Source organism: Gardnerella pickettii, assembly GCF_029226345.1.
GTDB classification, from domain to species: domain Bacteria; phylum Actinomycetota; class Actinomycetes; order Actinomycetales; family Bifidobacteriaceae; genus Bifidobacterium; species Bifidobacterium piotii.
Map to the genome: position 1 here is coordinate 346,030 of NZ_JAKNCU010000001.1, position 115,343 is coordinate 461,372.

At 42.3% G+C, this 115,343-nt stretch carries 86 protein-coding genes, 3 tRNA genes and 1 pseudogene (2 of these 90 only partly in view); 75 read left to right on the top strand and 15 right to left on the bottom strand.

Going from position 1 to position 115,343, the window contains the following annotated elements; genetic code table 11:
• A protein-coding gene (locus MAF46_RS01300; protein WP_060785584.1) for a sialidase family protein crosses the window boundary here: on the bottom strand, nt 1-404 show its beginning. Its footprint begins 1,804 nt before the window's first position; only the first 404 of its 2,208 coding nucleotides appear in the window; the start codon lies at nt 402-404; its stop codon lies off the left edge, out of view.
• 529 nt (nt 405-933) lie between these two features.
• On the opposite strand from MAF46_RS01300, the gene MAF46_RS01305 reads away from it, so the two are divergent.
• The 7 genes and pseudogenes from MAF46_RS01305 (at nt 934) to MAF46_RS01335 (ending at nt 8,130) form a co-directional block, all read left to right on the top strand.
• Nucleotides 934-1,458, top strand: a complete 525-nt coding sequence (locus MAF46_RS01305) for a GNAT family N-acetyltransferase (protein ID WP_004130529.1) — start codon at nt 934-936, stop codon at nt 1,456-1,458.
• Nucleotides 1,459-1,512: 54 nt separating this feature from the next.
• Nucleotides 1,513-1,629: pseudogene (locus tag MAF46_RS01310) on the top strand (dephospho-CoA kinase); the annotation flags it as partial.
• Nucleotides 1,630-1,862: 233 nt separating this feature from the next.
• Nucleotides 1,863-2,411, top strand: coding sequence for a TM2 domain-containing protein (locus tag MAF46_RS01315; RefSeq protein ID WP_004130533.1), 549 nt, complete (start codon nt 1,863-1,865; stop codon nt 2,409-2,411).
• A 68-nt stretch (nt 2,412-2,479) separates the two neighbouring features.
• A complete protein-coding gene (gene coaE, locus MAF46_RS01320) occupies nt 2,480-3,163 on the top strand; it encodes a dephospho-CoA kinase (protein ID WP_060785521.1) in 684 nt (227 codons plus the stop codon).
• Nucleotides 3,164-3,242: 79 nt separating this feature from the next.
• Nucleotides 3,243-5,357, top strand: coding sequence for an excinuclease ABC subunit UvrB (uvrB, locus tag MAF46_RS01325; protein WP_018638940.1), 2,115 nt, complete (start codon nt 3,243-3,245; stop codon nt 5,355-5,357).
• An 866-nt stretch (nt 5,358-6,223) separates the two neighbouring features.
• Nucleotides 6,224-6,403 (top strand): helix-turn-helix domain-containing protein, encoded by a 180-nt coding sequence (locus MAF46_RS01330; protein WP_430886666.1) that lies wholly within the window; start codon nt 6,224-6,226, stop codon nt 6,401-6,403.
• 8 nt (nt 6,404-6,411) lie between these two features.
• The gene (locus tag MAF46_RS01335) at nt 6,412-8,130 is read left to right on the top strand and encodes a DUF262 domain-containing protein (RefSeq protein WP_060785520.1); all 1,719 of its coding nucleotides are present in this window, start codon (nt 6,412-6,414) and stop codon (nt 8,128-8,130) included.
• 255 nt (nt 8,131-8,385) lie between these two features.
• Here MAF46_RS01335 and MAF46_RS01340 read toward each other — a convergent pair whose 3' ends face one another.
• Together MAF46_RS01340 and MAF46_RS01345 are read right to left on the bottom strand one after the other, a co-directional pair.
• Entirely contained in the window at nt 8,386-8,718 is a 333-nt protein-coding gene (locus MAF46_RS01340; protein WP_060785519.1) for a type II toxin-antitoxin system RelE/ParE family toxin, read from the bottom strand.
• Nucleotides 8,715-9,029, bottom strand: coding sequence for a type II toxin-antitoxin system RelB/DinJ family antitoxin (locus MAF46_RS01345; RefSeq protein WP_004130548.1), 315 nt, complete (start codon nt 9,027-9,029; stop codon nt 8,715-8,717). The genes MAF46_RS01340 and MAF46_RS01345 overlap by 4 nt, the downstream gene beginning before the upstream one ends.
• Nucleotides 9,030-9,654: 625 nt before the next feature.
• On the opposite strand from MAF46_RS01345, the gene MAF46_RS01350 reads away from it, so the two are divergent.
• Together MAF46_RS01350 and pyk are read left to right on the top strand one after the other, a co-directional pair.
• Nucleotides 9,655-11,001, top strand: a complete 1,347-nt coding sequence (locus MAF46_RS01350; RefSeq protein WP_004130549.1) for an ATP-binding protein — start codon at nt 9,655-9,657, stop codon at nt 10,999-11,001.
• A gap of 186 nt (nt 11,002-11,187) precedes the next feature.
• A complete protein-coding gene (pyk, locus tag MAF46_RS01355; RefSeq protein WP_060785518.1) occupies nt 11,188-12,627 on the top strand; it encodes a pyruvate kinase in 1,440 nt (479 codons plus the stop codon).
• 163 nt (nt 12,628-12,790) lie between these two features.
• Here pyk and MAF46_RS01360 read toward each other — a convergent pair.
• A tRNA-Leu gene (locus MAF46_RS01360) sits at nt 12,791-12,864 on the bottom strand.
• Between the two features lie 300 nt (nt 12,865-13,164).
• Here MAF46_RS01360 and MAF46_RS01365 point away from each other — a divergent pair.
• From MAF46_RS01365 to MAF46_RS01390, 6 genes are all read left to right on the top strand, one after another.
• Nucleotides 13,165-13,237 (top strand) — tRNA-Arg (locus tag MAF46_RS01365).
• A gap of 83 nt (nt 13,238-13,320) precedes the next feature.
• Nucleotides 13,321-14,730 (top strand): bifunctional UDP-N-acetylglucosamine diphosphorylase/glucosamine-1-phosphate N-acetyltransferase GlmU, encoded by a 1,410-nt coding sequence (gene glmU, locus MAF46_RS01370; RefSeq protein WP_060785583.1) that lies wholly within the window; start codon nt 13,321-13,323, stop codon nt 14,728-14,730.
• A 45-nt stretch (nt 14,731-14,775) separates the two neighbouring features.
• On the top strand, nt 14,776-15,198 hold the full coding sequence (rsfS, locus tag MAF46_RS01375) for a ribosome silencing factor (RefSeq protein WP_060785517.1): 423 nt from the start codon (nt 14,776-14,778) through the stop codon (nt 15,196-15,198).
• Between the two features lie 24 nt (nt 15,199-15,222).
• Nucleotides 15,223-16,044 (top strand): histidine phosphatase family protein, encoded by an 822-nt coding sequence (locus MAF46_RS01380; protein WP_060785516.1) that lies wholly within the window; start codon nt 15,223-15,225, stop codon nt 16,042-16,044.
• Nucleotides 16,045-16,222: 178 nt separating this feature from the next.
• The gene (locus tag MAF46_RS01385; protein WP_060785515.1) at nt 16,223-16,744 is read left to right on the top strand and encodes a LytTR family DNA-binding domain-containing protein; all 522 of its coding nucleotides are present in this window, start codon (nt 16,223-16,225) and stop codon (nt 16,742-16,744) included.
• Nucleotides 16,745-16,813: 69 nt separating this feature from the next.
• On the top strand, nt 16,814-17,263 hold the full coding sequence (locus MAF46_RS01390; RefSeq protein ID WP_060785514.1) for a DUF3021 family protein: 450 nt from the start codon (nt 16,814-16,816) through the stop codon (nt 17,261-17,263).
• A gap of 181 nt (nt 17,264-17,444) precedes the next feature.
• Here MAF46_RS01390 and MAF46_RS01395 read toward each other — a convergent pair whose 3' ends face one another.
• The gene (locus MAF46_RS01395; RefSeq protein WP_004130565.1) at nt 17,445-17,849 is read right to left on the bottom strand and encodes a pyridoxamine 5'-phosphate oxidase family protein; all 405 of its coding nucleotides are present in this window, start codon (nt 17,847-17,849) and stop codon (nt 17,445-17,447) included.
• Nucleotides 17,850-18,415: 566 nt separating this feature from the next.
• On the opposite strand from MAF46_RS01395, the gene MAF46_RS01400 reads away from it, so the two are divergent.
• The 5 genes from MAF46_RS01400 (at nt 18,416) to MAF46_RS01420 (ending at nt 23,280) form a co-directional block, all read left to right on the top strand.
• Complete coding sequence (locus MAF46_RS01400; protein ID WP_004130567.1) at nt 18,416-19,411, top strand: DMT family transporter; 996 nt, start codon at nt 18,416-18,418, stop codon at nt 19,409-19,411.
• Nucleotides 19,412-19,515: 104 nt separating this feature from the next.
• Nucleotides 19,516-20,712, top strand: a complete 1,197-nt coding sequence (locus MAF46_RS01405) for a hypothetical protein (protein WP_032839779.1) — start codon at nt 19,516-19,518, stop codon at nt 20,710-20,712.
• 133 nt (nt 20,713-20,845) lie between these two features.
• A tRNA-Ala gene (locus tag MAF46_RS01410) sits at nt 20,846-20,918 on the top strand.
• A gap of 150 nt (nt 20,919-21,068) precedes the next feature.
• Nucleotides 21,069-22,328 (top strand): Na+/H+ antiporter NhaA, encoded by a 1,260-nt coding sequence (locus MAF46_RS01415; RefSeq protein WP_020759417.1) that lies wholly within the window; start codon nt 21,069-21,071, stop codon nt 22,326-22,328.
• A 100-nt stretch (nt 22,329-22,428) separates the two neighbouring features.
• The gene (locus MAF46_RS01420; RefSeq protein ID WP_060785513.1) at nt 22,429-23,280 is read left to right on the top strand and encodes an LOG family protein; all 852 of its coding nucleotides are present in this window, start codon (nt 22,429-22,431) and stop codon (nt 23,278-23,280) included.
• Between the two features lie 26 nt (nt 23,281-23,306).
• Here the strand turns inward: MAF46_RS01420 and MAF46_RS01425 are convergent, their stop codons facing one another.
• On the bottom strand, nt 23,307-24,473 hold the full coding sequence (locus tag MAF46_RS01425; protein ID WP_004132897.1) for a succinate dehydrogenase/fumarate reductase iron-sulfur subunit: 1,167 nt from the start codon (nt 24,471-24,473) through the stop codon (nt 23,307-23,309).
• Nucleotides 24,474-24,618: 145 nt separating this feature from the next.
• Between MAF46_RS01425 and MAF46_RS01430 the strand changes: the two genes are divergently transcribed.
• The 6 genes from MAF46_RS01430 to era all read left to right on the top strand — a co-directional run bounded on the left by MAF46_RS01430 (nt 24,619) and on the right by era (nt 30,316).
• Nucleotides 24,619-25,416: a 16S rRNA (uracil(1498)-N(3))-methyltransferase gene (locus MAF46_RS01430; RefSeq protein ID WP_004130579.1), complete on the top strand. Its 798-nt coding sequence runs from the start codon at nt 24,619-24,621 to the stop codon at nt 25,414-25,416.
• Between the two features lie 124 nt (nt 25,417-25,540).
• Nucleotides 25,541-25,909: a histidine triad nucleotide-binding protein gene (locus MAF46_RS01435; protein WP_004130581.1), complete on the top strand. Its 369-nt coding sequence runs from the start codon at nt 25,541-25,543 to the stop codon at nt 25,907-25,909.
• A gap of 3 nt (nt 25,910-25,912) precedes the next feature.
• Nucleotides 25,913-27,181, top strand: coding sequence for a PhoH family protein (locus MAF46_RS01440; protein WP_060785512.1), 1,269 nt, complete (start codon nt 25,913-25,915; stop codon nt 27,179-27,181).
• Between the two features lie 2 nt (nt 27,182-27,183).
• Nucleotides 27,184-27,711, top strand: a complete 528-nt coding sequence (gene ybeY, locus MAF46_RS01445) for an rRNA maturation RNase YbeY (protein ID WP_004132890.1) — start codon at nt 27,184-27,186, stop codon at nt 27,709-27,711.
• Nucleotides 27,701-29,236, top strand: a complete 1,536-nt coding sequence (locus MAF46_RS01450; protein WP_060785511.1) for a hemolysin family protein — start codon at nt 27,701-27,703, stop codon at nt 29,234-29,236. The genes ybeY and MAF46_RS01450 overlap by 11 nt, the downstream gene beginning before the upstream one ends.
• Before the next feature lie 9 nt (nt 29,237-29,245).
• Nucleotides 29,246-30,316, top strand: coding sequence for a GTPase Era (gene era, locus MAF46_RS01455; RefSeq protein ID WP_060785510.1), 1,071 nt, complete (start codon nt 29,246-29,248; stop codon nt 30,314-30,316).
• A gap of 357 nt (nt 30,317-30,673) precedes the next feature.
• Here era and MAF46_RS01460 read toward each other — a convergent pair whose 3' ends face one another.
• Nucleotides 30,674-35,005 (bottom strand): hypothetical protein, encoded by a 4,332-nt coding sequence (locus tag MAF46_RS01460; protein WP_060785509.1) that lies wholly within the window; start codon nt 35,003-35,005, stop codon nt 30,674-30,676.
• A 999-nt stretch (nt 35,006-36,004) separates the two neighbouring features.
• Nucleotides 36,005-38,059, bottom strand: coding sequence for an AMP-dependent synthetase/ligase (locus MAF46_RS01465; protein WP_060785508.1), 2,055 nt, complete (start codon nt 38,057-38,059; stop codon nt 36,005-36,007).
• A 380-nt stretch (nt 38,060-38,439) separates the two neighbouring features.
• On the opposite strand from MAF46_RS01465, the gene MAF46_RS01470 reads away from it, so the two are divergent.
• The 13 genes from MAF46_RS01470 to MAF46_RS01530 all read left to right on the top strand — a co-directional run bounded on the left by MAF46_RS01470 (nt 38,440) and on the right by MAF46_RS01530 (nt 59,826).
• Entirely contained in the window at nt 38,440-39,057 is a 618-nt protein-coding gene (locus MAF46_RS01470; RefSeq protein ID WP_016840381.1) for a 50S ribosomal protein L25/general stress protein Ctc, read from the top strand.
• Between the two features lie 545 nt (nt 39,058-39,602).
• Nucleotides 39,603-48,788 (top strand): InlB B-repeat-containing protein, encoded by a 9,186-nt coding sequence (locus tag MAF46_RS01475; RefSeq protein ID WP_275883735.1) that lies wholly within the window; start codon nt 39,603-39,605, stop codon nt 48,786-48,788.
• 98 nt (nt 48,789-48,886) lie between these two features.
• Nucleotides 48,887-49,099 (top strand): 50S ribosomal protein L31, encoded by a 213-nt coding sequence (gene rpmE / locus MAF46_RS01480; RefSeq protein ID WP_004113085.1) that lies wholly within the window; start codon nt 48,887-48,889, stop codon nt 49,097-49,099.
• Nucleotides 49,100-49,266: 167 nt separating this feature from the next.
• Entirely contained in the window at nt 49,267-50,364 is a 1,098-nt protein-coding gene (prfA, locus tag MAF46_RS01485; RefSeq protein ID WP_060785507.1) for a peptide chain release factor 1, read from the top strand.
• A 66-nt stretch (nt 50,365-50,430) separates the two neighbouring features.
• Nucleotides 50,431-51,339: a peptide chain release factor N(5)-glutamine methyltransferase gene (gene prmC / locus MAF46_RS01490; RefSeq protein ID WP_004130604.1), complete on the top strand. Its 909-nt coding sequence runs from the start codon at nt 50,431-50,433 to the stop codon at nt 51,337-51,339.
• Nucleotides 51,332-51,994 carry an L-threonylcarbamoyladenylate synthase gene (locus MAF46_RS01495; protein ID WP_004130606.1) on the top strand — a complete coding sequence of 221 codons (663 nt, stop codon included), beginning with the start codon at nt 51,332-51,334 and terminating at the stop codon, nt 51,992-51,994. Before prmC ends, MAF46_RS01495 begins: the two co-directional genes overlap by 8 nt.
• Nucleotides 51,991-53,094, top strand: coding sequence for an MraY family glycosyltransferase (locus MAF46_RS01500; RefSeq protein WP_004130608.1), 1,104 nt, complete (start codon nt 51,991-51,993; stop codon nt 53,092-53,094). Before MAF46_RS01495 ends, MAF46_RS01500 begins: the two co-directional genes overlap by 4 nt.
• 156 nt (nt 53,095-53,250) lie before the next feature.
• Nucleotides 53,251-54,795 (top strand): IMP dehydrogenase, encoded by a 1,545-nt coding sequence (guaB, locus tag MAF46_RS01505; protein WP_004130610.1) that lies wholly within the window; start codon nt 53,251-53,253, stop codon nt 54,793-54,795.
• A gap of 195 nt (nt 54,796-54,990) precedes the next feature.
• The gene (locus MAF46_RS01510) at nt 54,991-55,230 is read left to right on the top strand and encodes a hypothetical protein (RefSeq protein WP_004120033.1); all 240 of its coding nucleotides are present in this window, start codon (nt 54,991-54,993) and stop codon (nt 55,228-55,230) included.
• Between the two features lie 10 nt (nt 55,231-55,240).
• Nucleotides 55,241-55,618: a hypothetical protein gene (locus MAF46_RS01515; RefSeq protein ID WP_004114894.1), complete on the top strand. Its 378-nt coding sequence runs from the start codon at nt 55,241-55,243 to the stop codon at nt 55,616-55,618.
• 71 nt (nt 55,619-55,689) lie between these two features.
• Nucleotides 55,690-56,397 carry an oligoribonuclease gene (gene orn, locus MAF46_RS01520; protein ID WP_018623796.1) on the top strand — a complete coding sequence of 236 codons (708 nt, stop codon included), beginning with the start codon at nt 55,690-55,692 and terminating at the stop codon, nt 56,395-56,397.
• 66 nt (nt 56,398-56,463) lie between these two features.
• Entirely contained in the window at nt 56,464-57,918 is a 1,455-nt protein-coding gene (locus MAF46_RS01525) for a PIF1 family DEAD/DEAH box helicase (protein WP_060785506.1), read from the top strand.
• A 78-nt stretch (nt 57,919-57,996) separates the two neighbouring features.
• Nucleotides 57,997-59,826, top strand: a complete 1,830-nt coding sequence (locus MAF46_RS01530) for a proline--tRNA ligase (protein ID WP_060785505.1) — start codon at nt 57,997-57,999, stop codon at nt 59,824-59,826.
• A 236-nt stretch (nt 59,827-60,062) separates the two neighbouring features.
• On the opposite strand, the gene MAF46_RS01535 is transcribed toward MAF46_RS01530, so the two are convergent.
• Complete coding sequence (locus tag MAF46_RS01535; RefSeq protein ID WP_004130628.1) at nt 60,063-60,653, bottom strand: single-stranded DNA-binding protein; 591 nt, start codon at nt 60,651-60,653, stop codon at nt 60,063-60,065.
• A 369-nt stretch (nt 60,654-61,022) separates the two neighbouring features.
• On the bottom strand, nt 61,023-63,155 hold the full coding sequence (locus tag MAF46_RS01540; protein WP_060785504.1) for a M13 family metallopeptidase: 2,133 nt from the start codon (nt 63,153-63,155) through the stop codon (nt 61,023-61,025).
• 91 nt (nt 63,156-63,246) lie between these two features.
• Between MAF46_RS01540 and map the strand changes: the two genes are divergently transcribed.
• From map to MAF46_RS01605, 13 genes are all read left to right on the top strand, one after another.
• Nucleotides 63,247-64,020: a type I methionyl aminopeptidase gene (map, locus tag MAF46_RS01545; protein WP_060785503.1), complete on the top strand. Its 774-nt coding sequence runs from the start codon at nt 63,247-63,249 to the stop codon at nt 64,018-64,020.
• A gap of 93 nt (nt 64,021-64,113) precedes the next feature.
• The gene (gene prfB, locus MAF46_RS01550; RefSeq protein WP_004130635.1) at nt 64,114-65,235 is read left to right on the top strand and encodes a peptide chain release factor 2; all 1,122 of its coding nucleotides are present in this window, start codon (nt 64,114-64,116) and stop codon (nt 65,233-65,235) included.
• 111 nt (nt 65,236-65,346) lie between these two features.
• Nucleotides 65,347-66,648: a cell division ATP-binding protein FtsE gene (gene ftsE / locus MAF46_RS01555; RefSeq protein WP_060785502.1), complete on the top strand. Its 1,302-nt coding sequence runs from the start codon at nt 65,347-65,349 to the stop codon at nt 66,646-66,648.
• Nucleotides 66,648-67,571, top strand: coding sequence for a permease-like cell division protein FtsX (gene ftsX / locus MAF46_RS01560; RefSeq protein WP_004130639.1), 924 nt, complete (start codon nt 66,648-66,650; stop codon nt 67,569-67,571). The genes ftsE and ftsX overlap by 1 nt, the downstream gene beginning before the upstream one ends.
• A 205-nt stretch (nt 67,572-67,776) precedes the next feature.
• Nucleotides 67,777-69,093 carry a CHAP domain-containing protein gene (locus MAF46_RS01565; RefSeq protein ID WP_230953874.1) on the top strand — a complete coding sequence of 439 codons (1,317 nt, stop codon included), beginning with the start codon at nt 67,777-67,779 and terminating at the stop codon, nt 69,091-69,093.
• A 53-nt stretch (nt 69,094-69,146) separates the two neighbouring features.
• Nucleotides 69,147-69,635: an SsrA-binding protein SmpB gene (gene smpB / locus MAF46_RS01570; RefSeq protein ID WP_004130644.1), complete on the top strand. Its 489-nt coding sequence runs from the start codon at nt 69,147-69,149 to the stop codon at nt 69,633-69,635.
• A 250-nt stretch (nt 69,636-69,885) separates the two neighbouring features.
• The gene (locus tag MAF46_RS01575; RefSeq protein ID WP_004132871.1) at nt 69,886-70,821 is read left to right on the top strand and encodes an ABC transporter substrate-binding protein; all 936 of its coding nucleotides are present in this window, start codon (nt 69,886-69,888) and stop codon (nt 70,819-70,821) included.
• A 129-nt stretch (nt 70,822-70,950) separates the two neighbouring features.
• Nucleotides 70,951-71,946 carry an amino acid ABC transporter permease gene (locus tag MAF46_RS01580; RefSeq protein ID WP_275883736.1) on the top strand — a complete coding sequence of 332 codons (996 nt, stop codon included), beginning with the start codon at nt 70,951-70,953 and terminating at the stop codon, nt 71,944-71,946.
• An 82-nt stretch (nt 71,947-72,028) separates the two neighbouring features.
• Nucleotides 72,029-72,850, top strand: coding sequence for an amino acid ABC transporter ATP-binding protein (locus MAF46_RS01585; RefSeq protein WP_004130647.1), 822 nt, complete (start codon nt 72,029-72,031; stop codon nt 72,848-72,850).
• A 230-nt stretch (nt 72,851-73,080) separates the two neighbouring features.
• Nucleotides 73,081-74,046 (top strand): ABC transporter substrate-binding protein, encoded by a 966-nt coding sequence (locus MAF46_RS01590; RefSeq protein WP_004130648.1) that lies wholly within the window; start codon nt 73,081-73,083, stop codon nt 74,044-74,046.
• Nucleotides 74,047-74,158: 112 nt separating this feature from the next.
• Complete coding sequence (locus MAF46_RS01595) at nt 74,159-75,034, top strand: amino acid ABC transporter permease (RefSeq protein WP_101896603.1); 876 nt, start codon at nt 74,159-74,161, stop codon at nt 75,032-75,034.
• 81 nt (nt 75,035-75,115) lie between these two features.
• Nucleotides 75,116-77,023 (top strand): glutamine--fructose-6-phosphate transaminase (isomerizing), encoded by a 1,908-nt coding sequence (gene glmS, locus MAF46_RS01600; protein WP_060786024.1) that lies wholly within the window; start codon nt 75,116-75,118, stop codon nt 77,021-77,023.
• 16 nt (nt 77,024-77,039) lie between these two features.
• Nucleotides 77,040-78,482: an extracellular solute-binding protein gene (locus MAF46_RS01605; RefSeq protein WP_060786034.1), complete on the top strand. Its 1,443-nt coding sequence runs from the start codon at nt 77,040-77,042 to the stop codon at nt 78,480-78,482.
• A gap of 63 nt (nt 78,483-78,545) precedes the next feature.
• Here MAF46_RS01605 and MAF46_RS01610 read toward each other — a convergent pair whose 3' ends face one another.
• A complete protein-coding gene (locus MAF46_RS01610) occupies nt 78,546-79,316 on the bottom strand; it encodes a type III pantothenate kinase (protein WP_060786023.1) in 771 nt (256 codons plus the stop codon).
• A gap of 451 nt (nt 79,317-79,767) precedes the next feature.
• Here MAF46_RS01610 and MAF46_RS01615 point away from each other — a divergent pair, with 451 nt between their 5' ends.
• Nucleotides 79,768-81,531, top strand: a complete 1,764-nt coding sequence (locus tag MAF46_RS01615; protein ID WP_060786022.1) for a glycoside hydrolase family 13 protein — start codon at nt 79,768-79,770, stop codon at nt 81,529-81,531.
• 104 nt (nt 81,532-81,635) lie between these two features.
• Here MAF46_RS01615 and pdxT read toward each other — a convergent pair whose 3' ends face one another.
• Both pdxT and pdxS read right to left on the bottom strand, forming a co-directional pair.
• Nucleotides 81,636-82,235 carry a pyridoxal 5'-phosphate synthase glutaminase subunit PdxT gene (pdxT, locus tag MAF46_RS01620; RefSeq protein WP_172539732.1) on the bottom strand — a complete coding sequence of 200 codons (600 nt, stop codon included), beginning with the start codon at nt 82,233-82,235 and terminating at the stop codon, nt 81,636-81,638.
• Between the two features lie 22 nt (nt 82,236-82,257).
• Complete coding sequence (gene pdxS / locus MAF46_RS01625; protein ID WP_004113518.1) at nt 82,258-83,193, bottom strand: pyridoxal 5'-phosphate synthase lyase subunit PdxS; 936 nt, start codon at nt 83,191-83,193, stop codon at nt 82,258-82,260.
• Nucleotides 83,194-83,651: 458 nt separating this feature from the next.
• Here pdxS and MAF46_RS01630 point away from each other — a divergent pair, with 458 nt between their 5' ends.
• The 11 genes from MAF46_RS01630 (at nt 83,652) to MAF46_RS01680 (ending at nt 99,557) form a co-directional block, all read left to right on the top strand.
• A complete protein-coding gene (locus tag MAF46_RS01630) occupies nt 83,652-85,352 on the top strand; it encodes an ABC transporter substrate-binding protein (RefSeq protein ID WP_060786021.1) in 1,701 nt (566 codons plus the stop codon).
• Nucleotides 85,353-85,518: 166 nt separating this feature from the next.
• On the top strand, nt 85,519-86,487 hold the full coding sequence (locus tag MAF46_RS01635; RefSeq protein ID WP_060786020.1) for an ABC transporter permease: 969 nt from the start codon (nt 85,519-85,521) through the stop codon (nt 86,485-86,487).
• Between the two features lie 23 nt (nt 86,488-86,510).
• Nucleotides 86,511-87,356 carry an ABC transporter permease gene (locus tag MAF46_RS01640; RefSeq protein ID WP_060786033.1) on the top strand — a complete coding sequence of 282 codons (846 nt, stop codon included), beginning with the start codon at nt 86,511-86,513 and terminating at the stop codon, nt 87,354-87,356.
• Entirely contained in the window at nt 87,346-89,022 is a 1,677-nt protein-coding gene (locus MAF46_RS01645; RefSeq protein ID WP_060786019.1) for an ABC transporter ATP-binding protein, read from the top strand. Before MAF46_RS01640 ends, MAF46_RS01645 begins: the two co-directional genes overlap by 11 nt.
• 198 nt (nt 89,023-89,220) lie before the next feature.
• Nucleotides 89,221-89,721: an S-ribosylhomocysteine lyase gene (locus tag MAF46_RS01650; protein WP_020759003.1), complete on the top strand. Its 501-nt coding sequence runs from the start codon at nt 89,221-89,223 to the stop codon at nt 89,719-89,721.
• Nucleotides 89,722-89,781: 60 nt separating this feature from the next.
• Nucleotides 89,782-90,327, top strand: coding sequence for a histone acetyltransferase (locus MAF46_RS01655; protein WP_060786018.1), 546 nt, complete (start codon nt 89,782-89,784; stop codon nt 90,325-90,327).
• A gap of 119 nt (nt 90,328-90,446) precedes the next feature.
• Nucleotides 90,447-91,802 (top strand): alanine racemase, encoded by a 1,356-nt coding sequence (gene alr / locus MAF46_RS01660; protein ID WP_060786017.1) that lies wholly within the window; start codon nt 90,447-90,449, stop codon nt 91,800-91,802.
• An 82-nt stretch (nt 91,803-91,884) separates the two neighbouring features.
• The gene (locus MAF46_RS01665) at nt 91,885-93,168 is read left to right on the top strand and encodes a deoxyguanosinetriphosphate triphosphohydrolase (RefSeq protein ID WP_060786016.1); all 1,284 of its coding nucleotides are present in this window, start codon (nt 91,885-91,887) and stop codon (nt 93,166-93,168) included.
• A gap of 66 nt (nt 93,169-93,234) precedes the next feature.
• Nucleotides 93,235-95,337 (top strand): DNA primase, encoded by a 2,103-nt coding sequence (gene dnaG / locus MAF46_RS01670; RefSeq protein WP_060786015.1) that lies wholly within the window; start codon nt 93,235-93,237, stop codon nt 95,335-95,337.
• Between the two features lie 90 nt (nt 95,338-95,427).
• Nucleotides 95,428-98,574: an alpha-mannosidase gene (locus tag MAF46_RS01675; RefSeq protein WP_060786014.1), complete on the top strand. Its 3,147-nt coding sequence runs from the start codon at nt 95,428-95,430 to the stop codon at nt 98,572-98,574.
• 17 nt (nt 98,575-98,591) lie between these two features.
• Nucleotides 98,592-99,557 (top strand): nucleoside hydrolase, encoded by a 966-nt coding sequence (locus tag MAF46_RS01680; protein ID WP_060786013.1) that lies wholly within the window; start codon nt 98,592-98,594, stop codon nt 99,555-99,557.
• 147 nt (nt 99,558-99,704) lie between these two features.
• Here MAF46_RS01680 and MAF46_RS01685 read toward each other — a convergent pair whose 3' ends face one another.
• On the bottom strand, nt 99,705-101,420 hold the full coding sequence (locus MAF46_RS01685; RefSeq protein ID WP_060786012.1) for an acetolactate synthase large subunit: 1,716 nt from the start codon (nt 101,418-101,420) through the stop codon (nt 99,705-99,707).
• Nucleotides 101,421-101,683: 263 nt separating this feature from the next.
• Here MAF46_RS01685 and MAF46_RS01690 point away from each other — a divergent pair, with 263 nt between their 5' ends.
• From MAF46_RS01690 to MAF46_RS01700, 3 genes are all read left to right on the top strand, one after another.
• Nucleotides 101,684-102,877 carry an SLC13 family permease gene (locus tag MAF46_RS01690; protein WP_004130691.1) on the top strand — a complete coding sequence of 398 codons (1,194 nt, stop codon included), beginning with the start codon at nt 101,684-101,686 and terminating at the stop codon, nt 102,875-102,877.
• A 358-nt stretch (nt 102,878-103,235) separates the two neighbouring features.
• Nucleotides 103,236-104,657 carry a PTS ascorbate transporter subunit IIC gene (locus MAF46_RS01695; RefSeq protein ID WP_060786011.1) on the top strand — a complete coding sequence of 474 codons (1,422 nt, stop codon included), beginning with the start codon at nt 103,236-103,238 and terminating at the stop codon, nt 104,655-104,657.
• 139 nt (nt 104,658-104,796) lie between these two features.
• Entirely contained in the window at nt 104,797-105,525 is a 729-nt protein-coding gene (locus tag MAF46_RS01700; protein WP_060786010.1) for a GntR family transcriptional regulator, read from the top strand.
• Between the two features lie 101 nt (nt 105,526-105,626).
• On the opposite strand, the gene rpsT is transcribed toward MAF46_RS01700, so the two are convergent.
• Entirely contained in the window at nt 105,627-105,887 is a 261-nt protein-coding gene (gene rpsT / locus MAF46_RS01705) for a 30S ribosomal protein S20 (RefSeq protein ID WP_004130697.1), read from the bottom strand.
• A gap of 195 nt (nt 105,888-106,082) precedes the next feature.
• Here rpsT and lepA point away from each other — a divergent pair, with 195 nt between their 5' ends.
• The 8 genes from lepA to purK form a co-directional block, all read left to right on the top strand.
• Complete coding sequence (gene lepA, locus MAF46_RS01710) at nt 106,083-107,963, top strand: translation elongation factor 4 (RefSeq protein WP_020758421.1); 1,881 nt, start codon at nt 106,083-106,085, stop codon at nt 107,961-107,963.
• 53 nt (nt 107,964-108,016) lie between these two features.
• A complete protein-coding gene (gene hemW, locus MAF46_RS01715; RefSeq protein ID WP_081090858.1) occupies nt 108,017-109,282 on the top strand; it encodes a radical SAM family heme chaperone HemW in 1,266 nt (421 codons plus the stop codon).
• 45 nt (nt 109,283-109,327) lie between these two features.
• Nucleotides 109,328-109,783, top strand: coding sequence for a hypothetical protein (locus MAF46_RS01720; RefSeq protein ID WP_060786008.1), 456 nt, complete (start codon nt 109,328-109,330; stop codon nt 109,781-109,783).
• Between the two features lie 509 nt (nt 109,784-110,292).
• Complete coding sequence (locus MAF46_RS01725) at nt 110,293-111,663, top strand: ABC transporter permease (RefSeq protein WP_016791899.1); 1,371 nt, start codon at nt 110,293-110,295, stop codon at nt 111,661-111,663.
• Between the two features lie 23 nt (nt 111,664-111,686).
• A complete protein-coding gene (locus tag MAF46_RS01730) occupies nt 111,687-113,063 on the top strand; it encodes an ABC transporter permease (RefSeq protein WP_060786007.1) in 1,377 nt (458 codons plus the stop codon).
• A gap of 167 nt (nt 113,064-113,230) precedes the next feature.
• On the top strand, nt 113,231-113,872 hold the full coding sequence (locus MAF46_RS01735; protein ID WP_004130704.1) for an ABC transporter ATP-binding protein: 642 nt from the start codon (nt 113,231-113,233) through the stop codon (nt 113,870-113,872).
• A 178-nt stretch (nt 113,873-114,050) separates the two neighbouring features.
• A complete protein-coding gene (purE, locus tag MAF46_RS01740) occupies nt 114,051-114,515 on the top strand; it encodes a 5-(carboxyamino)imidazole ribonucleotide mutase (RefSeq protein ID WP_217430129.1) in 465 nt (154 codons plus the stop codon).
• Nucleotides 114,499-115,343 carry the 5' portion of a 5-(carboxyamino)imidazole ribonucleotide synthase gene (gene purK / locus MAF46_RS01745; RefSeq protein ID WP_060786006.1) on the top strand. 328 nt of this gene lie beyond the right edge of the window, so 845 of the gene's 1,173 nt are visible here — the first part of the coding sequence; its start codon is at nt 114,499-114,501; its stop codon lies off the right edge, out of view. Before purE ends, purK begins: the two co-directional genes overlap by 17 nt.

A 115,343-nucleotide genomic window follows, 5' to 3' on the forward strand; every position in this document is an offset into this window, starting at 1 on the left:
GGTCGATAATCCCAAGCTGTAAGAATCCAACCATTGTTAGCTTCAGCTATTGCAGGTATTCTATAATAAGGTTTTCCAGTTAGTCCTTCTACAGTTTGACCTATTGTTGCTAATCTAATAGGATCTCCGTCTTTTCTAGGCCTTGGAACTGGATTAATATTTGTAACTTTGTCTCCAATTAATTTTGGAGTAGATATAACTTCATTACCATTTGCATCTTTGCTAATTTTCCAATCGGTTGATGGAGTGAAACCTTTTTCTTTAATATCAGAATCCTCTGTTATATGGAATCCTTGCGTGCATGATACAGTTTTTCCTGGTTGTAGATTTCTCCACCTACAGTTACCGTTATTCCCTTCAACAGCCACAGCAGTGAGATTACTGTTAGTTGGCCAAACAGTCACATTGTGATTAGTATTATTTGTGTAAGTCAGCTTATATCTTAGCGTATCCCCAACTCGAACATCATTTTTTAAATCATCCGTACGTGTAATCGTAAATGTTACTGGTTCAGTTTGTTCAGGGGGGGGGGTAGTTGCTGATGCTACACCTATGCTAAGTGACACAATTGTTGCAGATGTAAGAATTGCTGAGAAAATATTTTTGCAAACTTTATGCGCTGTTCCAATCATTATATTCCTTTCTTCATTGAAGGCGTATAAGTAATTACCTATAAATTACATCTTTGTCTTTATAGTTTGCGAGAACAATTACCTCGTATCTGTAGATTCTAAATCATTCATATGACATGTGACGTATGTTGAATTTTATGATAAAAAGAAGAAATTATATTGATTAAGTGAATATAAGCGAAAATATTTCGAAAATAATAATTAGTACTTATATAACGATGGTTATGTAAAATCAAATATGCATATGTCGATTAAATATGTTGTGTTGTAATACGGATAGTAGCTTGTATAAAGGATTTTTATGAAGAACATTGAAATTAAAAAATTAGATTATTCAGAAGCCAAAGATAATATGAATATAATTTTAGATTTATATCTAAAAGCATTCCCTAAAGAACTGGATCGTATAGATAATGTTCGTGAGCGCATATTAGATAGTTTGAAAGATAACAATAGTGCGCTTTTACTTGTTGCTACAATGAATAATCGTATTATCGGTGTTTTATATGGCATAGAATTATTACAAGATAATTGGTATGCGAATCAAATTAAGCCATTTTTATCAGAAAATTATGATTGGTACAATCAAAGCTTAGAATTAAATGAGTTATTTGTAGATCCTGAGTTTCAGCATATAGGCGTTGGCAGTGCGCTTATGAAGAAAGTCGAAAATCTTAAATTATATAAAACAATAATTTTATCTACAGAAAAAGATAACAATGCTGTTGCTTTAGATTTTTATAATAAGCTTGGATACAGTTTATTAACTGATAATTGGAAATCTTATTACGGGCCTATTTATTGCGTGCTATATAAGAAGTTTTAGTGAATCAATGAAAACTTACGCTACTGTGCGAAATGTATCGTTTATAATCAAAATATGACAATGATGCGGATTGCGGTAACGGGCGGAATCGCGGCTGGAAAATCTACTGTAGTAAACCATTTGCGTTCGCTTGGCGCGTTTGTTATAGATTACGATGTTTTAGCGCGTAAATGAGGCTTCTAACGAAGGTGCTTTAGCTGATTCCGATCAGCTCGCAGCTTTGCGCGAACAGTTTTTGAGCGAAAAGAAGTAGTTTTCTACTAAAAGCTTATAAACAAGATGCCCTCGGTGAGTAATCATCGGGGCATCTTTTAATATCTTTAGTAATAACGCTTTGATTTATTAATTTTTTATTATATAGTTTTTAAGAAAATAAATTTCTTACGAGAGAAAGTGTAATTATTGTGAGTGATTTGGATAATCAAACTGGAGATTACTCAGGCTCTGACAATCAGACTCAGTACGGACAGCCACAGTACAATGATCAGTCTCAGCAGTACAACCAGGCTCAGCCACAATATAACGACCAATCCCAGTATGGTGCTCAGCCTCAGTACAATGCTCAGCCTCAGTATGGTCAGCCTCAGTATGGCCAGAATTCGTATTCTCAGCCTCAGTATGGTCAGTACTCTCAGTCTGCTCCTCAGTACAATCAAGCGTCTTCCTACTCTAACTATGGGTCTAATAATTATTCATCAAACACATACAGAAGCTCTCGTAACAAGATTGCTGCAGGCCTGTTAGCGATTTTCTTGGGCGCTTTGGGTGTGCACAATTTCTATCTTGGTTTTAAAGGCAAGGCTATTGCCCAGCTTCTTATTTCTATTCTTTCTTTCGGCTTGCTGGCTTTTGTTTCTGGAATTTGGGCATTTATTGAAGGAATTTGCATTCTTTGCTCTCAGCCTGGTTCTAAGTGGCATAAGGATGCCGATGGTGCTGAACTTCAAGACTAATTTTACAATTACTATTTAGCAATAATGCCCCGGTAATTAGTTACTGGGGCATTAATTATAATCAAAATATGACAATGATGCGTATTGCTGTAACGGGCGGAATTGCGGCTGGAAAATCTACTGTAGTAAATCATTTGCGTTCGCTTGGCGCGTTTGTTATAGATTACGACGTTTTAGCGCGTAAAGTGGTGGAGCCAGGAAGCGTAGTCTTGCGGAAAATCGTAGGCATTTTTGGGGAAGATGCCGTTTTGAATGATGGCTCTTTGAATCGCGAGTTTATTGCGGAGCATATTTTTGGTGATGATGTAAATCATAAGCAAGCATTAAGTAAGATTGAGTCGCTTATTCATCCTGCTATTTATGATTTAGCGAAGACTTTAGAAAGCGAATATAGAAACGAATATAGAAACGAGTGTGATAGGAAAATTTCTAAAGAAGATTGCTGTGAGCGCGCATCTTTAAGCTCTGTAATTGTGCACGATATTCCGCTGCTTGCGCAAGTAATTGACAGTATTCCATTTAGTTTTGACTATATTATTACAGTTGAAGCGCCTAAAGATGTTCGCATTGCGCGAATGATAAGCGAGCGCAAAATGAGCCAGAATCAGGCGCAGCAGCGCATAAATAATCAAGTTGAAGAGATTGAGCGCAAAAAAATCGCGGATTTTGTGGTTGATTCTACAAAGCCTATGGAAGTTATGCTTAAAAACGTTGATTCAAAAATTAAAACGTGGATGGGTGAGGAGCATTAGAGACCCAAGGAAAAGTCGCAAGCAACCGCGCGATTGTTGGGTTTTAGTAAAATAAATAAAATGCTCTTGGAGAAAAGTAATGTCGAATAAAATTCAGCGCACAAACAAGCCTTTTGTTGTAAAAGCGCCATACAAGCCTTCTGGCGACCAGCCGCAAGCAATAGACGAGCTGGCGAATCGCATTGAAAACGGCGAAAACGATGTTGTTTTAATGGGCGCAACTGGCACTGGTAAAACTGCTACAACCGCTTGGCTTATTGAGCGTTTGCAAAGGCCTACACTTATTATTGAGCCAAATAAAACCTTGGCAGCTCAGCTTTGCGCGGAATTTCGCGAGCTTATGCCAGATAATGCTGTGAGCTATTTTGTGTCTTACTACGATTACTATCAGCCAGAAGCGTATATTCCGCAAACAGACACGTATATTGAAAAAGACTCGAATATTAACGACGATGTTGAGCGTCTTCGTCACGCAGCTACAGCGAATTTGCTTACACGACGGGATTGTGTTGTTGTAGCTACTGTTTCTTGCATTTATGGACTCGGTACCCCAGAGGAGTATGCCGAGCGAATGCTTATGCTGAGCGTTGGCCAGCAACTTGAGCGAGACGATTTATTACGTCAATTTGTGAGCATGCAATACAAGCGTAACGACATTGCGTTTACGCGCGGAACTTTTAGAGTGCGAGGCGACACGGTTGAGATTATTCCAGTTTACGAAGAATTAGCTGTGCGAATTGAGTTTTTTGGTGACGAAATCGACAGAATTACAATGTTGCATCCGCTTACTGGGGAAGTGATTCGCCAAGAGAGTAGCGTTCATATTTTCCCAGCGTCTCACTATATTGCAGGTCCGGAGCGCATGGAGCGTGCGCTTGAGGCGATTGAGAAAGAGCGTGACGAACGCGTTGCGCAGCTTAAAAAGCAAAATAAATTGCTGGAAGCTCAGCGTTTGGAAATGCGAACTACGTACGATTTAGAGATGCTTCGACAAGTTGGAGTGTGCCCAGGAGTGGAGAATTATTCGAGGCATTTTGACGGGCGCGCGGCAGGCACGCCTCCGCATACGCTTCTTGACTTTTTCCCAGACGACTTTTTGCTAGTTTTAGACGAATCGCATGTAACCGTGCCTCAAATCGGAGCTATGTACGAGGGAGACGCTTCGCGCAAAAGAACGCTTGTAGAGCATGGCTTTAGGCTGCCATCTGCAATGGATAATCGCCCGTTAAAGTGGAACGAATTTTTGGAGCATGTTGGTCAAACTGTGTATCTTTCTGCAACGCCTGGAGACTATGAGCTTGGGCTTTCGGATGGCGTAGTTGAGCAGATTATTCGCCCAACTGGCTTGCTGGACCCTAAGATTGAGGTTCGACCTGTGGAAGGGCAGGTTGACGATTTGCTTGCGGAAATCAAGGCGCGTGTGGCAAAAGATGAGCGCGTGCTTGTTACTACGCTTACAAAGAAAATGGCGGAAGACTTAACTGATTACTTTTTGGAGCTTGGTATTAAAGTTGAGTACTTGCATTCGGATGTTGATACTTTGCGCAGAGTGGAGCTTTTGCGCGAGCTTCGCGAAGGCAAAATTGATGTGATTGTTGGCATTAATTTGCTTCGTGAGGGCCTGGATTTGCCAGAAGTTTCGCTTGTTGCGATTTTGGATGCAGATAAGGAAGGCTTCTTAAGATCTTACCGTTCGCTTATTCAGACGATTGGCCGCGCTGCTCGTAACGTTTCGGGAACTGTGCTTATGTATGCAGATAGCGTTACGGATGCTATGAGCAAGGCGATTAGCGAGACGGAGAGGCGTCGCGAAAAGCAAATCGCGTATAACAAGGCGCATGGAATTGACCCTAAGCCTTTGCGAAAGAAGATTAGTGACGTTAACGACATGCTTGCTAAAGAGGATGTTGATACTCAAACTTTGCTAGCAGGCGGTTACAGGAATGCTAATAAGGCTGGGAATTCGCATTATGGAGTGCCAAAAGAGCCAAATCTTGGGCAGCAAAGTAAAGAAAAGCGTATGGCGAATATATCCGCCTTGCCGCAAAGCGATATTATGTCTTTGATTAAGAATTTGAGCGAGCAAATGCATGTTGCTGCAGAACAGTTGCAGTTTGAGCTTGCTGCTCGTTTGCGCGACGAGATACGCGATCTTAAAAAAGAGTTGCGTCAAATGGATGCGGCTAATAAGTGAGCGTAATGAGTGAGCTTGTAAGTTATCTTGTAAGTTAGCGTTGATAATAAATAAGCTAATGTATGCGTCAAATATTGAGTATTCTAGTTAGATGTGGTGAGTGCTGGATTTGAATATGTTAATAAAAGATTATTTATTGTCTATGATTCACGCGATGTCTTTGCATTGATAGAGAATCAGCCATGGAATATTCTAAATTTTGTTAATGTGAAAAAATAAATTTATTTTATTTTTTTGAAAAAATACTTGACAAAAGGATTGAGAGAGAGCATGCTCAGACAGACAGACAGACAGACAGACAGACAGACAGACAGACAGACAGACAGACAGACAGATGTGCAAGCGTAAGTGCGATGTTTCATAGTTTTCCTTGCGAATTGGTGGGATATTAGTACGACGATTGGCGAGTTTTTGTTCCGACGATTGGCGAGATATTGATATGACGATTGGCTATGTTTAGAAATGTGGTTGTAAGTGCTAAACGTTAAAAGGTTTAATTAGTGGCGGCTCATCAATGCGATGGAATCTAAAGGTGATGTGTTGCTTATGATTATGGCCTCTCTTGCATGGCAGGAATCGGAGTAGCTTTCAAAGAATGTTAAGATGGGTATTCAGTTCAGATATCAGAACTGCGAGATTCATGTCAATCACAACTGGTTCTTGGGATACACCAAAGATGAGAACGGACACCTTGCAGCAATACATGGTGTTTTTGTCATTTATAGAAAATTTATATGGTGGAATTATGCCAGGATTGAATTTATCAACCAAATAGTTTATAGCGTAATAAGTTTAGGTGTGTTTTAGACATAGAGGATAACGATGAAGACATTTGATATGATTAAAGAATTATGTAATAAAAAAATATAAGCGTTTCGGAACTTGCCAGACGGATAGGGCAGACTTCGCAGAACTTTGGTAAGAAACTGAAACGAGATACAGTTACTCTTGAGGAGTTGAAACAGATAGATGATGTTATGAAGGTTACCTTTGAGCAATCATTTATCTTCCCGGGTGGAGAAATGATAAAAACAAGTAATGAGTGAGAGAAATCATGGCATACGAAAAGAAAAGTATTAGAGCAATAATAGATGATGTAAATAGTAGAAGATTCTATCTTCCTGCTATTCAAAGAAAATATGTGTGGGGAGATTCACAGATCACAAGATTAATGGATTCTATCATGCTTGGATATCCTATTGGAACTTTTCTTTTTTGGAAAGTTAAGAAAACTATTGTGAACCAAAAAGAGTATTCAATGTATGAATTTATAAAAGATTACCATGAGCGAGATATGTGTAAGAATCCGGCTGCACCGCAGCCGTTCCCGTTTGGTAGTGGAGATGAAACGATCTGGGCTGTTTTGGATGGCCAGCAGAGATTGACTTCTCTATACATAGCTTTGCAAGGAAGTATGAGCAGAAAACTTCCAAACAAAAGATGGAAGAATGATGATGCATTTCCGAAGAAAGAACTGTACTTTGATTTGCACAGTGAAAAAACTGATGATGAGGACATTTCTTACGATTTCAGATTTTTAACAGCAGAAGAAGCCGCAAAGAATAAGGACAATAAGATATGGTATTTAGTAAAAGATATTCTTAAGTATTCAGCTGAAGATTTATTAACAGAAGTTATCATTCCAAATGGCTGGGCAACAGATAAAGTTGCAACAAAGAACATTTCGCTTTTACATACAAGACTTGTTACTGATGAAATTATCAACTACTTTGAGGTAGAAAAAGATTCGATTGACAGCGTATTAGATATTTTCGTTAGAGTAAATTCTGGTGGAACCGTTCTTTCAAAGAGTGACTTGTTATTCTCTACTATTGTTTCTCATTGGGATAAGGCAAGGGATGAAATTGATAAGTTGCTTTCTGAAATAAATAAGAAAGGCGAAGGATTCAAATTCTCTAATGACTTTATAATGCGAACTTGTTTGTATCTTTTAGATATGTCCGTAGCATTAAAAGTAGAAACATTCAAAAAAGACAGTGTATTAAAAATAAAACAAAACTGGGCTGCAATCCGAAAAGCCATCAAGGATACAGTTGATTTGTTAAATGAGTTCGGATTTAATTCAGAAAACATGATTTCTTATGTGGCTGTTTCTCCTATGGTTTACTACAGATACAAAGGTGGTGATTTCGATTCAAGCAGTAAAGCTGAATTAAGAAAATATATTGTAATCGCACAGGTAAGACAGATTTTTGGCACCGCATCAAATTCTGCACTGACAAGCATAAGAGAGGCATTGAAGGCTGCGCCATCTAATTCATTTAGTATGAAAACTCTAAATGGGATTAGATTCACAGGTGACAGAACTCTTAGATATACTGCGGATGAGATTGATTCAATGTTTGATACATACGAGATTGGAGCCTATACATTTATGTTGTTATCTCTTCTGTATCCAAATTTGAAATATAGTCAGAAGGGATTCCACCAAGACCATATGCATCCGTATACGGGATTTGAAGAAAGCAAAATTGATGGTTTGATATTGCCGGACGGAACAGTGATTGATGATGATACTAAAGAAGATTGGCGTAGAAGAAGGAACACATTAGCAAACCTTCAGTTGCTCGAAGGCAGAGAGAATGAATCTAAGAATGCCACACCACTCGTTGATTGGTTGAAGATTACTGAAAATAGTGAAAATGCTAAGTACCTTCCAGGAAATATTTCTTATGAACTTTCAAATTTTGAAGAGTTTATGGAGAAACGTCAGGAATTGATGAGCAATGCATTAAAGGATATTCTTTTATAGTATTTTCCTATACAAGCAATAAGGCTACCCAACACTTGTGTCGGCTCGACATACCGATTTTCAGGGGGATGACTGTTCTATGATTGCCCTATACAGCAGGTGGATTATAGGTTACTCGTTGAACAATCAATCCACGTGGAGAGTGTCGTATTAATGTTGAGGGGTTAAAGCTGGGTGTGCATTCCGTAACGTTCAAAATTACGCTACTTCTTTCGCTACTTAGTTCGTTTCAATTCTCGCTCAAAAAATCGTGTATTAGTTGTTTGTGTCGTTAACAATATTTTCTATATTTCTGCCTGAGTAGAAGATACGGATAACAGTAACTGTAGTTTTATTTTCGTCTACTTGGTAAAAAACTGTGTAGTTATCGACTGGAACTCTGTGTATTCCTTTAGAACACCACGGCTCCCAATTAACAAGTGTATATCGCATAGGCATAGTCTCAAGAGAGCGTATAGCATGCTTAATGCGGTTGACTTGTTTTTCAGCTGTTTTTGGAACTTGTAAATTAAAGCGAATGTATTCGTATAGTTCTGTAAGATCAAGGAATGCTTGCGGAGAATAAATTATGCTGTATGATTTGCTCATACTCCGTATTCCTTTGCGAATAACTTATCAACATCGTTGGCACTATACGATTTTCCAGTCGAAAGAGAATCGATGCCTTTTTGTAATTCTGCATCCAGTTCGGCTCTAGTTAAATTACCTAAAGCAAGCGGCTTTTCCTGCTTATTAGTTGGCAGGCGGAGTTCAAATGGCATGCCTTTTTGTAAAACAATCTGGCTGTAAAGCATTTGGATTGCTGAAGATGGTGTTATTCCAAGTTGGTTCAAGATGTTTTCAGCGTTTTCTTTAAGATTTGTGTCGATTCTTGCATATACAGCGTTCGTGTTTGTCATTGTGTTCGCGTCCTTTCTGACCTTATTTTACAAAATTCTTGCAAGCATATGCAAGCGAATGAAAGCAAAAGTTTAACTACTATTCAGATTATAGATTCCCGTTGTTGGTTTAGGTATTTTTTGTTGGATGGAAATTAGGCGTATTGGTAAACCTGAAGGAGTGTGAAGATGGCTGCAAAATATTAAGATGTGCAAGAATTGCTAGAAAAAGCTGATTTTAATGCTAGCTTGAGTTTGCTTTAGTGAGGACGATTGGAAAGCGCGGTGTGTGAAATACATGTCGTCAAGTCATAAAGGCCAAAATATTTAGTGTGTGCAGCAATTCTTTTGTTGCGTGTATTTTCATGTTTTATGCGAGCGCTACTTAATGCGTAATGCGTATCAATGCGTATAATCGTATAATAATGTGATAAAAAACACTAAAATATGTATAATAATGTGATTAAATGCACTAAATTATGTATAATAATGTGATACACGATAAAAGATAACGCAAAATATAACAGAATAACCGCAGAATTGTTGCAACATAATAACGTAGCAGAACAATCACGCGTAAAAACAGCAACGCACTAATACGGCTGCAATATCTAATAGCGTAATGCAAGATGAAAGGTGAGTAATCATGAAAAGGCTGATTATGAGCAAACTTTTAGCATGGAAGAACTCGCCGTACCGTAAACCATTGATATTAAAAGGCGTGCGTCAAGTTGGTAAAACTTGGATACTAAAAGAATTTGGTAAGCTTTACTACAAAAATATTGCTTATTTTAACTTTGACGAAAACAAAGAATATAAGCAATTCTTTGAAACCACTAAAAATGTGGAGCGAATTTTACAAAACCTAATGCTTGCAAGTGGCCAAAAAATCGAACCAGAAAACACGCTTATCATATTTGACGAGGTTCAGGACTGCACAGAAGTAATAAACGCGATGAAATATTTTTGTGAAAACGCTCCGAAATATCATGTTGCTTGTGCTGGATCATTGCTTGGAATAACGCTTGCCAAACCATCTTCATTCCCAGTTGGAAAAGTTAATTTTATGCAAATAAACCCAATGAATTTCACAGAGTTTTTACTTGCTAATGGAGATGAAAATCTAGCGAAGTTTATTGAACAAATCGATAAAATAGAGCCGATTCCAGACGCATTTTTTAATCCGCTATACGAGAAATTAAAAATGTATTATGTTACAGGGGGAATGCCTGAGTCAGTTTTAATGTGGGCTAAAGCACGAGATGTAAACGCAATGCAAGAAACATTGTTTGAGATTATAACAGCTTATGAACGAGATTTTGCGAAACATCCTAATGTTAGTGAGTTTCCTAAAATATCAATGATTTGGAATTCTATTCCATCTCAACTGGCGCGTGAAAACAAAAAATTCTTGTATAAAGTTGTTAAAAATGGTGCTCGGGCAAGAGAATATGAAGACGCTTTGCAATGGTTGGTGTCGGCACAATTGGTGTATAAAATTTATAGAAATACTGCGCCGAATTTACCTATTGCTGCTTATGATGATGTATCTGCTTTTAAGATTTATCTGGCAGATGTTGGTTTGTTAAGGCGATTAGCACAACTTGCTCCTACTGCATTTGCGGAAGGCAATAGGCTGTTTACTGAGTTTAAGGGTGCTTTAACAGAAAATTATGTTTTGCAGGCGTTACTTACTCAATTTGAAGTTATGCCTAGATACTGGTCTCAAACGAATCCGCCTTATGAAGTGGATTTTCTTATTCAACGAGAAAATGATATTTTCCCTGTTGAGGTTAAATCTGAAGCGAATATTAATAGTAGAAGTTTGAAAAAGTTTAAAGAATTATTCCCTAATCAAACGAAATTGCGTATACGATTCTCGCTGAATAATCTAAAACTAGACGATGATATGTTGAATATTCCGTTATTTATGGCTGATTACACGGATAAGCTTATAGAACTTGCGCTGAAAGATTGCACTGAAAGAAAATGATTGATAAGTTAGCGTGACTAATCGCAAGTTAAGAGTGATTAATCAGTGAACGCATGTAGTCATGTTTAATCGTAGTAAATAAATAAGTGCGAGTTTTGCCTATAGGTCACAATTTGCTGGTACACTATTACTCGGAAAGTGGGTATTTTCCCATTTAAAAATAAACAAAGGAAACAGGCAGGCATTATGAGAAAAGCCAAAATTGTTGATACTATTGGACCAGCTACCGAATCGTTAGAGGGCATTACCAAGCTTGTTGAAGCTGGCATGGATGTTGCTCGCTTAAACCGTTCGCATGGCACTCCTGAAGATCATTTGCGCGTTTACAACAATGTGCGCGAAGCTTCAAAGACCACTGGTCGTAATGTTGCTGCTCTTGTTGATTTGCAAGGTCCAAAGATTCGTTGCGGCTGGTTCAAGAAGAACGCTGACGGCGAAGACAAGGTTTATTTGGAAGAGGGCCAAGAGTTCGTTATTACAACAGACGATATTGAGGGTGATGAGCATCGCACTTCCACAACCTTCAAGGGTTTGCCAGGAGATTGCCACGCAGGAGATCCAATTTTGATTGATGATGGCAAGGTTCGTCTTGAGGTTACCAAGGTAGAAGGCAACGACGTACACACTAAGGTTGTTGTTGCTGGCCCAGTTTCTAGCCACAAGGGCATTAACCTTCCAGGCGTTGCCGTTTCTCTTCCAGCATTGACCGAAAAGGATGAGTCTGATCTTCGTTGGGCTATTCGCACGGGTGCAGACATTATTGCTATGTCGTTCGTGCGTTTTGCTACCGATATTGATCGTGCTCATGAAATCATGGACGAAGAAGGCCGCCGCATTCCAATCGTTGCAAAGATTGAGAAGCCGCAGGCTGTTGCAAACTTGGAAGAGATTGTTAAGACCTTCGATGGCATTATGGTTGCTCGTGGAGATATGGCAGTGGAGATGCCACTTGAGCAGGTTCCACTCGTTACCAAGCGCTGCATTGAGCTTTCTCGCCAATATGCAAAGCCAGTAATCGTTGCTACCGAAGTTCTTGGATCTATGGTTAACTCTCCAGTTCCAACTCGTGCAGAGGCTTCTGATTGCGCTAACGCTGTTCTTGACGGCGCCGATGCAACTATGACCTCTAACGAGACCGCAGTCGGCAAGTATCCAGCAGTTACCGTTCAGACCATGTCTCGTATTTCTCAATACGCTACTGAAAACGGTTACGATCGCATTCCATCTGTGGAGCTTGACATGTCTAGCACGGGTGCAGTTTCTTCTGCAGCTGTTGACTTGGCAGACAAGCTTAACGCTAAGGCGATTGTTGCTTACACGCAAACTGGTCGTACTGTTCATCGCATTTCTCGCGAGCGTCCAGCTGCTCCAATCTATGGCTTGACCAACAATGAGCACACTTATCGCTGGTTGGCTTTGAGCTGGGGCACTGAAGGCTTCTTGATTAGCGAGGACTACCACGATATGAACCGTCACGATCTTATGATCTTCACCGACAAGGTTCTTCGTGAAGCTGGCAAGGTTGAAGACGGCGACAAGATTGTTGTTTTGAGCACTGCTCAGGGTGAGCGCCAGGCTGGTCGTACTGACTCTATTTACGTTCACACCGTTGGTGCTTGCGATTAATCGCTAGTTGATTGCTAGTTGATTGCTAGTTAATCGTTAGTTTTCTAAACGCGCATCCTTTTGGGTGCGCGTTTTTTATAATCGTGTTATAGGCCAAAATCGCGTGAGAGTGATGGGGAAGATAACAAAAACGCCGCTTAGAATGTAAGCGGCGTTGTGCATGTGCCCCCGGTGAGACTCGAACTCACACTGCACAGATTTTGAGGCTGTTTCCTCTACCAATTGGGATACAGGGGCATCTTAAATTATCCGCGTTTTAACGCGACTTGACGACTATACCACATTTTGTAGAGTAATCAAATATACCGCGTGTTGCGCGTAAAAAAGCTAGTTGCGTGCGTGCGGAAGAATCGCAAGCAACCGCTCGCTAAAAACCCAAAGTAAAATGCAATAAATCAAAACGGAATCAAAACGGAATCAAATATCACAAATAAGAATCAAAACAGAATACAAATCCCACAAATCAGAAATATTAATTTGCAAATTATTTAAGATTGGGTGTGTTGATGTAAGAATTTTGGTATAATTGCAACTTGCGCCTCTGTAGCTCAATGGATAGAGCAACGGCCTTCTAATCCGTTGGTTGCGCGTTCGAATCGCGTCGGGGGCACTTTGCTTTGCTCTTGTGTTATGTGAAAAATGTTTGTCACGTATTATGCAAAATAAGGAGCACTTGTGGAAAATCATAGTGTAATGGAAAATGCTAGTGTAGCAGCATCAATAATTCTGGCAGCAGGTGATGGGACGCGCATGCGTTCAACAACGCCGAAAGTATTGCATAAGTTTGCTGGAAAAACACTCCTAAATCGCGTAATGAACGCAATGGCAGGCGTAAATCCTAAGGAGCTTGCTGTTGTAGTGCACGCTCAAGCGCAACGAGTGTCGGCAGCTGCGCGAAGCTACGACAATGCTGTGCGGATTGTGAACCAGGATGATAAGCCTGGAACGGGTAGGGCTGTGCAATGCGCAATGCATGACCTTAACGAGGCTTCAAAACAAGAATGCGGCAATGCGCTTAAAGGGGCTGTGTTAATCGCAGCAAGCGATATGCCACTTTTAGACACGCAAACATTGCAATCATTAATCGATTTTCACAATAATCAAGGCAATGTGGCAACTGTTTTAACCGCTGTTTTAGACGACGCCACTGGCTACGGGCGAATTGTGCGAGAAGCAAATGGTGATGTTTTGCGAATTGTAGAACACAAAGATGCCAATGCAGGAGAGCTTGCGATTAAGGAAGTTAATACGTCTGTGTACGTGTTCGATGCGGAAGTGCTTACAGACGCAATATCCAACCTTAACTCCAAGAACGCTCAAGGCGAGTTCTACTTAACAGATGCGCTAGAGCACGCTCGCACAATGGGACGAGTTGGAGCAATGGCGGCAGCAGATTCGTTGAGTGTAGAAGGCGTGAATACGCGCGTTCAGTTAGCTGCGCTTGCAAAAGCATACAACAAGCGCGTTTGCGAAAAGTGGATGCTTGAAGGCGTAACGATTCTAGACCCAGAAAACACGTGGATTGAAGACGATGTTGTTTTGCAAGAAGATGTTACGGTTCTTCCAGGCTGTTTCTTGCAAGGGCATACAACTGTTAAAAGCGGCGCTGTTGTAGGACCGTACACTACGCTTATTGATGCGCAAGTTGACGAAGACGCGGTTGTGGAGCGCTCGCGTGTGCAAGAATCGCATATTTGCCGCGCTGCAAACATTGGTCCGTGGACGTACTTGCGACCAGGAAATGTGCTTGGCGAGGAGAGTAAAGCTGGCGCGTTTGTGGAAATGAAGAAAGCACATATTGGAAACGGCACTAAGGTTCCGCATTTGAGCTATATGGGCGACGCTGATTTGGGAGAGCACACGAATATTGGCGGTGGCACGATTACAGCAAACTACGATGGCGTGCATAAAAACCATACGACTATTGGCTCTAACGCGCATGTTGGTGCAGGAAACCTGTTTGTAGCTCCAGTTACTGTTGGAGATGGAGTTACAACGGGTGCAGGATCTGTTGTGCGTCACGATGTTCCAGCGGATTCCATGGTGTATTCGGAAAATACGCAGCACGTTGTAGAAGGCTGGAAGCCAGCTTGGGAGCGCTAGTTCGATAGTTCGATAGTTTGCTAGTTCGATAGTTAAGGAGAAACAATGGCAGCTTTAGAAAGCTCTGTTAACGCGATTAGGATTGCTGCGGCTGCAGCCGATAGGTTAAAAGCCACTAATTGCCAAGCTTTTGACGTTAGCAATCTGCTTGGAATTACAGACGCCATGCTGATTGTTTCTGCATCTAACGAGCGTCAAGTCTTAGCTGTTAGTGAAGAAATCGAAAAAGACTTGTACTTAAAAGACAACAAACGCAAGCCAATATCTAGAGAAGGCTTAGAACTAGCACAGTGGGTTTTGCTTGATTTTGGCGACTTTGTGATTCATATTATGCACGAGGAAGCGCGCGAGTTTTATCGCCTTGAGCGTTTGTGGAATGATTGCCCTGTAATTGATTTGCAACTTCCAGATCATAGCGAGAGCGATGCGGATGGTGATAATGGTGATGATGCACAAAATGGCGATTAAGAGTCTGAAAGGTAGCGCAAGATAATGGTGGATTTTGTTGAAAGCGCAACGCAAATTGCGCATAATGCAAATAAAAACAGCGCTCACGAGGGTATTGCGCGTTCTGTAATGCTTGTTCGCCACGGTCAGACGCCTTATAATGCACAATTTAGACTTCAAGGCATGATTGATATTGCTTTAGATGAGTCTGGAATAGACCAGGTGACTCGCTCTGGCAAGGCTTTGCGAGTGCTTTTTGGAGCTTCCGACTTAGAAGACCCAAAGAATCCAAATAGCCAGGAGCACGTGCGCATTACTCCAGAAGAAGCGGACGCTAGTTTTGTTGCCATTGTTTCGCCGCTTATTCGCGCACAACAAACGGCTCACGCTTTTGCAGATAAGATTGGTCTTAATGTGCATGTTGAAGATGGCGTGCGCGAGCGATTTTTTGGCGAGTGGGAAGGCCTTAATCGCCAGCAAATTAGCGAAAAATGGCCAGAAGATTTTAATGCTTGGGTAAAAGGCGAAGGTGGAGAGCTTAATCACGGTGCAGAAACTAAGCAAGAAGTTGGCGAGCGCGCGGCGAAAGCTGTAGAAGATTGGGCGCGCAAAACTGGCTCAGACCGCGATTTACTAGTGTTCTCGCACGGATCTTGCCTTTCTCAAACTGTTCATAAGCTTCTTGGATTAGACAAGGTAGATCCTTCTTATAAGACGATTGGCGGAATGGGAAACGGCCGTTGGGCGAGATTAATTCCAAGCCTTAATGCGGATGGCTCAATTCATTGGCGTTTGGATGCTTACGATCAAGGTCCTGCAGCCGACCCTACAAGCCAGCGTCTTATTCGCATTTGGGGAGCAGCTTAATCTGCGTAATCTCTCCTTTTTACCGCTTATATTTCGAAAACTACCGTTTAGCGATTTTGTAAAGACAGACTATTTACAGTGCCGTATAGTCAAAATTACAAAACAGAAAGCTAGCAAATGCTAATAAAAGTTAGCAAAGCTAGCAAAATCTAACGGTAGTATACGGAAGGGAGGCTTGATGAAAGTAACGATTGCTATTGTGCCGCCAGAAGAAGAGCAATGCGCTCAATTGTCAGTTCACAATATTGACGATAACCTTAAACGCATTATAGCCAGCTTGCAAAGCATTGATTCTAAAGATGCAAAATCAAGCAATGCTGAAAATAATACTGCGATTGCCGAAAATAATACTGCGAATGCGGCAAATAGCAACAATAATTCATTCATATATGGTTATATTAATGATTCGATTATTGTTATGCACGAGCCGGATGTGATTATGATTTGCGTAGAAAATTCGCGTGTAATCATTCACAGTGATAAAGGCGAGTGCGTGTCTTACAAGCGCCTAATGGATTTTGATAATCCGCAATTCGCGTCGTTTGTGCGCATATCTAAATCCGCAATCGTGAACTTAAATCGCATTGTTCGAGTTGATCCAGGATTCGGCGGAAGTATGAGCGTAAAAATGGACGACGGAAGCGTTGAGTGGATTAGTCGCAGATGCTTAGCAGGCTTCAAAAAGCGCTTAGGAATGTAGTTTTAAGCGTATTTTTTATTACTAATTTTTAATACTAATTTTTTAATACTTAAAAAGGAAACGATTATTATGGAAAAGCAAGTTACAACAATAGGCAAAACAATGGTAAAAAACATTGTTAAAGGCATTGGCATAGCGTGCACTATTTTTACTGCAATTAGTTTTGTGTCAAGCTTGTTAGCAAATACCGCAGTTGGAAACAGAATCGCATCTTATGCTGTAGCGTCGTTTGTTATTGGCATAGGCTATGGAGTATTCGCTATTTTTTGGTCGAATGAGCGTATGTCAAATCTTGCAAAATTCGTTTTTGCACTAGTTCCACCAATTGCTATTCAATTTATTGTGTCTGTGATTGTTGGATGGATTTCATTCAAAGATGAGCCAGCTGTGATTTGCGGATGGATTTCGTTCACTGTTGTTTTCCCGATTGCAATTGCTGCAATAATTTATTACTTCGAGAAGAAGAAAGCGGAAGAAATGAACGCTAGATTGCAAGCATTGCGTAAAGAAAGCAAGTAAATTAGTGACAATTAAATAATTTAAGTAAAAATTTAAGTAAATAAAATAATCAAATAAAAAGTGAGTGGTGTTCATCTTCGCCTTTGAAGAAGAACACCACTCGCTATTCTAAAACGCATCATAGAATGGTCATAATTTATTCGGCGTTTTGTTAGATTTTTGCAAAAAATTAGTATTTTGACTAATCTTTAGCAATCGTCTTTCCAGCATTAGCTCCAGAAGTCAAATCCTGAATTTCAGTGATTTCCATAACAGGAACAGCAGCTGGCTTCTTTGTGCCTTTTTCTTCTGCAACGCGCACTTGCTCATTGTAAATCGCGTCATCTGTGTGAAGTGTAACTGTTCCGCGGAAGCGATAGCCCTTCTTTTCTGCCAAATTTGCAACTGCAACAACAAGCTGGCTGCCGTCTTGCAAGTTCTTAAAATGCTGACCTGCAGTGCGCTCGTGGTAAGCAAGGTGATTATCGTCTAGAACAAACATCGACATCTTTGGGCCAAGATCAAGCTCGCCATCTTTGCTAATCGTTGCAATCCAAGCCAAATTGTTTTCAATAAAAGTCTTCATATCTTCACTAAGAGTTGCCATGTTGAGTCCTTTCTTCAACTGATTATTGTGCAATCGCGCAATCATACGATTATGCTTCAATCACTTTTAAGATTACGCGCAATCGTGCATATAAAGGCTTAAAAATCGATGAGTTTTTGTAAAAATGCGTAAACTTGTGACATAAATCACTAATTGCACAAAGTGCGCGCTATATTCCTCGCGGCTGTTAGTAGCCGCTCGGCTGATTTGGCATGTAAAGTCCACTGGACTTTACATTTGAGCCAAATCACGCTTTGACTGAGCTTGAAATGCGTTATGCAATTTCAAGCTCAGTCAAAGCGCCTCTCGCTTAAAGCGTAGCGCGAAGGCAGGTCGGAGCGACTACAAAGTCATGGGTTGTAAATCATGAATCGTAAATATTAAGGCAATAGCGTGCTATCAAGTGCTGATTTCGCAATAAAGTAGTAAATTTTCCGAAGGAACGCCAATGGGTTGTACTTTTCTTGTTTTTGTGGCTATTCTATAAAGTTTATAAGGCAATTTAGCTAACTTAAAGAAAAATTTAATGCTATAGACTTGTTGTTTGCAATAATGAGGGGAGTGACATGAGTGAAATAAATAGCGCGGTTCAACCAAGGCAGAATAATCGAATTAACGTAAACATCGCGCGAATCATGTTGCTCTTATGTGCCGCGATTTGGGGCGGAAGCTACGTCTCGTCTAAATACGCTCTAGAGGTATTCCCACCGCAATGGCTTATGGGAGTTCGCATGCTTGGAGCGTGCATAATAATGGGCGTAGTCTTCTTTAAGACGATTCGCAAAAATTTTACTAAAAAGCTAATAATTCCTTCTCTTTTAACGGGCGTTACGTACTACGCATCTTTAGTTACGCAAACAGAAGGATTAAGGTGGATTGATCCAGGCAGAAGCGCTTTTCTTACAGCAGCCTACTGCGTTATAGCGCCATTTTCCGCGTGGATGATTATTAGAAAAAAGCCAACGCTTTTAGGAATTATTGCTGCTTTAACATGCGTTGTTGGCGTTGGATTCGTTGCATTAAAGCCAGGCTCTCTTGTTCTTACGCTTTCTCACGGAGATATTTTAACTCTTATTTGTGCTGCTGTTTTTGCGTTTAACTTAACATACTTAGCGTATTATTCTAGACAATACAATCCCGTTGCTTTAACATTCGGCCAGTTTAGTGTTTCTGGAGTTCTATTTTTGTTTGGAGCTGCAGTAAGCGAGCCTTTGCCTAACTTTAGTGCAGAAGATAATTGGATTACGTTTACAAACATGTTCTATCTTATAGTGATAGTAACTGTTCTTGCGCAAATTATTCAAAACTACACGCTGATTTATCTTTCTACAGCTAATGCTTCTGTGATTATGTGCACAGAATGCTTGTTTACATTGCTATTTTCTAGCATTCTTTACAATGAGCGCGTAACAAATATGGCTTTTGTTGGATTCGCTTTGATTTTTGTTGCGATTTTGCTTGCAAGTTTGGCAGAGCATATTGAGCTAATGCGCGCAAGAAAAAAGCAAGGTTCTTATAAATCTAAAGCAAAAGTGGCATCTGTGCCAGCATCTACAATCTAAGTAGTACTCAATTTGAACACTAATTAGTGAATATTTTTGGCGATTACTAATTGGTGCATATTGCTTAGTGAGTAGTAGTAGATAACGATTTTTAAGGTGTGCTTGTGAAGAACTTCTTTAAGGGAATATCATTTACGCAAGTTCTAGCTGGCTCTCTTGCAGCTGTAACTGCGTTTTTGCTTTCGTCAAAAATTGGCATAGCTGGCTCTGTTATTGGCGTTGCAATAGGTTCTATTGTGTCTGCTGTAGCATCGCAACTTTATCAAAATGTTATTCACGCGTCTTCAAAAAAGATACAGTCTTCTTCTGCGTTAAAGTCGGGTTCAAGCCGCTATGAAGAAGATGACACTAAAGTGGTAAATAATGCGCGTTTTATTGCATTAGAGGATGATATGCCTAAAGAATACGAAGTTTACAATAATATGATTGATTCGAGCAAAGAAAAACAAGCTAGAAGAGTTGTTGCAATGGCTTCTAATGCAAATAATGCAAATTTTGCTGGCGATTCTTCACTAGATGGCGATTCTTCAAACTCACAAAACGCAAAATTGGGTAAGGCGCCAGCACTTAGTGCCGAAAGCACGAGTGTTATGGAATTGTCTTCCTTAAGAAAACTAAAAGAAGAAGATAATGCGCTTTCGGAAGGAGACGAAGACTCGATTCTTACTCTTAACGACGCTAAACGCGAATTAGGAGGCAGAAGTGATTACGCAAATAGTGAAGCTAAGTATAAGAAGCTTACGATTGTTATTGCTATTTTGAGCGCGCTCGCGGCTGTTCTTCTTACTGCTGGCATTGTGTTGCTGTTTACTCAAGGAAAGGGTACAGATAATTTAGTGCCTTCTGGCCAGAATACCGAGCAGAATAATGGCCAGAATCCAAATAATCAAATGCGGCAAAATGGCCAAAATAATGGCGTTCAAAATCAAGATAAGAACTCTAAAGATGTGCAAAAAGACTCTCAAGATGCGCAAGATGAGAAAGATAGTAAAGACAGCAAAGATAGTAAAGACGGTGAAAATTCTTCGAGCAAGAATCCTAGCGAAAAGCAAGATAAAAAGACTCACGAAAGGTCTTCCTCTTCTTCTTTAGATTCAAATGGGTCTAAGGCAGATTCTGGCGATCAAAGCTCTGAGGATTCTGGCGTTTCTGGAGCGGATTCTGGCGCGCGCGGGTCTAAAGGCGATTCCTCGGTTTCTGGCGATTCTTCGCCGTCTTCGCCTTCGACTTCGACTAACGGCTCGGGTGGTGGATCTTCTGCGCAACAAGGCGAATCTGGCTCGCAGCAATCTGGCAGTTGAGAATAGGCGGCGTGAGTAGTCGGCAGCGAATAGGAATAGCGCTAAAAACCGCTGCATACGACACGCCGAGTTTGGTTGGTAGCAAAATCTGTTGTATTCTATCAAAGGTTCGTTTGAGCTATACAACTAAAACGGGGCTATGGCGCAGCTGGTAGCGCATCTCCATGGCATGGAGGGGGTCGGGGGTTCGAATCCCCCTAGCTCCACAATTTGAAACGTCACTTTTAATCGGAGTGGCGTTTTTGTTATATTTCGATACGTATCTTATATACTTGTAAGTCCTAGTGCATGTAACGTATTTTGCACAAGCATTCTAAACTTAAAACTTAACTTAGAACTTAGAGGAGAAATTCCGCATGGTAAAGCGCGCGTGGAAAGTGGCATGCAAAATAGCCAATAATGAGCGTACGTCTGGGTTGATTATGCTCGGATTTGCTTTAGCTGGATTAATGCTTGCAAATTTGCCATTTGCGTCGCCTATTTTTGAAGCTGTTTCTCACACGCAAATCGGAATTCCATACACCAACATTCACATGTCGATTAGCCACTGGGTTCAAGACGGCGTGCTAACTATTTTCTTCCTTACAGTTGGTTTAGACTTAAAACACGAGCTTATTGCAGGATCTCTTAGAGACCCGCGCGCTGCAGCAATGCCAATGATTTGCGCGGTTGGCGGCATGATTGTTCCGCCGATTCTTTTTGCTGGAACTGTTACAATATTCTCGGAGTTGCACGCTGGTCAAGAGATTATGCGACTTACTTCTGGAGCGCTTCCGTCTTTAGATATGGTTCGCTCTGGTTGGGCTATTCCTACAGCAACAGATATAGCGTTCTCGCTAGCAGTTCTTGCTCTTTTTGCTAAAACGCTTCCTAAAGCATTGCGCGCATTTTTAATGACTTTGGCTACAGTTGACGATCTTCTTGGAATTGCATTAATCGCATTATTCTTCTCTTCGCTTAACGCGTGGTATTGGTTTGTAGGCGTTGTTTTATGCGGATTAGTGTGGACTATGCTTGTGCGATTAAAGCGAGTTCCATGGCCTGTTGTGGCGCTTGTTGGATTGCTTGCGTGGGTTATGATGTATCAAGCTGGCGTTCACCCTACTCTTGCAGGCGTAATGGTTGGTTTGCTAACTCCTGCGCATCTTGTTCACGGCGAAAAGTCGCTTAGAGCCGAAAGGTATCGCCAAAAAATTCAGCCTTTGTCTTCTTTGTTTGCGCTTCCAGTTTTTGCACTTTTTGCAACTGGAGTTCATTTTGAAACTTTGACTTGGCAGCTATTCTTGTCTCCAATATTAATTGCGATTACGATTGCGCTAGTTGTTGGAAAGCCTCTTGGAATTATGATTACTGCTTGGATTGCTAAGAAAGTTATGGGCTTGCGCGTTCCAGACGATTTGCGCGTTCGCGATCTTTTTCCTACAGCATGCGCGTGCGGAATTGGTTTTACTGTGTCTTTGTTAATAGCTTCGCTTTCTTATAGCGACGCGGATCTTTCGGGCGAGGCACGATTCGGCGTACTAGTGGCGTCTATTATTGCGGCTGCTGTTTCTGGATTCTTGCTTGCAAAGCAATCGAATCATATGGAAGAAGAATTAGACGATATTGAAGAGTGATTAATGGCAATTAAAAGTGATTAAGAGTGACTTTAATGCGTTTTTTAATCGCGATTATAAGATGACTAGAAAGTGACTAGAAAGTTTTAGAAGGTGACTTATGGTTTCTAATAATAATTTAGGTAATTTAGATAATTCTGGTAAATCTGATAATCCAGATAATTCTTGCGATTCGCGCGCGCAAAGCGAACAGAACTCACCTTGGAAAGACACTTATTACAGCGGTGCCGTAATGATGCGCGGGCCAATGATTCCTAAGGAAAGCACAACGGAAACGCTGTTGCAACACGATTTGCCTAATAGCGATTCGCATGATAATCATGCGTGGCAAGGCCTTGACCCTTGGCGAGTTCTTAGAATACAAGCCGAATTTATTGATGGTTTCGACGCTTTAGCAAAACTTGGATTAGCTGTTAGCGTGTTTGGTTCTGCTCGCATAAAGCCAGACGAGCCAGAATACAATAGCGCTCGCATAATGGGCAAAGAGCTTGTAAAACGCGGTTTTGCGGTGATTACGGGAGGCGGGCCTGGAATTATGGAAGCAGCAAATCGCGGAGCGGCAGAAGCTGGCGGAACAAGCGTGGGGCTAGGAATCGAATTGCCTCACGAGCAGGGCTTAAACAAATGGGTAAATCTTGGAATGCAATTCCGCTACTTTTTTGTTCGCAAAACAATGTTCCTAAAGTATTCTTCGGGAATTATTGTGTGCCCAGGCGGTTTTGGCACAATGGACGAGCTTTTTGAGTCGCTTACGCTTGTTCAAACGCATAAGGTTTCTAAAATTCCTGTTGTTCTTTTTGGCAGCGAATATTGGAAAGGCCTTATGAATTGGATTGAAACTACAGTTAAAGAAAGAGGACTTATATCGTCTTTTGACCCTAGTTTGCTTGCGATTACAGACGACCCTCTAGAAGCTGTGCGAATCGCAACTGGAGATAAGTTTATTAATTAGTTTTGGCTAGTTTTGGCTAGTTTTGGCTAATTTTCCTTCATTTTGCGCTCATTTATAAGCGTTGTAAGTTGCCAAATCTCTTCTCCAACGTCGATTCCGCGTGGGCATTGCCTAGAGCATGCGCGCACGGATTGGCACGCGCTTATGCCGTCGCTAGAATCCGCCAACTCTAATCTTCGATTAGTGGCGTTATCTCTGGAATCGTTAATAAATCGCGCTGCATTTATAAGCGCTGCAGGTCCAATAAACGCTTCTCCGCCTGCATAAACTGGGCAAATTCCTTCGCACACGCCGCACATTATGCAATTGCTTAAAAGCTCAAACTTTGCAAGCTGCTCTGGGTGTTGCAAAAACTCAATAATCGCAAGCTTTCCGCTGCTGTTTCTTGTTTGAACATTTTGCGCTTGCAAGTATGGCTCAAGTCTTTTAAGCTGCGCAATCATTGGGGAAAGATCGCAAATAAGGTCTCTTTGAACAGCAAAGCCAGAAAGTGGCGCAACCTCAATAATGCCAAAGCTTCCGTTTTGTATTAAAGAAAGAGTTTCTTTAGATTGCACTTGCGGATTGTGATTTTCTGTCGCTGTTGTCGCTGTTGCGGTTGCTTGCGATTTTACGCTACCAGTTTTTCTAAAACCGCTTGATCTAGCACCTTGATTTTGCGTATTTTGCCTAGCGTTTTGAGCGATTGTAGCTGTGCAAAGCAAAGTAGGCATGCCGTTTACATTTGCAGCATCCGATCCGCAAACGCCGTGACCGCAAGAGTATCTAAATGCCAAAGTGGGGTCTAGTGTGCGCTTAATTTTAAGCAAACAGTCTAAAATCGTGTCGTTTTTGCGCGCGCAAATCGTATAATCTTGAATCCAATGTTTTCCGCTTAATGGTTTAGCTTGTAAATCGCCAGAATTTTGCGACTGGAATGGGCTACTTTTGCGCTTTTTTGCAAAAGGGCTTTCCCTGTGCCTTCTAACTAAACCAGGGGAGTTGGTGGAAGCGCTTGGTGTTGAATTGGTTGAATTGGTGCTTGAATTTGTGCTTGAATCGCAAGCAACCGACGAGTCGCCAGCAACCGCGGAGTCGCAAGAACCGTCATTCGGCGTAAAACGAGATACGCGAAAAGTCACAAAAGCTTCATCGCTTGTAGTGCAATCTTGATTAATGGAATGCGCAAAGTTGCGTCTAAAATCGTCAACCATTTGCGCATACCTCCAATTCATACAATTCTAGTTTGCCATAATACTTGCACAGAAATACTTGAGCGAAAATGCAGAAGTAGAAATACTTGCACAAAATCACAGAAGTAGCAAAAATGTTGGCTGCGCCTAACGTTAGGCTTAAATTATGACAGATGCTTTGTTTTTGCTGGATACAAATAAAGACGATGCGCCCGTTCTTGCAAATGGGATTGAAGAGGGATGGACTCTTAGCTTGCCTCAACGCGTTAAAAGGCATGCAATAAGCGCAATGCGACTTTCGGATGGCGATTCGCTAGACCTTTCGGACGGCAAAGGAGTGCGAATTCACGCAACGATTACCGACAGCGAAAACGGCTTAGTTAGAGTAGATTCGTTTATAAAAGAGCCAGCGCCAACAACCAGATTATCGCTGATTCAGGCGCTTGCAAAAACGGGCCACGACGAGCAAGCAATAGACATGGCTACGCAAATCGGAGTAGACGAAGTAATTCCTTGGTGCGCAAATAGGTCAATCTCAAAATGGAAGCCAGGACGCACAGATAAGCGATGGAATCAGGTGCTTGAGGCTGCAACGGAGCAATCGCGAAGAGCGTGGATGCCGCAGCTTTTAGAGCCAGTTACAAGTAAACAGATTCTAGCGATTTGTAGGCGTGCATGCGTTTATGGAAGTCTTGTAGTTGTTTTGCATCAAGATGCAACGGATTCTTTTAGTCAAATCGAAAACTATGTAAACGACTTAACAGAAAAATGCTTAAAAGACGGCAAAACGCGCACTGTTTACGTAATTGTAGGGCCAGAAGGTGGAATTAGCGAAGAAGAAGTGCAAAGTTTTATAGACGCTGGAGCTAAAAGTTGCGTTTTAGGAAGCAATATTTTACGAGCGTCTACAGCAGGGCCAGTATGCTTATCGTTGCTTTCTAGAGCGCTTGGCAGGTACGAATAGTAAGCAATTTTGCAATTAATTCTTGCAAGCTTTGTGCGTGTTTTGTGTAAAATGGTAAATGGTATTTTGCAATAAGAATTGTAATAAGAATTGCGATAAGAATTATTGAAAAGTGGGCAAAATAATGGATAAAGCATGCAATACATACATAACTGACAAAGATTGCATTTTTTGCAAGATAATTGATGGGCAAATCCCAAGCAGCAAAGTGTATGAAGACGATGCAGTAGTGGCTTTTAACGATATTAATCCGCAAGCCAAGGTGCATGTTTTGATTGTTCCGCGCAATCATTACAAGAATGTTGCTGAGCTTGCGCAAAATGATTGTGATGTTTTGGCTCATATTGCATGCGTTGCGCAAAAAATTGCAAACGACTTTTATAATGGCGATTATCGCCTTGTTTTCAACACTGGTTTGGGAGCTGGTCAAACCGTGTTCCATGTTCACGCTCATGTTTTAACAGGCGAAAAACTTGAAGAAGGTAGTTTATAAATCGTGGCAAATAGTACAACGCGTATTGTTCAAATTCCAAGCGAATTAAGCCCAGTCGCTGTTTTGGGAGCAGCAGATTCAAACTTAAGAGAGTTGGAGAAGGCTTTTCCAAGCGTAGATATTTCCGTTCACGCGGATTGTGTGAAAATCGTATCTAGAAGCGCAAGAAGTGAAGAAGACGCTTGCAAAGCTGAACACGCGTTGCGCAAAATAGTTGATTGCGCTTACGATGCTCCTGTTGATTCATATGCTGTAAAACGCATGTTAGAAAGAGATGTACTTAAAGGTAGCGAGCATAATGTGCGAATCGATAGGATTGGGCACAATGGCGGAGTTTTTGGCGGATTAAAGTCTTTTGGTGCTGGAGCTGGAGATGGTGCTGGCTTTGGTGCTGGCTTTGGTGCTGGTGCAATGGAAAGCGATTTTGCTCGAGATTCTGCCGATTTAATGCCATCTAGTGAAGATGCTAAAAGGCGCGCAATGAGCCGGAAAGCGCGAATGGCTAAAGGCGTTATAACTTTTGCAGGCGGAAATCCTGTTCGCGCAAAAACCGCGGGTCAAACGGCTTATGTGCAAGCAATGGAATCAAATACCGTAACGTTTGGTATTGGGCCTGCTGGTACTGGAAAAACGTATTTAGCGGTTGCTAAAGCGGTTAGAGCTTTAGAAGATGGTCGCGTGCGAAGAATAGTGTTGACGCGCCCTGCTGTAGAAGCTGGTGAAAATCTTGGATTCTTGCCAGGAACTCTAAACGACAAAGTAGACCCATATTTAAGGCCGCTTTACGATGCGCTTTCCGACATGTTGGGCGCTCCGCAACTTAAGAGGTATATGGACGAAAACGTTGTGGAAGTGGCTCCGCTTGCATACATGAGAGGGCGCACGCTTAATGACGCTTTTGTTATTTTAGACGAAGCGCAAAATGCTACTGTTCAGCAGCTTAAGATGTTTTTGACGCGTCTTGGATTTAACACCACAATGGTGATTACGGGAGATAGAACGCAAGTCGATTTAGCGGTTCCAAAATCTGGCTTAGCTTCGATTGAGAACGTGCTAAAAGACGTTAAAAGTATTGCGTTTGTTCACTTAAACGCGCAAGACGTTGTTAGAGCGGAGCTTGTTGGGCGAATCGTAGAAGCGTACGAAACGTGGGAAAAGCACGAGGCTGATTTTAGGCGCGAGAAGGGTAGAAATCGGAAAAGTCTTGAATCGCAAGCAAGCAACGAATCGCAAAATCTTGAATCGCAAAATCTTGAGAGGAATAGCAAGTAATCATGAGTGTTGAAGTGATGAACGAAACCGTTTGGCAAATCGACCCAAAAATATTCTCTGACCTTGGAATGTGGGTTTTGCAACAAATGCGAGTAAGCGTTCAATCCGATTTGTCGATTACTTTTGTAGACCCAGAGCCAATTGCTAGTCTTCACGAAAAGTGGATGAACTTAGAAGGCCCTACAGACGTTATGAGCTTTCCAATGGACGAACTAACTCCTGGAAGCGACGACAAAGTTAGCGAAGGAATGCTTGGAGACCTTGTGATTTGCCCATGGGTGGCATCTCAGCAAGCGGCGGCGGCAGGGCATAGCACAATGGAAGAGATGCTATTGCTTACGATTCACGGAATGTTGCATTTGCTTGGCTACGATCACACTACGCCTCAAGAAGAAAAGCAGATGTTTGGCTTACAAAGGCAGCTTTTGCTAACGTTCTTTGCGGCTAGATCTGGCGAGCTTTACGACGCCACTTTGCCAGCAGGTGCCGTAAATGAGCTGGAAGAATACGAGAAAAATCATGCTAAATAACATTACAATTCCGCCGATTCCCGATTTGCCTGCGCATATGTGGGCTTGTTTGGGTGCGATTGCAATAGTCGCAGTTTTGCTTGTGTGGCTTTCGCTTGCAATGGCGGCGGCGGAAGGAGCTGTGCCAAGAGTTACAAGGTCTAGTCTTAATAATCTTATGATTGAAGAACAAACGAACGATAACGAAAGTCAGGTCGTTCGCTTGAGAAAGCTTGCTAGAATCCGCAGAGCAAAAAAGCTTATAGCAGATAGGTACGCAACGAGCGGAGCGTGTGCGTTTGTGCGAATCGTGTGTAATGTGCTAGACGGCGTGGCTTTTGCAGCAATCGCGGCGGCTCTTGGTGCGTCTTTTTGGCTAACGCTATTAATTGGACTAATAGTGGCAATGATTGTTGCAATTGTTTCAATTCTTGTGCGGCCAAGGTCAGTGGGCGCAGCTCAGCCAGTGTTTAAGCTAATGCGCTTGTCTAGAATAATTTCGATTGCTGTTTTTATGAATCCTTTTGCAAAAATCGCAAGCCGTGGGGATTCGCAAAGTCAAAGTCAAAATCATAAGAAAAATGCTGCTCTTTCCGACGACGAAGAGTTGGAAAATATTCAATTAGACCAAGCTAAAGCGAGTATTGATAGGCTTGTGGAAGCAAACGATTTTGACCCAGAAGTTTCGGAGATGATGCGCAATGTGCTTACGCTTTCCGACACGTTAACGCGCGAAATCATGGTTCCTCGAACCGATATGATTTGCGTTAAAAACGACGAAACGCTGGAAAATTTCCTAAAGTTATGCTCAAGATCTGGATTTTCTCGCGTGCCTATAATTGGCGAGTCGGTTGACGATTTGGAAGGAATTGCGTATTTGAAGGATGCTGTGCGCGCGACCGTGTTTAATCCAGCGGCATCTGAGCGCGCGGTTTCTACGATTAGCAGAAGCCCGATGCTTGTTCCAGAGTCCAAGCCAGTGGATGATTTATTCCACGAAATGCAGCGAATCCGCCAACACGTTGCCGTTGTTGTAGACGAATATGGCGGAATTGCAGGGCTTGTTACGATTGAAGACGCGATTGAGCAAATTGTTGGCGAGCTAGAAGACGAGCACGACCGCACTCAGCACGCGGATCCGCAAGAGGTGAGTAAGGGCGTGTGGAAAATGCCTGCGCGCACGCCGATTGCCGATTTGGAAGATATTTTTGAAGTGCATATAGACGAAGACGATGTAGACACTGTGTTTGGGTTGCTCACTAAGCTGCTTGGAAATGTGCCGATTGTTGGGTCTAGTGCTGTGACTCGCGGCCTTAAGTTGACAGCTGTTGATTCTGCTGGGCGGCGCAAGAAAGTCTCCACAATTCTAGTTGAGCGAGATATTCAAGGTCTTAAAGATATTCAAGGCCTTAAAGAAGAAGACGATAGCGCTGGAAAGAGCGGCGGAAAGAGTGCTGGAAAGAGTGACAGCAGGAGCGAGGGCAAGAATAATGCCAAGAATGGCGATAAAGATAGTGAATCATCGCAAGTTGATGGCGATAAATAGTGTTGAATTATGAATGATATGAAAGATGTTGATGATATGAGTAATGATATGGACGATGACTATATGGACGATATGAATGACGAAATGTTTGCTAATTTAGATCCTTCTCTAAAAGCGAGCGTAGAAGTGCCTGATTTTAACGGCTATAAATCGGGATTTGTTGCTGTAGTAGGCAGGCCAAACGTTGGAAAATCAACGCTTATGAACGCGCTAATCGGAACGCAAATCGCAATTGCGTCTTCTCGACCAGAAACAACGCGCAAGGCGATTCGCGGAATTTTAACAACTCCAAACGCGCAAATGGTGTTAGTTGATACGCCAGGAATCCACAGGCCGCGCACTTTGCTAGGTCAGCGCTTGAACGATATTGTAGACGAGTCGCTTGCAGATGTTGATGCTATCGCTTTCTTGCTTCCAGCAGATCAAGAGATTGGGCCGGGAGACCGCAGGATTTTAAGCCGACTTCGCTCCGATTTTGCTAAAAGAGACGCGTCTGGAAATTGGGTGTGGAAGGTTCCGCTTATTGGAATCGTCACAAAAATTGATACGCTAAGCCGTGATGAGTTGGTGTCTCATTTGATTGAGATTCAACAGTTTGCTGATTTTACAGATATTGTGCCAGTTAGCGCGCTAGAACGCGACAATGTTGACGAAGTTAAGAAGGTTTTGATTGACAATCTTCCAGAAGGACCGAAGATGTATCCAGACGATCAGCTTAGCGAAGAGAGTCCTTCGAGCATGATTGCGGAGCTGATTCGTGGGGCTTTTCTTGAGGAACTTGACGACGAGTTGCCCCATTCGCTGGCGGTTGTTGTAGATAGTATTGTGCGACCAGAAGATGAGGACTATGCGCAATATAATGATAACAAAGCGCATGTGATTGTGTCGGTGTATGTTGAGCGCGATTCGCAAAAGCCGATTATTATTGGGCGCGGTGCGGAGCATCTTGTGCGCGTTAAGAAGCGTTTGCGTACTGCGGTGAATCGTATTACGGGCGCTAAAGCTGTGCTCGATTTGCACGTAAAGGTTGCAAAGGGGTGGCAGAGCGACCCTAAGAAGCTTGAGCGCTTGGGCTTCTAGCGAATCGACCTGCATTCGCGCTTAGAGCGTAGCGCGCGAATGCACTTCGATTCGCTGAGCTTGCTTAAGGTTGAAAGCACGGTGTGCTTTCAACGCAAGCGAAGACGTTCGCACGGCTAATCCGTGCGAACGACACGACCTGCCTTGTAGTGCAATTGTACCTGATTTACGGCGTGTCGCCATACAAACGCACTACAGGTTTGTGTTTTTGTAGTGTGTTTGTATCAAAAAACAGCGAAATTCGGTACAAACGCACTACACAAAATTTGATCTTTATACATGATAGATACAAAAAACCGCGGAAGACGAGTCGATTATAAGACCAGTCAACCGCGGTTTTTTTTTATTTAGTCTTGATTATGCGCGACGATGGCGAGCGAAGTAAGTGCCGCCTCCGATTGCTGCGATTCCAGCAACAACAGCCGCTATAGCTGCAACAACCTTAAGCGTAGTGCTGTTGGATGCGCTTTGTGCTCCGTTTTGTGCGTTGCCTGATTCCTGAGCGTTCTTAGAATCATCCTTAGATTCGCTCTTGGAATCATTCTTGGAGTCGTTCTTAGATTCGCTCTTTGCGGAATCCTTTGCATCGTTCTTTGCGGACTCGCTCTTAGCAGCAGAATCCTTAGCAGCATCTTGTGCTTTAGCAAGATCCTTGGCTGCAGCTTTAGCGCCAGCGGCTGCAAGCGCTGCTGCGATGCGGTTAGCGTGCGCTGCGCCTGCAACATTATTCGCCGCAACAGAATTAGCGTTCTGAGCATTTGCTCCGTTTGCACCGTTAGCATCGTTTGCGCTCTGCGATTGTGCAGCTGGAATCGTTGCATTAAATCCAAGTTGCTTTCCGCCGAACAAGTTGTTTGCGTATCCTGCAAGATACTGGTTGTAGTAGTTCTCGAAGGATTCACTAGAACTCGTATTGTTGCTCGTACTGCTGCTAGTGTTATTTTGCGTTTCACTAGTTGAACCAGTATTTTGATTAGCGTTGCCTGATTCTACTTCTTTAGATGGGGTAGGAGCAAGCGCTGAATCCGTACTTGCATCATGAGACGGATCTGCTTGTGGCACTGTTGGAGATTCATTATTACCACCATTATTGCCACCATCAGCAGTATTTTCATTCTCTGAAGTCCAATTCAGCGAATTCACTTTCTTTAACGACTCATCTAAAGTAAAAGTAGATTCATTAAGAGACTGTTTCACTGTGTTAAGCGTCTTAAAACGAAGAATAAACATATTCTCAAGATCGTTGAAGCTTTGATTTACGGCAGCAAAAGTAGCGTTATATCTTTCAATTACGTTATTTTTCGCTCCAGCCAAAAGCGTTTTAACTTTCTCATGCAATTCAGCAACTTTTTGCTTCGCTTGCAAAACTTGTATTTTAACGTTCTCCGCCTTTTGCTTTGCTGATTCAACTTGGATTTGAGCTTCTTTTGTAATGCGTTGTGCTTGCTCAATAGCAGACTTTGCTTCATCAGCTTTTTGCTTCGCTTGAGCGGTTTTAGCAGCAGCATCAGATACTAGCTTAGCTGTATTTTCCTTATTGGAATCAGCCTTTTGCTTTTCATCTTTAGCTTTTTCTACTTCATTCTGTGCTTTGTTAACTTGGCTTTTAGCTTCTATAACTTTTCTGTTAGCAGAATCAATTTGTTGTCTTGCACCTTCAATTTGCTTCTGTGCTTTGTTAACTTGGCTTTTAGCTTTCGCAACTTTCTGTTCAGCTTCTTCTACATTTTTGTTTGCAAGTTTTAATTGTTTCTCTGCTTCACTAACTTTACTACGAGCAGAATCACGCAACCGTGTGGCATTACCAACAGCTGCATCTTGTTTCGTGACCTTCTCGTTGGCTTCTGCAAATTTAGTAGCAGCATCATTAGCTTTGATTTGCAAATCGTCTTTAGCAGATTCGAGATTCCTTACAGATTCTTCAAACTCGCTGATTTTAGCTTGCTTTGCTTCACCAGTTAACTGAGATTGTTTCTCGGCTTCTTCTACATTTTTTCTTGCAACTTTATACTCATTCTCGTATTTCTCTGCTTCAATAGTGAGCTTTGCAAATTCTTCTTGAGATTCTTTTAACTTGTTCTTAGCGCTATCAAAATCGTATACAGCATTTATAAAAGCATCCAAGACAGTTTTATTTGCTGAGTTCTTTGCATTCGCAGCATCGATTGAGCTACTAAGAGTTTTAACCTTTCCATCTAGATGCGTGTACTTTTTTTGCCACTGCTGAGCAAGCTCTTCTGCAATAGTCTTATTTTCTTCGCTTCCCCAGTTTGCGCTAGGGTCGCCATATTTTTTAGCTTCACTATTTGCTTTTTCTTTCTCGGCTTTTACATGTTCTAATTCTTGTTCCTTTAGACCCTTAGCGCTCTTTTTGTCTGGCACATTCAAATCGTATTGTACTTTTCGAAGATTGTACTTAGCTTCAAACAAATTTGCATTTGCTTTATTTGCTTCAGCATTCAACTTTTGCAATATAGCGATTTCATCTGTATTTTCAGATGCGATTTCATCAGCTTTTTCTTGCTTTAGACTATTCTCATAATTACTAAGAAGATTCTTGTATTCGGAAACACTAATCGAAGATTCATTGCTTCCGTGCCATACGGCAACATCTTCATTTTTTGTAACAGTTTCTTGTTTACCGCCAGAAATCTTAGGAATTTCTTGAATATATAAATCGCCTTCTGCGAAACCGCCAGCGGTTATATCTTTTCTAGCAAAAGTAGTGTAATGACCTACGGAAAGACTAAATAAATTAGTTAGCTTGCCATTTTCGTCATTTTTTTCGAATAATCTTGTGTTTGGATTTTGGCTTAATTTCATTCCAAAATCATATTGATTGTCCTTAAGGAATTGCTTGCCAGCTTCAGAAAGTTTGTTTTCAATCGTTGTATCGCCATTGAATGTGTAGAAGATTCCTTTATCTCTAGCTTCTTCATAGCGATTCTTTTCAATCGTATACCAGCCGTCTAAGGCATTCCACTTGTTGTCCGTAGGTTTAGGTTCTGTGCTTTGCGTTTTAATTTGCTTTAAGCATGAAGTTTTACCGTCATCTAGAACTTTGCAATCGTTATTTGAATATTTCATTCGACCATTTTTATGGCCGTCGTAATCACCCCAAGCAAGATTTTCTGCAGTTTTGTACGGTGTAGTGTCCATAACGCTAGCGTTATCATACTTTTCATGGTTTACTGCATGATTATTAATGGCAGCCGAGTAGAAGGAATGCACAATGCTTTCGGCAATCAAGCTTAAACGCACGTTTACATTTTGCAACGCGTTGTTATCGTTTCTTCTGTACTCGTTTAAAGCATCGTAATACTCAGTGGCTTCCTTCATGTTTTGCAAAGAGTCAGCGCTGCCAATTCTACCAAGCCCAGGTTTTACAATATCTTCATACCATGTTGGAGCTTCTATTGTTTGTGCTTCTTTATACGATTCATCTTTGAAATCTTGCCTTGGAATCACATATGATTCGCCTTTAAGAATTTTCTGAGCGCGCTCAGCGTCTGCAATAAGAGATTCGTTCTTGTTATTTTCCTTAGCTTTTTCAGTGTTAATCACATATTGCAAGAACTTGTAGAAGTCAGACTTTTTCTCTAATGAATTCTCTGTATTAGAATCATTTTTGCTTTCAGCATTGTAGACCTTTTCTGCTGCATCTGCTTTTCCTCTAAGATTGTCTAAGTTTTTGTAAGATTCAACTAGCTTTTTGTAATCACCGATTTTTTCTAGTTCTTTTTCTTTAGATTCTAGTTCTTCACTTGTTTTGTTAATTTTCTGGGTATTTGCAGTAAGCGTTTCTTTAATTTTTGTTACTTTTTCTTGAGCTTGCTTATAAACGGATTCTTTCTCTTTAGCAATTTGTTTTACTTTTTCCAAATCCGCATTACTTAAAGCAGAATCAGACTTTTTAAGTTGCTCTAACTGTGCTTGTTTTTCTTTTAATTCTGTTTCTTTGTCTTTAAGCTCATTATCTGCTTGCTTCTTTGCTTCTTCAAGAGATTTTGCGCTTTTAACTAAAGAAGTATAAGATGACTTTTCTTTTTCAAGATTTTCTTTAGCTGCGTTTAGATTCTTGTTTTCTTCATTCAGATTTGTTTTTGCTTCATCTACCGTTTTTTGGGCATTTTGTAGTTCGTTTTGATTTTGTTCAAGTTGTGTTTCTGCTTGCTTCTTTGCATCTATAGCTTGTGCTTCAGTGTTTTCTGCTTGCTTCTTTGCATCCTCGGCGTTAGTTGCCACTAATTGTGCATTTTCTTTATTTTTTTCGGCTTCGTCAACTCTCTTTTGAGCTGCATCTACTTTTTCTTTAGCTTCTGCATCTTGCTTCTTTGCATCCTCTGCATCTTTTTCTGCTTGATTTTTCGCTTCTATAGCTTCGGCTGCTTTTTTGGATGCGTCTTCTACTTTTTCATTTACTTTTGCAAGCTTGCTATTTGCGTTTTTAACAGTTTCATCGGCTTTGTCTATTTCTGTTTTGGTTTCTAGCTCAAGCTTTTCAGCTTCTCTTGCGAGTTCATTTGCTTTAGCTTCCTGTGGATTAGGATTCTCATGATTAGCATTAATTTCAACATTTGCATTATCTGAGTTTTGATTTACAACATCGGCATTTGCCACATTTGCCATTGCGAATAATGCCAGTGAACTTGCGCCTAAAGATATAGCTGCTGCGATTTTAGCATTCATAAAACCTCTCCTCATGTTTGATAATAGGAAATCGTTAGTTCTCGTGTTTTTGAACAAGATTTTTAGCAATTTCTTGCCGTTCGTCTTGTTTTGGAAAACATATTTTCTACCGGGGGGGGGTATCAAGTTTTCAATGCGATTTTATCAAATACCTATGGATTAACGTAAGCGAAGAAATGAGTGCTCAGAGTGTACACATGATTACACCAAACTATGTGGAGATTCGAGATTTTTCGCAGCGAAAGAGGCGTATCGTTAGCGCGGTCTAAGCGCGCTAACGTCTTCGCCGCACAGAAGCAGTGCTTCTGTTTTGAGCGGCTCAGCGAATCGAAGTGCATTCGCACGCTACGCTTTAAGCGCTCATGCAAGTCTATTCGCAGCGCCGAAGGTGGTGACTCGCCGAGAGAGCAAGAAAAATCGAGAATCTCGGTGATGAAAGCTACGAAAAAGTTCAAGCACGTAAGAGGGCTGGGTGATTCTTGGTCGAACAGTATAAGAGCGGCAGCCGATACCAAATAATACAATGAGTCACCACTACAAACAAACTTCAACCCAAAAACAAAATCAAAGCCAAATCGGAACAACCGCAACAACAAGTAACACACAAGAGGCGGAGCGTTGTGAGACAAGAAACACCCAGCCCTCGCGCAACAGTAAACAGAGAATGTCGTTCGCGCGGTCTAAGCGCACGAACGTCTTCGCCGCATGTAAAGTCCACTGGACTTTACATTTGAGCGGCTCAGCGCTCCGAATTGCCTTCTCGCGCTACGCTCTAAGCTCGAAGGCAGGTCGTCGCGCCTGCGAGGAGAGAAATACTCAAACCTCGCGCAACAACAGATAAAGAGAATGTGCGAGCGACATAACCTTATTTTTGTGCATAGTAGATACGAAAAACCGCGGAAGACGAGTCAGTTAGAACCAGTCAACCGCGGTTTTGAGTAGTTCGCGCGTAAATCGCAAGTAGGTTTGCTGGCGATTAATGCCACGCTTTAATCAGCGCTACTTCTTGCGAATCGTGTACATTTGCGTGTTAAGCAAATTAGCGTATCGGTTAATAACTCGAGGGCGAATAATCTTCATAGAAGCCGTCATCAAGCCGTTTTCTTGAGTAAATTCTTCTGGCAAAATAATGAACTTTCGCACAGACTCTGCGCGCGATACGCCCTCATTTGCAATATCCACAAACTTTTGGACTTCCGCACGCACAACCGCGTTATTTGCGGCATCTTCCATGCTCATAGTCTCGTCCAAGCCCTTGGTCTTAAGCCAGTTGCGCAAAATCTCCTCGTCTAAAGTAACAAGAGCAGATATAAATGGCCTCTTATCACCAAGAACAAGCGCTTGAGACACAAGATCGCAACGCTTAATCACTTCTTCAATAGGGCCAGGAGCCACATTCTTGCCGCCAGCAGTAATAATTAAGTCCTTCTTGCGACCAGTAATGTAAATCATGCCATCGTCGTCAATTCTGCCCAAATCGCCAGTAGCATACCATCCGTCTTCTGTAAACGAAGTTTCGGTGGCCTCTTCGTTCTTGTGATATTTCTTAAACACGCAAGTGCCCTTAATTTGCACTTCGCCATCTTTAGCAATTCGCAAAGTGAAAGCTGGGAAAGCAATGCCAACGGAGCCTTCGCGGAATGGAACGCCAATAGGTGTAAATGCGCATGGGGCAGTGGTTTCCGTAAGACCGTAGCCCTCGTAAACTGGCACGCCTGCGCCGCGGAAGAACGCTAGCAGCTCTGGGTCAAGCGGCGCACCGCCAGCAACAATCCAGCGCGCGCGTCCGCCAAGCGCTTGGCGAATCGGGCGGTAAACTAGCGGATCGTAAGCAGCGCGGCGAGCCTTTGTTAGCGCCTTAGCATCTCCATAATCTTGTACTTCCTTCATGTATTGCTGAGCCGTAACAACAGCACCCTGGAAAGCAAGACCCTTAGCGCCGTGACCTGCCTTTTGCGAAGCCGCATTGTACACTTTTTCGAGCACACGCGGAACAACAATCATAACGGTTGGTTTTGCAACTTGAAGATCGGATATAAGCGTTGTAATGCCTTGTGCAATGTAGATTCTAAGCGTGCTAGCAACAACAATATAGTTGATTGCTCGCGCAAACGAATGTGCTTGAGGCAAGAACAACAGCACAGATCCATCAGGCTCGCTAAGCAAGTCTGGCAAATAAATCGGCAAGTTTAACGCCGTTGTGCAATAATGCTCATGCGTCATTTCCACGCCTTTTGGCGCAGCCGTAGAGCCAGAAGTGTACACGATTGAGCACAAGTCGGTTTTTTTAACCGAGTCAATGCGCTCGTCCAGCTCTTCGTCGCTAACAGCGTATCCAAAAGCTTGAAGTTCCGCCAATCCGCCTGTTTCTATGCAAATAATGCGCTCAAGGCTTGGGCACTCTTCGATTGCGCCATCTGCCTTCTCCTTCATGTCGGTTGTTCCAACAATCAAAAAGCGCGAATCGGAGTTGTTTACAATGTTGCGAATTTGCTCGGCAGAATCAGTGTCGTAAATCGTAGCAAGCACGCCTCCGCAAGCCATAACTGCAGCGTCCGCAATATCCCACTCGTACGAGGTTTTGCACATTAACGCAACAGCATCGCCCTTGCGCAAACCGTAGTGCATTAAGCCTTTTGCGGCATCTCGCACTTCTTTAAGGAACTGATTTGCTGTTTTTGTAACCCATTCGTCGTTTTCTTTGTACGTGTAAAGCGGATCGTCTCCCATTCGGGCGGCTCTATCTGCATACAAGTCGTAGATGCTTGTGCCTTCATCTATCGGAGCGCTTCCCTCGGTTTTTGTAGTCAACAAGCCGGTTTGTGGGTCTAGGAACGTTGTGGTTGGCATTTCTGCGCCCCACTCTTCTACGCGAGGCAGACGCGATTTTTGCGCAAGTAGCGTGTTTGCTGCTTCTTGTTTTTCTTCGACTTGCGGGTAGTCTTGGCTTCCCGAGCGATCGTCGCTAACTGGATGCGCGAAGTTGCTGCCGATTTGCAAGGCCTTGCGGGCAAGGTTGAAAGCTTGCTTCTGGAGTGTGTTTAGCACGGACACGTCTGCTCCTTAATTGCGCTAATCTTGAGTCATAAATTTGTGTTGCAACATGTAATTTGTGTTACAACTTGAGTCACAAAATCAGCTTGTTTTTAAGCACACAATTTAATGCGCGCTTACTTCTTTTATATATGATAATAGCTTGTATAGCTCAAGTCACTTTTTGCCTTGATATTGCCTTGATTCTGTGTTGATATTTTTTGAATAAGCGCATGTCAAAGTGTTTTTGTAGACTAGACAAGTTGCTTTGGCGAGGGAATAACACTGCGATTGTTGTGTAAGTTCCGTTATCGACTGGGCTGATGCCAATATGGTTTTCGGCGCGTCGGTGCGCCTGAAGCTGGATTAATCAATCTATCCAGATAATTAAGGAGACCGATATGGCTACAAAGATTACACTTGAAGGCAATGTGCGCAATGAGTTCGGTAAGGGCGTTGCTCGCCGTTTGCGTGTTGCCAATTTGATTCCAGCAAGCATTTACGCTGGCGGTGCTGAGCCTGTACACGTAACTCTTCCAATGAGGGAGACCACTCTTTCGCTTCGTCACGCAAACGCTTTGTTCACTATTAAGTTTGGCAAGGAATCGCGAATCGCAGTTGTTAAGGATGTTCAGCGCAACCCTGTTAAGCGCATTGTTGAGCACATTGACTTCTACGAAGTTAAGGCTGGCGAAAAGATTGACGTTGAGGTGCCAGTGTTTGTTGAAGGCACTCCAAAGGGTGCTGCTGTTGCATTCGTAGACGTTCAGGAACTCAAGGTTCGCGCAGACGTTTCCAACTTGCCAGAGCGCTTGGTGGTTAACGTTGACGGCTTAACCGATGGCGCCAAGGTGTTTGCTAAAGACGTTAAGCTTCCTGAGGGCGTTGTGCTCGATATGGATGGCGAAGAGTCTGTTGTTAGCGTCACCGTTCCAGAAGATGCTGCTACAGAAGAGCCAGCTGCCGCTCCTGCTGCCGATGCTGCTGCTCCTGCAGCCGAAGCTCCTGCTGCCGAGTAAGGTTTTGCTTAGAATTTTTGCTTAAGATTTTCTAAGATTTTTTAAGCCGTGTAAGTCAAGATTTTATTGACTTGCGCGGCTTTTGTTATTTTTGCACACAAAACTGTAGTGCGTTTGTACCGAATTTCCGTGTTTTTTAATACAAACGCACTACATAACTCCGCACTTTGTAGCTCTAATCAGCGTGTTGAGCAACAAAAAGCGGAATAGCAGATCATGTCGTTAGCGCGCTACGCTTTAAGCGAAAAGGCAGGTCGTCGCGCCCGCGCACTTTGTACCATGTTTGACTTAAATCACGTACAAAAAGCGTAAAAGCAGGTCGTGTCGTTCGCGCGGTCTAAGCGCGCGAACGTCTTCGCCGCGCAGAAGCAGTGCTTCTGCCTTAAGCGGCTCAGCGAATCGAAGTGCATTCGCGCGCTACGCTCTAAGCGCTCATGCAAGTCGATTCGAGCAAAAATTATTGAAACAAAAAGATTTATGGGGGGGGGGGTATCCGTGCTATCTGATAGAATGCAAAGGTTAAGTATTACGAGTTGGGAGTTTCAGTGGATAAAGCAAAAGACGTTGCTAGCAAGGTTAATTCGAGCAGCAAGCAAGTTAAGCATAAAAGCGCTAAAAATAAAGGCGCTAGTAGCTTAAAGAATGTTTCTTCGCAGAATGCGAATAATGCTTCTGGTCGCATCGGCGTTGCTGCTGTAGCTTTAGCATCTACGCTGTCTATGTTGCTGCCTGGTGCAACGGCTTTAGCTAAGACTCCTCTTAACGCTGATTCTTTTGATTCGTCTTATGTAAAGAGTGCTGCTAAGACTTCTGGCAAGGGTGCTGGCAAGGGCAATGGAAACGGCTTATATAAGAATGGATTGTTTAACACGGGCGCTACTTCTGAGCTTGCTAAGCGCCAGATGGTTAGTTCTGTTAAAGAATTAGTTAAACATGCTGATTCTAATGTAGATTCTAATGCTAGCGCGGAAGGCGTTGATAATCAGGAAGCGGCTGCTGGAGATTCTTCTGTGGGCGTTAAGGATTCTGGCGAGCGTTCTGTGGCTGGTTCTGAGGCTGCTTCTGAGACTGGTAATGGCGATATCGATGGCACTGTTGATGAAAGCAATAACAACAGCAATGATGTTAGAGCTGAATCAAGCAACAAGCGAATCAAGACTACAACTGAGGTTCAGTCTGAGACTAAGAGTGCGCAAAATAATCAAAAGGTAGCAAAGCCAGATAGTAAAGCGGCTAAGAAAGAGCAATCAGCAGAAGCAAAACCAGTTGAGACTACTGCTTCGAAGACAGAGTCAACAAAGTCGGAGCCAAAAAATGCAGCTCCTGCAAAAACAGAAGTTGTAAATCCAGCGACTGAATCGAAGACGGAGCCTGCAAATTCTGAGCCTGCTGCAAAGACAGATTCGGAAACAAAGACGAATTCTGATGCAAAGACTGAGCCAGATCAAAAGTCAGCGCAGCCTGCAAGCACAGAAAACGAACAGCCTGAAAATGCGCAAAACGCACAACCTGCATCCGAACAGTCTGCAAGCACTGAAAGTGCGCAGCCTGCCGCAAAGGCGAAGAATGATTCCACTACGCCAAGAGTGCGTAAGCGTAGAGATACTAATCAAAATGCTGAAGATTCCAACAAGGTGAGTAGTGTAACTCCTGCAGATGCAGGTTCTAGCGCTGATGCTGGGAATACAACGAACCCAAGTACAGAAAAGCCTAGTGCAAAAAAGCAAGTTGCAGAAGGCAGTGCAAATGGTGCTGTAACAGATAGAAGCGGTGAAGGCGCGAATGGCTCTAATAATAATTCGAATGCAAACAGCCAGGTAATTAAGCCGAATGAACAGAATCCAACTGCTAAAACCACAGAGCAAGCCAACGAACAGGTACAAACTGACAAAAAGCCAAAAGCTACATACAATTTGCAAATTCGCTATACGATTGGCGGTGCTGCGAATAAGCAGCTTGTGCAGCCGTACGAGCTTACGATTGACAAAGCCGGCTTCGATAATCTTGGCAAAGATGGCAAGTACGAATATATTGAGCTTCCAAAGTCTGCTGGATACCGCCCATCTGTATATCATTCAGGCACATACCAGTACTACATTAAAAACGATAAAAACGAGTTCGTTATTGACGACGGTACTAATGCGGACGCTGTTCGCTACTTGCGTCTAGACAAAAATCTTATTAAAGAATACGCTGTAAAGAAAAGGCAGGTTGTTGGGGGAAATAACGGCGCTCAAGCTCCGCAAGCCTCATCATCTCAAACAACTACAAATCCGCAATCTTCATCCTCTACGCAGATGCCAGCAGAAGACGGCATTCAGTATTACGGCGAGTTGAACATCAACTACGCTCCTAAAACAGCTAAGTACTATGTGCGTCACTTGGTGCAAGATCTCGATCATAAGGATGAGTTCCACGATGCTCCGAATTTGGATATAGGTAAAGTAATTACTGTAAAGCATAAGGATGGCAGTACTGAGAATATTCACGTTACAGAGATTACTGGCACAGTTGGCTCGGATGTAACAGCTGTTTCAACGTACATCCCAGGCTACGAACCGGAGCATAATCTTATTAGCTCGCCGCTTTCGGATTCTGAAGATGAAAGCGACAAGCTTGTTTTGAACCTTCGCTACTACCGTAAAGCGTATGAAGTTACTTACGATTCTGCTGGCGGCACGGATGTTACTGCTCAAAAAGTGTATTACCAGCAAGATGTGCCACAAGTTACGAAACCAACTAGGCGCGGTTACACTTTTAAAGGATGGTCTTTAGTAGATCCTAGCAAAGAGAGTGATCCGCTTTATGATGAGAATACTATTGTTTCTCTTGATGACTACAAGATGCCGGATCACAATGTGCAATTCCGCGCTAATTGGGAAGCGAACAATACTACCAGCTACCGCGTGAATGTGTGGGTGCAAAAAGCGGATTTGGTAGATAAAGAGCATCCGAATTCGCTTGCAAACTACGACTTTGTTGGTCTTGTTGAGCGCAAGAACGTGAAGACAGACAGTGAAGTTGCGCTTAATAAAATGGATGATGCCGGCGTTATTAAGGACGCTAATGCTCTTAATGGAACAAGCGCGGATGATTATGTAAGTGCCCCAGAGCTTGGCTTAACTAAAGAAGAGCTGCAGGGAAAAGATTCTGACCATAAGACTGGCTTAATTTCAAAGTTCAACTGGATGAACGATACGCCTGTAACAAACTTAGACGGGTACAATACTGAGGATCCTGGTGCTGCTACAAACAATGGTAAGGACATATTCACGCGCTACTTCCACGTGAATAAGGATCTTACTAAAAAGCTTAACAGTGCTGAATATGATCTTGTGCCTGACCGACCAGATTTAGGCAAACGCAGTAAATCGCAGCTTTGCGCGAACGACTTAAATAACACTCTTAACTTAGTTTACGACCGCAATACTTACGAGCTTATTTTTGCTAAGCCTGCTGGTATAAAAAATGATAGCTTAAACAATGCTGCTATAAAAAGAAAAGACGAAAACGGCAAAACAACTATTTATTGCTATGCTGGCGGCGGCAATTGCTCAGATGAGTATGATGACAAAAACGAAGATGACAGCAGTAATGCAATTAACCATAAAGGTTACCGCGTAAATGTTCGTTACGGTCAAAGGCTTACTGATATTTGGCCTGATGTAAATGAATTAGATTTTAATAAAGAAAACACAGGCTCTTTAGGTTGGACACTTGGATATGCAGGAGATGATAGACGTTGCTATCGTGACACTCCTCCGTATCGTTTTACTAAAAAAGAATTCGCTGACCCTAGTTTGCGTGTTGATCTTAAGAATGGTGCTGGCATAGCACCTAGAATTAGCAATGACCCTGATAATGCTCCAAATAATACATACGAGCTAAAAGATAATCAGCGTCTGCTTACAGCTGATACCAGCAGTAAAAGTACTCCTATACAGGTGATTATTAGGAAGCAAAGTATTGCGTCTGCTAAAAACGGTGGCGATGATATAGACGACAATGATTATGAGCTTTCAACTGATTCATATAGCAAAGATGATACTTCCAACGATAGCTATAAATATACAGCTCCATCTATTGCAGGTTTTAATCCTGCTGATGGTTATGATAAGAAAAATGTTGGTGATTCGTTAGATTCATTCGAGTTTGAAGATAATCGGGAAGAGTGGTATAACGAATCTCATGGTCATGGGAATTGGGATGATTTAAGTGATGATGAGAAGAATGCTTTTGCTAAAAAGTATCATTTAGCATTTCGAAAGTATAGGGGCGTTCCAGTAGATGAACAAGAAGATTATTCTGGTGATGCAACTGAATTTGAAACTAACAAACTACTTGAATTTAGGTACAACCGCAAGTCGTACGATGTGCAGTTTTATAATGCGGATGGCAAGGCTATAACTACAAACGGTAGTGCTGCTACAGAGAGCCTGCCGTTCGAGTATAGCTTGACTAAGCGCGGCAAAAAAGATTTGACGGGCGAAGACAAAGAGCTATACGGAAACGATAAGTCTTACGATGCTTCTGTAACTAAAGACGATGCCGGTAATACGTCTAAGCAGTTCGACGGCAAGTACACTTTCACACTTAACGGCAAAACTTACTCCATCGTTCGCCCTGCTGATTTGCCAGAAGACTATGTGTTTAAGGGCTGGGCTGTTGATCAGGCTGGCACTCAGTTTATAAATGGCGAAAACAAAGATATTACAGTGCCAGTTAACGGCATTAAGCTTTACGCTGCGTGGGGTCTTCCAACTGATATTCAGCACACTGTAACGTTTGACTACCATATGCCGAAAACCGACGACAACGGCAATGAAATAAGTGGCTCTGACGTAGTTACGGAAAAGAAGTTCCCTCGCTACCATGTTATTGACGAAAAGAAAATAAGCACCCCAACGCGCAAGGGCTACGACTTTTACGGCTGGGAGATTAAAAAGAACGGCACGACTTTGCCGTACGCTTTTGGAAACAAAGTAGTAGAAGATATAAAGCTTGATGCAGTGTGGGTTAAGGATACTCGCTACAACGGTACTTTTAAGCACATATTCTTAAAGCCAGGCGTAACGTTTGCTGACTATAAGAATGCTATTGATGATACAGCCAAAGCCGCAATGGTGGATCACGTTTCTACTCAAACGGTTTCAGGCTTGCGCGAGCATTTGCGCTACAATGCGGAAGCAGTCTACAGTGACGAAACGCACTTCCCAGATAAGCATTTCACGAGCTTTGAAGCTTCGAGTGATGAGAGTCAGAATACTGGCGAGTTTATTTACCAAACGTACAATACGCGCAAGTATAAGGTAAAGTATATTGATCAAAACGGTAAGGAGCTTCTTCCAGAAAGCGAAGTCAGCTCTGTAAACAGAAAGTATGACGTAGCGTTCTACAAGCCGATTGAAGGCTTTATGCCGGAAAATACGCAGCAGGATATTATTTATACTACTGATAGCGAAGGCAAGCAGACTAAAGAATATAAAGTCACCTTCAAATATAAAGACGTTCGCGTGCTTAAACGCAATGACGATAAGCAAGCTCGCCCGGATTACTACACGCGCTACGTGTTTAAAGTGGCTGATAACCAAAGCTCTATGGGCAGCGTTGTTGACTGGCAGAACAAGGATGTAGCTGACGACTCTGCTCTTGTGTACGACGCAATTAAGGGCACGAAGGCATACCAGATGCCGCTTCCAACAGTAAAAGCGAAGCAAGGCTATGAGTTTGATGGCTGGACTTCGCAAATCGGTTCGTATGATGCTGGCTCTACGAAGCTTCAGTATGCTGATGGCGTAAGTCGCTTGCCGATTCGCTCTGAAGAGCAGAACAGTCCTGAGGTAATTTACACTGCTAAATTCAAGCTAAAAGCTCCTGTTGCTGCAGCTCCGCAAGTGCTTAAGCCAACTGAGAATATTAGTATTGCAAATAGTGATGATGCTAAGAAGCTTATAACGAATGCTGGTGATTATCCAGATGGTGCTAAGTTCAGCTTTGCTGATGGTGAAAAGTTTGACAACACTCCAGGCTTGCACAAGATTAAAGTGCAAGTGCATCTTGGCAATAACACTGCTGAAACTGAAGTGCTGTACCGCGTGCTTCCAGATTTGGTGTACGCAAGCGAGTGGGATAAGTTTAAGACTAGCGACTACGGCAAGAGCCATGTAGAGAATAACGAATATGTTAAAGTCACTTTTACTGGTGATTTACAGCAGGGTAGGATTCTTGGTCATGACGGCGAGACTAGCGCGAATAGTCCTTCGCTTGTTGCATACGTGTATAAGGGTAAGAAGGATATTTCTGTTCGCGTGCCGCAAGCCTTTGGTAAGGAATACGAGGACGATCATTATCACTACGTGTTTAAGGGTTGGACTACTGGCACTGAAACCGATCCTGCAAATATAACTAATTACGATATTAAGTCTGAAGATCGCTACAAAACAGACACGTTTAGTAAGGATGTTACTTACACCGCTGTTTACAAGCGAATCGACTACTTCTCCAGCTCGTCCGACAATGGAACAGTTCCAGAAGATTCTGTAGTTGCAATCTTCAAGCCTGCTCCAGGACGAAAGTGGAAGGACGGCACAGACGGCCCTAAGGTGTTCTACGTAAAGAAGGGTACTGATCTTTCGCATATTCCGTACAGTGCTAGCGACCAGACTAGTGCGTTGACAAGGCTTCAAGAGAACCTAACCAATGCTAAGGGAACTTGGAATCGAAGCAGCATGATTAATGGCAAAGAAGAAGTAACGCCTATAGATGATGTTTCGAATTGGAAAGTTGATAAACCATTCCAAGAGTTCGTGGCAGATCAAACTCCTTGGACAGAGCCAGCAGTGCAGACTGATTACTTGGTCGCTGTGCAAGATAAGCCTGACACGCTTCCAAAGTTAACCGATTTTATAACTAATATGTCTCAGCTCAAAGCAGATGCTGCTGTGAATAATGGCATAGAAGACATAAAAGTCGAATATGATTTGCCAACTGAAGCTGAACAAAATAAGTTAAAGCAGAAGATGCTTAAGAAGCCTGCTTTGTACACTGTTCCTTTGAAAGTTACAGTTAAGTATAAGGATGCAGCAGATTACAAGACTTATAGACTTGTAGGACGCTTAAAGGTGCTTTATCAGTTGATGTACCCAGACAGCTTGCCGAAGGAAGATACTAAACATCCTGAAGCGCAAACTGGTGTTAATGCTGAACGTAATAAAGTTCTTGATCCAAAATATTACGTTCAAGTCAAATTTGAGAATGCTCAGAATGATAGTGAGTCACCAAATGGCAAGGGTGAATTTGCTCAAGGTTCGCGCAAGTTGTACTACGCGTATAAGCAATCTGCTAGTGGTGTTCGAGCACCGCAGGTTATTGGCAAAGATTACGATGCAAATGGATACCATTACGAGTTCCAAGGCTGGGAGATGCGTGAAAATGCTGCATCTGTAGCAAATTCGGCTAATACGCCAAATGCTACGGATGGCACAAATGCTGCTGCACCAGTAGTTCCTGTTGTAACACTGTTTGCTTCTGCGGCTCCAACACCTACTACTGTGTCGAATCCGCCAAAAATTAAGCTATATTCTAGTGCTGAAATTGCTGGTATGAAGTTTGATAAAAACACTACTTTTACGGCAGTGTATAATAAAACGCCAAACGTTATCGACGCTTCCAAGCAAGACGAGATTCCAGATGGATATGTTGCAACCATCTTTATGCCAGGATTTGGTAGAACGTGGGCCGATGGTTCGCATAAGCCAAAACTGCTGTATATTCGTCACGGAAAAGATAAAGAAGATAACATTAAGTTTGCTCAAAAAGTTGCAAGCGATACTGCTGCAGAACTTTCTGGTTTTACAAAGTGGCAAATGTTTGATGCAAAAGGCGTTAAATCGAACATACTCTTACATGACAATTGGGATATTAGTAAGCCGCGCATCTTTGTTGCTGAGCAAAATGGCGTTGACGATGTGAAGATTCCAGAGACAGTTATTGCTGTGGGTGAGGGTATTCCAAACGCTAATAAGCTCGTACATAACACTGACCCTAGAGTGAGTGTATCTATAGATGATAGCTCTACTGTTGATGTTTCGAAGCCTGGAATTTCAACAATTATGGTGAATGTAACTAAGCCTACTGATGAAATTGATAAGACTACAGGAAAGCAAAAAACTGTTACAACTAAGTTGCCTGTGCGTGTGTACGTTTTGCCTAATGTGATTGCAGATAACGATTTGCCAGCTAAAGGCACTGCGGAAGCAAAGTTCATAGAAAAGAACTATAGAAAGGTGACGTATGTAGCTGGTAGTGGCGGAGAAATGAAGTCTCCTGTGTTCACATACTGGGTGCGTAAAGGCGCTAAGGATTTGCACATGCCAGTTCCAGATGTGCTTGCAGCTAATGGCTACGTGTTCAAGGATTGGACTTCTATCACGTCTGAGACTCCAGCGGCTCCAGTAGATAAGCGCAAGGCTACAGAAGAAGAGCGCGAAGCTCTGTATCGAATGGCGATTATGTATGGTATGCCATATGCAGCAAAGCTGATTAGTGATTCGCATAACTCTACGCCTGCTGCTTTGCAAAATCTTCTGAACGAAGCGCGAAAGCAACACGCTGAGCAAATCTACAATGCTAAGCGCGAAGAATTAGCTCAGATTGCAGAAAGTGAGGGTAACAATAATCTAGCTTCTGAAATTCGTCAGTCTCATGATTCCTTACAAGAGATTAATGATAAGCTTGTTCAAAATGGCATTGATGTTGACAAAATCATTGAACAAGTTAATGAAAAAGCTTTGCTTGCAAAAATTGCTAAGGAAGCTGTAAAACCATGGCTTGCCAAGCAAATTTCCAATTCCAAGCATTCTTCAATAGAATCTTTGAAGAATTTGATGCAAGAAGCTGGAATAGACTTGACATTTGCTAATTATGAGGAAACTAATAAGAGTGATGTCAGTGATGAACAGCGAGAGGTGCTCGCTGAGCTTGCTGATGAAGCAGATAAGCCATTTGTTGCAAAGATAATTCGCAGCTCCAAGAAGTCTAGTTTGGAAGCTTTGAAGCAGGTTTTGCGCAATGCTGGAGTAAATCCAGAGATTTCGATGCCTGAGCCACAGCCAACGCGCGAAACTACGATTACTGCAAACTTTGAGCTTATGAAGCCTATGAGGTTTGAGTTTAGAAGTTCTGCGGTTTCGGGTATTCCTGCAACGTTTACGCTTACAAACTTAACGGAGAATTCGAGTGGGAATGCGACTGTTAAAGTAGATAATACCGACTTTACAATAAACAATTTCATTCCGGATGGCATTGGCTCTAATGGTCTTCTTCCTTCTTGCAATGGCACTACTTGCAAGATTTCTGGCACGCCTAAGATTGTAGACGGCAAGCCTAAAGTGGAAGTTAAGTTTACAACTGTTGACCAGTATGGGCGTCGTGCGGAGATTGTTGTGTATATTGACATAGTGGATTCGGCAAAGCCTGAGCCAACGCCTGAGCCTGATTATTCAACGGTTCCTTCGGATTATGTTGTTCCAGCGTATGAGCCTGCGCCAGCTCCTGTTCCTGTTGTTCCTTTGCAAGATAAGCAAAAGACGGGAGTTAAGGGCGATTTGCTTCCTCAAACGGGTGTTGATGCTTCGCAATCTGCGTTAATCGCAAGCTTGTTGGCATCTGTTGGTTTTGCTAGCTTCGCTGCTAAGCATAGGCGAAAGCGCGAAGATGGTAAGAATAACTAAGCGAGTCGAGGGTAGTGACTAGAATGGCGAAGGTTCCGGTTCACGCTTAGCTATTGGGGCTTTGCGACCCGGGTCGCCCGAATTCCATAGGAGACATTATGAAGCAGGGTATTCATCCCGACTATCACGCAGTGCAGGTTACCTGCTCTTGCGGAGACACTTTTGTAACTCGTTCCACCGCTGATGGCGATCATATGACGGTTGACGTGTGCTCAAAGTGCCACCCATTCTATACCGGCAAGCAGAAGATTCTCGACACTGGCGGCCGCGTGGCTCGCTTCGAGAAGCGCTACGGTAAGAAGACTAAGTAGCTTTTTAATCGCCAGCCCTGCTTTCGTGTAACTTCGCGGAATCGGGGCTGGCGTTTTATGTGCTAGACGTGCATGTGTTCATGTGTATTATTTAATACTTAATACTTAATTTAATATTTAATTTTTCGATTTAAAATCCGCGTTATGCGCGACTACAAAGGAACAAAATGGCCGAGTCAGTAGATGAGCAATTCCCAGCAGCGGTTACAGCTCTAAATGAATACCGCGATATTGAAAATCGCATGGGGCAGCCAGAAGTAGCGTCTAATCCAGACGCAATCCGCAAGCTCGGTCGTAGGCACGCAGAACTCGGGTCAATCGTAAGCGCATACTTAAATTACAAACAGCTTTGCGAAGACTACGAAGTAGCTAGCGAGATGGCAAGCGAAGATGAAGACTTAGCAAAAGAAGCAAAACATTTAGAAGAGCAGATTCCAGCAGCAAAAGAAAAGCTTCGCACAGCGCTGATTCCTAGGGATCCAGACGATGCGCGAGACATGATTATGGAAATCAAAGCTGGTACGGGCGGCGAAGAAGCAGCTCTGTTTGCTGGCGATTTATTGCGTATGTACATGCGTTACGCAGAAAAGCGCGGCTGGACTACCGTAATCCAAAGCGAAAACGCGACTGAACTTGGCGGCGTAAAGGACGTGCAGCTTGCGATTCGCGCAAAAGGCACGCCTGCTCCAGAAGACGGCGTGTGGGCAAGCATGAAGTACGAGGGCGGAGTGCATCGCGTTCAGCGAATCCCAGTAACTGAATCGCAAGGGCGTATTCAAACTTCCGCGGCTGGCGTAATCGTGTTCCCAGAAGCAGACGAAGACGATGACGAAATCGAAATCGATCCAAAAGACCTGAAAATCGATATTTTCATGAGCTCTGGCCCTGGTGGACAGTCTGTTAACACTACGTATTCCGCGGTTCGCATGACGCATATTCCAACTGGAATTGTGGTTAGCATGCAAGATGAAAAGTCGCAGATTCAAAACCGTGCTGCAGCCTTGCGCGTGCTAAAGTCGCGTTTGCTCGCTATGAAGCACGAGCAGGAGGCGGCGGAGGCGGCGGATATGCGCCACTCGCAGGTGCGCTCGTTGGATCGCTCCGAGCGAATCCGCACATACAACTTCCCAGAAAATCGTATTGTGGATCATCGCACAAACTACAAGGCATACAATCTTGACCAGGTGCTTAATGGCGACTTGCAAGCGGTTATAGACAGCGATATTCAGGCAGATGAAGCCGATCGCTTAGCTAAAGCCAATTAAGCCAAGTAAGTTAAGTTAGCCAAGTAAGCTAAGTACTCTAAGTAAAATCACCACGTGGCTTGTAAAATGCAAGAAATTTTGCACATTTTGCGCGCATCTGCCGAAAAACTTGAAGATGCAGGTGTAGAGTCGGCGGAATACGACGCACGTTTACTGCTGGCTCACGCTTGTGGCGTAAGTTTAGCAGACTTAAACAAAGCGCTAATACTTGGAGATTTTAAGGATTTTTTGCCCGATTATGCTAGCAAATATAGCGATTTTATATCTAGACGTGCTTCGCGCGAGCCATTGCAACACATTATTGGATTCGCCACTTTTCGCTACATAGACCTAATAGTTGGGCAAGGCGTTTTTGTGCCGCGTCCCGAGACAGAAGTGGTAGTTCAAGAGGGAATAGATTGGATTCGCGCAAATAATCTAAAAAATCCTATTGTTTTAGACTTATGTGCAGGGTCGGGAGCGATTGGATTATCGGTAGCAAGCGAAGTTGCAAACGCGCAAGTGTGGGCTGTGGAAAAGTCGCATGAAGCTTTTGAATATTTGCAAAAAAACTATCGCAAAATCGCGGAAAAATATGATATTTCAAACAGATATCACGCAATATTAGGCGATGCTACAAACGCTAATCTGCCTGAAATAAGTGCGATTAAAGGACTAGTAGACGTAGTAATTACGAATCCTCCATACGTGCCAGAAAGCAAGCCAGTCGAGCAGATTGAAGCTCGCGACTACGACCCAAAAATGGCGCTATACGGGGGATCTAAAGACGGATTGTTAATACCGCAAAAAATTGTAAAAGCGAGTTTTGCATATTTGCGTATGGGTGGAATAATGATTATGGAACACGATATTACGCAAGGAAAAGCGCTTGCAGATTATGCAAAAAACATAGGATTTAGCAGTGCAAAAGTCAAAAACGACTTAACAAACAGAGCAAGATTTGTAGTATGCAAAAAAGGGGCTAAAAATGAGTAAAATTTGCACAATTAACGAAGAATCATTGCAACTTGCAGCGCAAATAATTAACGCGGGCGGCGTAATCGTAGTGCCAACAGACACGGTTTACGGAGTGGCGTGCGACCCATTTAACGAGGCGGCAGTAGCGAAAATCTACCAACTAAAACGCAGGCCGCGCACAAAAGCCTTGCAAATACTTATGAGCAGTGTAAGTGACTTAGAAAAACTTGGTCTTTACTTGCCAAACCCGCTAGACGTGCTTGCGGAAAAATTCCTGCCAGGCGGATATTCACCAATCGCGCGCGCAAAAAAGGATTCGGTAGCTACAAGGCTTGCTACGCTTTGTAAAGCAGATGAGAGCAGTGAGCAAAGTCAAGCAACGCAAGGCGTGCGCGTTCCAGATTGCCCAGAACTAATGAAAATTTTGCGCGTTACGGGGCCATTGGCGGCATCTAGCGCGAATCGCAGCGGAAACGAGAGTGCAGACAGCGTAGAAGAAGCGTTTGCGGCTTTTGGAGACGAAATACCGCTGTACTTAAACGCTGGCCCAACGCGCTCGCACGTAGCAAGCACGGTGGTTGGTGCGGATGCAAGAGACAAAGACGGAATTGTGATTTTGCGCGAAGGTGTAATAAGTGAAGAACAGATAAGAGCAGAAAGTCGCAAGAAATGAGGGTATACCTGTTTATAGCAGCAATCGCAGGAGGCGCAACGTGGCTAATAATGCCGCTTATACGTCATCTTGCGATTCGCATAGGAGCTGTTGGAAAAGTGCGCGCTCGCGATGTGCACACAATACCTACGCCCCGTATGGGTGGAGTGGGAATGCTATTCGGCTTTGCTGTGTCGATGGCATTTGCAAGCTCCATGCCTTTTATTTCGGGGCTTTTTGCAGGAACACACCAGCCATGGGTGGTTTTAGCTGGAGCAGTACTCATATGCCTTTTGGGTGTTTGCGACGATATTTGGGATTTAGATTGGATGCTAAAACTTGCAGGTCAATTGCTAATAGCTGTTTTTGTAGCGTGGGGAGGATTGCAAATAGTAGCGTTGCCACTCGGGTCGCTAGTCACAGCCTCTCCAAGCCTTTCAATCGCAATAACCGCAATACTAATAGTTGCTTCAATTAATGCAGTCAATTTTGTAGACGGTCTAGATGGGTTGGCTTCTGGAATTGTGGCAATTGGCGGAATCGCATTTGCAACATACTCTTATATTCTTGCGCGCACGTCTCCGAGCTACGCTTCAATGGCAACTCTTATAGACGTTGCAATGGTTGGAATGTGCGTAGGCTTTATTTTGCACAATTGGCATCCAGCAAAGCTTTTTATGGGCGATTCTGGCTCCATGCTAATCGGGTATTTAATAACTTGCGCGTCTATTATAATGACAGGTCACTTAGATCCATCTGCAGTGCACACAAGCATCTATTTGCCAGTATTTATGCCGATTTTGCTTCCGATTTTAGTGCTGTTTTTGCCAGTTTTAGACATGTGTTTAGCAATATGCAGAAGGCTTGCAAAAGGGCAGTCGCCAATGCATCCAGATCGCATGCATTTGCATCACAGAATGTTGCGCATTGGGCACTCGGTGCAAGGAGCGGTGCTTATTTTGTGGGGATGGGCTGCGCTCATATCTTTTGGATCAATAATGATTCTGTTCTTTAAAGCAGTTTACGTGCTTGTTGGCATGATTATTGCGGCGGCGTTGCTTACGATTCTTACAATGATGCCATATTTGCGCAGACGTTTGCCAGAGTTGCGAAATTCGTGAAAAGCGGAGTAGTGTTTGAATTGATGCTAATCGCAGTACCCGTCGCATTAGTCGTAGATAATAGCGCTGTAGTAGCTTCGGCGCAAAATTGCCACTAAATATTGTGTATGAAACGCGGCTTTTGCAAACGTCATAGCAAAAACGTATAGTGACCCTATGGTTACAACTGATATGAACATGCAATCTGCGTATACTCCTGTTCCTCCAATTTTTGAAAAGCTCGGCCTCGCATATGACGATGTGCTTCTGCTTCCAAACGAGACCGATGTAATTCCATCCGAAGTAGATACAACTACTCATCTAACTCGCGAAATCACTATGAAAGTGCCTGCAATTTCTGCAGCAATGGACACAGTAACCGAGTCGGATATGGCTATTGCAATGGCTAGAAATGGCGGAATTGGCGTACTTCACCGCAATCTTTCCATTGATGATCAAGCTGCGCAAGTAGATATTGTTAAGCGCAGTGAGTCTGGCATGATTACCGACCCTCTTACTGTTCACCCAGATGCAACGCTCGCCGATTTAGATAAATTGTGCGGGCGTTTCCATATTTCGGGCTTACCAGTAGTAGATGGCGAAAATCGTTTAGTTGGCATTATTACCAATCGCGATATGCGTTTTATTGCTTCCGAGGATTACGATCGCTTGAAAGTTAAAGACGTGATGACTCGCGAAAATCTTGTAACTGGTCCTTCGAATATTTCTAAAGAAGATGCGCATCGTTTGCTTGCAGAAAACAAGGTTGAAAAGTTGCCGCTGGTTGATGCTGAAGGTAAGCTTACAGGTTTGATTACTGTTAAGGACTTTGTTAAGACTGAGCAGTACCCAGATGCTACTAAAGACGACCAGGGTAGACTTCGTGTGGCTGCTGGAATTGGTTTCCTTGGAGATGCTTGGCAGCGTGCGTGTGCGCTTATGGAAGCTGGAGTTGACGTTCTTGTGGTTGATACTGCAAACGGCGAGGCTCGCTTGGCACTAGATATGATTCGTCGAATTAAGGCAGATAAGGCTTTTGACGGCGTGCAAATTATTGGCGGAAATATTGCAACTCGCCAGGGTGCACAGGCGATGATTGACGCTGGCGTTGACGCTGTAAAGGTTGGCGTTGGACCAGGCTCTATTTGCACTACGCGCGTGGTTGCAGGCGTTGGTGTGCCTCAGCTTACTGCTGTTTATGACGCGGCTCAAGCTTGCAAGGCTGCTGGAATTCCATGCATTGCGGATGGTGGTATTCACTATTCTGGAGATATTGCTAAGGCTTTGGTTGCAGGAGCCAACACCGTTATGCTCGGCGGCACTTTGGCTGGATGTGAGGAAGCTCCAGGCGAGAAGGTTTTGCTTCACGGCAAGCAATACAAGCTTTATCGTGGCATGGGGTCGCTTGGCGCAATGGCTCCTCGCGGTAAGAAGTCTTATTCTAAGGATCGCTACTTCCAGGCAGATGTTACTAGCTCCGATAAGGTGGTTCCAGAAGGCGTGGAAGGCGAAGTGCCATACCGTGGTCCACTTAACGCTGTGCTTTACCAGCTTCTCGGTGGCTTGCATCAGTCTATGTTCTACGTTGGTGCTCACAATATTGAGGAGCTTCAGGAGCGCGGTCGCTTTATTCGCATTACGGATGCAGGCCTTAGGGAATCGCATCCTCACGATATTGTGATGACTGCAGAAGCGCCAAACTACAGCGGTTTCCACAACTAAGTCGCAAGTTGTGCGCGAGTTGCGTAAGTTGCGCGTATAAATCGCGTATAAATCGCAAGTAATTTTGCATTAAACGGCGAAGAGTTAGCTAAGTCTTATTTGCTACTTTCTAACTTTTCGTCGTTTTTTGTTTTGACAATTCGTATAAAATTATTGTATAGTTAGTGGGATATCCCACTAAAAATGAGGTGTTTTGTGGAAGTAGTGAAAGATTATGACGTTCGTCTTGATAGTAAAAAGCGTGTAACTCTGCGCGGAGCTAAATACCCTTATTACAATGTTAAAGAATGTGATAACGGTTGTATTTTATTAGAACCTCGTGAGCTTACTATTCCTAAGAGTATCTCTTCTAAAACTCTTAAAAGTATGGATGAAGCAATCCGCAATTTTAAGATTGGCAAAGTCTCTGAACCAGTTGATCTTTCTGACTTCTAGGAGTAAGTGAATGAACTTCAATATTAGAATGGGTATTCCAGAGATGTCTAATATTTGGGAGAGATTGAAGAAAGAGTTTCTAGAAGGCAGTATAAGTAAAAAAGATCTTTCTCTTTATAAGAAATGGGGAAAATCTATGAAACTTTTATCTGAAAATCCAAGGCATCCAGGATTGCATACTCATGATATTGAAGAATTGACAAATAGATATGGTGTTAGAGTTTGGCAATCCTACTTGGAGAATAAAACAAGTAGTGCAATGAGAATGTATTGGGTTTATGGTCCAGATCATATGTCAATAACTATTATCGGTTTAGAGCCTCACCCTGAAGATAAGAAAAATGGATCATATTCTAGAATTTCACTTTCTGATATGCCAGAGATGTGATTTTAGCTGTTAGTCGTCGTTGGGAAGATGTAGGCTGATGGGTTCAAAAAAATATTAGGAAAGGAACGAAAATGGCAGAAGCTAAGGAAGATCTTACGTTTACGCCGGAAGAATCGCGTTTAATTTGGATTGATTGCGAGATGACGGGTCTCGATATTTTCCACGATGAATTATGCGAAGTGTCTGTAGTTCCAACTGACTTTAATTTGAAAGTTCTAGACGATGGCATTGATTTAGTGATTAAGCCAAGCGATGCTGCTGTGGCTCATATGAACGATTTTGTGCGCAATATGCACACATCTTCTGGTCTTGTTGACGAGTGGAATAAAAACGGTTTGCCTCTAGAAGAAGCACAAAAGCAGGTTGTTGAGTACGTAAAGCGCTTTTTGCCAGAGCACGGGAAAGCACATCTTGCTGGAAACTCCGTCGGCTCAGATAAAAAGTTCCTCGACCGCTACATGCCAGATTTAATGGCAAATTTGCATTACCGCGTAATCGACGTAAGCACGTTGAAGGAGATTTCGCGCAGACTTTACCCAGATGTTTACCGCAATAAGCCAGCAAAACACGGAGGTCATCGTGCGCTCGCGGATATTATTGAGTCGATTGACGAGTTGCGCTACTACCGCGATATGATGTTCGTTACAGCTCCAGGACCAAGCGAATCCCAGGCAAAAGCGGGAGCACAACACGTTGAAAGCACGAGTTTGCTTCGCGACTACGAGCGCCGAGGCGAAGCTCTAGAAGATGTAAATTCCGCAGAAAAGCGTGATTATTAAACCAAGCGTGATTATCAAACGCATTAAACGTAAATGCGCAAATAGCGCAAATAAAAGGTGCTGCCAATGAAGCAATCGGAAGCGTTAGAAATAATAAACGCAGGCGCAAGCGTGTTCTTAACAGGCGCTCCTGGGTCGGGAAAAACGTATGTTTTGAACCGTGCTGTGCGCTCAATGCGCGAAAACGGTTTAAGCGTTGCAGTAACGGCTTCAACGGGCATTGCAGCAACGCATTTGAACGGCCAAACCATTCACTCGTGGAGTGGAACAGGCGTTGCAAACGCGCTTACCGATTCGCTTCTTAAAACCATTAGAGCTCGGCGAGGAAAGCGCATAAAAGCCACAGACGTGCTTGTGTTGGATGAAGTTTCCATGATTCACGCTTGGCTTTTCGACATGGTTGACGAAGTATGCCGTAAAGTGCGCAAAAATGATTTGCCTTTTGGCGGCCTCCAAGTGGTGGTTTCTGGCGACTTCTTCCAGCTGCCGCCTGTTAGCACGTCTATGCGAAATCGCGATGTACTCGAGCCAAGCCCCGAGTTTATTGCGTCGCGAGAAAAGTATGCTGCTGCTGGCAAAAATCCAGAAGGCTATATTACGGAATCGTTTGCGTGGGATTCTCTAAAACCTGTTGTGTGCTATTTAACAGAGCAACACAGGCAAGATGATGGAAAGCTTCTTAGCGTTTTAACGGATATTCGAAGTGGTATTGTTAGTAATGAAGATAAGCAAGTTCTTGCTAGTCGACTTGGCGAATATCCTCAAGATAGCGAAGTTTCGGTTCATCTTTTTCCAACAAACGCGCAAGCGGACGGCTTAAATAATGTGCAACTTGCGTCGATTGATGCTGAGCCTCACGAATTTGTAGCAACGCAAGCTGGACCTAAAAATCTTGTAGAGCGCTTAAAAAAGAACATGCTTGCGCCTGAGCGTCTTGTATTAAAGGCTGGTGCTGCTGTAATGGCTTTGCGAAATGACCAAGATAAGCAATATGTGAACGGTTCTGTTGGACGCGTATTGCGATTTGCGCCTGAATCCAAAGGTGGCTGGCCAATTGTTGAGTTTGAAAACGGCAATATTGTTACTCTTAAGCCTGCTGCTTGGGAGATGACGGATGGCGAAACGGTTCTTGCTAGCGTAAATCAAGTGCCACTTAGATGCGCGTGGGGAATTACGATTCATAAGTCGCAAGGAATGACGCTTGATAGTGCTGTTATGGATTTGCGCCGTACTTTTGCGCCTGGAATGGGCTATGTTGCGCTTTCGCGCGTGGAAAATTTGAGTGGGCTTTATTTAGAGGGCATTAATGACCGCGCGTTTAGCGTTTGCGCGGATGCTGTGATTCTTGATGGCTCTTTGCGTGAAGCTTCCAAACGAGCTAGTGAGATTCTTGCAAATGATGGCGCTTGCGCGTTTACAAATAATGCAAATAGCGCAAATGGCGATTCTGCCGATCAGCAAGAGTTTGATATTTTCGCAAGTACTAGCAACGATGAGTTTGGATTCAATGACGAGTTTTAGTTGAAAATTACGTATTGTGAGTTTGTTTAGTAGTGTAAACAAGTGTTTATGTCCTCATGCGCAAATAGATTGGAACGCATGGGTTCTAATGTACTTCGTATGTCTAAGCTGTTCCTTCGTACGCTGCGCGAAGATCCAGCAGACGCGGACGTTAATTCCGCAAAACTTATGCAGCGCGCAGGCTACATTCGTAAATCTGCTCCAGGCGTGTGGACGTGGTTGCCACTTGGTCTAAAGGTACTTAACAAAGTTCAAGCGATTATTCGCGAAGAAATCAACGGTATTGGCGCTCAAGAAGTTCACTTCCCAGCGCTTCTTCCACGCGAGCCATACGAGGCTACAAACCGTTGGGAAGAGTACGGCGACAACATCTTCCGCCTTAAAGATCGCCATGAAGCTGACTATCTTCTTGCTCCAACGCACGAAGAAGTCTTTACTCTTCTTGTAAAAGATATGTATTCTTCGTACAAGGATTTGCCAGTTACTTTGTATCAGATTCAAACGAAGTATCGCGACGAATTCCGTCCGCGCGCAGGTCTTATTCGCGGACGCGAGTTTATTATGCAAGACGCTTACTCGTTCTCGATTGACGAAGATGGTTTGAAGTCTGCTTATGTTGAAGAGCGCGCTGCCTACGCTCGAATTTTTGACCGTTTAGGCATTAAATATGTGATTGTTCACGCTGTTTCTGGCCCTATGGGTGGATCGGATTCCGAGGAATTCTTGGCTCCAATGGCAATTGGCGAAGATACTTTTGCTCTTGCTCCTTCTGGAAAAGCTTGGAACGTTGAGGCTTTGACCACTCCAGAAATGCAAGATGTTGACTGCTCGGCAACTCCTGAAATGGAGGCTCTTGATACTCCAGATGCTAAGACGATTGAGGCTTTGGTTAAGGTTTCCAACGATTTGCATCCGCGTAAAGATGGTCGCGAATGGCAAGCCTCCGACACTTTGAAGAACTTGATTATTGCTGTTAAGCACCCGGCTGATGCTGAGGGTGGTGAGCACGAGGAACCATGGCGCGAAATCGTTGCTATTGGTATTCCAGGAGATCGCCAAGTAGATATGAAGCGTCTTGAAGCTCAATTTGCTCCTGCAGAAATCGAAGAAGCAACTGAGGATGACTTAAAGTCTCATCCTGAGTTTGTAAAGGGCTATATTGGCGCTGGCGTATTAGGTCCACAAGCTCGCAAAGATGGTAGCAAGGTTGCTTGCCCTGTTCGCTACTTGATGGATGCTCACGTTGCAAAGGGAAGCACCTGGATTACAGGAGCTGATGAAGACGGCAAGCATGTTTACAACGCTGTTTACGGCCGCGATTTTGAGGCTGACGGCGTTGTTGAGGCGGCCCAGGTTCGCGATGGAGATATGAGCCCAGATGGTTCTGGTCCGCTTAGCTTTGAGCGCGGTGTGGAAATCGGACAGGTGTTCCAGCTTGGCTTAAAGTATTCTAAGGCTTTGGGCTTAAGCGTTCTTAACGAAAACGGCAAAGCTGTGCCAGTTTGGATGGGCTGCTACGGTATTGGCGTTAGCCGCGTGATTGCGTGCCTTGCAGAAACACATCACGATGAAGCTGGCCTTGCATGGCCTATGGCGATTGCTCCAGCTCAAGTTCACGTTGTTGCTACTGGCAAAGATCAAGTTGCTTTCGATGCTGCTGAAAAGGTTGTTGAAGAGCTTAGCAAGCAGGGAATCGAAGTAATCTTCGACGATCGTCCAAAGGTTTCTCCAGGCGTAAAGTTTAAGGACGCGGAGCTTGTTGGTGTGCCTTTGATTGCTGTAGCTGGCCGAGATACTGTGAACAATGGCACGATTGAAATCCGTGATCGCAACGGTTCAAATGTTGAAGCAGTTCCAGTGGATGAGGCTGCTAGACGCATTGTAGAGCGCGTTCGCGAGCAATTATAATCCAATAACTTGTAACAGCTAATTAGCAATCAGCGATTAAGTGATTAGCGATCAGCGATTAAACAATTGAACGATTAAAACAATATTGCCGTTGATATAATGCTTTGCACATTTGCTATTTGCATATTTTGTATGTGTGCGCATTATTTTCAGCGGCAATATTGCTATGAATGATATTAATAAAAATTTTCAAGAACACGATGCTTGAGTCTAATGTTTAATATTATTAGACTTTTCTAAAAGTCATTGGCGCCTCCTTCAATATCGTTGTATTCTTCTTCATCTAAGTGGCCTCCAAAATCATTTATCTCTTCATTTTCTTGAGAATTTTCTTGAGAATTAGAAGAATTTGATTTAGAAGACATTGGATTTTTCATTGCAAAGTTTTGATTTCGACTATCTCCATTTTCGCTATAGTCTGTGTTTTTAGAATCTACGTTTGCAACGTTTCTGTTTCTAGCATACGAAGTCTTAGTAAATTCACTGATTCCGCGATTTAGGTCGTGTCCGATTGATGTTGCTTCTAGAACCACTCGCGATCGGTCTTCTCCATCTTTGTGCCAAGATTCCGTATTTAAATTTCCGCAAACTACGATTGCATCTCCCTTATGCACGCTTTTTAACACGTTTGATGCTAGCGACTTGTACGCTTTTACAGTCATCCATGTTGTTGGACGCTCCTTCCATGCTTTTTCTTCGTTATGATAGTAAGAAGATGTGCTTCCAATTCTTAGTGAGCATGCGGGCGAGTTTTCATTTCGACTAAAGTTTACAGGGTCGCTTCCAACGTATCCGCTGATTGTTAATGTTGCTTGTTGCTGTGCCATATTTTTCAACCTTTCAAGAGTTTGGACTGCGACTAATTTAAGTCTCGAAGTTCATCGCGCAAAACCGTGTTGATTATCGTGGCTTTTGGCAAATTCGCCGCAGTAGAATCAACTATGAATTATGGAAAATAGTTGTGCAATATATTTTTATAAATGTGGTTAAAGCCTATGTTTTATTCACATTGATTAAAAAGTCTTGACAAAATATGCGAAAGCTAGTATGGAAAACCAGATAGTTGAGTAGCACAGATGTTAAATAGCGCATATAGTTAACTTAATACAAAAAAGCCTGCTTACGCATTAAACGTTTGCAGGCTTTTTGTTTATATTATTTGTTTATATTATTTGCGACTTACAAAATGTTGCGATTTACCAAATGTGTACGCGCTCGCTTGGGTCGAGCCACATCTCGTCGCCTTCTTTAACGTCGAATGCGTTGTAGAACAAGTCAACGTTGCGCGCAATGCCGTTAGTGCGGCACTCTGCAGGGGAGTGCGGGTCGATTTGAAGGTATTGCTCCGCAATCTCGTTACGAGACTTTGAACGCCACACAAGCGCGTAGCTTAAGAAGAATCGTTGCAAAGCAGTGAAGCCATCTACCTTAGGGGCGTTAAGCAAAGTTTCGCGAATTGCATCGTCACTTCCGTCAATCTCTTGACCATTGCTCTTTTGCAAAGCAAAAGCGTACGCTTTAAGCGCAATAGTTACGCCGCTTAGATCGCCAATATTTTCGCCGATTGTTAAAGCGCCATTTACGTGAGGCATTGCATTGCGCTCTTCTTTGCTCTTTAAGTGAGAATACTTAACAATAAGCTGCGTTGGCGTAAAAGCATTGTATTGCTCAATAAGCGCTTTAGTGCGCTCAGTGAAGTTGGTTTTATCTTCTTCAGTCCACCAATTGTTAAGCACGCCGTCGCCATCGTATTCGCAACCTTGATCGTCAAAACCGTGGCCGATTTCGTGGCCAATTACTGCACCAATAGCGCCGTAGTTTGCTGCGTCTGGAGCGCTTGGGCTAAAGAATGGCGGTTGCAAAATCGCAGCTGGGAACACGATTACGTTAAGTAGCGGATCGTAGTAAGCGTTTACAGTTTGCGGAGTCATCTGCCACTCTTCGCGATCAACAGGATTTCCAGCTTTTGCAGTATACCTGCCGAAAACAAATCGAGAAACTTCGCGCATATTCTCAATTAAGCCAGCGTCTTCCTTAATGTTTAGCGCAGAGTAGTCAATCCAATGATTTGTGTAACCAATATTTGGCTCAAACTTGCTAAGCTTTTCCAAAGCTTTTGCCTTAGTCTCTTCGCCAAGCCAGCTGCTGTGAGAAATCGACTCGCGGTATGCGTTAATAAGATTGCTAACTAAGCCTTCCATATACTTTTTAGAAGACTCAGGGAAGTGCAGACGCACGTATTCGCGGCCAACTTCTTCGCCGCAAGCGTCGTCAACAACTCCGATTGCGCGCTTCCAGCGGTCGCGTGGCTTGGTGGCGCCAGAAAGCACTTTGCCGTAGAAGTCGAATCTAGCTCCAGCAAAGTCCTCGCTTAACATGCTTGCCCAGCACAAAATCACATGAACGCGTGCCCAAAGCTTTAGATCTTCTAAGTCGGCTTCTTGCCAAATCTTATTCAATCCTTCTATAAAGCTTGGCTCGTGAACTACTACTTTGCTAAAAGCTTTACGAAAATCTATTGGCTGATTCTTTGCTTCTTCCGAGTTATCGTAAGATTTTTGAGCAGCATCTAAGAAGGCGTCAAGATTTAACGCTTCAAGCGTTTTTGCCAAATCCGCATAATCGTAAGGATTATAAGTTTTTTGAGAATCGCGTGTTGCTACATTATCCCAATGGTTGCTTGCGATTTGTGTTTCCACCTTCAAAAAACGTTCCGATTGCTCGCTTGTAGTAGTGGCATCTCCGTAACCTGCTAATCGCAGCAACTTTGCTACCATTTTTACGTATTCAGCGCGAATCGGAGCGTAATTATCTTCGCGGTAATATGCTTCGTCTGGCAAGCCCAATCCAGCCTGCTCAATATGCATAATATTCGTCTTAGGGTCTTTAGGGTCTCCGCAAACGCCAAAAGCAAACATTGCATTTGGGCCGCCGTATGGAGTAAGAGAAGCAATAGTGCGAACCAATTCTTCTTTGCTGCTTGCCGCATCAACAGCGTCTAAATCGCCCTTGATTGGCGTGATTCCAGCTTTTTCAATAGATGCAGTATCTAAATAGTTGCGGTATAAGATTCGCGACTTTTTGGCTGGGCAATCTTCGCTTTCTAAAATATCTCGAATTTGCGTCTCTGCATCTTCTGCAAGCTTGTAGAAAGCACCAAACATTGGCTTATCTTCTGGAAGAGTGTAAGTGTCAATCCAAGGACCGTTTACGTAGCGGAATAAATCGTCTTGTGGTCGAATAACTGAAGAGAAGGAAGCTGGGTCAAAATTTACAGCAGAAATTTCCTTCTGCGATTCTTTATTATTATTTTCATTGTTATTAGGCATGTGCCTAGATTACAAGTATTAAGCGACATCATTGGCTAGTATTTTCGCCATATTTTGTGCTATTTTCGTGCCTGCGCGTTAGTCTTAAATCATGATTGAACTTAAAACTCCATCCGAGATTGAAGCTATGAAGCCTGCGGGTCGCTTCGTTGGTAGTATTCTTAAAGATTTACAAGCAATGACAAAAGTTGGAACAAATCTTCTTGAGATTGATGACTTTGTTCGCCAACGCATTATGAGCCGTAAAGGTGCATCTTCTTGCTATGTTGATTACGCTCCTGATTTTGGAACTGGTCCTTTTGCGCACTACATTTGCACTTCTGTAAACGATGCTGTTCTTCATGGCGTTCCTTTTGATTACAACCTTAAAGACGGCGATTTGCTAACGCTTGACTTAGCGATTAACGTTGACGGATGGGTTGGAGATTCTGCTGTTAGCTTTGTTGTTGGAAAGCATGCGGATCCTGAGGATTTGCGATTGATTAAGTGCACGGAGGAAGCGCTGGAAGCTGGCATTAACATGGCTCAGCCAGGCAACCGTCTTGGGGATATTTCTGCAGCTATTGGATGCGTTGCTCACGAGTATGGTTACAGCGTAAATCTTGAGTTTGGAGGTCACGGAGTAGGCCATATTATGCATGGCGATCCGCACGTTCCTAACGATGGCACAGCTCACCACGGCTACAAGCTTCGCCCAGGCTTGGTTATTGCTATTGAGCCGTGGTTCTTAAAGACTACTGACGAGATTTATCAAGATCCAAAAGACGGTTGGACTCTTCGATCTGCTGACGGTTCGCGCGGTGCTCATAGCGAGCATACGATTGCAATTACGGAGAATGGTCCAGAGATTTTGACTGTTCGCTAAACTTTTAATAGTAATTGTGTAAAGCGTTAAATAGCGTTAAATAGTAATTGCGTAAAACGAACATAATAAAACATAAAGAGGTACTTTAAGTAAATGGCGGAATTTGATTTTGCTCAAGCGTTAAATGATGTTGAAGCAAAGTATTCTTCGATTTCTAAAGCAATAGATATTGATTCGCTTAAGTCTACGATTGCAGATTTAGAAAAGCAAGCTGCACAGCCTGGACTTTGGGACGATTCTGAGCACGCTCAGCAAGTTACGAGTAAGCTTTCGGCAGCTCAGTCTCAATTAAAGCGTTTGCAAGCTGTAGATCAGCGCATTGAAGATGCTAAAACTTTGATTGAGCTTGGGCAAGAAGAAGGCGATGCCGATTCTATGAGCGAGGCTCAAGAGGAGCTTGGCGCTATTGCTCACGAGTTGGACGATATGGAAGTACAAACTCTTCTTGACGGAGAATACGACGCGCGTGCAGCTGTAGTTACTATTAGATCTGGCGCTGGTGGCGTGGATGCTGCTGATTTTGCGCAAATGCTTCTTAGAATGTACTTGCGCTGGGCAGAGCGAAATGGCTACAAAACTAAGATGATGGACACGTCTTATGCGGAAGAAGCTGGTATTAAATCTGCGACTTTCCAAGTGGATGCTCCATATGCGTATGGTCGTCTTTCCGTAGAAGGCGGCACTCACAGAATGGTTCGTATATCTCCATTCGATAATCAAGGCAGGCGTCAAACTGGCTTTAGTGCCGTGGAAGTAATCCCACTTGTTGAAGCTACGGATCATATTGATATTCCAGATTCAGACATTCGCGTAGATACTTTCCAAGCGTCTGGTCCTGGCGGACAAGGCGTAAATACTACGTATTCTGCTGTTCGTATTACCCATTTGCCTACTGGTTTGGTTGTTTCTATGCAAGATGAGCGCAGCCAGATTCAGAACCGTGCCGCTGCAATGGCAGTTTTGCAATCGCGTTTGCTTGTGTTAAAGCATGCGGAAGAAGCAGCGAAAAAGAAGGAGCTTGCTGGAGATATTAAGGCAAGTTGGGGAGACCAAATGCGCTCCTACGTTCTTCACCCGTACCAGATGGTAAAGGATTTGCGCACAGGCTACGAAACTTCGCAAACTCAAGCTGTTTTTGACGGAGATATTGACGGTTTCATTGAAGCTGGCATTCGATGGAGGCACGAGCAGCGAGTTGCTGCAAAGCGCGGATAATTGCGTCTAGGTTGTTTTGACTTAGCGTAAAGCGCCTAAAATCAAAAACAATCTATAAGATAGTAAAAAGTAAAGAATATCGTTCAATAGTTCGTAAAGGAAAATGCAGATATGTCTCTGATTTCGCTAGAACATGTGTCGAAGATTTATCCTAAGGGCACGCGTCCTGCTTTGGACGATATTTCTTTAGACGTTGATCGCGGCGACTTTGTGTTTCTTGTGGGTGCTTCTGGGTCTGGTAAGACAACGCTTTTGAGTTTGCTTTTGCGAGAAGAAGAAGCCACAAAAGGCGAGATTCACGTTGCTGGCAATGACTTGAGGCGACTGGTAAATCGCCAGGTTCCGCAGTATAGAAGGTCGCTCGGTTTTATTTTTCAGGATTATAAGCTGCTTAATAATAAAACTGTGTATCAAAATGTGGCTTTTGCACTAGAGGTTATTGGCACGAGCCGCTCTACGATTAAGTCGCTTGTTCCGCGAGTTTTGGAAACAGTTGGTTTAACTGGCAAGGAGAATAATTATCCGCACGAGCTTTCGGGTGGAGAGGCTCAGCGAGTTGCCATTGCGCGCGCGTACGTTAATCATCCGCAAATTCTTCTTGCAGACGAGCCTACTGGAAACTTGGATCCTACAACTTCGCTTGGAATTATGGAAGTTTTGGACGCCATTAATCGCACGGGTACTACGATTGTTATGGCTACGCACAATGAGGAAATTGTTAACTCTATGCGAAAGCGCGTTGTGGAGCTTCATTCTGGTCATATTGTGCGAGATGAGCGCGAGGGTTCTTACGATTCTGCGCTTTACTTCCCAGACGCAGATGTTGAGCAAAAGTCGAAAGCTCAACAAGCTGTAGAAGGAGACTCCATTAGTGCTGCTGTTGCTGATTCTAAGGGCGATTCTAAGAGCGGTTCAAATGGCGGTTCAAATGGCGAATCTAGCTCAAATACTAATAGTCAATCGTCTATAAATGCAAATGGTTTTGATGAGTCGCAAGAAAATTATCGTTTTATGTCTAAACGTGCAAAGCGTGCAGTTCAAGCAAAAAAGGCAATGGATGCTGTTGCTCAAACTTTGCAAAATGGGTCCGAAAATAATGAGGGCATTGCTCGTCTTGCGCAATCTGTTCATTCTGGCAGAACGGGTAGATATGGCGAGGTTTTTCAGCCTTTAGAAACAACTATGACTTGGGGGCGTGGGCTTTCGATTCCGCCTGCTCCTCCTGCAAAAAAGTCAGAAGATAAGGGTGATGCCAGTAGGGTTGACGAGTCGAATGAAACAAGCTCTAATAGCAAAGCTAGCGATAGTGAAGCGAATAAAACAGAAGTAAATAAAACAGAAGCGAATAAAAGCGAAGAGAATAAAACAGAAGTGAATAATAGCGAAAATCTTAAGAACGAAGGAGACGAGTAATGCGATTGCGATTCATATTCTCCGAAACGTGGATTAGTTTACGCAGAAACGTTTCTATGATTATTTCGGTAATGCTCGTTACCTTCATATCGTTCTTGTTTATAGGCGCATCTGTTCTTATGCAAGCACAAATCACAAAAGCTAAGGGCGATTGGTACGACAAAGTAGAAGTGGTCGCGTGGCTTTGCCCAGATGGCACGAGTCAGGCAGCGTCTTGCGCTTCTGGAAAAGCTCCAACAAAGAGCGAAATCGTAAAGTTAGAAAACATTATTAACCAAGAACTTGGCTCAGACGTTTCAAACATAACTTACGTTAGCAGAAGTGAGTTTTATAAAAACACTTTTCTTAAGCAATATCCTAATGGCTTATATCAAGGCCGCACTTTAACGGCTGCAGATATGCAAGATTCCTTGCGACTAAAGCTTACAAATCCAACAAAATATCAAGTTGTTTCCGAGGTTCTTTCTGGTCGTGAAGGCGTAGAAGAAGTTGTGGACCAAAGGCAGATTTTTGACCCCGTGTTTAGTGTTTTGAATCACGCAACAGCTGTGACTATTGTTCTTGCTGCAGTTATGGTTGTTGTTGCGATTATGCTTACAGGTACTACGATTCGCATGTCTGCGGCTTCTAGAAAGCAAGAGACAGAGATTATGCGACTTGTTGGCGCTTCTAATTGGACGATTCGCATGCCGTTTATTTTAGAAGGAGCGTTTGCTTCTCTTATAGGATCTTTGCTATCTGGGTGCGCGCTAAGTGTTGTTGTTAAAGTGTTTATTACGGATTGGCTTGCACAAAACGTTCGTTGGATGCCGTTTGTTAATCAAGCAACTGTTTGGATGACTGTTCCAGCGTTGGTTATTGGAGCTGTTTTGCTTTCAATAATCGCTTCTGCGTTTGCTTTGAGGCGATATTTGCAAGCGTAAATCGTCTTAAATATAAATATAAGTGATATAAAACTTAAGATTGGTTTGAAACGCTTACGGTTAATAAGATTTTTAATGTATAATTCGCATTAGTGCTTGTAAAGGTTGAAAGGAAAGCAAGTTGGGTAGAAAGTTTGAAAGCAAAGGATGCTATTTTTACTATTCTAAACGCGTTGTTACTAGCGTGATTGCGCTAGGCGTTCTTATGCTTTCTGCATTTACTATTCTACTTGCGTATACTCCTTTGCGTGCGAATGCTGTAACAATGCAAGATTACAACAGAAAAGTGCAAAGTAATGCGGCTCTTAGAAAGCAATTGGCTGGAGTTAGTAAGCAGCTTGCAGATAAGATTTTAGAGCTTAATGATATTAACGAGCATCAAATTCCAAACCAGATTCGAGCAGCTCAACAGGCTCAAGATCAAGCGCAACAAGCAATGAGTCTTGTTGAATCAACAAATCAACGTTTGCAATCTGCTCAAAAAGATAAGCGCGATTTGGAAGAAAAGATTAAAAAAACTGGCGAAGATTTTGACGACGCAAAGGCTGCTGTGGCTCAGCTTGCGCGAAAAAGTTTCCACGGTTCAAACGCTTCTAATGTAATGGCTATGGTAACCAATTCAACAACTACCGAGCAATTTGTTGGAAAACTTCAATCGGAAGCTGCTGTTGTTCGTAGTGAGGCGAATGCTGCTAACGATGCTGCTGTTACTTTGAACAACTCAATGAATAGGCGTCAGCGTTTGGCTGCTATAGAAGATGAGATTCAAAAATTAAAGCAAAAAGCTCAAGACCAGGCACAAAGCGCGCAAGCTGCAGCAAAAGCTGCTGTAGATAAGCAGCGTTCTTTGCAAAATTTGCGAGACCAGGGAAGTGTTCTTAGAAAGCAGTTGGAAAGTCAAAAGAACAGTCTTACGTCTCGTACTGCTCGTGAGGCTGCAGAAATCGTTGCGTTAAAGTCTCAAATCGACGCTCAAGCTAGGGCTTTGGCTGCGTCTGCTGCAGCTCGCATGAATCCAAATGCTAATCGCCAACAAATGCGTGGTGGTGGCTGGAGTGCGCCTTATTTGCCTGCGTTGCCTCTTTCTAATGGTGCTGCAAGTGGTATGAATTACTCAGTTCCTGGCAATTGCCATGCTGGTTCTGGTAATTGCTACGGACATAATACTGGTAATACTGCTGGAGGTTCTGCATACCCTGCTCGCCAGTGCACGCTTTGGGCATATTTGCGTAGGTCGCAGCTTGGTTTGCCTGTTGGATCATTTATGGGAAACGGCGCAGAGTGGGCAAATTCTGGGCGCAGACTCGGTTATCTTGTAAATCGCACTCCACACGTTGGTGCCGTTATGGTGTTTTCTAGAGGTGCTGCTGGGTCCGACCCTACGTACGGCCATGTTGCTGTTGTTGAGCGTGTAAATTCCGATGGCTCCGTGCTTATATCCGAAGGCGGTGTTGGGTTTGCAACTTTCCCGTCTTATAGGACTATCAGCAATGCTGGAAACTATGAGTACGTTCACTATTAATTTTTAATTTTTATGATTTGATTTAGGTATGACTCGATTTAGGTTGGTGTAGTTTGGATAAGAAACCTGGTTCAGATGGTACTTTAACTGTTGCGAGGAATAAGAAAGCTAATCACGACTATGCGATTGAAGATTGCTACGAAGCAGGTATTGCGCTTACTGGAACCGAAGTTAAGTCTTTACGAGAAGGTCGAGCTTCTTTAGCTGAAGCGTTTGTAAATATTGATAGACGTGGTGAGATTTGGCTAGAAGGTGCAAATATTCCAGAGTATCTAAATGGAACGTGGAATAATCATGCTCCTAAGCGCAAGCGCAAGTTACTTCTTCATGCTGTTCAAATTGCTAAGCTTTCTAGGCAGATTGAAGCTAAAGGTTATACGATTGTGCCTTTGAGGATTTATTTTAAGGGCAGCTACGCTAAAGTTGAGATTGCTTTGGCGCGAGGCAAAAAAGAGTACGATAAGCGACAAGCGTTGCGCGAGGAACAAGATAAGCGCGAGGCTTTGCGTGCTATGCGATACAAGAATATGCAATCTAGGTGATTCATGTATTGGGTCTATAAACGACACGCCGTATATTATTCATTTTTACGAATAATATACGGCTTTTTGATTTTGTAATTCGTTATTTTTCGCTATTTTTCAGCATATGCGTGTATGGCAATTTGTGAATATTCAGTTTTTGCATTTTAATAATCGCAATTTAGTAGCGATATCGTGTATAGTTATGCATATCACTGTAAATTATAAGTTATTTATTCTTTAAGACTGAAGGATTGAACAGGAGAAGAAAATGCTTAAGTCAAATAAGATTTTTAAGTCAATTAAGTCAATTAAGCCAATTGCTGCAATTGCAACGCTTGCATTGATTGGATGCACATGCGCATGCGGACCTGCTGATTCTAAAGCAGCAGATCCAGATGTGGCACGCAGCTACGATGTAAGCAAAGTTCAAAAAGACGAAGAGATTGCAAAGCTTGTTCCAGAAAGCGTTGCAAAAACTGGCGAACTAACTGTTGGCGTAAATGTTAGCTATGCTCCTGCAGAATTCTTTGCTGCCGATGGCAAAACCCCAGTCGGCTACGAAATCGACTTTTCTAAAGCGCTAGCAAAGTTGATGGGCTTAAAGGCCAAGATTATGCATGCTCAGTTTGATTCCATTATTCCAGCAATCGGAAGCAAGTATAACGTTGGAATCTCTGGCTTTACAGTCAACGCTGAACGTATGAAGTCCGTTGATTTTGTAACGTACGCAAACGCTGGTTTATCTTTTGAAGTTCGTAAAGGCAATCCAACTAAGGTGGATCCAAAGAATCTTTGCGGTAAAAAAGTTACATTAGAAACTGGCACTGTTGGCGAGCCAATCATGGAAGAAGCCAAAAAGCAATGCAAGGCGAATAACAATAAGCCGCTAGAAATCTTAAGCTTTAAGGATCAAACAGATGCCACTACAGCTTTGCTTTCTGGCCGCGCAGATGTTATGTATGCCGATACTCCTGTTGCTGGATACGCTGCAATAAAGAATAGCGGAAAGCTAGAGATTCTAGAAAGCAGCAACGACGCTGAGCCAATGGGTGCAGCCGTTAAGAAGGGCGATGCTAAAATGCTAAAGCTTATTAAGGCTGCAATCGATAAGCTTATGAAGAATGGTGTTTACAAAGACATTCTAAAGAAGTGGGGCGTTGAAAACGTTGCCATTAAGGAATCGCAAGTAAACCCAGAAGTATGATCTTAAAGTTGGCGTGCGTTTACAGTTACTGCATAAGTAAAATCGCACGCCAATTTTTGTATTTAATCTATAGTGATTGCTAGTTAGTAATTTGCATATGTTGCAACCAAAAGCCTTTATGGAGAAAGTATGTTTAACAGTTTAAATAAAAAGCCTTTGCAAAATTCGCAAGGGAACGAGCGCATTTTGCCAGTTAAAAATCCTGGACCAATCGTAGCTGGCATAATCGTAGCTATAATCGCATGCTCGCTGCTTTATTCTATAGTCACAAATCCGCGATTTGAGTGGGATGTTGTTGGAATTTATCTTATAAGCAATAACGTTCTTGCTGGTATTGGTTGGACTTTGTTGTTGACTTTGCTTTCTATGGTTATTGCGATTGTTTTGGCTGTTTGTTTGGCTATGATGCGTAAGAGTGTTAATCCTGTTTTGCGTGGTGTTAGCTGGTTCTTTATTTGGTTTTTCCGTGGTACGCCTGTTTATACGCAGCTTGTTTTTTGGGGTATGTTTGCGGTTCTTGTTCCTAAGTTGAGTTTGGGTATTCCGTTTACGTCTGTTGAGTTTTTCTCGATTGATTCTAATGTTGTTATGACTTCTTTGAATGCTGCTGTTATTGGTTTGTCTCTTAATGAGGCTGCGTATTTGTCGGAGATTGTTCGTGCTGGCTTGGAGGCTGTGGATGCTGGTCAGGTTGAGGCTGCTCAGGCTTTGGGTATGGGTAGGTCTTTGACTATGCGTAGGGTTGTTTTGCCTCAGGCTATGCGTATTATTGTTCCGCCTTTGGGTAATGAGACTATTGGTATGCTTAAGACTACGTCTTTGGTTTTGGCTGTTCCTTTTACTTTGGAGCTTCAGTTTGCTACTAATGCTGTTGCTAATCGTATTTATAAGCCGATTCCTCTTCTTATTGTTGCTAGTGTTTGGTATTTGGTGATTACGTCTGTTTTGATGGTTTTGCAGGTTATGTTAGAAAAGCATTTTGGCAAAGGATTCGAAGCAAAAGACATTGTAAACAATAAGCAAATCAACTCGAATGCTGCAAAGCGTGGAGATAAGGCCATTAAAGCTGCTAGCGATGCAGTAAATGGTCGCAATAATGCAACAATGCTTGGATTTAACGCATAGTTGTATTGATTGCATAATGCATGCATAAATAAGTGCATTATAAATGATAAAATTCCATTAGTTTTATTAGATTTGAGGAAAAATGACTGATATTTTAACGGTTGATACACAAAGCCAAAATGTTACTAAAAGTGATACTCCAGCAGTAGTCATAGAGGATTTACACAAGTCCTTCGGCAATTTGCAAGTTCTTAAGGGAATTGATATGACTGTAAAGCCAGGAAGTGTAACAGTTATACTCGGTCCTTCGGGAAGTGGAAAGTCAACTTTGCTGCGATTAGTGAACCAGCTTGAAACAATCACATCTGGAAAAATCACCATTTACGGCGAGCGCATTGGTGTAAAAACTGTTGTTCGTAATGGAAAAGAAGCTTTGCAAGCGTTAAACGATAAAGAAATCGCAGCGCAGCGCGCAAAGCTTGGAATGGTGTTCCAGCGTTTTAACCTGTTTCCGCATATGACTGCTATTGAAAACGTTATGGAAGCTCCAGTTCACGTTTTGCATATGGATAAAATTGCAGCTCGCGATTTAGCTGTTAAAGAGCTTGAGCGTGTTGGAATGGCAGATCGCGTAGATCATTATCCTTCGCAACTTTCGGGCGGTCAGCAGCAGCGAGTGGCTATTGCTCGCGCGCTTGCTATGAAGCCAGAAATCATGCTTTTTGACGAGCCTACGTCTGCGCTAGACCCAGAGCTTGTTGGAGAAGTGCTTAATGTTATGCGCGACTTGGCAAACGATGGCATGACAATGATTGTTGTAACTCACGAGATTGGTTTTGCTAGAGAAGTGGCAGATCAAGTTGTGTTTATGGATGGCGGAAAAGTTGTTGAATGTGGAACGTCTGGGATTATTGATAATCCTCAAACTGAAAGATTTAAGGATTTTCTGCACAACGTTTTGTAAGCTTAATATATAAATGTGAATACGTAAAAATTAAGGCATTTTGCGTAAAATCATGAATAATTTATGGCTGTGGTGTTTGCTGCAGCCTTTTTATTTTGATTAGCACTATTATTCAAACAATTTTACGCAAAGAATATCTTGCGCAATGTTTAGCGTGTTTGTGTAATAACAAACATAGTGTAAAGTTGTTCATTGTTTGAATATTCCATCCAATTTATTCGGAGATTAGTATGAGTGATGCATGTTCTTCATGCGAATCAAACTCGCATAGTAAGAACGGCGTTCGCGTATCTCGTTGGCTAAGATTTGTTGCTGCGTTTACGTCGCTATCTTTACTAGGATTTTCCAGTGCTTGCGGAACAAGCGATGCGGTTGGGCCAGATCCTCTTTTAGCTCGCAGCTACGACGTTAATCGTATTAAAAAAGATAAAAGTATTGCTGCAATGTTGCCAAAAAAGCTTGTTGAAAGTGGCGAGCTTGTAATGGGTACTAATGTTGGATATGCGCCAGCAGGATTTTATGCTAGAGATGGAAAAACGGTTGTAGGCTACGAAATAGACTTAAACAAAGCGCTAGCAAAATTGATGGGATTAAAGCTTCGCATTGTTCACGCGCCATTTGACGCGATTTTGCCATCTGTTGGAAGCAAATTCGATATTGGAGTTTCGGGATTTACAGTTAGCAAAGAGCGAGAAAAGTCGGTTGATTTTGTAACGTACGCGGATGCTGGTTTGCTTTTTGTTGTTAGAAAAGGCAATCCAACAAATGTGAATCTTAACGACTTATGCGGTAAAAAAGTCTCTGTGCAAGTTGGAACAACAAGCGAAACTCAAATGTATGACGCAAGAGATGTTTGTAAAGTAAGTCGCAAAGCGCCATTAGACGTTCTTGCGTTTAGAGAGCAAACGGATGCTACGACTGCAGTGGTTGCAGGCCGCGCAGATGTTATGTATGCAGATACTCCTGTTTCTAGTTTTGCGATTGAGCAAACGGACGGCCAGTTGGAGCCATTGGGTAAAAGCCGCGATAAAGCTCTTATGGGCATTATTGCTCAAAAAGGAGATGCTCAGCTTGTAGAAGCAATAAAAGCTGGTATTGAAAAGCTAATACAAACGGGCGCGTATCAAGAAATAATGAAGGCGTGGGGTGTTGAAGACGTTATGATTAAGCACCCAGAAGTAAATCCAAAAGTGTGATTCCTGTGTGATTTGCCTTGCTAAATGCTTTATATGAATGCTTTATATGATTGATTTAGCTATTTAATATTCGCTAGTAGAAACTTTGTATGCTTAGAGTAGGATTAAAAACATGAGTGCTAAAAATAACAACAACGAGCGTATTTTGCCAGTCAAAAAACCTGGACATATTATATCTGGCATTATTGTTGCGATTCTAGCGTGTGCTCTTGTGTATTCAATTGCTACGAATCCTAGATTTGAGTGGGCAATCGTTTGGAAATACATTTTTAACGAGAATGTTCTTGCTGGTATTGGTTGGACTTTGTTGTTGACTTTGCTTTCTATGGTTATTGCGATTGTTTTGGCTGTTTGTTTGGCTATGATGCGTAAGAGTGTTAATCCTGTTTTGCGTGGTGTTAGCTGGTTCTTTATTTGGTTTTTCCGTGGTACGCCTGTTTATACGCAGCTTGTTTTTTGGGGTATGTTTGCGGTTCTTGTTCCTAAGTTGAGTTTGGGTATTCCGTTTACGTCTGTTGAGTTTTTCTCGATTGATTCTAATGTTGTTATGACTTCTTTGAATGCTGCTGTTATTGGTTTGTCTCTTAATGAGGCTGCGTATTTGTCGGAGATTGTTCGTGCTGGCTTGGAGGCTGTGGATGCTGGTCAGGTTGAGGCTGCTCAGGCTTTGGGTATGGGTAGGTCTTTGACTATGCGTAGGGTTGTTTTGCCTCAGGCTATGCGTATTATTGTTCCGCCTTTGGGTAATGAGACTATTGGTATGCTTAAGACTACGTCTTTGGTTTTGGCTGTTCCTTTTACTTTGGAGCTTCAGTTTGCTACTAATGCTGTTGCTAATCGTATTTATAAGCCGATTCCTCTTCTTATTGTTGCTAGTGTTTGGTATTTGGTGATTACGTCTGTTTTGATGGTTTTGCAGGTTATGTTAGAAAAGCATTTTGGCAAAGGATTTGAAGCAAAAGCAGATAGCATTCATAGCAACAGATAGCAGTAATTGCAAAACATAATTCAAAACATAATTGCAAAACATGTAGAAACACACACGTTTTATAACGTAGAATAGAAGATTATGTGTGGAATTGTTGGATACGCAGGTTTTGGCACAGTTTGCGCAAAGCCTTTAGAAGTTTGCTTAAACGGATTAGAACGCTTAGAGTACAGAGGCTATGATTCGTCTGGTGTGGCTCTTGCTGCTCCAGGAATGGATTCTATATGTGTTCGCAAAAAAGCTGGTCGCTTAGCTGTTTTAAGAAAAGATATAGCCGAAAATCCAATGCCAGATGCGAGCGTTGCAATAGGCCACACGCGTTGGGCTACAAATGGCGCTCCATGCGACTTAAACGCGCATCCTCATGTTAGTGCAGACGGAAAAATCGCCCTTATTCACAACGGTATTATTGAAAACGCTATTAGTCTTAAAGAACAAATGCAAAAAGAAGGCATAGAGTTTTCGTCTCAAACAGATACGGAAGTTGCAGCAAAAGCGCTTGGAAAAATCGCGAATCAAATAATTGAAGAAACTGGTAAGCCAGATCTTTTTGAAGCAATAAGACGAGTTGCAAAAATTCTTAAAGGAGCTTTTACTCTACTTGCAGTGGACGTTAGACAGCCTAATATTGTTGCTGCTGTTCGCCATGATTCGCCACTTGTAGTAGGTGTTTCAAATAACGAGTATTTTCTAGGCTCCGATGTTGCTGCTTTTGTTCAATACACAGATAAAGTGCTTGAAGTTGGTCAAGATCAAGCTGTTTTAATCGGAGATATAGAAGGAAACAAAAAAGCGCAGCTTTGTCTTACAGATTTTGACGGCAATGAGATTAAAAATCCTAGCTATTTTACAGTAGACTGGGATGCTTCGGCAGTAGAAAAAGGCGGATGGGATTCCTTTATGGATAAGGAAATCCACGAAGATCCGCATGCTGTAGCCGATACTTTGCGCGGGCGATTTGACGCAAAAGGGAATATTATTCTTGACGAAGTTAGGATTAGTCAAGATGTTTTGCGATCAATCGACAAAATAATAGTTGTGGCTTGTGGAACAGCAAGCTACGCAGGATTAGTTGCAAAATATGCGATTGAACATTGGGTGCGTATTCCAGTAGAAGTGGAGCTGGCTCACGAATTTAGGTACAGAGACCCGATTTTAACGCATAGAACGCTTGTTGTAGCAATTTCGCAGTCTGGCGAAACAATGGACACGTTAATGGCGTTAAGGCATGCGCGTGAGCAGGGTAGTCGCGTGCTGGCAATATGCAACACTCAAGGTTCGAGTATTCCGCGAGAATCGGATGCTGTACTTTACACGCATGCGGGACCGGAAATCGCAGTTGCTTCTACAAAAGCATTTGTTGCACAAATCGTAGCTGCATACATGCTTGGCCTTTATTTGGCTCAAGTCAAAGGAACAATGTACAGGGACGAGATTCAGCAAATCGTGTCTCAGCTTAAAGAAATGCCATCTAAAATCCAAAACGTTTTAGATACACAAACGGATTCAATAATGCAAGCTGCAAAGCGAACAATGGATGCAAAATCGTTCTTGTTCCTTGGCAGGCATGTTGGCTACCCAGTGGCGCTAGAAGGTGCGTTAAAGCTAAAAGAGATTGCGTACACGTTTACAGAAGGCTTTGCTGCAGGAGAGCTAAAGCACGGCCCGATTGCTCTTGTAGATAAGGGAGAGCCAGTTGTTGTGATTGTGCCATCTTCTAGAGGCAGAGACGTTTTGCACGCTAAAGTGATATCGGGAATCGAAGAAGTTAAGGCTCGTGGAGCGTTTACGATTGCGGTTGCAGAAGACGGCGATCCAGACGCTGAGCGTTACGCAGATATTGTGTTCTGGCGTCCTAAGTGTCCAACATTGCTAAGCCCTCTTGTAGATGTTGTAGCATTGCAACTTTTTGCTATGAATATGGCAAAGCTTAAAGGCTACGACGTTGATAAGCCTAGGAATCTTGCAAAATCCGTAACTGTGGAATAGCAATACAATGAGTGTTATGAGTGCAAGAAGACCGCACAAAAATCGCAAGCAGATTGCTGACTATTTTGTTAGGCGCATAATAACTGCTGTTTTATGCGTTTTTGTTGTTGTTTTTTGTGCGTCATGCGGATCTGTTGATTCTAGAACAAAAATCACGGTGTGGTCTTGGGAGCCAAGCATGAAGCGGATTGCTGCAGATTTTGAGAAGCAAAATCCAGATATTCGCGTTAGTGTTAAAGACACAAGTGGGTATAGCAATCTTAATAGCGCTATTCAAGATGGCTATGGCATGCCAGACGTTGCTCAACTTGAGTACTATGCATTGCCACAATACGCTGTTAGCGGTCAGCTTCTAGACATTACAGATAGGGTACAAGGAACTCAAACATTTTACACGCAAGGATCATGGTCTTCTGTGCAATTAGGAGGCCGAATATACGGTTTGCCAATGGATTCAGGGCCTTTAGCGTGGTTTTATAATCAAGATGTGTTTAGCCAAGCAGGTGTGGATGCTACACAAATTCACACTTGGAAAGACTACATTCATGCAGCAAGAAAGCTAAAAAATATTGGCGTTTATATTGCTGCAGATTCTGGAGATGCTAGCTTTTACAACGCTATGATTTGGCTTTCTGGCGGACATCCGTTTATAACTTCGCACGACGGAAAAACTGTTACTGTTCGTTTAAGTAAAGATAAAGGAACAAAAGACTTTACAAACTTTTGGCAATTAATGATTGACGAAGACTTAGTGGACACAAGGCTTACAACGTGGACTCCAGCTTGGAAGAGCGCTGTTGGTTCTGGCAATGTTGCTTCCGTTTTTGCTGGAGCATGGATGACTTCGCTTTTAATGCACGATATTCCAGGCGGAGCAGGGCTGTGGCGTGTTGCAAGAGTTCCAACAATGGATGGCAAAAATCATAATGCGCAAATGGGCGGATCTGCGCTAAGTGTATTGCAATCTAGCAGGAAGCCAGAAGCTGCAATGCGTTTTGTTGATTTTGTTTGCCACAATCAACAAGGTATTAAAGAGCGCGTTAGTTCGGGAGCGTTCCCAGCAGATGTTGTAACTCTTAGAGATAGCGCATTTTTGAATAAGACTACTGTTTTGGATTCTAGAGGAATTAAAGTGCCATACTTTGGCGGTCAACGCTTTAATAGAGTTTTTGCGGATGCAGCACAGCATGTGTATACGGGGTACAAGTATTTGCCATTTGAAGTATATTCGCGTAGTGATTTTCGCTCCACAGTTGGCTTAGCTTACGATTGGAATCGAAAGTCAAAAGCGCGATTAAATACTAAAGCTATGATTGATGCTGGAATTAAGCAAGATGACGGAAAAGATTTTGTTCTTCCAGACGACCCTGGCCCTAAGATTCGACTTAAAGATGGAATCGCGCTTTGGAAAAAAGACTTAAAAGAATACGGGTATAATCAAGGTTTTGTTGTGCGATAATTATTCGCTAAGACTATTCGCTAAGACCATGCTCTTTAAGTTTGTAATCTAAAGGAAAAGTCGCTAGCAACCGATTGTTCTTCTATAAATCTCGTACATTCCCTTAAAAATCAAATTTGGATCGTAGTAATCAATCGAATCAACGTCTTTTTCGAAAAGTCGCCCCAAGCCTCCTGTAGCAACAACCTTAAAAGGCTCATTTATCTCTATTTTGAATTGTTCAATTGTGCGCTCAATGCCTCCGAGGAAGCTGTAGTAGAGGCCAGCTTGCATAGCAGGACGAGTTGATTTTGCAAGAACAGATTTAGGGCGAGAAATCTCAACTTCTGGAAGCTGAGCAGTATTATCCCATAGAGCTGCTGCAGCCGAGCTGATTCCCGTGCAAATAAGTCCGCAAGTAATTGCTCCGCTTTTATCAACGTAGTTATAAGTGGTAGCTGTGCCAAAATCAATTACCAATGCTGGGCCGCCGTATTCGTAAAACGCGCCAACACAATCCGCTAAGCAATCTGCGCCCAAAGAGCGAGGCTCGTCAATCCTAATATTTACGCCAGTTTTTACTCCAGGGCCCACAATCATAGGGTCGATTTGCAAAAACTTAACAATGCTTGCGCGGAAAGAGTGCATAACTTTTGGAACAACCGAAGCAACAATAACATCTTCAACATCGTTTACGCTAAAACCGCTTAAATTAAGGAATTGCGTAATCATAATGCCGTATTCGTCGGAAGTGTGATTTGCTTTTGTAGTCATTCTATATGTGCCAACAATCTTGCCGTTATCTAAGAATCCAAGCACAATATTCGTGTTGCCAATGTCTACTGCTAAAAGCATATTCGCCTCCAGTGTGTTTGTTGTGTGTTGCCAAACTTAAGTATGCGCATCTTTAGAGCAATACTACATTAATGCTAAGTCGTTGCGTGCAATTGCAAGCTTTCTTTATTTGGTGTGTAGGAGGGCTGGGTGTTTCTTGTCTCACAACGCTCCGCCTCTTACGTGTAGTTTGTTGTTGCGGTTGTTCCGATTTGGCTTTGATTTTATTTTTGGTTTAAGTTTGTTTGTAGGCGTGAGTCATTGGATTATTTGATATCGGCTGCCGCTCTTATACTGTTCGACCAAGAATCACCCAGCCCTCTTACGTGATTGAACAATTGCGTATTGCTTAACCGCCTGAGATTCTCGATTTTTCTTGCTCTCTCGGCGAGTCACCATTAAAGTGTGGCGGTGTAGAAGAGTAGGTGATAAAGTCGAAAACAATGGCAGCGAGGCTAGAAAGGAAATGTAAATGATAAATCGTCATGCAATATTGCATAAGCCACTTTCTCAATACGCGTATTCTACGGCAGAGTATTGCTTAACAATTCGTTTGCGCGCGGCAAAGAATAATCTTAGTTTATGCGTTTTGCACTACGGAAATCGCGTTGATTTAACTCCGTTAGATCAGTTCCGCACGCTGAAAATGGAAAAGATTGCAAGCGACGATTACTTTGACTACTACGAAGCAAATATAAGCAGCGATTTAGATAGAGTTTGTTATTACTTTGAGATGCAAGATGCGGATGAACACTTGTATTTGTACGCCGATACTATTGCAGCTGATTTTCCAGAAGATCGTACAGAAGTCTACCAGTTCCCATTTATTCGCCGCGAAGAGATTAGCGACGTTCCGCGTTGGCTTAAAGAGGCTGTTGTTTATAACATTTTCCCAGATAGTTTTGCAGATTCTAAGCGTGGCATAAGTTGCACAGCAAAAGATTATTTTGATGAGAAAACTGGTCAAACATTGCACACTCGTTTGGGCGGAACAATTAGAGGCATAATCGAAAATCTTGATTATATTGAGGATTTGGGCTTTAATTGCTTGTATTTAAATCCTATTTTTACAGCTGCAGAATACCATCGTTACGATCTTCTTGACTACTATCATGTTTGCCCTAATTTGGGAACGGACGACGATTTTAGGGAGCTTGTTAGCGAGGTTCATAGTCGCGGCATGCACATAATTATTGACGGCGTTTTTAATCATTCTAGTTGGTATTTCTTTGCGTTTGACGATGTTGTTAAAAATGGCGAAAATTCGCGATACAAGGATTGGTTCTATGGATTAAAGTTCCCTGTTAAGCGCCCTAAAGATGGCGAGCGTCCAAACTATACGTGTTTTGCGTATGAGCGTAAAATGCCAAAGCTTAATACTTCTAATCCAAAAGTTCGCGACTATTTTATGGATGTTTGCCGCTATTGGCTTGAAGATTTTGATGTTGACGGTTGGCGTTTGGATGTTGCTAATGAGGTTGATAAAGACTTTTGGCGTGCCTTCCGCTCTGTTGCTAAAAAGACTAAAAAAGATAGTGTGCTAATTGCGGAGATTTGGGAGAATTCTGAGCGTTGGCTCCAAGGAGATATGTTTGACTCCACTATGAACTACGAGTTCCGCAAAGTTTGCCGCGATTTCTTTGCTTTTGGCAAGATTAATGCGCACGAATTTAATAGTCGATTTGTGGATATGCTTTTAAGATACCCATTCCCGATTGTTCAAGGTCAATTGAATTTGCTTGATAGTCATGACGTTAGTCGCTTTAGGAGCTTGTGTGCGCAAAATTCCGCGGATTCTGGCGATTCTTCCGCGGTGGATAAGCGATTCCGCTTGGCTGAGCTTTGCCTTCTTACATCTGTTGGAACTCCAAGCGTGTTTTACGGTGACGAGCTTGGTTTAGTTGGTTTTGAAGAGCGTGATTACCGCGCGGCTATGCCTTGGGAAAATCCTGTAAAAGATAATCGCGACTTGTTCCGCGAACTTATAAAATTGCGTAGAAGCAACGATTGCTTTGTTCATGGCAATTTTAGGGTTCTTGACTATGATGATCGCGGAAAATTTGTGTTTGCGCGAGCAACTGATTCTAAGCGTGTTGTTGTGGCTTTAAATGCGTTCAATGAATCTAATGATTCGTTTAGTTCTTTGCCTGATTGTGAGCCGATTATTAGCTACAATTATGATGCTCAAAATCATGCTCTTGGAGCCTTTGGATACGCGATTTTTGAGGTAAAATAGCGGTTTAATAGCGTTTTTTAATGGAGCATTAATAGAGTTTCATAATAAAAGTGGCACTTAAACAAGTGATTTAAGTGCCACATTTATTTACAAGTCTAAGATATTTACAAATCCAAGAAAAGCTGGTGTATTCTTGTGTCTTCATCAAGCTCTGGGTGGAAAGCTGTTCCGATTTGATTTCCTTGGCGAGCAGCTACAACGTTGCCATCTACAGTTGCAAGAGCCTCGGCATTTGAGTCAACTTGCGCAATATAAGGCGCGCGAATAAACGTCATTGGAACAGCTCCAAGATTGCCAAAATCAGAATTGCAATGGAAGCTTCCAAGCTGGCGGCCGTAAGCATTGCGCTTAACAGTAACGTCTAGCGTGCCAAATCCGCTAACTTCGTTTCCTTCCACGTTTTTTGCAAGCAAAATCAGCCCTGCGCAAGTGCCAAGAACAGGCATTCCGTTTGCAATTTTCTCGCGCAAAGGCTCAAGCATATTTTGCTCTTTAAGAAGCTTAGTTTGCACAGTGCTTTCGCCGCCAGGCAAAACAAGGCGGTCAAAAGATTGCTCCAAATCTCGCGCTTGACGAAGCTCAATAACGCGCGCGCCAAGCTTTTCTAGCATTAAACGATGCTCAAGAAAAGCTCCTTGAACAGCTAGAACGGCTACAGTGTGCGCGCAATTATTTGTGTTGATAGGTGAGTTTGCCAAAATAATTCGCCTCAATCACTCGTCTCAATTACTCGCCGCGGTTAGCCATTAAAAGCTTGATTTCTTGCTCGTTAATGCCAACCATAGCTTCGCCCAAATTCTCGGAAAGTTTAGCAATCATCTTGGCATCTTTGTAATTAGTAACAGCCTTAACGATTGCAGCAGCGCGCTTTGCTGGGTCTCCAGACTTAAAGATGCCAGAGCCAACAAACACGCCTTCTGCGCCAAGTTGCATCATTAAAGCAGCGTCTGCAGGGGTAGCAACACCGCCAGCTGCAAAGTTTACAACAGGAAGCTTGCCGTTTTGCGCAACATACTTTACAAGATCGAAAGGCACACGCAAAGTCTTAGCTTCTTCAAAAAGCTCATCCTCGCGCATGCTTGTAAGCTTACGAATTGCGGAATTCATCATGCGCATGTGGCGTACTGCCTGAATCACGTCTCCAGTTCCAGGCTCGCCCTTAGTGCGAATCATGGAAGCGCCTTCGTTAATCCTGCGCAAAGCCTCGCCCAAATCCTTAGCGCCGCAAACAAATGGAACTGCGAAATCGCGCTTGTTAATGTGGTAAACATCGTCTGCTGGGCTAAGCACCTCGCTTTCGTCAATGTAATCAATCTCAATAGCCTCAAGCACTTGCGCTTCTACAAAGTGACCAATACGGCATTTTGCCATAACAGGAATAGACACAGCCTCTTGGATTCCGTGAATCATAGCTGGGTCGCTCATTCTAGAAACGCCACCAGCTGCGCGAATATCGGCAGGAATACGCTCCAACGCCATTACAGCGCAAGCTCCAGAATCTTCAGCAATTCGCGCCTGCTCTGGAGTAGTAACGTCCATAATCACGCCGCCCTTAAGCATTTGTGCAAGCTGGCGATTTAGAGCAGTGCGGTCTTGGCTGCCGTTATTTTGCGGATCCGAGGATTCGTTTACTGTTACTGTAGTATTCAAGTTTTCTGCCATTATTCCTCGCTTTTTATTGGCGTTTTATTGGCGCATTTTGCATGCATGCTGTGTGTAACATCTTTATGCGTCTGTTATACATTTTTGCAAATATGCAAGCTATCGTATTGTTTTTTGCGCACGTTTGCAAGTTTACGTCTGATGGCATTTAACCACATTCATAGGATATGTGATTAGAATAACGTCAAATTTTTATAGAATCGTGTTAAATTTTTTACACAATGATGTCAAATTTTTGTAAAAACGCATAAATATCAATCACTTATTAATGATTTATAACCAAGTTTTTAGACTCGCCCTAGTTTTGATTGACTTACTAGCAAGCTACGATTGTATACGCCGTTGACTTTGTGTTGCAAGTGTTGCAATTAGACAAAGCAACGAGCTTAAACAATTAAATAACAACATAAACAACAATTAAATAAATGTATCTAATTCAATCCAGAAAGGTTTGTTGAATGGATAACAAAGAACCCAAAGATGGCGCATACTCTAAAGATGTGACCGATAAATTCTATGGGAAAGAAAACGAGCAAGAATCGCAAGAATCGCAAGAATCGCAAGCTGGCTCTAGCACAGATGCTTCGCTTAATAATGCGTCTAAAAGTGCGTATAAAACTAATAAGCGTGGTCTAGGAAAATTCTGGCTTGTTTCTGTAGCAATCGTAGTAATCGCAGTAGTTAGCGCGATTGTTGCAACGCTTACAGGTCCGCAAAAAAATCCTGCAAGTCAAACATCTTCTGCGCAAGTTTCAAATAAAACTGTGTCAATCGGATTAAAACTTGCTCCTACAAATCTTGATATTCGTAATCAATCTGGCTCTTCCTTGGAACAATTGCTGATTGGAAACGTGTATGAGGGTCTTGTAGCTAGGGATTCTAAAAATCAAGTTGTTCCTTCCCTTACAAAGAGTTGGGAAATAAGCAAAGACGGCTTAAAGTACACATTCCACATTCGTAAAGGCGTTGTTTTTTCTAATGGGAATAAGCTTACTGCAAAAGATGCTGAGTGGTCTTTTAACGAGCTTGTTGCAAAGAAATATCGCGGATCAAACATGGTTGGAAAAGTTGAATCTGCTAAAGCTAAAGATGATTACACGTTTGAAATCAAGCTTAAAGAGCCAAATGCAAAGCTTTTGTGGGCGTTGTGTTCTAGAGCTGGCTTAGTTTTCGATAAGCTTGCGAATTATGACGCTAAAACTCAAGCTGTTGGATCTGGTCCGTATTTGGTGGAGAAGTTTGTACCAAACGACCGAGTTGTGTTAAAGGTAAATCCGCGATACAAGGGAATTAATAAGGCAAAAACTCAAAAAGTTGTTGTTCGCTATTTTGTAGACGATGTTGCTGCTGTAAATGCGCTTTCTTCGGGGTCTGTTCAAGCTTTGGCGCCTATTTCGGGTCAGCTTGCTAAGCCTTTTAAGGCGGATTCAAAACGCTATGTTGTTAAAGCTGGAAACACTACCGATAAATTTGTGCTTGCTATGAATATGAATGGTGAGCGAACCAAAGATAAGCGTGTGCGCCAAGCGATTCGCTATGCGATTGACCATAAGCAAATTATTGCTTCGCGTGGAGGTACGGATGCTTTGCTTGGCGGACCAATTCCTTCTCTTGACCCAGGATATGAGGATTTAACTAAGATTTACGCGCATAATGTTAAGCGTGCTAAGTCGTTAATGAAGGAAGCTGGTTTTAGTGAGTCGAATCCTTTGCATCTTTCACTTACTTACCCGAATATTTATGGAACGCAACTTGGTGAGCAGCTAAGATCTCAATTACAGCAAATTGGCATTGATCTAAAAGTAAACGTTGTTGAATTTACTACTTGGCTTCACGACGTTTATACCAATAAAAACTACGATTTGTCTATGGTAGATCACAATGAAAGCCACGATTTTGGCCAATGGGCAGATCCTAAGTATTACTACGGTTACAACAATAAGCAGGTTCAGGATTTGTATGCTAAGGCAATGCTTTGCGCGAATATTAAGGAGTCTAATAAGCTTCTTGCTAAAGCTGCGCGAATCGTTAGCCAGGATGCTCCTGCAGATTGGTTGCTTAATTATAAAGTTGTTACAGCTAAGGTAAAGAACCTTGAAGGCATGCCTTTTGACATTAATCAGGTTCTTTTGCCGCTATACAACTTGCGACTTAAGTGATTTGGTCTAAATTTCCCGATTTTATAGCTTTAATTGGCATGTCGAGCAACAAAAAGCGCAAATAGCTCTAGCGCGATTATCCGCGCGAGCGATTTACCGAAAATGTTGCTCAAACTAGCTCGTAAAGCTACAAAATCGGGAACATTAAACTAAGTAAGGGGTTTGTATGAAGCGCATGATTCTTCGACGCATCGCGTTGTTCTTTGTAGCGCTGCTATTTATTTCTGCAATCGTATTTCTTGCTCTTAGAGTTTTACCTGGAGACGTTGCTCAAGTTATGGCTGGCTTAAACGCGCCAGATGGAAAAGTTGAGCAATTAAGACGCGATTTAGGATTAAACAAACCCCTTTTCGTTCAATATTTAGAGTGGATTTTTGGTGTTTTTAGAGGCGATTTTGGTGTTTCAATGCTTACGGGTCGTTCCGTTGCGTCCACTATTGCTATGCGTGCTAGCATAACTTTTCCGCTCATTTTTCTTGGACTTTTAATTGCGCTCGCAATTGGTATTCCTCTTGGATGCTTGCAAGTTTTTCATTCTGGCAAGTCTTTGCAAGGCTTTTTAAGGTTTTGTGCGATTGCAGGCGGATCTGTTCCTGCTCTTTGGGGTGGAATGATTTTAATCATGATTTTTGGCAGGGGCATTGGCTTAGTTGGGATTTTTCCTACTCAAGGTTTTCCAACAGACGGCTGGCGCGATTTTGGTAGCGCATTTTTGTCTTTGATTCTTCCGGCTCTAACAGTTGGCGTTATTGTTGGATCTGGTTTTATGCGTTACACTTCAGCATCATTAGAGCAGATTTCTAATAGCGACATTGCTTTGCAAGCTATGGCTTGTGGGATGACTAAAAAGCAAATGATTTGGCGAGTTGGCTTGCGATTAGCGTTGCCGCAGCTTGTGTCTGTAATCGGCTTGACTTTTGCACATATGATTATGGGCGTAATGGTTATTGAAAATCTGTTTTCGCTTCCTGGAATGGGTATGGGTCTTGTGCGCGATGTTGGCTTGCGAGATCTTATATCTGTTCAAGGCAATCTTTTTATGCTCTCTGCATTGTTCTTGCTTGTTGGGTTTGCGATTGACGTGTTGCATCGTTTGTTGGATTCAAGGCTTAGCCAAGATTCGAGTGGGGAGTGATTTAAGTGGGGGCAATTCAAGCAATGATTAAGTTTTTAAGACGCATTTGGCGCGGAGTTATTGGAAAATTCGTTTGCATTATTTTGTGCTTGTGGATTTTTGTAGCTGCGCTTTCTTTTGTGTGGACGCCTTACTCTCTTCTAGAAACAAACGGGTACGAGGTATGGCAAAAGCCTTCTCTAAAGCATTGGCTTGGCACAGATGGAACGGGTGCAGATATGCTTAGCTGGCTTATGGCTGGTTCTAGAGTAGAGATTTTGCTTGTTATTTCAACAGTTGCGATTGCAAGCGTTGTTGGGTTTGTGATTTTAAGCTTTACGATTTGCCGCGTTCAAAAAATTCGTTCCGTAAGCATTATGGCAGTAGACGCTTTAATTTCCATTCCAACAGTTTTGATTGCGCTTATGCTTGCTGTACCTCTTGGAGCATCCGTTCTTGTAATCATGCTTGCATGCGGATTTGGATATGGCTTAAATCTTGCTCGTATCTTGCGACCAAGTGCTGTTCTTGTTCTTAAGTCTAATTATGTTGATTGTGCCGTTTCTAATGGTGCTAGCAGAAGTTATGTTTTGCTAAAGCATGTTCTTCCTAATATTTTGCCTATCGCTTCCGTTCAGCTTTCGCTTTCTGCAGGAACTGTTATTTTAGCGGAAAGCGGATTGACTTATTTAGGTGTTGGTGTTCCTTCGGGAGTGCCGAGCTGGGGTCGCGTTCTTTCTACTTCGGTTACTTTGATTCACGTTTATCCACTTGCGGCTCTATGGCCTGGCCTTGTTGTTACATTAACAGTTTTGTCTCTTAATCTTTTTGGCGATGTTTTAAGAAGTGCTACAAATCCAGCGAATAGGGAGTCCAAGAATGAGTCTTGATATAAAAGGATTATCGCTTAGTATTGGATCTTCGCACATTTTAAGTGATGTTTCACTTAACGTTAAAGATGGCGAGCGCGTTGGGCTAGTTGGATCTTCTGGCTCGGGTAAATCAATGCTTTTAAGAGCTGCGATTGGTCTAGTTCCGTCTAATTGCAAAATCACTGGCTCTTGCCATGTTGGCAATGCCCAAACTGTTGGCGCTGACGATTCTGCGCTTGCAAACATTCGCGGTAAGTACGTTGGCGTTGTTTTTCAGCAAGCGGATCGTGCTCTTAACCCTATTATGAGTGTTAGAGAGCAAATCGCCTTACCTCTTAGGCTCCACTACAATTTAGACGAAGACGATATTCAAAATCGCGTTAAAGTTATGCTTGAAAAAGTTGGTTTAGGCACAAATATTTTGAATAAGCGCACTTTTGAGCTTTCGGGCGGGCAAATGCAACGAGTTGGGATTGCTACAGCGCTTATAACTTGCCCTAAGTTGATTCTTGCAGACGAGCCGACTACTGCTCTTGATTCTGTTACACAAAAAGATGTTGTGAATATGCTCACTTCTTTAGTTGATAATATGGGCGCTTCAATGCTTTTTGTTACTCACGATTTTTCGGTTCTTTCTAGCGCTGCTACTCGTTGTTATGTTTTGGATTCTGGGCGATTAGTCGATAGTGCGCGTGTTGGTGAATTGCTAGAAAATCCTAAGGTTCACTCTACTAAGCAACTTGTTTTTGCAGCGCGCGCTTTAAGTCTTAGTAAAAATGATTTAAGTCTTGATGATAAGAATGATTTAAGTCTTAGTAATAAAAATGATTCTTCTAAAGATGATTGCATTTTTAACGCTAAAAACATTCACGTTGTTTTAGGAAGCTCAAAAAACCGCGTTGAAGCATTAAAAGGCGTTGACTTTAATCTTAAAGTTGGCGAATCTTTAGCACTAATTGGCGGATCTGGAAGTGGTAAAACAACTTTGATTCGCTCTTTACTTGGATTGCAAGAAATAAGCGAAGGAAGAATAGAGTATTGCGGCAGGCTAGTCGAAACTGTTGAAAACGCTAAAAAGTTAAATTTGAAAGATTCTGCTTACGTAAATATGAGAAGACAATGTTCGCTTGTATTTCAGCATCCTTTTGCAGCTTTAGACCCGCGTTGGACAGTTAGAAAAAGCGTTGCTGAGCCGCTTGAAATATGGCGTAAAAACATGAGTTCTGATTCAAATACTGTTGACTCACGTTATGTTGATTCACGTGATGTTGATTCACATGTTATTGATTCTAAAGTAGATGATGTTTTGAATTTAGTTGGGTTAAATCCTAAAGTTTTTGCTGGAAGATACCCGTGCGAGCTTTCTGGCGGACAGGCTCAATGCGTTGCGATTGCTAGAGCGCTAATCAATAATCCTAGAGTTTTGGTTGCAGATGAGCCAATGAGCGCAATCGATGTTGCTGAGCGCACAAGAATCTTAGATGCTTTTAATGTGATTCGCGCAAATCGCCCTAATATGGCGTGCGTATTTGTTAGCCACGATCTTGGTATGATTCAGCATTTAGCGTCTAGTGTTGTTGTTCTAAAAGATGGAGTTGTTGTTGAATCTGGGCGTGTAAGTCAAATTTTGACTAATCCAAAACATAGTTACACGCGCGAACTTATTGATGCTGCTACTTTGTAAGTCTGTATATGTAAGTATTGCAAGTTTGTAAGTCTGTATTTGTAAGTCTTATAAGTCAATAAGTCAATAAAAAATATTTTTAGATTCGTGTTCATGTGTGTTTGGCAAGAATAGCGTCTAATATTATTTAGTAATCGTTATTTACGCATGGATTTTGCGCATACATTTTGCGCATGAATATAAGTTAGGAAAGATAAAATGAGCGAAAATCAAAACAATAAGCCGACTCCTCGTCCAGAAAGCTTTGAACTTGACCACACTAAAGTTAAAGCTCCGTATGTTCGCTACATTGACACTCAAAAAGGCCCGAATGGAGATGTTATTTCTAACTACGATATTCGCTTAACTCAGCCTAATCAAGAGGCTATTCCTACGGGCGCTTTGCACACGATTGAGCACACGATTGCTGTTCTTTTGCGCCAGCGCATTGAAGGCTACATTGATTGCTCTCCATTTGGTTGCCGTACAGGATTCCACCTTTTAACTTGGGGCACTCATAGCACAGAAGATGTTGCGCGCGCGTTAAAGGAATCGCTTGAATTTATTGCGTATAAAGCTACTTGGGATGATGTTCCAGCTACAACTATTGAGTCTTGCGGAAACTACCGCGATCATAGCTTGTTTGGAGCGCGTCAATGGTGCAAAGATATTTTAGACAAGGGCATTAGCTCCGATCCTTTTGAGCGCAAGATTGTGTGATTCGTTGCGTTTGATTGTGTAAGACTGTAAAATCGCCATATTCTAAGCATAGGGGGGTGTATGTGTGAAATAAGATTGAGAAAAGCAACTCTTAGCGATCTAAAAGATATTGAAAATATTTATGAGAGAGCAAGAGTATTTATGGCAAATAATGGCAATCCTCATCAATGGGGAGATCGCTTTCCTCTAACATCTAGTGTTATAGAAGATATTCGTTTGAACCGTTTTAATCTTCTTGTAGACACGGACCCAGACTTTGGAGAAGAGCGCATTTTGGCACAATTTGCACTGTGCGAGGGACTTGATGAAGTCTACGCAAAGATTGATGGAGCGTGGCTAGATGACGTTTTGCCATACGTTACAATCCATAGGCTTGCATCTTCGGGAGTTAAGCCAAAAATGGCAAGCGAGTGTTTAAAATGGGCTAAGCGCAACTACTCTAATGTTAGAATCGACACTCATCCCGACAACTTGATTATGCAAAAAGTTATTTTGCGAGAAGGCTTTAGCAAGTGTGGTCTTGTTGTAATTCCAGATCGAGCGCATAGTGCAACTAGAATCGCGTATCAATGGTTGCGCTCGCATAATCATGTAATACGGTATTAGAAGTATTGCAGTATTGAAATGTGAGTCAAAAAATACTTGCATGTAAGTCAAAAATACTGGCATATATAGTAGATATAAAAGTAAACGTAAAACTAAAACGAAAAGTAAAGGCGCAAGATATGTGTAAAAATTCGAGTATCCAAGCGATTTTGCAGGAAAACTATGCTCGCGCATTAAGCACATACCCTGGGCAGGTAATTGTTGATCTAAAAGCGCTAAGAGATAATATGCGAACTCTTGTTGAGCGTGTTTCTAAAGATTTGAAGCCTGGTCAAAAGTCGCCAGCAGTTATGGGAGTTGTTAAAGCAGATGCTTATGGTCACGGGCTTATTCCTAGCGCGCTCGCAGCTCTTGCAGGGGGAGCAACTTGGCTTGGCACAGCTCAACCTTACGAGGCTTTGCGGCTTCGTAAATGTGGAATTGACTCAAACAGATGCCGTATTCTTACGTGGCTCACCAGCGCTCCAACGTCTCTTTTTGCAGATTTAATAAAAGCAGATATTGATATTTCTGTTGGCTCGCTGGATTCAATTGACGCTGTTGCTCTCGCCGCTAAATCGGCTGGAGCTACCGCTCGCGTACACGTTAAGGTAGATACAGGATTTGGCAGAAACGGTTTTACGCCTGCAGGTTTTAGTGATGCTTTAGAAAAGCTTAGCGAATATTCTAGCCAGGGATTAATCGAAGTTATTGGGCAATGGAGTCACTTGGCTGTTGCTGATTGCCCAGACGTTCCAGAGTTTGTTGCATCTACAGATAGGCAAATTGAGCAATTCCACGACTTTACTCGAAGAATGCGCGAAGCTGGGTTGGGGCCTAAAATCCGACATTTAGCTAATACAGCTGCAACTCTTAACAGGCCAGAGATACGATTTGAGCTTGTTCGACCAGGAATTGGATTATATGGATACGAGCCAGATCCTGTTATGGGAGCGCCTCAAACTTACGACTTGCGTCCAGCAATGACCTTACAAGCGCAATTAGGAACAGTTAAATCTGTAGAAGCAGGTCACGGCATTTCGTACGGCCGCACGTATTTAACGCCAGACAATACAAGCACAGCAATAGTTCCACTTGGATATGCGGATGGTATTTTGCGCGCATCTAGCGGATTCGATATGCAAGGATCTCGTCATGTTAATAAGCCTGGAGGGCCTGTGCGCGTGGAAACTAATAACGGCGCTAGGATTTTGCATGTTTCGGGGCGCGTTTGCATGGATCAATTTATTGTTGACTTAAAAGGCAGCGCTAAAGAGCTTGGAGTTAAAGAAGGAGATACGGTCAGGCTTTTTGGTCCAGGCAGAGGCCTTGAATATGCGGAGCCAACGGCAGATGATTGGGCGGCGGCTGCAGGAACAATAAGCTACGAGATTATGACTGGGATTGGCCCTAGAGTTCCGCGATTGTATAAGAATGCTTACGAAGTTTTGCCTGAAAAAGACATAAAAATGTTGGATGAAAAAAGCTTAATATAGCAATCTTGCGATTTTGCGATTAGCTGAATTGCTATTGGCTAATTTATGATTGGCTACTTGCGATTAGTGGAGGAGGTTTTTAATGTGTAACGATGTGATTGCTTCCGATAACGAAGTTGTTGGAGAATACAGCTTGCACGATACTGAGCGCTGGGCTAGCGAGCCTCACCACACGCGCGCTCGCACACCATTTGAGCGAGACAGAGCTAGAATAATCCACTCTTCAGCGCTTAGAAGACTCGGCGCTAAAAGTCAAGTGCTTGTAGCAGGCTCCGACGATTTTGCTCGCACGCGTTTAACTCACACTTTGGAAGTTGCGCAAATTGGTCGCCAGATTGCTGCAATGCTTGGAGCAGATCCAGATGTTGTAGATTGCGCTTGCTTAGCTCACGACTTAGGTCATCCTCCTTTTGGTCACAATGGCGAGCGCGCGCTTGCTCAAATCGCAAGCAATATTGGTGGCTTTGAAGGAAATGCTCAAACTCTTAGACTTTTAACGCGCTTAGAGCCTAAAGTTTTTAGAGAAAATGGCGCTAGCGCAGGCGTAAATCTTACGCGTGCAAGCTTGGATGCTGCTGTTAAATATCCTTGGGGTTTTGATGAAGCAAAAGCGCACGATAAAGGCGAGCGTGACTTAAAATTCTGCGTTTACCCAGACGATAGGGAAGTTTTTGATTGGCTAAAAAGTGGCTCTCCGCGTGAATCGAAGCCTATGGAGTGTCAAATTATGGATCTTTCCGACGATATTGCATACAGTGTTCACGATATTGAAGACGCGATTGTAACTGGCGCTTTTAATACGGAGCTTGTTTGGGATTCAAGCGTTGCGGATCAAGTTATTCAAGAAGCTCATAATTGGTACGGCAACCAGTGGGATGCGGATAGTCTTTTGGCAGCTTTTAAGCGTTTGCGTTCTCTTAACATGTTCCCTGATTCTTATGACGGCTCTAGAAGGTCGCTAGCTCATCTAAAGAATATTACTAGTGCTTTAATCGGCAGGTTTGCAAGCTCTGTTGAGCGAGCAACTCGAGAAAAATACGGCAACGGCGCTTTAATTCGCTACCGCGCAAATGTTGTTATTCCGCCAGAAACATCTTACGAGATAATCGTTCTTAAAAGCTTGGCTGTGCATTTTATAATCCAACCTAGAGAGCGCGAGTTTTATAGGCGTGAGCAAAAGATTCTAACGGATTTGGTTGAAGTTTTTATGAGCAAGTCTCCGCGAGCGCACGATGCTATGGAATCTGTGTTTATAAGCGATTGGAATGCTTGCTCTAGCGAAGACGAGCGTTTAAGAGTTGCGATTGATCAAGTTGCAAGTCTTACAGATGGATCTGCTACAGCTCTTCATGCCGCTTTGTGCTAAATCAACGCTTTTACGACTTCTAGTATAGAGTGTCTGTAGCCTTCGGTTTGCGATAAGCTAGAGATTATGGCTGGAATGATTGTAAAAGAAGACGTTGAGCGTGTGCGCGCTGCTGCAGATTTGTACGATATTGTGTCTGCAACTGTTACGCTTAAGCCTTCTGGAACGGGTACTTTTGTGGGGCTTTGCCCGTTTCACGATGAAAAAACGCCTAGTTTTAGCGTTCGTCCAAGCTTGGGTGTCTGGCATTGCTTTGGTTGCGGTGCTGGCGGAGATGTTTTTAAGTATGTTGAGCAAAAAGAAAACATTGATTTTCGTGAGGCAGTAGAGCTGTTAGCAGACCGCTACCACATTGAAGTTCATTATGACAAATCGCAGGATGCTAAAGATAATTCGCATGCTGGCTCCAAGCGCGCTCGTCTTATAGAAGCAAATGAGGAAGCTCAACGTTTCTTTTCGTCTCAAATCAACTCTAAAGAAGCGGCTCCAGCGCGTAGCTTGCTTGCAGGGCGCAATTTTACTCAAGCACAATGCGAGCGTTTTGGTTGCGGATACGCGCCAAACGGGTGGGATAATCTTGTTCGCTATTTGTCTAATAAGGGTTTTACTCGTCAAGAATTATTAGACGCAGGCTTAGCTCGCCAAGGTCAGCGCGGAATTTACGATTACTTCCGCGGCCGATTAACGTGGCCTATTCGAGATTCTACAGGCCGCACTTTGGGCTTTGGCGCTAGAAGGCTTTATGATGATGATTCTATTAGTGCAAAGTACATTAACACTCCAGACACTGTATTGTATAGAAAAACGCAAGTTCTTTACGGAATTGACATTGCTAAGTCGAATATTGTTAAAAAGCGCCAGGTTGTGATTGTGGAAGGCTACACGGATGTTATGGCTTGCCATTTAGCTGGTGTAGATACTGCTGTTGCAACTTGCGGAACGGCTTTTGGCGCGGAGCATGCGAAGATTATTCGCCGACTTATTGCCGACGATTCTTTGGGAGCGATTCAACTTGTGGGGCCTGTAAAAGTAGAAGGTCAAAAAGTTAGCTCGCGTATTGTTTTTACTTTTGATGGAGATGCGGCAGGTCAGAAAGCTGCTTTGCACGCTTTTGGCTTAGATTCAGCGTTTTTAACACAGACTTTTGTTGCTGTTGCAGATAATAACTTAGACCCTTGCGATTTGCGTATTCAAAGGGGAGACGAGGCTGTTCGCTCTTTGATTGCGCGCGCTAATCCTCTTTACGATTTTGTAATTGACACTGTTATTCGCCGTTTTGATACGTCTTTTACTACAGGGCAGATGGGTGCTGTTAAGGCGGTTGCTCCTCTTGTTGCGCAAATTCGAGACAGGTCTTTGCTTGACTTGTACACTAGAAAAGCTGTTAGAAATATTGGTGTTGATTTAGACGTTATGCGTAGGGAAGTGGAGTCTAATAGAAGGCGATTGCACGTTGTAGACGATGACGCTTATTCTAAAGGCTATTCTTCTAGCGTTTATGCGGATTCTCGCGCATTTGATCAGCGTTCTCAAAGCATGAATGAAGCTGCTGTAAAAACAGCCATGCTTAGAAGTGCGTACAAGAATCAAAGCTATTACAAGGTTGACGATTCCGTGTTTATGTGCGAACAGCAGTTTATGGCTGTTCTTATGCAATCTCCTCTAGCATTTAGCGGCCAACTTTTTGCGCATCTTACTTTGAATAATTTTATTACGCCAGTTTTTAGAACGCTTTTCCAAGCATTTGTTGCTTCTGGAGGCTTGCCTGGCGCAAATATTAGCCAAGGTCTTTGGTTGCACACTATTACTAAGGCTGCAGGCCCTATGTTAGAAGGCGTTATTAACGAGCTTTCCGTAATGCCTCTTCCATTGTCTTTAAGCAAGGGCTTAAGTAGCGCTTCTTCGCTTAACTCGTCGGCTGCTTACGATTATAGTGGCGAAGGCACTAAAGGCGGGCCATCCAGTCTTTTGCGCGTTCCTAGCGAAGAAGAACAAAAGTATGCAAACGAGCTGCTTATTAAGCTTTTAGACGTTGGTTTTATGCGAAAAATCGGAGCTATTAAGCTTAGAATGAGTAAGTTAGAAGATGGGAGTGAAAAGCTTAATCTTTTAGGTCAGATTACTAGATTAGAATCTGCTCGAAAAGATCTTCAATCACAAATTCTATAAGATTTATCAATTACTTGTTTTGTCTTTATATACCGAGATACGCGATTTATGTATAAATGTGTAGTTGTGTAAGAAAGAAGTGTAGAAACAATGTTTTTATTACCTGAGCAGCAGTTGAATCGCTGTACAAGAGTTATGCAACAACGCCTATATCCGTATATAAATACTGTTTTATCGCATTGTAAAATTCGAGCATATGAGATTGCCGGAGAACCTATTTCTTCTAGCGAATTCTTTTCTAAGTTAAAAAGAAACGATATTGCGTTTCGCTCATTTAATGCTCCATGTGTTTGGGGAACAACTTGGGGCACAACGTGGTTTGAAATTACAGGGTCGATTGATTTTTCAAAGGTAAAAGGGCGCAAAGTTGAGCTAAATGTTGATTTAGGTTGGATTAGCAATCTTTTTCCTGGTTTTCAAGCCGAAGGATTAGTGTATAACGTTGACGGAAGAGTTATAAAAGCTGTAAACCCTTGTAATAATTGGGTTCCATTGATTGATGAACATAACAATCGTTCGATTAGTATTGATGAAAATGGTAATTTTACTTTATATTTGGAAGCTGCAGACAATCCGTTTGTTGAAGGATCTACTCCGTTTTCTCCTACTGATTTAGGAGAGTGTGCTACTGGAAAAACTGAATGTCAATATATGTTGAAGTATATTGACGTTACTGTTTTTAATCGTAATATTTTTGATTATTACATGGATCTTCAGACTGTAAGTTCTTTGATGCGCGAGTTAAGCGATGATAATCCGCGTTATTGGAAACTAGCTAAAGCTTTACAGCACTCCTTAAACGCGTATGATGAGCATGATTCTTCTACTGTTCAAAATGCTCGTAAAGAGTTGCATGATGTATTAAGTCAGCCTGCTGCGTCAAGCTCTATAAAGCATATTGCTGTTGGGCATGCTCATATTGATTCTGCTTGGCAATGGCCTGTGCGAGAGACGCATAGAAAGGTTGCGCGAACTGTATCTAATGTTTTAGCTCTTATGGATGAGGATCCTGATTTTACTTATGCTATGAGTTCTGCTCAACAATACGAGTGGCTAGAAAACGAGCATCCCGATTTGTTTGAGCGTATGAAAAATAGGATTAAGGAAGGACGTTTTATACCTGTTGGGGGTATGTGGGTTGAGTCTGATGTAATGATGCCATGTGGTGAATCTTTAATTCGCCAAATGACTTTTGGTAAGCGCTATTTTAAGGAGCATCTTGGCACCGATCCGCATGGTATTTGGCTGCCAGACAGTTTTGGCTATACTGGATCATTGCCTCAAATTGCTCGCCGCGCTGGATTTGATTGGTTCTTAACTCAAAAGCTCTCCTGGAACGACACCACTAAATTCCCACATCATTCTTTCCTTTGGGAAGGAATAGACGGTTCTAGGATTTTGGCTCATTTCCCTCCATCTAATACTTATGCTTCATCTGTTAGCATGCATGAGTTAGTTTATTCTCAACGCAATTTTTTGGATAAAGATTTATCTGATTATGCAATATTGCTATACGGTTTTGGCGACGGAGGTGGCGGCCCTACTCGCGAGATGACTGCTCGTATTAGGCGTGATCGTAATTTAGAGGGTGTTCCTAGAGTTGATTTCGGCACTCCTGATGAGTTGTTTGAAAAAATACGAAAAGATATTGTTGACGATTCAAATGGTGATACACCAGTGTTTAAGGGTGAGCTTTATCTAGAGTTGCATAGAAAAACTCTTACTTCTCAGCAAGATATGAAGCGCTATTGTCGCATGGAAGAATCATTGTTGCGTGTAGCTGAATATCTTGTTGTTTTAGCTCGAGTGTATGCGCCAGAATACCGTTTTAATAATGATGAGCTTACTAGAATTTGGAAGACTTTATTATTGAACCAGTTCCACGATATTCTTCCAGGCTCTGCTATTGCATGGGTTCATAGGCAAGCTAGAGAAGAATATGCTAGAGATATTTCTTGTTTACATAAAATTATTTCAGATCTTGCTAATGCGATTGTAAAAGCTAGCAGCACTAGCAGCGCGATTAATATGCGTAAAAATGTAAAGTTATTGACTTATACAGGTAAAAATGATGTTGCTTGGAATTTATATCAATGCAATGAAAGCAGTAAAAATAATAAAACAACTGTAAAACACAAAAATGATGGTGGAATAATTCTTAATAATAGTGTTTTAAGCGTGATTATTGAACGCGATGGCACAGTATCTTCCGTTAAAGATATTAAATTTAATCGTGAGCTAATTCCATCCAGTTATCGCATGGCGCAATACGAGATACTAAAAGATGAGCCATCTCAGTGGGATGCGTGGGATATTGAGCGAGACGCATTTATGCGTAATCGTAAGATTGATGATTCTTCAATTGTTTGTGTTAAAGAACTTTTATCGGGCGGTGTGTCTGTTGAAGTCTTGGCATGTAAAAAAGATGTTAAGATTCAAACAAATATAATTTTAGAGCCATGCGTTAAACGACTTGATTTCCATGCTCAAGTTGATTGGAATGCTAAAGAGCAATTTCTAAAAGTAGATATGCCAACATCTATATGTTCAAATAATGCGCAATATGAGTGTCAATATGGTTTAGTTGAACGTCCAATAGTAAAAAATACTCGTAGTGATGATGCAAAATTTGAATCATGCACGCATAGGTTTGTTCGCATAGAAGATTCCTCTTATGCTGTTGCTGTTGCAAATTCGTCTACTTATGGCGCTGATGCTTCTCCTATTGGCGATTATTCTTCATCTTATGGAACTATGCTCAGATTATCTTTGCTTTCTGCGCCTCTTTACCCAGATTCGAATACCGATCAAGGTAAGCACGAATTTACTTGGTCATTTATTGCTGATGCAAATATGGATTCAGTTCTAAGCACAGCTAATCTTTTGAATTCGCCAATCATTGATATGCTACCAGAAGTCGATCCGCTGTTTACGATTCGCAGAAACTCAGGTCTAATTGCATTAGATTGGGTTAAGCTGGCCGATGATTGTTCTGGAGATATAATCTTACGTATTCACGAGCCATCTGGTGGATACGCAAATGGGCAAATAAAACTCAATAAAATCTTGCGTGCGGCTTCGATTGAAGAAGTGGATCTTATGGAAATGCCAGTGTTGCACGGTATGCCTATAGCTTTGCACAAGAATAACGATGAGTTAAATATAGAATTACGTCCTTTTCAGCTATGCTCATTGCGTATTCACGTTACATCTGAAACTACAGTTTCTATTAATTGATAGGATGTTGAGAGTTTATGAAAAATAAAGGAATTTATTCTAAAAAGAAAATAATAATAGATACAGATTGTGGTTCGGATGATGCTATGGCAATTGCCATGGCTTTAAATGATCCTAGATATGAGATATTAATGTTTTGCACTGTATCAGGAAACGTGTGCATGGAACAAGCGACTATTAATACGCTTACTACTATCGAGCATGCTGGTTCATATGAGCCACCTGTATATAAAGGAAGCAGAAGCATGCTCTTACGCGATTTGGCTTATGCTCATGAAACTCATGGTAGAGATGGAATGGGTGATATTGGTCTAGTGCCTCATCGTTTGAAAGAAAGTAATGGTAATGCTGTTTTGAAAATGATTGAAACTTTGAGAAACAGTGAAGATGGTGAAATAGACATTATTGCATTAGGGCCATTAACTAACATTGCTCTAGCTATTAAGGTTGATTATGAAGCGATGAAGAAAGTTGGTCGCATAGTCGTTATGGGATCTGCTGGTTTAGGCCGTGGAAATGTTTCTCCTGTAGCAGAATTCAATATTTGGCAAGATGCAGAAGCTGCAAAGATATTAGTTGATTCTGGTCTTAAAAATATTATGTTTGTTGGATGGGACGCATGCTTGGGAGAATGTATGCTGAATCCACAAGAAATTGCTAATATTCGCAAAAGTGGAGAACTCGGTAAGTTTGTTATTGATTGTAATAGGGAATTAATGGAAATGAATGTTAGCCGTTTTGGTGATGCTTATCTAGATATGGCTGATCCATCTGCCGTTGCCGCTGCGTTATATCCTGAATGTATAAGCGAGTGCACAAAATATTATTGCCAAGTTGATGCAACTCCTGGACCAAGTTATGGCTCAGTTCTTGTTGATGCTAATTTCTTCTCTGGTAAAATTCCGAATGTTGAAATATGTAGTAGGCTTAATCCCGAAAAATATAAAAATTACATTTATCGTACTTTGCATGTTGTAGATTAGCAAAATTTGTTTTTATCAACATGCTTTCTATATTGAAATAATATTTAAATACGACCGAGTTTGTTTATGGCTATTCACAAACTTTCTCGGTCGTATTTATATTTAATGCGTATAAATTAATGCGTATATTTTCAGTATAAATATACTTTAGTTGCCGAAGTCAATGTCTCCAAGCTTTTCAATAAGCTTCATGTTTTCGCTATAATCCACTGGGCAAGCTATAACGTCAACACCGCTTTCTTGAGCCAAAGCCTCTTTAAGCATGTTGTATAAGTCTTCTGGCTTTTGCACAACATGGCCTCTTGCGCCAAAACTTTCTGCCAATTTTGGAACATTTGGATTAGTAAAATCAACGTATTCGTGTTCTCCAGCGTGCAAGTCCATTTTCCACTTAATCAAACCGTATGCGTTGTCTTCCCAAACCAAAATAACCATTCTAGAACCAACGCGAACAGCGGTTTCAATCTCTTGAACGTTCATCATAAAGCTGCCGTCGCCCATAACAGCAAGAACAGGCTTTGTGTTAATTTTTCCGCTATTGTCTTTAATAAACGATGCTCCAACAGCTCCAGGCAAAGTCCAAGCCATTGTAGAAAGGCTGTTGTCTATAATGCACGTATTTGGATGCATTGTTGGGTAAAGCCTTGCCATCCACATTTTTAGCGCACCCGTATCTACAAGAACCTTAGTTCCTTCGGCAACAGCGCGACGAGTATCGTAAACAACGCGCTGAGGCTTCATAGGAATGCTGTTATCGTTTTCAAACGAACGCAACTCGTCTGTAATCATTTGACGAATCTTTGGGTGAGTTACGTCAAAAGTAACGTTTCTATCTTTAAGCACACTTGTAAGCGCTTTAAGCGTTTGAGCAATATCTGCCATAATGTTTAGTGCAGTAGGGTAGTGAGCGTCTGTGTCTTCAACAAATGTGTTTATGTGAATAATCGTCTTGTCAATATTTGGATTAATCTTCTTCGGGTCAAATTGCTGAATTGAGAATCCTACAGCAATAATCAAATCTGCTGTGTCGAAAGCAAAATTCTCATAATCTCTATGCATAAATCCAACTACGCCAAGAGCATTCGGGTGATTATCTGGGAATACGCCTTTGCCTTCAAACGTTGTTGCAACTGGAACATTAAGCTGTTCTGCAAAATCTAGAAGCTGTTCTTGAGCGTGGCTTCTTGCAACGCCGTTTCCTGCAAGAATAATCGGCCTTTTTGCTTGGCTAATTATTTTAGCAGCTTCGTAAATTGTGTCTGGAGCTGGAAGAATATGTAACGGCTTTGGAAGCGGAAGTGGCTTTGCGTCTTCTGGCACGCTCATTTCGCTAATATCTTCTGGAATAACAAGGCATGTTGCTCCTGGGCGCTTTCTTTGAGCGATTGAGAAAGCTTTGCGAACCATTTCTGGAGCTGTGCTTGGAGCAAGCATCATAGAAGACCATTGAGTGATTGGTTGGAATAGTGCTACTAAATCAATGATTTGGTGAGATTCCTTGTAAAGTCTAGAAACGTTTCCTTGAGCGCATATTGCAACAAGTGGAGTTGTGCTTGCATTCGCTTGGGCTACAGGAAGCGTAAGATTTAGCGCTCCAGGCCCCAGTGTTGCCAAGCACACGCCTGGCTTTCCAGTAATATGCGCATAAGTTGCGGCCATAAATCCAGCGCCTTGCTCGTGGCGAGTAAGCACAAAGCGTATATTTCCGTTTCGCTCAATTGCCTCTAAAAGCGGAATGTTTTCTTCTCCTGGAATTCCAAAAACAACCTCAACGCCTTCGTTTACAAGGCATTCTACGATTAAGTCGGCTGTGTTTCTTTTATGGCTTGCTGGTTTTTGAGCTTGCGATTCTTGATTTGTCATAATTGCGTTTCTCGCTTTGTGCTTAATGTGCTTGTTAGCCTTACGACTTCTTTTCCATTTATAATATAGGCATCTAAGACATGTGTTGCTTGCGCGTGTCACAAAAATGGGCGGATTTTTGCATATTCGCTTTGTGGCAAAACTAAAGCACTTTTAGCACCCTTTGCCTTGTTATTTCAACGATTTTGTCGGGAATTTTTGTCTCTTTGGATTGGGTCTCTTATACAATTTTATAAGTTGTGTATTTTAGTTGCGGAGGAATGATGAGGCGTTGGCTTCTGAATTTGGTCAAATGTGAGACCATCCTTATTGTAGCCGCCGTTTTAGCTGTTATTTCTTGCTTTTTTGTTCCACCCGATGCGCAATATTTTAGCTACATTCACGTAAACACTATTTCTCAGCTTGTTTGCTTAATGATGGTTGTTTGCGGATTCCAGCGAATAGGCGTTTTTAGAAGTATTGGCGCGAATCTTCTTAGAAGAGTTAGAACTGAGCGCGGATTAGTTCTGGTTCTTATGTCTTTAACGTTTTTCTCGGCAATGCTTATTACAAACGATGTTGCTCTTGTGACTTTTGTGCCTTTTGCGATTTCTGTTTTGATGATGGCAAATGCCGAGAAGCACGCAATTCTTATTGTGACTTTAATGACGATTGGCGCAAACGTTGGAAGTATGCTAACTCCTATTGGCAACGCGCATAATTTGTATCTTAAAGCGCTTACTGGAATGTCTACGAGCGATTTTCTTTCCATTATGGCTCCGTACACGCTTACTGCTGCGATTCTTATGATTGCGTTTGCGTTTGTGTTCTTTAGTTCTAGAAAAGTCGATCAATTTGAAGGCTTGCATGGAGACGATATTGAGCAAGGCGTTTTGGCTCCGCATTCTAAATCGCCTAAGCCAGACGAGATTCGCGTTATGGGCTACGGTGTTGGCTTTACTCAATGGCGAGTTGTTGTTTACAGCCTTTTGTTTATTTTGTGTTTGTGTGGAGTAGCTGGCTGGATTCCAGACTGGATTATGGTTTTGGCAGTTGTTATTGCCTTTATTATTTGTGATTCGCATGTGTTCCGCGCTTTGGATTGGGCTTTGCCTCTTACGTTTATAATGTTCTTCATTTTTATTGGGAATATGCGCAGAGTTCCTGGATTTACCGAGATTGCGCAAATGTGGGTTGGTTCTCACCCTATGGAAGTTTCGGTTGTTTCTAGTCAAATGATTAGTAACGTTCCAACAACTATTTTGCTTTCTGGCTTCTGCGACCAATGGAAGATGCTTATTATTGGCACTAATCTTGGCGGCATGGGAACGCTTATTGCGTCTATGGCGTCTTTGATTTCGTACAAGAGCATTACGCATAAGTACCCTCATAATAAGGGTCGCTATTTGCTTATGTACACAATTGTGAATCTTCTTTTCTTGGCTGTTTTGATTGGCTTAGCTTGGATTATTGAGTAGTTTCTGGCGTGTCTTTTTAAGAATTATTGTGATTATTTTCACATATTTTTAAGTTATTGACGAATTAAAGACTATTAATTTTCAGATTATATACGATTTTGTTATATTATTTTCTGTTAAATCACGATTATGCATAATAATTTTCATTTTATTTGTGATATGCCTAAAAATCGCCATAAATTGGATATAACGTTATAACAAATTTATGTCTTGGCTTATCCATTATTATGACTTTTGAATTAAATAAATTCGGGCATATTCTGGTTTGATTTAGCTAATTACACTATCTCTCTTGTAATTTGCGTTTTCATGCCAAAATGTGTCTAAAAATATTAACATACAAAATAAGGAGAGAACTGTGAACGGTATTCTTTCTATACTGCTCGATGTTTTCCGGCAACCAGCTGTAATAGTTGCAATGATTTCTTTGATTGGACTTGCAGTTCAAGGCAAAAGTATTTCTAACATTGTACAAGGTTCGATTCGTACAATGGTTGGATTTTTGGTTTTGGCTGCAGGCTCTGGCGTTGTAACTCAAGCGCTTGATCCGTTTGGAAGTATGTTCCAATATGCTTTCCACGTTCAAGGTGTAGTTCCAAACAATGAGGCAATTATTGGAACCGTTCTTTTAAAGTACGGTTCGGAATCTGCTCTCATCTTCTTCTTTGGAATGATTGTAAACATTATTCTTTCTCTAACATCTCGCTTCAAATTCATTTATCTAACTGGTCATGTTGCTTTCTACATGGCTAGTATGATTGCAGTAATCTTCAATGTTGCAGGTTTTAACACTTTAGCCGTTATTATTTTCGGCTCTCTTGCACAGGGCTTATTTATTACGATTTCACCAGCGTTGGTGCAGTCGTTTATGCGTAAAGCTTCTGGCGAAGATGACGTAGCACTTGGCCACCCAGCTAGCAGTGGTGTTCTTATTGGAACTTTAGTTGCAAAGCTCACGCGCTCTAAAAAGCATCCGTCTAAGTCTACCGAAGATATTAAGTTCCCATCTGCTCTTGGATTCTTAAAAGACACAACCGTTTTAATTGCGCTTTCAATGGCAATTATTTACATTGTGGTTGCTCTTTTTGCAGGTCCAGAATTTATTGAGTCAAAGCTTTCGGGCGGTCAGAACTTTATTGTGTTCGTTATTCTTAAAGCAGCAATGTTCTCTGCAGGCGTATTTGTTATTCTTGCAGGCGTTCAAGTTGTTTTAGATGAGATTGTTCCAGCATTTAAGGGAATATCCGAAAAATTGGTTAAAAACGCTAAGCCAGCATTGGATGCTCCTATGACATTTGGCTTTGCTCCAAACGCCGTTCTTATTGGATTCCTTGCAAGCTTTGCTGGAGGAATTGTTGGAATGGTTATTATGGCTTTGGCTGGAACAACTGTTGTTATTCCAGGAATTGTTGCGCACTTTATGGCTGGCGGTGTTACTGGCGTGTTTAGCAATGGTCAGGCTGGTAGAAGAGGATGCATTATAGGCGGTTTTGTTAATGGCCTTGTTATTACATTCTTGCCTTTGCTTCTTTTGCCTGTTTTGGGCAATATTGGCTCTGCAAATTCAACCTATTCCGACGCCGATTACGGTGTAGCAGGCGTAATACTTGGCTATTCCAACGTTGCGGGCGGAAGAATTTTGATTATTGTTGCAATCGCTATTTTCTACGTTCTTTTCTATGCGTCGTCAATAATATTGACTCGTTTAGAAAACAAAAAAGTTAAATCGCTAGCAACAAACAATTCTGCTTCTAGCGCGTCGGATTACATATTGGACTAATAAACTGATACTATTAGTCCTATATGTATTCAAAAGCATTTTTGTAAGAATTGTCGTAGAATCATAATATTTAAGAATCGTAGGATTTTAGGCAATTCTTACAATTGTTTTTCTAATCATTCTGTTTGGAGAGTGAATTGTGACTGAAGGTGTACCTAAATATGTAGCAGTGCGCGATAATCTTAGAAAGCGCATTGATTTAATGAAGCCGCAGGAGCAGCTCCCTCCAGAATTAGAATTATGCAAACAATACAACGTTAGTAGAATAACACTTAGGCATGCAGTAGATAGTTTGATACTAGAAGGCTTGCTTGTTAGAATCCAAGGAAAAGGAACTTTTAGAGCAAAGAATATTGTTCATAGCTCTGATCGAGAAGTTATATCAGATAAAATTCAAGGATTCTATCAAAATTATTCCGAAAACAATACAAACGTGCGAATCAAGGTTATTCAAAACAGCATTGTTAAAGACGAGTCGGCTGCGCATAAGCTTGGTTTAGACGAATCAGAAGATTTGATTTGCATAAAGCGACTAAAATACGTTGATAACGTTTTATCAAGTTATATTGTTGTTTATCTTTCGGCATCTAGATTCCCTAAGGTTTTGAATATCGATTTTTCTAAGCAATCAATAGTGAATTTCTTGGAAAGTGATTATGCTGTAAAGCTTTACGAAAATGATTTATTAATTCGCGTTGAACAATTATGCGACGATATGTCTGAATTCTTACATGTTGAGCCAAAAACTCCAGCGCTTACTGTTGAGTCGATTGTTAAAGATTCTTTTGGTTCTATAATCGCCTTTGGCGTTGGTATACATACGCCTAATTATGGAGATATTCAGTTTAAGATGCACGTTAATTCGTAAGCTTTGCGCTGTTTTGTACGATACAAAAATCCCCGTTGCCAAATGAAATCAATGGTAGCGGGGATTTTTCAAACTCTAATCAATTCGCAATTATGCGATTATTAAAGAGCGTTGATTGCTACAGCAAGACCAGACTTGCGGTTTGCAGCCTGATTCTTGTGAATCACGCCACGGCCTGCAGCCTTATCGAGCTTCTGAGAAGCTACTGCAAAAGCAGCCTGTGCAGCAGCCTTGTCACCAGCGGAAATGGCTTCGCGAGTAGCGCGGATAGCAGTCTTCAAAGCAGACTTTACTGCCACGTTACGCTTGTGTGCCTTTTCATTGGTGAGCACGCGCTTTTTCTGCGACTTAATGTTTGCCACTATTACTCCAAACGACGTTTACTATACTAAGGACATACAGTGTGCAAGCATAGCATGGTTTATGGATAAGTGTTTCTAGGCCAGTCAAGTGTTTCTAGGGTAGTCAAGTTGCTAACATTAGTTAGTTGCAATACTTTTCGCATATTTGATTGCTCGTATAGTTTGCTCGTATAGACTTAAAAGGAGATATTTGCTTTGATTACACCGCATAACCAGCCAGGATTTACGGATCAATCGCTGATACGCAACTTCTGCATTATTGCGCATATAGATCACGGCAAATCTACTGTAGCAGATCGCATTTTGCAGCTTTCGGGAATTGTGCCAGAACGCGAGATGCGAGACCGATTTTTGGACCGCATGGATATTGAGCAAGAGCGCGGAATCACTATTAAATCGCAAGCTGTTCGAGTTCCGTGGACTTTTGACGGCAAAGAGTACTCGCTTGGAATGATTGATACTCCAGGTCACGTTGATTTTACTTACGAAGTTTCGCGTGCGCTTGCAGCTTGCGAGGGTGCAGTTTTGCTTGTGGATGCAACGCAAGGTATTGAAGCGCAGACGCTTTCTAATCTTTATATGGCAATCGAACATGATTTAACGATTATTCCTGTATTAAACAAAATCGATTTGCCTAGTGCGGAGCCAGACAAGCATGCAGAAGAGATTGCTGGCTTAATTGGATGCAAGCCTAGCGATGTTTTGCGTGTTTCTGGAAAAACTGGCGAAGGTGTAAAAGATCTTCTCGACCAAATCGTGCTGGAAGTGCCAGCTCCTAGTGGAAATCCTAATGGTGCTGCTCGCGCGCTTATTTTTGACTCCGTCTACGATTCGTATCGCGGAATTGTTACATATATTCGTATGGTTGATGGCGAGCTTAAATCGCGTGAAAAGCTTCACATGATGGGCATTGGCATGACGCACGATCCTATTGAAATCGGCGTTATTAGCCCAGATATGACTCCAACAAAGGCGCTTGGTGCTGGGGAAGTCGGCTACGTAATTACAGGCGCAAAAGACGTTAGCCAGTCTAAAGTTGGCGACACAATTACTAGTGCTGCGCATCCTGCGGCTAAGCCGTTGGAGGGCTACAGAGACCCTAAGCCTATGGTTTACGCTGGCTTGTTCCCAATCGATAACGCGCAATTCCCAGAGCTTAGAGACGCGCTAGATAAGCTAAAACTTAACGATGCTGCTCTTATTTACGAGCCAGAAACGTCTGTTGCATTGGGCTTTGGTTTCCGTTGCGGATTCTTAGGTCTTTTGCACATGGAGATTGTTTCCGAGCGTTTAAGCCGCGAGTTTGGCTTGGATCTTATTTCAACTGCTCCAAACGTAACTTACGACGTTACAAGCGAAGACGGTACCGAGCATCATGTGACTAATCCTAGTGAGTTCCCAGAAGGCAAAATCAAGCGCATTATTGAGCCAATGGTTGCTGCCGACATTATTGCTCCAAAAGATTTTATTGGTGCGATTATGGACTTGTGCCAAGATCATCGCGGCGAAATGGGCACAATGGAATACATTAGTGCCGACCGCGTGGAAATGCACTACAGGATTCCTCTTGCAGAAATCGTTTTTGACTTCTTCGATCAGCTTAAAAGCCGCACAAAGGGTTATGCTTCTCTTGACTACCACGAAGATGGCGAGCAAGCTGCAGATCTTGTTAAGGTAGATATTCTTATTCAAGGAGATAAGGTCGACGCTTTTAGTGCGATTGTTCACCGAGATAAGGCTTATTCTTACGGCGTTATGATGACTAAGAAGCTTCGCGGACTTATTCCTCGCCAGCAGTTTGAGATCCCAATTCAAGCTGCGATTGGCTCTAGAATTATTGCTCGCGAAACGATTAGTGCGCTTAGAAAAGACGTGCTTGCTAAGTGCTACGGCGGCGATATTACGCGTAAGCGCAAGCTTCTAGAAAAACAGAAGGCTGGTAAGAAGCGCATGAAGATGCTTGGGCACGTTGAAGTTCCGCAAGAAGCGTTTGTTGCAGCTTTAGCTACAGACGATAGCGCAAACGATAGAGACACTAAAGATAAGATTCGCGCTGCGCAAAAATCCGAAGGCTGAGGCTTATATTGAATTTTGAATCGAACAATACTAGTGAAGATTCGCGTTCAATCATGCCTTTTGAAGTGTACGTGCATGTGCCATTTTGCTTGCGTCGATGCGGTTACTGCGATTTTAACACGTATACAGCTCGAGATTTGGGAGAAGGCGCAAGTCGAAGTGGGTACGCGGATGTTGCGATTCGCGAGATGCGTCTTGTAAAAAAGTGGCAAGAATTTCACGGGATTTTCGAGCCTAAAGCGCAATCTGTTTTCTTTGGTGGCGGCACTCCGACTGTTCTTAAAGCGCAAGATTTAGTGCGAATTTTGCGCGAAATCAGCGAATTGTGGGGCATTATGCCTGGTGCAGAAGTCACTACGGAAGCAAACCCAGACACTGCAGACGAGCATTATGTTGAAGAGCTTGCAAAAGGCGGATTTACGCGAATATCTTTTGGAATGCAATCGGCTGTGCCGCATGTGCTAAAAACGCTTGACCGCACGCATACGCCAGAAAACGTAGAGCGCGGAGTTAAGGCGGCGAACGCTTGTGGCTTGCGTTCGAGTGTTGATTTGATTTATGGCGCGCCAGGGGAGAGCATAGATGATTGGCGAAAGTCTGTAGAAATGGCTTTGAGCCTGGGTGTTAACCACGTTTCTGCGTATGCGCTAACAGTAGAGCCGCGCACAAAAATGGGTCGTCAAATTGCTGCTGGCACAATTCAAGCGCCAGATGACGATGATGAAGCAGCAAAATACGAGTTGGCAGATAGTCTTTTTAGCTCTGCTGGCTTAAAGTGGTACGAGATTTCTAATTGGGCGCGCACTGGTTTTGAGTCTCGCCACAATCTTGGATATTGGAAGAACATTGATTGGGCAGGAATTGGCCCTGGAGCGCATTCGCATTACAATTCGGCGAGTGGTCTTAATAAGCAAAGCATGGATGATTGTGCTGTTTTGGCGGATTCAAGCAAGTTTTACAATCTTAGATCTTGGGATATTTTGCATCCAAAACGCTGGGCGCAGGCGATTAATGCAGGAAACGTGCCTTGGCAAAACTACGAGTGCATAAATAGCGAGGACGCGTTAATAGAAGAAGTAATGCTTGGTTTGCGCATTAGGGAAGGGCTTAGCGTTGATGAATTGTGCACAAAAATGCGTAAAGCCAATTGCGGATTTGACGATTCGTATTTGCAAAAAGTGCTAATCGAAGTGTGTAAAGAAGATTTGGCAGTGTTGCACGAGAATCGTATTATTGCAACGCGCAAAGGTAGGCTGCTCAACGATTTATTAATCGAAAAAATTGTTGATGCGTGCCAAAATGGCGTAGTTATGCGTTAAAATGATTCGTATTGTGTGAAAATTCAACGCAGAAAGGAATCAATCATGGCAAACCGCAAGGAGCGTAGAGCAAAAGCCAGGCAGAATCGTAGGGGAATCCCGTCTCAATACGATCAAACAAATGGCCGCGGTCGTGGCGGAATGATTGATGAATACAATCTGCAAGAACATTCAAGAAGACTTCAAGAAAACGGCGTTGATGGATGGAAGCCATCTTCTAGCGTTACGCAAAGCCAGAGCAAGATGGAACGCAATATTAAGCGCGCGCAGGCTGGAGATGATACGTGGAATGCTGTTCGCAAGGTTATTGGCGTGTGCTCTTGGGCTGTTCTTTTGCTTTCTGCGTTTGCTTTCTTGGTGATTATGTGGCTGCCAAGCCAGCCGATGTCGCTTGTTATAACTGTTGCAGTGTTGTTTGCGTTGGGCGTATTTGGGCTGTTCTTTAGCTTTAGCAACTCTAAGCAAAATCCGCGTCTCGACGAGCATGGCACTGCGCTTTAATTAGATTTTGGCCGATTTAGGTGTGTTTATAAATAAATAAAACTGTTTTTAATAAATTAATAAATTAAGGCGGGCACTTTGGTAACGCAATGTGCTCGCCTTGTTCTTTATACGCATTTATCCATGCAAATCCTAGTCAAATCATACAAAATAAATTTTTTTGATTGCAAAGTTTTAATTTATAAAACTTACTAATAGATTAATAAATTTTCTTCTATTAACATTTAGTTGTATAAATTATTTCAAATGATTATAACAATATGTCATATATTTTTTATTGAAAATCAGTAATTTTCATAAAATTTTCTAAGATTTTTGAAGATAATAAACAGATTATTCACAGTGTTTTATAAGGGTAAATAATATAGGCTACGTGATTGTACTTGCTGTGCAGCTTGCATGATTTTGTGCGATTTTGTATGATTCACGCGACTTGTACATATTGTACTGATATTAATGATTGAATAACATACGATTTAACTACAAATGTTCGATGAGGATGGTAGTCAATGACATTTATTTCTCGCGCAATACGCTACGTTTTGAGAAAAAGAGTAAAAACAGCAATAGTGTTTGTAATATTAGCATTGATTTCAACGCTTTTGCTGGCATCTTCTGCAGTTGCGATTGCTGCAGAAAAAGAGGGCAAAAAGGTAGAAGAACAAGCAGAATCTAGTTTTGTTTTAGCAAATAATCCGCAAGTAAATCCTGGAACTCCAAGGGGAGCAGGAACTGTTAAGCCAAGTGATGTTAAAAAAATCGCGTCACTTAAAAACGTTGATTCGTATGTTTTACGTCAAAATGTTACTGCCGATTTAGTTGACGCAAAAGCAGCTAGAATCAAAGGTGTTCAAGACTACGATGCGCGTAGAGAAAAGCAATTCGGCAACGCTGTAAACCTAGAAGGAACAAACTCTTCTAAGGGCTTAAATGCGTTCAAAACAAAGTCAATTCACATGGTTAAAGGTAGAGCTTTGCAAGAATCAGATGAGCATGCTTCCTTAATCCACGAAGATTTAGCAAAACTAAATGGCTTAAAATTAGGGGATTCATTAACGCTCAAAGCAAACCCGTTTGACGCCGATAATCTTAACCATTCCACAGAGCAAGTAAAAACGCGCATAGTTGGAATTTACGGCGGAGCTAATAATCGCCCAGTTGCAACGCGTGCAGAATTAACTGCAAACACTGTGTATACAGATTTGAAAACAACAAGAGAGCTTTACAAATATAAGCCTGGAAAAGAGATATATCAGGACGCAAGTTTTAAGGTTAAAAAAGGAGCGGACGCAGACTCTGTGATTGAAGAAGCGTCTAAGCTGCCGATTGATTTGCAAAGCTATCAGATTACTCGAGATGACCAGTTTGTTCAAGGCATGATTGGCGCTGCAAAAGGCGTAAAATCCATGATGAACATAACTGTTGTTGCAGTAAGCGCGTTTGCTGTTGTGGCTCTTGGATTGGTTCTTATTCTTTGGATTAATGAGCGTAGAAAAGAAATCGGCGTTCTAACTTCTATTGGTATTAGCAAAGTTTCCCTTGTGTTGCAGCAGCTTTTTGAGCTTGTGTTGCTTGCGATTCCAGCTATTGCAATAGGTTATGGTTTTGCTAGCGCAATATCTCCTTGGTTTAGCGATTGTGCATTAGGTTCGGTAAAAAATTCCGCCGCTCAGCAGCTTAGTTCAATGGGTCAAGCTGGAGGAAACCTGGAATCAAGCATGGCCACTAGAACCTTAGATAAGATTGCTGTTCAAGTTAACCTTGATTGCTTAATTCAATCGTCATTTATAGTTCTAGCGATTATTATTGTTGCGGTTGCGTTGTCTTATCTTCCTATTTTGCGAAAGTCTCCTAGAGATTTGCTTGGCATGCAAAAGTAGTTGTTTGCAAAAGTAGGTGTAAAATGACTCAAATTATAAAAAGAGCTTGGCTAGCTATAGTTAGAAAACCAAGGCGTAGTGCTATTTTAGCTTTGATTATTACGGTGGTTCTTAGTGCGCTTATTTGCCAAGCGAGTGTTATTGCTTGTGTAAAAAATCTAGAGAATCAAATAACTTCAAACATTGGTTTAGGATTTAGTGTTTACGCAAAAACGCAAGGGCAGACTTTGCCAGAGTCTGATTCTGCTGGCGATTCTGCTGGCGATTCAGACAGTGACTCCGTCAGTGATTCTTCTAAGCAATCGCAGGAAGATATTCCTCAAGATTTGCAAAAAAACGAGGGAATTCCCGAAAGTCTTATTGCAAAGTTTAAAAAGATTAGTGGAATAAAAACCATCGCAGAAGAAAAAGATGTTTTAGCAAATCCTGTTAACGCTAAAATTGTAGCGCCAATAAATGGTCCGCGTTTAGACAATGATGGAATGTTTTCGCTTGTTTCAATAACGGGAACAACTAAATCACAGTTAGCGCAGGGATTCCAAGAAGGATTATATAAGCTTGAGGAAGGCAATCATATTGATTCTTCGGTTGCTGGCGACTTTAAGCGCGCGAAATCTGCAATAATTCACAAGAGCTTTGCTAAACAAAATAATCTTAAACTCGGGTTTGTTTTAACTCTAAAACAAGGCAGCAAAAGCGTTAATCTTAAGGTTGTTGGAATTTTTTCTGGCAAGATGCAAACAAAGGGTGCGCTTCCTTCCGACTCTTCCGAAAATCGCGTAATAACTGATTTAGAATCCGCTCTTTACTTGTTTGGAAGTAAAAATCGCAGCTCTATAAAGTGCGTTATGCAAAATTCAAATAATCTAGAAAAAGCTTTAAAAGAAGCCAATAAAATCGCTAAAAACTATGGCAACGGCATGATTTCTGTAGAAAATAATGCGCAAAGATTTGCCTCTCTTCTTCAATCCGTAAAAACAGTTAAGCAATTAGTAACAATGATTTTAATGTGTCTTGCATTAGTCGGAATCATAGTGCTTGGCTTAGTTCTTGTTTTTTGGGTTCGAGGAAGGATTCACGAAGTTGGCGTTCTAATGGCAATTGGTGTAGAAAAACGTGTTATAGCTTTGCAAATGATTATAGAAGTTTTTATAATATCCGCATTTTGCTCAGTGCTGTCTACTGCGATTAGTGCTGCAATATCGTCTAGCGTTGGATCAGTGCTATTGGCAAATGTTGCAAATGGTGCAATTACATACTCGCCAAATCAGTCTTTGCTAACTGGCCAAACAGCGTTTTCTATTCTTTTAGGATTCGCTATAGCGTTTGCGTCTCTATGCATTGCATTTGTGCCAATAATGCTTAAAAAGCCGCGTTCTATACTCAGTTCAATTAGTTAGAGGAGATTAAAGTGGCGTATTTTTATGCACATAACGCTTGCGATTAGTGAGCAGAACAAGTGCATAGGCCGAAGTAAGCATAAAAATAATAGGTAGATTTATAACACAGATTTATAAAAAATATAGATTCATAAAATATAGAGATTAATAGAATATTGGAGTTTATTATGACAACTTTATTAAAACTAAACAACGTTGATTACTCTTATGGAGCGACTCATATTGCGGTTCTTAAAAATGTTAATGCAGATTTTGAAGCTGGGAAAATCTATAGCATAACGGGTCCATCGGGAGCTGGAAAATCAACCATGTTATCTCTTCTTGCTGGTTTAGACTCGCCAACAAGTGGAACAGTATTGTTTAACGGGCAGGATGTTTCCAAGAATGGCGGTTATGCTAATCATCGTAAGAATAATGTTTCCTTAGTTTTTCAGAGTTTTAATCTAATCGACTATTTGACTCCTGTAGAAAACTTGCGTCTTGTTAATCCAAAGGCGGATTCTGCGATTCTTAAAGAGCTGGGGCTTAGTGAAGACGAGTCCACTAGAAATATAACAAAGCTTTCTGGAGGGCAGCAGCAGCGCGTAGCTATTGCGCGAGCGCTTGTATCTTCTGCGCCTGTTATTCTTGCCGATGAGCCAACAGGTAGCTTGGATCCAAACACAACTCAAGAAGTTATAGCAATCTTAAAAGATGCAGCTCATAAACGCGGAAAATGCGTGATTGTTGTAACGCATTCTAGCGATGTTGCGGCTGCTGCAGACGTAAAATATGTTCTTAAAAATAAGCAGCTAATAAAGAAGCAATAAAGAAGCTAATAAAACACCAGTAAATCACTAATAAAACACTAATTATTAGCCATTTTTCCGTGCTTATGCGTAAAGTAAAACTTGCGTATAAACTTTGCGCATAAGCTGCGTATTTACGCATATACGGGAGGTTGTTGTGGCAGATATTTTAGATTCAAAACCTGTTGTGGCGGTTGTTATGGGCTCTTCTAGCGATTGGGAAACAATGCGCCACGCATGCGAAATCTTAGAAAGATTTAGAGTGCCGTATATGAAGCAAGTTATTTCTGCACATCGCACTCCAGAACTTATGGCAGATTTTGCGCATAGTGCTAGAAAAAACGGTTTTCGCGTGATTATTGCTGGCGCTGGTGGAGCTGCACACTTGCCAGGTATGATTGCTGCTCAAACAACGCTTCCAGTTGTTGGTGTTCCTGTAAAATCCCATGCTCTTTCGGGCTGGGATTCTTTGCTTTCTATAGTGCAAATGCCTGGCGGAATTCCAGTTGCAACAACCGCTGTTGGCAATTCTGGCGCTACAAACGCGGGCTTGCTTGCTGTAAGCATGCTTAGCACAACAGATAGTCGCCTAGAAGAAGAACTTGAAGAATACCGCAAAGAATTAAAAAAGAAGGTTGAGGAATCTAATGCCGAGCTTATGTGAAGCCACTAATGGTGCTGTAAAGTGCTTAATGCCAGGGGCAACTATTGGAATTATAGGCGGAGGTCAGCTTGGTCGCATGATGGCGATTGCTGCTAGAAGAATGGGCTTTAAAATCGGCGTTTTAGACCCAGCGCATAATTGCCCAGTGTTCCAAGTTGCGGATTTTCAAGTCGAAGCTGAGTACGACGATTTAGAAGCCTTAAAAAAGCTTGCTAAAAGTTGCGATGTGCTTACGTACGAATTTGAAAACGTAAACGCAGATGCTTTAGATAGTGTGCGAGATTTGGTTGCTGTTCCTCAAGGAACCGACTTATTGCGAGTTACGCAAGACCGTGTTTTTGAAAAAAGCTTTATTAACAATCATGGTATTGAAACTGCTAAATGGCGTGAAGTAAACAATTTAGACGATTTAGATAAAGCAATCGAAGAAATCGGGCTGCCTGCAATTCTTAAAACGCGCAGAGGTGGTTACGACGGCCACGGTCAAGACGTTTTGCGCACTCAAGAAGATGTTAATAATGTTTGTAAGCGCGTAGAAAATGGCCAAGAGCTGCCGCCTTCTATTCTCGAAGGTTTTGTTGACTTTGCTTTTGAAGCATCAATTCTTGTTTCGGGAAACGGCAACGAATTTGTGACTTATCCGCTTGTAAAAAACGTGCATCACAATAGCATTTTGCACATGACTTTGGCTCCTGCAAATGTTGATGCTAAGGTTCAAGAAGCTGCGCATAGCTTAGCGCTTAGGTTGGCTAAAGGCTTTAAGCTTGCTGGAACGCTTGGAATTGAGCTGTTTATTACTAAAGATAATCGCGTAGTAGTAAATGAGCT

Coding starts and splice junctions, on each gene's coding strand:
- MAF46_RS01415 (WP_020759417.1), top strand. CDS start 21,069: ATGGTAAAGCGCGCGTGGAAAGTGGCATGCAAAATAGCCAATAATGAG.
- MAF46_RS01535 (WP_004130628.1), bottom strand. CDS start 60,653: ATGGCACAGCAACAAGCAACATTAACAATCAGCGGATACGTTGGAAGC.
- MAF46_RS01650 (WP_020759003.1), top strand. CDS start 89,221: ATGAGCGAAAATCAAAACAATAAGCCGACTCCTCGTCCAGAAAGCTTT.
- MAF46_RS01720 (WP_060786008.1), top strand. CDS start 109,328: ATGGCAAACCGCAAGGAGCGTAGAGCAAAAGCCAGGCAGAATCGTAGG.
- MAF46_RS01350 (WP_004130549.1), top strand. CDS start 9,655: ATGAAAAGGCTGATTATGAGCAAACTTTTAGCATGGAAGAACTCGCCG.
- rsfS (WP_060785517.1), top strand. CDS start 14,776: ATGGCAGCTTTAGAAAGCTCTGTTAACGCGATTAGGATTGCTGCGGCT.
- MAF46_RS01400 (WP_004130567.1), top strand. CDS start 18,416: ATGAGTGAAATAAATAGCGCGGTTCAACCAAGGCAGAATAATCGAATT.
- MAF46_RS01685 (WP_060786012.1), bottom strand. CDS start 101,420: ATGACAAATCAAGAATCGCAAGCTCAAAAACCAGCAAGCCATAAAAGA.
- ftsE (WP_060785502.1), top strand. CDS start 65,347: ATGTCTCTGATTTCGCTAGAACATGTGTCGAAGATTTATCCTAAGGGC.
- MAF46_RS01390 (WP_060785514.1), top strand. CDS start 16,814: ATGGAAAAGCAAGTTACAACAATAGGCAAAACAATGGTAAAAAACATT.
- MAF46_RS01645 (WP_060786019.1), top strand. CDS start 87,346: ATGAGTCTTGATATAAAAGGATTATCGCTTAGTATTGGATCTTCGCAC.
- coaE (WP_060785521.1), top strand. CDS start 2,480: ATGACAATGATGCGTATTGCTGTAACGGGCGGAATTGCGGCTGGAAAA.
- MAF46_RS01690 (WP_004130691.1), top strand. CDS start 101,684: ATGAGGCGTTGGCTTCTGAATTTGGTCAAATGTGAGACCATCCTTATT.
- MAF46_RS01420 (WP_060785513.1), top strand. CDS start 22,429: ATGGTTTCTAATAATAATTTAGGTAATTTAGATAATTCTGGTAAATCT.
- MAF46_RS01385 (WP_060785515.1), top strand. CDS start 16,223: ATGAAAGTAACGATTGCTATTGTGCCGCCAGAAGAAGAGCAATGCGCT.
- MAF46_RS01425 (WP_004132897.1), bottom strand. CDS start 24,473: ATGGTTGACGATTTTAGACGCAACTTTGCGCATTCCATTAATCAAGAT.
- MAF46_RS01305 (WP_004130529.1), top strand. CDS start 934: ATGAAGAACATTGAAATTAAAAAATTAGATTATTCAGAAGCCAAAGAT.
- hemW (WP_081090858.1), top strand. CDS start 108,017: ATGCCTTTTGAAGTGTACGTGCATGTGCCATTTTGCTTGCGTCGATGC.
- MAF46_RS01565 (WP_230953874.1), top strand. CDS start 67,777: ATGCTTTCTGCATTTACTATTCTACTTGCGTATACTCCTTTGCGTGCG.
- rpmE (WP_004113085.1), top strand. CDS start 48,887: ATGAAGCAGGGTATTCATCCCGACTATCACGCAGTGCAGGTTACCTGC.
- MAF46_RS01380 (WP_060785516.1), top strand. CDS start 15,223: ATGGTGGATTTTGTTGAAAGCGCAACGCAAATTGCGCATAATGCAAAT.
- MAF46_RS01655 (WP_060786018.1), top strand. CDS start 89,782: ATGTGTGAAATAAGATTGAGAAAAGCAACTCTTAGCGATCTAAAAGAT.
- pyk (WP_060785518.1), top strand. CDS start 11,188: ATGAGAAAAGCCAAAATTGTTGATACTATTGGACCAGCTACCGAATCG.
- ybeY (WP_004132890.1), top strand. CDS start 27,184: ATGAGTGTTGAAGTGATGAACGAAACCGTTTGGCAAATCGACCCAAAA.
- MAF46_RS01725 (WP_016791899.1), top strand. CDS start 110,293: ATGACATTTATTTCTCGCGCAATACGCTACGTTTTGAGAAAAAGAGTA.
- MAF46_RS01530 (WP_060785505.1), top strand. CDS start 57,997: ATGGGTTCTAATGTACTTCGTATGTCTAAGCTGTTCCTTCGTACGCTG.
- purE (WP_217430129.1), top strand. CDS start 114,051: ATGGGCTCTTCTAGCGATTGGGAAACAATGCGCCACGCATGCGAAATC.
- prfB (WP_004130635.1), top strand. CDS start 64,114: ATGGCGGAATTTGATTTTGCTCAAGCGTTAAATGATGTTGAAGCAAAG.
- MAF46_RS01615 (WP_060786022.1), top strand. CDS start 79,768: ATGATAAATCGTCATGCAATATTGCATAAGCCACTTTCTCAATACGCG.
- uvrB (WP_018638940.1), top strand. CDS start 3,243: ATGTCGAATAAAATTCAGCGCACAAACAAGCCTTTTGTTGTAAAAGCG.
- glmU (WP_060785583.1), top strand. CDS start 13,321: ATGGAAAATGCTAGTGTAGCAGCATCAATAATTCTGGCAGCAGGTGAT.
- era (WP_060785510.1), top strand. CDS start 29,246: ATGAATGATATGAAAGATGTTGATGATATGAGTAATGATATGGACGAT.
- MAF46_RS01470 (WP_016840381.1), top strand. CDS start 38,440: ATGGCTACAAAGATTACACTTGAAGGCAATGTGCGCAATGAGTTCGGT.
- MAF46_RS01730 (WP_060786007.1), top strand. CDS start 111,687: ATGACTCAAATTATAAAAAGAGCTTGGCTAGCTATAGTTAGAAAACCA.
- MAF46_RS01610 (WP_060786023.1), bottom strand. CDS start 79,316: ATGCTTTTAGCAGTAGACATTGGCAACACGAATATTGTGCTTGGATTC.
- MAF46_RS01605 (WP_060786034.1), top strand. CDS start 77,040: ATGAGTGCAAGAAGACCGCACAAAAATCGCAAGCAGATTGCTGACTAT.
- MAF46_RS01435 (WP_004130581.1), top strand. CDS start 25,541: ATGGATAAAGCATGCAATACATACATAACTGACAAAGATTGCATTTTT.
- alr (WP_060786017.1), top strand. CDS start 90,447: ATGTGTAAAAATTCGAGTATCCAAGCGATTTTGCAGGAAAACTATGCT.
- MAF46_RS01680 (WP_060786013.1), top strand. CDS start 98,592: ATGAAAAATAAAGGAATTTATTCTAAAAAGAAAATAATAATAGATACA.
- MAF46_RS01345 (WP_004130548.1), bottom strand. CDS start 9,029: ATGACAAACACGAACGCTGTATATGCAAGAATCGACACAAATCTTAAA.
- MAF46_RS01630 (WP_060786021.1), top strand. CDS start 83,652: ATGGATAACAAAGAACCCAAAGATGGCGCATACTCTAAAGATGTGACC.
- MAF46_RS01395 (WP_004130565.1), bottom strand. CDS start 17,849: ATGGCAACTCTTAGTGAAGATATGAAGACTTTTATTGAAAACAATTTG.
- MAF46_RS01595 (WP_101896603.1), top strand. CDS start 74,159: ATGAGTGCTAAAAATAACAACAACGAGCGTATTTTGCCAGTCAAAAAA.
- MAF46_RS01500 (WP_004130608.1), top strand. CDS start 51,991: ATGAGGGTATACCTGTTTATAGCAGCAATCGCAGGAGGCGCAACGTGG.
- MAF46_RS01495 (WP_004130606.1), top strand. CDS start 51,332: ATGAGTAAAATTTGCACAATTAACGAAGAATCATTGCAACTTGCAGCG.
- ftsX (WP_004130639.1), top strand. CDS start 66,648: ATGCGATTGCGATTCATATTCTCCGAAACGTGGATTAGTTTACGCAGA.
- MAF46_RS01515 (WP_004114894.1), top strand. CDS start 55,241: ATGAACTTCAATATTAGAATGGGTATTCCAGAGATGTCTAATATTTGG.
- MAF46_RS01450 (WP_060785511.1), top strand. CDS start 27,701: ATGCTAAATAACATTACAATTCCGCCGATTCCCGATTTGCCTGCGCAT.
- MAF46_RS01460 (WP_060785509.1), bottom strand. CDS start 35,005: ATGAATGCTAAAATCGCAGCAGCTATATCTTTAGGCGCAAGTTCACTG.
- guaB (WP_004130610.1), top strand. CDS start 53,251: ATGGTTACAACTGATATGAACATGCAATCTGCGTATACTCCTGTTCCT.
- MAF46_RS01575 (WP_004132871.1), top strand. CDS start 69,886: ATGCTTAAGTCAAATAAGATTTTTAAGTCAATTAAGTCAATTAAGCCA.
- glmS (WP_060786024.1), top strand. CDS start 75,116: ATGTGTGGAATTGTTGGATACGCAGGTTTTGGCACAGTTTGCGCAAAG.
- MAF46_RS01590 (WP_004130648.1), top strand. CDS start 73,081: ATGAGTGATGCATGTTCTTCATGCGAATCAAACTCGCATAGTAAGAAC.
- MAF46_RS01635 (WP_060786020.1), top strand. CDS start 85,519: ATGAAGCGCATGATTCTTCGACGCATCGCGTTGTTCTTTGTAGCGCTG.
- MAF46_RS01540 (WP_060785504.1), bottom strand. CDS start 63,155: ATGCCTAATAACAATGAAAATAATAATAAAGAATCGCAGAAGGAAATT.
- MAF46_RS01665 (WP_060786016.1), top strand. CDS start 91,885: ATGTGTAACGATGTGATTGCTTCCGATAACGAAGTTGTTGGAGAATAC.
- MAF46_RS01335 (WP_060785520.1), top strand. CDS start 6,412: ATGGCATACGAAAAGAAAAGTATTAGAGCAATAATAGATGATGTAAAT.
- MAF46_RS01580 (WP_275883736.1), top strand. CDS start 70,951: ATGTTTAACAGTTTAAATAAAAAGCCTTTGCAAAATTCGCAAGGGAAC.
- MAF46_RS01735 (WP_004130704.1), top strand. CDS start 113,231: ATGACAACTTTATTAAAACTAAACAACGTTGATTACTCTTATGGAGCG.
- MAF46_RS01640 (WP_060786033.1), top strand. CDS start 86,511: ATGATTAAGTTTTTAAGACGCATTTGGCGCGGAGTTATTGGAAAATTC.
- MAF46_RS01675 (WP_060786014.1), top strand. CDS start 95,428: ATGTTTTTATTACCTGAGCAGCAGTTGAATCGCTGTACAAGAGTTATG.
- prfA (WP_060785507.1), top strand. CDS start 49,267: ATGGCCGAGTCAGTAGATGAGCAATTCCCAGCAGCGGTTACAGCTCTA.
- MAF46_RS01525 (WP_060785506.1), top strand. CDS start 56,464: ATGAAGCAATCGGAAGCGTTAGAAATAATAAACGCAGGCGCAAGCGTG.
- prmC (WP_004130604.1), top strand. CDS start 50,431: ATGCAAGAAATTTTGCACATTTTGCGCGCATCTGCCGAAAAACTTGAA.
- dnaG (WP_060786015.1), top strand. CDS start 93,235: ATGGCTGGAATGATTGTAAAAGAAGACGTTGAGCGTGTGCGCGCTGCT.
- orn (WP_018623796.1), top strand. CDS start 55,690: ATGGCAGAAGCTAAGGAAGATCTTACGTTTACGCCGGAAGAATCGCGT.
- MAF46_RS01340 (WP_060785519.1), bottom strand. CDS start 8,718: ATGAGCAAATCATACAGCATAATTTATTCTCCGCAAGCATTCCTTGAT.
- map (WP_060785503.1), top strand. CDS start 63,247: ATGATTGAACTTAAAACTCCATCCGAGATTGAAGCTATGAAGCCTGCG.
- pdxS (WP_004113518.1), bottom strand. CDS start 83,193: ATGGCAGAAAACTTGAATACTACAGTAACAGTAAACGAATCCTCGGAT.
- MAF46_RS01430 (WP_004130579.1), top strand. CDS start 24,619: ATGACAGATGCTTTGTTTTTGCTGGATACAAATAAAGACGATGCGCCC.
- MAF46_RS01585 (WP_004130647.1), top strand. CDS start 72,029: ATGACTGATATTTTAACGGTTGATACACAAAGCCAAAATGTTACTAAA.